The sequence below is a fragment of the Vibrio aestuarianus genome (genome assembly GCF_012395185.1).
Taxonomy (GTDB): domain Bacteria; phylum Pseudomonadota; class Gammaproteobacteria; order Enterobacterales; family Vibrionaceae; genus Vibrio; species Vibrio aestuarianus.
Genome location: NZ_JAAZTU010000008.1, coordinates 1 through 115,343 on the forward strand (window position 1 = coordinate 1; position 115,343 = coordinate 115,343).

Annotated in this window: 104 protein-coding genes, 1 tRNA gene, 1 rRNA gene and 1 other RNA gene (1 of these 107 running past the window's edge); 69 read left to right on the top strand and 38 right to left on the bottom strand. The window is 43.4% G+C overall.

Going from position 1 to position 115,343, the window contains the following annotated elements:
* Positions 1 to 9 precede the first annotated feature (9 nt).
* The 3 genes from rrf (at position 10) to HGG78_RS05095 (ending at position 1,140) form a co-directional block, all read left to right on the top strand.
* Positions 10 to 125: ribosomal RNA gene (gene rrf, locus HGG78_RS05085) — 5S ribosomal RNA — on the top strand.
* 29 nt (positions 126 to 154) lie between these two features.
* Positions 155 to 231 (top strand) — tRNA-Asp (locus tag HGG78_RS05090).
* Positions 232 to 669: 438 nt separating this feature from the next.
* Complete coding sequence (locus tag HGG78_RS05095) at positions 670 to 1,140, top strand: DUF2127 domain-containing protein (RefSeq protein ID WP_053310435.1); 471 nt, start codon at positions 670 to 672, stop codon at positions 1,138 to 1,140.
* A 101-nt stretch (positions 1,141 to 1,241) separates the two neighbouring features.
* On the opposite strand, the gene HGG78_RS05100 is transcribed toward HGG78_RS05095, so the two are convergent.
* Positions 1,242 to 1,655 (bottom strand): VF530 family protein, encoded by a 414-nt coding sequence (locus HGG78_RS05100; RefSeq protein ID WP_053310434.1) that lies wholly within the window; start codon positions 1,653 to 1,655, stop codon positions 1,242 to 1,244.
* Between the two features lie 237 nt (positions 1,656 to 1,892).
* On the opposite strand from HGG78_RS05100, the gene HGG78_RS05105 reads away from it, so the two are divergent.
* Together HGG78_RS05105 and nfsA are read left to right on the top strand one after the other, a co-directional pair.
* Positions 1,893 to 2,225 carry a DUF1904 domain-containing protein gene (locus HGG78_RS05105; protein ID WP_053310433.1) on the top strand — a complete coding sequence of 111 codons (333 nt, stop codon included), beginning with the start codon at positions 1,893 to 1,895 and terminating at the stop codon, positions 2,223 to 2,225.
* Between the two features lie 13 nt (positions 2,226 to 2,238).
* Positions 2,239 to 2,961: an oxygen-insensitive NADPH nitroreductase gene (gene nfsA, locus HGG78_RS05110; protein ID WP_171980378.1), complete on the top strand. Its 723-nt coding sequence runs from the start codon at positions 2,239 to 2,241 to the stop codon at positions 2,959 to 2,961.
* 32 nt (positions 2,962 to 2,993) lie between these two features.
* On the opposite strand, the gene HGG78_RS05115 is transcribed toward nfsA, so the two are convergent.
* The 3 genes from HGG78_RS05115 to rdgC form a co-directional block, all read right to left on the bottom strand.
* A complete protein-coding gene (locus HGG78_RS05115; protein ID WP_171980377.1) occupies positions 2,994 to 3,248 on the bottom strand; it encodes a YfhL family 4Fe-4S dicluster ferredoxin in 255 nt (84 codons plus the stop codon).
* A 1-nt stretch (position 3,249) separates the two neighbouring features.
* Positions 3,250 to 4,650 (bottom strand): prephenate-dependent tRNA uridine(34) hydroxylase TrhP, encoded by a 1,401-nt coding sequence (gene trhP, locus HGG78_RS05120; RefSeq protein ID WP_171980376.1) that lies wholly within the window; start codon positions 4,648 to 4,650, stop codon positions 3,250 to 3,252.
* 182 nt (positions 4,651 to 4,832) lie between these two features.
* Positions 4,833 to 5,747: a recombination-associated protein RdgC gene (gene rdgC, locus HGG78_RS05125; RefSeq protein WP_053310429.1), complete on the bottom strand. Its 915-nt coding sequence runs from the start codon at positions 5,745 to 5,747 to the stop codon at positions 4,833 to 4,835.
* Positions 5,748 to 5,939: 192 nt separating this feature from the next.
* Between rdgC and phoB the strand changes: the two genes are divergently transcribed.
* The 7 genes from phoB (at position 5,940) to phoU (ending at position 14,590) form a co-directional block, all read left to right on the top strand.
* Positions 5,940 to 6,629: a phosphate regulon transcriptional regulator PhoB gene (phoB, locus tag HGG78_RS05130; protein WP_053310428.1), complete on the top strand. Its 690-nt coding sequence runs from the start codon at positions 5,940 to 5,942 to the stop codon at positions 6,627 to 6,629.
* A gap of 20 nt (positions 6,630 to 6,649) precedes the next feature.
* A complete protein-coding gene (phoR, locus tag HGG78_RS05135; RefSeq protein WP_053310427.1) occupies positions 6,650 to 7,951 on the top strand; it encodes a phosphate regulon sensor histidine kinase PhoR in 1,302 nt (433 codons plus the stop codon).
* A gap of 41 nt (positions 7,952 to 7,992) precedes the next feature.
* Entirely contained in the window at positions 7,993 to 8,904 is a 912-nt protein-coding gene (locus HGG78_RS05140) for a PstS family phosphate ABC transporter substrate-binding protein (RefSeq protein WP_241772860.1), read from the top strand.
* A 255-nt stretch (positions 8,905 to 9,159) separates the two neighbouring features.
* Positions 9,160 to 11,361, top strand: a complete 2,202-nt coding sequence (locus HGG78_RS05145; protein ID WP_172532253.1) for an ABC transporter permease subunit — start codon at positions 9,160 to 9,162, stop codon at positions 11,359 to 11,361.
* Between the two features lie 23 nt (positions 11,362 to 11,384).
* Complete coding sequence (gene pstA / locus HGG78_RS05150) at positions 11,385 to 13,031, top strand: phosphate ABC transporter permease PstA (protein WP_172532254.1); 1,647 nt, start codon at positions 11,385 to 11,387, stop codon at positions 13,029 to 13,031.
* Between the two features lie 2 nt (positions 13,032 to 13,033).
* Positions 13,034 to 13,852, top strand: coding sequence for a phosphate ABC transporter ATP-binding protein PstB (gene pstB, locus HGG78_RS05155; protein WP_172532255.1), 819 nt, complete (start codon positions 13,034 to 13,036; stop codon positions 13,850 to 13,852).
* 36 nt (positions 13,853 to 13,888) lie between these two features.
* Positions 13,889 to 14,590: a phosphate signaling complex protein PhoU gene (gene phoU, locus HGG78_RS05160; RefSeq protein ID WP_168523110.1), complete on the top strand. Its 702-nt coding sequence runs from the start codon at positions 13,889 to 13,891 to the stop codon at positions 14,588 to 14,590.
* A 90-nt stretch (positions 14,591 to 14,680) separates the two neighbouring features.
* Here phoU and HGG78_RS05165 read toward each other — a convergent pair whose 3' ends face one another.
* Positions 14,681 to 15,418, bottom strand: a complete 738-nt coding sequence (locus HGG78_RS05165; protein ID WP_053310421.1) for a copper homeostasis protein CutC — start codon at positions 15,416 to 15,418, stop codon at positions 14,681 to 14,683.
* 274 nt (positions 15,419 to 15,692) lie between these two features.
* Positions 15,693 to 16,304 carry a peroxiredoxin C gene (locus HGG78_RS05170; RefSeq protein WP_053310420.1) on the bottom strand — a complete coding sequence of 204 codons (612 nt, stop codon included), beginning with the start codon at positions 16,302 to 16,304 and terminating at the stop codon, positions 15,693 to 15,695.
* 198 nt (positions 16,305 to 16,502) lie between these two features.
* Here HGG78_RS05170 and HGG78_RS05175 point away from each other — a divergent pair, with 198 nt between their 5' ends.
* The 3 genes from HGG78_RS05175 to aceA all read left to right on the top strand — a co-directional run bounded on the left by HGG78_RS05175 (position 16,503) and on the right by aceA (position 21,092).
* Positions 16,503 to 17,408: a hydrogen peroxide-inducible genes activator gene (locus tag HGG78_RS05175; RefSeq protein WP_053310419.1), complete on the top strand. Its 906-nt coding sequence runs from the start codon at positions 16,503 to 16,505 to the stop codon at positions 17,406 to 17,408.
* A 592-nt stretch (positions 17,409 to 18,000) separates the two neighbouring features.
* A complete protein-coding gene (gene aceB / locus HGG78_RS05180; RefSeq protein WP_172532256.1) occupies positions 18,001 to 19,638 on the top strand; it encodes a malate synthase A in 1,638 nt (545 codons plus the stop codon).
* A 143-nt stretch (positions 19,639 to 19,781) separates the two neighbouring features.
* Positions 19,782 to 21,092, top strand: a complete 1,311-nt coding sequence (aceA, locus tag HGG78_RS05185; RefSeq protein WP_053310417.1) for an isocitrate lyase — start codon at positions 19,782 to 19,784, stop codon at positions 21,090 to 21,092.
* 137 nt (positions 21,093 to 21,229) lie between these two features.
* Here aceA and HGG78_RS05190 read toward each other — a convergent pair whose 3' ends face one another.
* A complete protein-coding gene (locus HGG78_RS05190; protein ID WP_172532257.1) occupies positions 21,230 to 21,685 on the bottom strand; it encodes a CBS domain-containing protein in 456 nt (151 codons plus the stop codon).
* Between the two features lie 228 nt (positions 21,686 to 21,913).
* Here HGG78_RS05190 and queA point away from each other — a divergent pair, with 228 nt between their 5' ends.
* From queA to secF, 5 genes are all read left to right on the top strand, one after another.
* Positions 21,914 to 22,966, top strand: coding sequence for a tRNA preQ1(34) S-adenosylmethionine ribosyltransferase-isomerase QueA (gene queA, locus HGG78_RS05195; RefSeq protein WP_172532258.1), 1,053 nt, complete (start codon positions 21,914 to 21,916; stop codon positions 22,964 to 22,966).
* 129 nt (positions 22,967 to 23,095) lie between these two features.
* Positions 23,096 to 24,226, top strand: coding sequence for a tRNA guanosine(34) transglycosylase Tgt (tgt, locus tag HGG78_RS05200; RefSeq protein WP_053310414.1), 1,131 nt, complete (start codon positions 23,096 to 23,098; stop codon positions 24,224 to 24,226).
* A gap of 118 nt (positions 24,227 to 24,344) precedes the next feature.
* On the top strand, positions 24,345 to 24,677 hold the full coding sequence (gene yajC, locus HGG78_RS05205) for a preprotein translocase subunit YajC (RefSeq protein WP_053310413.1): 333 nt from the start codon (positions 24,345 to 24,347) through the stop codon (positions 24,675 to 24,677).
* Positions 24,678 to 24,698: 21 nt separating this feature from the next.
* A complete protein-coding gene (secD, locus tag HGG78_RS05210) occupies positions 24,699 to 26,555 on the top strand; it encodes a protein translocase subunit SecD (protein ID WP_172532259.1) in 1,857 nt (618 codons plus the stop codon).
* 14 nt (positions 26,556 to 26,569) lie between these two features.
* Entirely contained in the window at positions 26,570 to 27,517 is a 948-nt protein-coding gene (gene secF / locus HGG78_RS05215) for a protein translocase subunit SecF (protein ID WP_053310411.1), read from the top strand.
* Positions 27,518 to 27,714: 197 nt separating this feature from the next.
* Here secF and suhB read toward each other — a convergent pair whose 3' ends face one another.
* A complete protein-coding gene (gene suhB, locus HGG78_RS05220) occupies positions 27,715 to 28,518 on the bottom strand; it encodes an inositol-1-monophosphatase (RefSeq protein WP_053310410.1) in 804 nt (267 codons plus the stop codon).
* A 177-nt stretch (positions 28,519 to 28,695) separates the two neighbouring features.
* Here suhB and trmJ point away from each other — a divergent pair, with 177 nt between their 5' ends.
* The 19 genes from trmJ to HGG78_RS05315 all read left to right on the top strand — a co-directional run bounded on the left by trmJ (position 28,696) and on the right by HGG78_RS05315 (position 46,368).
* Positions 28,696 to 29,424, top strand: a complete 729-nt coding sequence (gene trmJ / locus HGG78_RS05225; protein ID WP_053310409.1) for a tRNA (cytosine(32)/uridine(32)-2'-O)-methyltransferase TrmJ — start codon at positions 28,696 to 28,698, stop codon at positions 29,422 to 29,424.
* Positions 29,425 to 29,541: 117 nt separating this feature from the next.
* Positions 29,542 to 30,063, top strand: coding sequence for a Fe-S cluster assembly transcriptional regulator IscR (iscR, locus tag HGG78_RS05230; RefSeq protein WP_071233038.1), 522 nt, complete (start codon positions 29,542 to 29,544; stop codon positions 30,061 to 30,063).
* Between the two features lie 26 nt (positions 30,064 to 30,089).
* Positions 30,090 to 31,304 carry an IscS subfamily cysteine desulfurase gene (locus HGG78_RS05235; protein ID WP_053310407.1) on the top strand — a complete coding sequence of 405 codons (1,215 nt, stop codon included), beginning with the start codon at positions 30,090 to 30,092 and terminating at the stop codon, positions 31,302 to 31,304.
* Between the two features lie 55 nt (positions 31,305 to 31,359).
* Complete coding sequence (iscU, locus tag HGG78_RS05240; protein ID WP_053310406.1) at positions 31,360 to 31,743, top strand: Fe-S cluster assembly scaffold IscU; 384 nt, start codon at positions 31,360 to 31,362, stop codon at positions 31,741 to 31,743.
* Positions 31,744 to 31,802: 59 nt separating this feature from the next.
* The gene (gene iscA, locus HGG78_RS05245; protein WP_172532260.1) at positions 31,803 to 32,126 is read left to right on the top strand and encodes an iron-sulfur cluster assembly protein IscA; all 324 of its coding nucleotides are present in this window, start codon (positions 31,803 to 31,805) and stop codon (positions 32,124 to 32,126) included.
* A 72-nt stretch (positions 32,127 to 32,198) separates the two neighbouring features.
* On the top strand, positions 32,199 to 32,714 hold the full coding sequence (hscB, locus tag HGG78_RS05250) for a co-chaperone HscB (protein WP_171980368.1): 516 nt from the start codon (positions 32,199 to 32,201) through the stop codon (positions 32,712 to 32,714).
* 21 nt (positions 32,715 to 32,735) lie between these two features.
* Positions 32,736 to 34,589, top strand: a complete 1,854-nt coding sequence (gene hscA / locus HGG78_RS05255) for a Fe-S protein assembly chaperone HscA (protein WP_172532261.1) — start codon at positions 32,736 to 32,738, stop codon at positions 34,587 to 34,589.
* 11 nt (positions 34,590 to 34,600) lie between these two features.
* On the top strand, positions 34,601 to 34,939 hold the full coding sequence (gene fdx / locus HGG78_RS05260; RefSeq protein WP_053310402.1) for an ISC system 2Fe-2S type ferredoxin: 339 nt from the start codon (positions 34,601 to 34,603) through the stop codon (positions 34,937 to 34,939).
* 57 nt (positions 34,940 to 34,996) lie between these two features.
* Positions 34,997 to 35,191, top strand: a complete 195-nt coding sequence (gene iscX, locus HGG78_RS05265) for a Fe-S cluster assembly protein IscX (protein ID WP_053310401.1) — start codon at positions 34,997 to 34,999, stop codon at positions 35,189 to 35,191.
* 195 nt (positions 35,192 to 35,386) lie between these two features.
* Positions 35,387 to 36,682 carry an aminopeptidase PepB gene (gene pepB / locus HGG78_RS05270; protein WP_172532262.1) on the top strand — a complete coding sequence of 432 codons (1,296 nt, stop codon included), beginning with the start codon at positions 35,387 to 35,389 and terminating at the stop codon, positions 36,680 to 36,682.
* Positions 36,683 to 36,749: 67 nt separating this feature from the next.
* Positions 36,750 to 37,175 carry a nucleoside-diphosphate kinase gene (gene ndk, locus HGG78_RS05275; RefSeq protein WP_053310399.1) on the top strand — a complete coding sequence of 142 codons (426 nt, stop codon included), beginning with the start codon at positions 36,750 to 36,752 and terminating at the stop codon, positions 37,173 to 37,175.
* A gap of 226 nt (positions 37,176 to 37,401) precedes the next feature.
* A complete protein-coding gene (rlmN, locus tag HGG78_RS05280; RefSeq protein ID WP_053310398.1) occupies positions 37,402 to 38,523 on the top strand; it encodes a dual-specificity RNA methyltransferase RlmN in 1,122 nt (373 codons plus the stop codon).
* Between the two features lie 299 nt (positions 38,524 to 38,822).
* Positions 38,823 to 39,788 carry a cytoskeleton protein RodZ gene (rodZ, locus tag HGG78_RS05285; RefSeq protein WP_172532263.1) on the top strand — a complete coding sequence of 322 codons (966 nt, stop codon included), beginning with the start codon at positions 38,823 to 38,825 and terminating at the stop codon, positions 39,786 to 39,788.
* An 8-nt stretch (positions 39,789 to 39,796) separates the two neighbouring features.
* A complete protein-coding gene (gene ispG / locus HGG78_RS05290; protein WP_053310396.1) occupies positions 39,797 to 40,921 on the top strand; it encodes a flavodoxin-dependent (E)-4-hydroxy-3-methylbut-2-enyl-diphosphate synthase in 1,125 nt (374 codons plus the stop codon).
* 24 nt (positions 40,922 to 40,945) lie between these two features.
* Positions 40,946 to 42,214, top strand: coding sequence for a histidine--tRNA ligase (gene hisS, locus HGG78_RS05295; protein WP_053310395.1), 1,269 nt, complete (start codon positions 40,946 to 40,948; stop codon positions 42,212 to 42,214).
* Between the two features lie 38 nt (positions 42,215 to 42,252).
* On the top strand, positions 42,253 to 42,867 hold the full coding sequence (locus HGG78_RS05300; RefSeq protein ID WP_172532264.1) for a tetratricopeptide repeat protein: 615 nt from the start codon (positions 42,253 to 42,255) through the stop codon (positions 42,865 to 42,867).
* Positions 42,868 to 42,879: 12 nt separating this feature from the next.
* The gene (gene bamB / locus HGG78_RS05305; RefSeq protein ID WP_172532265.1) at positions 42,880 to 44,040 is read left to right on the top strand and encodes an outer membrane protein assembly factor BamB; all 1,161 of its coding nucleotides are present in this window, start codon (positions 42,880 to 42,882) and stop codon (positions 44,038 to 44,040) included.
* Between the two features lie 160 nt (positions 44,041 to 44,200).
* A complete protein-coding gene (gene der / locus HGG78_RS05310; protein ID WP_053310392.1) occupies positions 44,201 to 45,685 on the top strand; it encodes a ribosome biogenesis GTPase Der in 1,485 nt (494 codons plus the stop codon).
* A 458-nt stretch (positions 45,686 to 46,143) separates the two neighbouring features.
* Positions 46,144 to 46,368 (top strand): zinc ribbon domain-containing protein, encoded by a 225-nt coding sequence (locus HGG78_RS05315; protein WP_172532266.1) that lies wholly within the window; start codon positions 46,144 to 46,146, stop codon positions 46,366 to 46,368.
* A gap of 22 nt (positions 46,369 to 46,390) precedes the next feature.
* Here the strand turns inward: HGG78_RS05315 and xseA are convergent, their stop codons facing one another.
* Positions 46,391 to 47,722, bottom strand: coding sequence for an exodeoxyribonuclease VII large subunit (gene xseA / locus HGG78_RS05320; RefSeq protein WP_053310391.1), 1,332 nt, complete (start codon positions 47,720 to 47,722; stop codon positions 46,391 to 46,393).
* 229 nt (positions 47,723 to 47,951) lie between these two features.
* Between xseA and guaB the strand changes: the two genes are divergently transcribed.
* The 4 genes from guaB (at position 47,952) to HGG78_RS05340 (ending at position 53,955) form a co-directional block, all read left to right on the top strand.
* Complete coding sequence (gene guaB / locus HGG78_RS05325) at positions 47,952 to 49,415, top strand: IMP dehydrogenase (protein ID WP_053310464.1); 1,464 nt, start codon at positions 47,952 to 47,954, stop codon at positions 49,413 to 49,415.
* A gap of 218 nt (positions 49,416 to 49,633) precedes the next feature.
* Positions 49,634 to 51,187 carry a glutamine-hydrolyzing GMP synthase gene (guaA, locus tag HGG78_RS05330; protein WP_053310390.1) on the top strand — a complete coding sequence of 518 codons (1,554 nt, stop codon included), beginning with the start codon at positions 49,634 to 49,636 and terminating at the stop codon, positions 51,185 to 51,187.
* A 252-nt stretch (positions 51,188 to 51,439) separates the two neighbouring features.
* Positions 51,440 to 53,122 carry a glycoside hydrolase family 19 protein gene (locus HGG78_RS05335; protein ID WP_172532267.1) on the top strand — a complete coding sequence of 561 codons (1,683 nt, stop codon included), beginning with the start codon at positions 51,440 to 51,442 and terminating at the stop codon, positions 53,120 to 53,122.
* Positions 53,123 to 53,355: 233 nt separating this feature from the next.
* Positions 53,356 to 53,955 carry an acetate uptake transporter gene (locus tag HGG78_RS05340; protein ID WP_053310388.1) on the top strand — a complete coding sequence of 200 codons (600 nt, stop codon included), beginning with the start codon at positions 53,356 to 53,358 and terminating at the stop codon, positions 53,953 to 53,955.
* A 75-nt stretch (positions 53,956 to 54,030) separates the two neighbouring features.
* On the opposite strand, the gene HGG78_RS05345 is transcribed toward HGG78_RS05340, so the two are convergent.
* Entirely contained in the window at positions 54,031 to 55,581 is a 1,551-nt protein-coding gene (locus HGG78_RS05345) for an alanine/glycine:cation symporter family protein (protein ID WP_053310387.1), read from the bottom strand.
* A gap of 297 nt (positions 55,582 to 55,878) precedes the next feature.
* Entirely contained in the window at positions 55,879 to 57,138 is a 1,260-nt protein-coding gene (locus HGG78_RS05350; RefSeq protein ID WP_172532268.1) for a D-amino acid dehydrogenase, read from the bottom strand.
* A 105-nt stretch (positions 57,139 to 57,243) separates the two neighbouring features.
* On the opposite strand from HGG78_RS05350, the gene HGG78_RS05355 reads away from it, so the two are divergent.
* Positions 57,244 to 58,134 (top strand): LysR substrate-binding domain-containing protein, encoded by an 891-nt coding sequence (locus tag HGG78_RS05355; protein WP_172532269.1) that lies wholly within the window; start codon positions 57,244 to 57,246, stop codon positions 58,132 to 58,134.
* Between the two features lie 94 nt (positions 58,135 to 58,228).
* Here the strand turns inward: HGG78_RS05355 and HGG78_RS05360 are convergent, their stop codons facing one another.
* A complete protein-coding gene (locus tag HGG78_RS05360; RefSeq protein ID WP_170907706.1) occupies positions 58,229 to 60,115 on the bottom strand; it encodes a BCCT family transporter in 1,887 nt (628 codons plus the stop codon).
* A 378-nt stretch (positions 60,116 to 60,493) separates the two neighbouring features.
* Between HGG78_RS05360 and HGG78_RS05365 the strand changes: the two genes are divergently transcribed.
* The 3 genes from HGG78_RS05365 (at position 60,494) to HGG78_RS05375 (ending at position 64,652) form a co-directional block, all read left to right on the top strand.
* Complete coding sequence (locus tag HGG78_RS05365) at positions 60,494 to 60,814, top strand: DOPA 4,5-dioxygenase family protein (protein ID WP_053310384.1); 321 nt, start codon at positions 60,494 to 60,496, stop codon at positions 60,812 to 60,814.
* 401 nt (positions 60,815 to 61,215) lie between these two features.
* The gene (gene katG, locus HGG78_RS05370) at positions 61,216 to 63,390 is read left to right on the top strand and encodes a catalase/peroxidase HPI (protein WP_172532270.1); all 2,175 of its coding nucleotides are present in this window, start codon (positions 61,216 to 61,218) and stop codon (positions 63,388 to 63,390) included.
* Positions 63,391 to 63,632: 242 nt separating this feature from the next.
* Positions 63,633 to 64,652: an AbrB family transcriptional regulator gene (locus HGG78_RS05375; RefSeq protein WP_172532271.1), complete on the top strand. Its 1,020-nt coding sequence runs from the start codon at positions 63,633 to 63,635 to the stop codon at positions 64,650 to 64,652.
* A gap of 14 nt (positions 64,653 to 64,666) precedes the next feature.
* Here the strand turns inward: HGG78_RS05375 and HGG78_RS05380 are convergent, their stop codons facing one another.
* Positions 64,667 to 67,585 (bottom strand): DEAD/DEAH box helicase family protein, encoded by a 2,919-nt coding sequence (locus HGG78_RS05380; protein WP_172532272.1) that lies wholly within the window; start codon positions 67,583 to 67,585, stop codon positions 64,667 to 64,669.
* A complete protein-coding gene (locus tag HGG78_RS05385) occupies positions 67,585 to 68,169 on the bottom strand; it encodes a class I SAM-dependent methyltransferase (protein ID WP_172532273.1) in 585 nt (194 codons plus the stop codon). The genes HGG78_RS05380 and HGG78_RS05385 overlap by 1 nt, the downstream gene beginning before the upstream one ends.
* Positions 68,170 to 68,738: 569 nt before the next feature.
* Between HGG78_RS05385 and HGG78_RS05390 the strand changes: the two genes are divergently transcribed.
* Together HGG78_RS05390 and HGG78_RS05395 are read left to right on the top strand one after the other, a co-directional pair.
* Positions 68,739 to 70,469: a DEAD/DEAH box helicase gene (locus HGG78_RS05390; protein WP_172532274.1), complete on the top strand. Its 1,731-nt coding sequence runs from the start codon at positions 68,739 to 68,741 to the stop codon at positions 70,467 to 70,469.
* Complete coding sequence (locus tag HGG78_RS05395) at positions 70,469 to 72,433, top strand: UvrD-helicase domain-containing protein (RefSeq protein WP_172532275.1); 1,965 nt, start codon at positions 70,469 to 70,471, stop codon at positions 72,431 to 72,433. The genes HGG78_RS05390 and HGG78_RS05395 overlap by 1 nt, the downstream gene beginning before the upstream one ends.
* Positions 72,434 to 72,875: 442 nt before the next feature.
* Here HGG78_RS05395 and HGG78_RS05400 read toward each other — a convergent pair whose 3' ends face one another.
* From HGG78_RS05400 to smpB, 4 genes are all read right to left on the bottom strand, one after another.
* Complete coding sequence (locus HGG78_RS05400) at positions 72,876 to 73,358, bottom strand: helix-turn-helix transcriptional regulator (RefSeq protein WP_172532276.1); 483 nt, start codon at positions 73,356 to 73,358, stop codon at positions 72,876 to 72,878.
* Entirely contained in the window at positions 73,343 to 74,704 is a 1,362-nt protein-coding gene (locus tag HGG78_RS05405) for a type II toxin-antitoxin system HipA family toxin (protein ID WP_172532277.1), read from the bottom strand. Before HGG78_RS05405 ends, HGG78_RS05400 begins: the two co-directional genes overlap by 16 nt.
* Positions 74,705 to 75,399: 695 nt before the next feature.
* Positions 75,400 to 75,767, bottom strand: a transfer-messenger RNA (tmRNA) gene (ssrA, locus tag HGG78_RS05410).
* 67 nt (positions 75,768 to 75,834) lie between these two features.
* Positions 75,835 to 76,320, bottom strand: a complete 486-nt coding sequence (gene smpB / locus HGG78_RS05415) for an SsrA-binding protein SmpB (protein WP_053310366.1) — start codon at positions 76,318 to 76,320, stop codon at positions 75,835 to 75,837.
* Between the two features lie 116 nt (positions 76,321 to 76,436).
* Between smpB and HGG78_RS05420 the strand changes: the two genes are divergently transcribed.
* Both HGG78_RS05420 and HGG78_RS05425 read left to right on the top strand, forming a co-directional pair.
* The gene (locus HGG78_RS05420; RefSeq protein ID WP_172532278.1) at positions 76,437 to 76,871 is read left to right on the top strand and encodes an SRPBCC family protein; all 435 of its coding nucleotides are present in this window, start codon (positions 76,437 to 76,439) and stop codon (positions 76,869 to 76,871) included.
* Positions 76,868 to 77,167 carry an RnfH family protein gene (locus tag HGG78_RS05425; RefSeq protein WP_053310364.1) on the top strand — a complete coding sequence of 100 codons (300 nt, stop codon included), beginning with the start codon at positions 76,868 to 76,870 and terminating at the stop codon, positions 77,165 to 77,167. Before HGG78_RS05420 ends, HGG78_RS05425 begins: the two co-directional genes overlap by 4 nt.
* Before the next feature lie 85 nt (positions 77,168 to 77,252).
* Here the strand turns inward: HGG78_RS05425 and bamE are convergent, their stop codons facing one another.
* The 3 genes from bamE to nadK form a co-directional block, all read right to left on the bottom strand.
* Complete coding sequence (gene bamE, locus HGG78_RS05430) at positions 77,253 to 77,612, bottom strand: outer membrane protein assembly factor BamE (protein ID WP_053310363.1); 360 nt, start codon at positions 77,610 to 77,612, stop codon at positions 77,253 to 77,255.
* Between the two features lie 141 nt (positions 77,613 to 77,753).
* Positions 77,754 to 79,418, bottom strand: coding sequence for a DNA repair protein RecN (gene recN, locus HGG78_RS05435; RefSeq protein ID WP_172532279.1), 1,665 nt, complete (start codon positions 79,416 to 79,418; stop codon positions 77,754 to 77,756).
* 123 nt (positions 79,419 to 79,541) lie between these two features.
* Positions 79,542 to 80,426 (bottom strand): NAD(+) kinase, encoded by an 885-nt coding sequence (gene nadK, locus HGG78_RS05440; RefSeq protein WP_172532280.1) that lies wholly within the window; start codon positions 80,424 to 80,426, stop codon positions 79,542 to 79,544.
* Between the two features lie 143 nt (positions 80,427 to 80,569).
* Between nadK and grpE the strand changes: the two genes are divergently transcribed.
* The 3 genes from grpE to dnaJ all read left to right on the top strand — a co-directional run bounded on the left by grpE (position 80,570) and on the right by dnaJ (position 84,914).
* The gene (gene grpE, locus HGG78_RS05445; RefSeq protein ID WP_172532281.1) at positions 80,570 to 81,169 is read left to right on the top strand and encodes a nucleotide exchange factor GrpE; all 600 of its coding nucleotides are present in this window, start codon (positions 80,570 to 80,572) and stop codon (positions 81,167 to 81,169) included.
* A 395-nt stretch (positions 81,170 to 81,564) separates the two neighbouring features.
* A complete protein-coding gene (gene dnaK, locus HGG78_RS05450) occupies positions 81,565 to 83,472 on the top strand; it encodes a molecular chaperone DnaK (RefSeq protein WP_053310358.1) in 1,908 nt (635 codons plus the stop codon).
* Between the two features lie 296 nt (positions 83,473 to 83,768).
* The gene (gene dnaJ, locus HGG78_RS05455; RefSeq protein WP_171980232.1) at positions 83,769 to 84,914 is read left to right on the top strand and encodes a molecular chaperone DnaJ; all 1,146 of its coding nucleotides are present in this window, start codon (positions 83,769 to 83,771) and stop codon (positions 84,912 to 84,914) included.
* A gap of 76 nt (positions 84,915 to 84,990) precedes the next feature.
* On the opposite strand, the gene HGG78_RS05460 is transcribed toward dnaJ, so the two are convergent.
* Entirely contained in the window at positions 84,991 to 85,473 is a 483-nt protein-coding gene (locus HGG78_RS05460) for a type IV pilin protein (protein ID WP_172532282.1), read from the bottom strand.
* 51 nt (positions 85,474 to 85,524) lie between these two features.
* On the opposite strand from HGG78_RS05460, the gene HGG78_RS05465 reads away from it, so the two are divergent.
* From HGG78_RS05465 to HGG78_RS05485, 5 genes are all read left to right on the top strand, one after another.
* Complete coding sequence (locus tag HGG78_RS05465; protein WP_053310355.1) at positions 85,525 to 86,025, top strand: GspH/FimT family pseudopilin; 501 nt, start codon at positions 85,525 to 85,527, stop codon at positions 86,023 to 86,025.
* Positions 86,003 to 86,623 carry a PilW family protein gene (locus HGG78_RS05470; protein ID WP_254068132.1) on the top strand — a complete coding sequence of 207 codons (621 nt, stop codon included), beginning with the start codon at positions 86,003 to 86,005 and terminating at the stop codon, positions 86,621 to 86,623. The genes HGG78_RS05465 and HGG78_RS05470 overlap by 23 nt, the downstream gene beginning before the upstream one ends.
* Entirely contained in the window at positions 86,620 to 87,873 is a 1,254-nt protein-coding gene (locus HGG78_RS05475; RefSeq protein ID WP_053310353.1) for a hypothetical protein, read from the top strand. Before HGG78_RS05470 ends, HGG78_RS05475 begins: the two co-directional genes overlap by 4 nt.
* Positions 87,863 to 88,276 carry a type IV pilus modification PilV family protein gene (locus tag HGG78_RS05480; protein WP_172532283.1) on the top strand — a complete coding sequence of 138 codons (414 nt, stop codon included), beginning with the start codon at positions 87,863 to 87,865 and terminating at the stop codon, positions 88,274 to 88,276. Before HGG78_RS05475 ends, HGG78_RS05480 begins: the two co-directional genes overlap by 11 nt.
* 346 nt (positions 88,277 to 88,622) lie before the next feature.
* Positions 88,623 to 90,182: an AbgT family transporter gene (locus tag HGG78_RS05485; protein ID WP_168780629.1), complete on the top strand. Its 1,560-nt coding sequence runs from the start codon at positions 88,623 to 88,625 to the stop codon at positions 90,180 to 90,182.
* Positions 90,183 to 90,252: 70 nt separating this feature from the next.
* On the opposite strand, the gene fghA is transcribed toward HGG78_RS05485, so the two are convergent.
* Positions 90,253 to 91,095, bottom strand: a complete 843-nt coding sequence (gene fghA, locus HGG78_RS05490) for an S-formylglutathione hydrolase (RefSeq protein ID WP_168523022.1) — start codon at positions 91,093 to 91,095, stop codon at positions 90,253 to 90,255.
* Positions 91,096 to 91,158: 63 nt separating this feature from the next.
* On the bottom strand, positions 91,159 to 92,292 hold the full coding sequence (locus tag HGG78_RS05495) for an S-(hydroxymethyl)glutathione dehydrogenase/class III alcohol dehydrogenase (protein ID WP_172532284.1): 1,134 nt from the start codon (positions 92,290 to 92,292) through the stop codon (positions 91,159 to 91,161).
* Positions 92,293 to 92,492: 200 nt separating this feature from the next.
* Between HGG78_RS05495 and HGG78_RS05500 the strand changes: the two genes are divergently transcribed.
* Positions 92,493 to 93,359, top strand: a complete 867-nt coding sequence (locus HGG78_RS05500; RefSeq protein ID WP_053310348.1) for a LysR family transcriptional regulator — start codon at positions 92,493 to 92,495, stop codon at positions 93,357 to 93,359.
* Positions 93,360 to 93,392: 33 nt separating this feature from the next.
* Positions 93,393 to 93,905: a tRNA adenosine(34) deaminase TadA gene (tadA, locus tag HGG78_RS05505; RefSeq protein ID WP_172532285.1), complete on the top strand. Its 513-nt coding sequence runs from the start codon at positions 93,393 to 93,395 to the stop codon at positions 93,903 to 93,905.
* A gap of 43 nt (positions 93,906 to 93,948) precedes the next feature.
* Here tadA and HGG78_RS19120 read toward each other — a convergent pair whose 3' ends face one another.
* Together HGG78_RS19120 and mltF are read right to left on the bottom strand one after the other, a co-directional pair.
* Complete coding sequence (locus tag HGG78_RS19120; protein ID WP_255091331.1) at positions 93,949 to 94,083, bottom strand: hypothetical protein; 135 nt, start codon at positions 94,081 to 94,083, stop codon at positions 93,949 to 93,951.
* Between the two features lie 203 nt (positions 94,084 to 94,286).
* Positions 94,287 to 95,819 (bottom strand): membrane-bound lytic murein transglycosylase MltF, encoded by a 1,533-nt coding sequence (mltF, locus tag HGG78_RS05510; RefSeq protein WP_172532286.1) that lies wholly within the window; start codon positions 95,817 to 95,819, stop codon positions 94,287 to 94,289.
* Positions 95,820 to 96,132: 313 nt separating this feature from the next.
* Between mltF and purL the strand changes: the two genes are divergently transcribed.
* Positions 96,133 to 100,029 (top strand): phosphoribosylformylglycinamidine synthase, encoded by a 3,897-nt coding sequence (gene purL, locus HGG78_RS05515; RefSeq protein ID WP_172532287.1) that lies wholly within the window; start codon positions 96,133 to 96,135, stop codon positions 100,027 to 100,029.
* Between the two features lie 266 nt (positions 100,030 to 100,295).
* Positions 100,296 to 100,529, top strand: a complete 234-nt coding sequence (locus HGG78_RS05520; RefSeq protein ID WP_053310344.1) for a DUF3622 domain-containing protein — start codon at positions 100,296 to 100,298, stop codon at positions 100,527 to 100,529.
* Between the two features lie 101 nt (positions 100,530 to 100,630).
* Here HGG78_RS05520 and HGG78_RS05525 read toward each other — a convergent pair whose 3' ends face one another.
* From HGG78_RS05525 to tsaA, 5 genes are all read right to left on the bottom strand, one after another.
* On the bottom strand, positions 100,631 to 100,822 hold the full coding sequence (locus HGG78_RS05525) for a DUF4250 domain-containing protein (RefSeq protein WP_172532288.1): 192 nt from the start codon (positions 100,820 to 100,822) through the stop codon (positions 100,631 to 100,633).
* Positions 100,822 to 101,028: a YaeP family protein gene (locus HGG78_RS05530; RefSeq protein ID WP_053310342.1), complete on the bottom strand. Its 207-nt coding sequence runs from the start codon at positions 101,026 to 101,028 to the stop codon at positions 100,822 to 100,824. Before HGG78_RS05530 ends, HGG78_RS05525 begins: the two co-directional genes overlap by 1 nt.
* Positions 101,029 to 101,136: 108 nt before the next feature.
* The gene (locus tag HGG78_RS05535) at positions 101,137 to 101,778 is read right to left on the bottom strand and encodes a tellurite resistance TerB family protein (RefSeq protein WP_053310341.1); all 642 of its coding nucleotides are present in this window, start codon (positions 101,776 to 101,778) and stop codon (positions 101,137 to 101,139) included.
* Positions 101,779 to 102,024: 246 nt separating this feature from the next.
* Positions 102,025 to 103,740 carry a proline--tRNA ligase gene (locus tag HGG78_RS05540; RefSeq protein WP_053310340.1) on the bottom strand — a complete coding sequence of 572 codons (1,716 nt, stop codon included), beginning with the start codon at positions 103,738 to 103,740 and terminating at the stop codon, positions 102,025 to 102,027.
* 123 nt (positions 103,741 to 103,863) lie between these two features.
* Complete coding sequence (gene tsaA, locus HGG78_RS05545; protein WP_172532289.1) at positions 103,864 to 104,559, bottom strand: tRNA (N6-threonylcarbamoyladenosine(37)-N6)-methyltransferase TrmO; 696 nt, start codon at positions 104,557 to 104,559, stop codon at positions 103,864 to 103,866.
* 208 nt (positions 104,560 to 104,767) lie between these two features.
* Between tsaA and ykgO the strand changes: the two genes are divergently transcribed.
* Positions 104,768 to 104,893 (top strand): type B 50S ribosomal protein L36, encoded by a 126-nt coding sequence (gene ykgO, locus HGG78_RS05550; protein WP_053310338.1) that lies wholly within the window; start codon positions 104,768 to 104,770, stop codon positions 104,891 to 104,893.
* Positions 104,894 to 105,132: 239 nt separating this feature from the next.
* Complete coding sequence (locus tag HGG78_RS05555; RefSeq protein ID WP_053310337.1) at positions 105,133 to 106,719, top strand: AbgT family transporter; 1,587 nt, start codon at positions 105,133 to 105,135, stop codon at positions 106,717 to 106,719.
* Positions 106,720 to 106,936: 217 nt separating this feature from the next.
* Here HGG78_RS05555 and HGG78_RS05560 read toward each other — a convergent pair whose 3' ends face one another.
* Complete coding sequence (locus HGG78_RS05560) at positions 106,937 to 107,380, bottom strand: YaiI/YqxD family protein (RefSeq protein ID WP_172532306.1); 444 nt, start codon at positions 107,378 to 107,380, stop codon at positions 106,937 to 106,939.
* A gap of 6 nt (positions 107,381 to 107,386) precedes the next feature.
* Positions 107,387 to 107,677, bottom strand: coding sequence for a hypothetical protein (locus HGG78_RS05565; RefSeq protein ID WP_172532290.1), 291 nt, complete (start codon positions 107,675 to 107,677; stop codon positions 107,387 to 107,389).
* 813 nt (positions 107,678 to 108,490) lie between these two features.
* On the opposite strand from HGG78_RS05565, the gene HGG78_RS05570 reads away from it, so the two are divergent.
* Positions 108,491 to 109,003 (top strand): GNAT family N-acetyltransferase, encoded by a 513-nt coding sequence (locus HGG78_RS05570; RefSeq protein ID WP_172532291.1) that lies wholly within the window; start codon positions 108,491 to 108,493, stop codon positions 109,001 to 109,003.
* Here the strand turns inward: HGG78_RS05570 and HGG78_RS05575 are convergent.
* On the bottom strand, positions 108,963 to 109,262 hold the full coding sequence (locus tag HGG78_RS05575; RefSeq protein WP_053310334.1) for a DUF3301 domain-containing protein: 300 nt from the start codon (positions 109,260 to 109,262) through the stop codon (positions 108,963 to 108,965). The two genes, HGG78_RS05570 and HGG78_RS05575, sit on opposite strands and share 41 nt — an antisense overlap.
* 10 nt (positions 109,263 to 109,272) lie before the next feature.
* Entirely contained in the window at positions 109,273 to 110,313 is a 1,041-nt protein-coding gene (locus HGG78_RS05580; RefSeq protein WP_172532292.1) for a DUF3549 family protein, read from the bottom strand.
* A gap of 118 nt (positions 110,314 to 110,431) precedes the next feature.
* Between HGG78_RS05580 and HGG78_RS05585 the strand changes: the two genes are divergently transcribed.
* Both HGG78_RS05585 and truC read left to right on the top strand, forming a co-directional pair.
* Entirely contained in the window at positions 110,432 to 110,752 is a 321-nt protein-coding gene (locus HGG78_RS05585) for a YqcC family protein (protein WP_172532293.1), read from the top strand.
* Positions 110,746 to 111,462 (top strand): tRNA pseudouridine(65) synthase TruC, encoded by a 717-nt coding sequence (truC, locus tag HGG78_RS05590; protein ID WP_172532294.1) that lies wholly within the window; start codon positions 110,746 to 110,748, stop codon positions 111,460 to 111,462. Before HGG78_RS05585 ends, truC begins: the two co-directional genes overlap by 7 nt.
* Before the next feature lie 110 nt (positions 111,463 to 111,572).
* Here truC and dxs read toward each other — a convergent pair whose 3' ends face one another.
* The 3 genes from dxs to xseB are packed head-to-tail and all read right to left on the bottom strand — an operon-like array spanning position 111,573 to position 114,659.
* A complete protein-coding gene (dxs, locus tag HGG78_RS05595; RefSeq protein WP_172532295.1) occupies positions 111,573 to 113,456 on the bottom strand; it encodes a 1-deoxy-D-xylulose-5-phosphate synthase in 1,884 nt (627 codons plus the stop codon).
* A gap of 19 nt (positions 113,457 to 113,475) precedes the next feature.
* On the bottom strand, positions 113,476 to 114,360 hold the full coding sequence (gene ispA / locus HGG78_RS05600; protein WP_172532296.1) for a (2E,6E)-farnesyl diphosphate synthase: 885 nt from the start codon (positions 114,358 to 114,360) through the stop codon (positions 113,476 to 113,478).
* 56 nt (positions 114,361 to 114,416) lie between these two features.
* Positions 114,417 to 114,659, bottom strand: coding sequence for an exodeoxyribonuclease VII small subunit (gene xseB, locus HGG78_RS05605; RefSeq protein WP_053310329.1), 243 nt, complete (start codon positions 114,657 to 114,659; stop codon positions 114,417 to 114,419).
* Positions 114,660 to 115,014: 355 nt separating this feature from the next.
* Between xseB and pomA the strand changes: the two genes are divergently transcribed.
* Positions 115,015 to 115,343, top strand: the 5' portion of a protein-coding gene (pomA, locus tag HGG78_RS05610) for a flagellar motor protein PomA (RefSeq protein WP_053310328.1). Its footprint extends 436 nt past the window's final position; only the first 329 of its 765 coding nucleotides appear in the window; the start codon lies at positions 115,015 to 115,017; its stop codon lies beyond the right edge, outside the window.

A 115,343-nucleotide genomic window follows, 5' to 3' on the forward strand; every position in this document is an offset into this window, starting at 1 on the left:
AAGAATTTGCTTGGCGACCATAGCGTTGCGGACCCACCTGACTCCATGCCGAACTCAGAAGTGAAACGCAATAGCGCCGATGGTAGTGTGGGGCTTCCCCATGTGAGAGTAGGACATCGCCAGGCTTTGAATATTGTCTAACCAGACACGCAGCGGAGCGGTAGTTCAGTTGGTTAGAATACCGGCCTGTCACGCCGGGGGTCGCGGGTTCGAGTCCCGTCCGCTCCGCCACTTTATTAGAAACCTCAGCAGCAATGCTGGGGTTTTTTGCGTTTGGGGCATTAAACTATACTCGTCACTTATTTTCCTTCCACTAGTCTCTCCCATCTTTCCATACCTTTAGTGCTATCGTTGCAGATACCATCTCTCAGAAGTGACCACAAAGTTAATTCAGACTTAGTAAACAATTAGTCATCCTAGCTTGTTAAAACGCTCGATAACGATATTAGAATTGTTAATTGTAGAGTAACTACTTATCGAAAAATTCCGCCTTGCTATTAAGCATTTTTCCTACGCTATTTCTGATTACTTACTGTGATTAGTGCGATTTTAGCTTCACCTATCTGCACGTTAATATTGAGTTTATGTAGCCTGATTTCTTATATAGTTGCCGAATGATTGACTTTATGGTGGTATACGGTTTTAAAAAGCAAGTTGATACAGGTTGATATGACATCATCGAAAAGTGGGTTGAAAGTTGTCGCGACATTAGAGGCTTTCAAGGGGCTATGTTCTCTTTTGGTGGCTTTTGGTCTTCATACGCTGGCTGGCCGCAACTTACAACAAGTTGCTGAGTCCATTGTTAGTCATGCACATTTAAATCCTGCAAGTCATTTGCCTAGTGTTTTTATTCATGCGGCGAGTACATTCTCAGATAGTAGTGTGGGCTTAGCTGCGATAGGAGCTTTTGCTTACTCATTGATCCGCTTCGTTGAGGCGTATGGTTTGTGGAAAGGATTGGTTTGGGTTGAATGGTTTGCGTTGGTTAGCGGAGCAATCTATATACCGTTTGAAATATATGAAATAATTATCCATACCAGTATGTTAGGTATCAGTATTTTTATCTTAAATATCATTGTTGTTTGGTATATGGCGGGAATCCTTCTGAGTAAGCGCAAGGAGTTTACTTATTTAAACTAGTTAAACCAAACTTGGCTTATATCCATCTTCACAAAAGCTAAAAGAGTCAAACACAGCTAACCACATTTGACTCTTTGTTTTGCATACTAGTTGTCAGTTAACTAACGGCGGAATTGGCGTCCACGAGAAGAACGCTCTTTATGAGCCGATGCCGCTTTGGCTTGCGACTTCAAAATTGAATCAACAGTGAGTTCCATTGGCTCTTTTGGCTTAAGCCCATGTGCAAAGGTGCGAGCTCGAGGTGGTAAATCATACTCTTCGCTAGATGCACGAGGCATACGCTTAAAACGGTATAGGTAAAAATTCTCTAATTTTTCTCTTGCCCAATCTGTTTTATTTAAATACTTAACACTGCTCGCAACCGATGGGTTAGTGTGAAAACAGTTAAAACGCATCGCGGTATCTAGAATATCCCAACCGTAAAAATCGACTAGCTCTTGTATTAACGTTTCTAACTTAAGACCGTGTAATGGGTTGTTCTTTTGTAATTCAATTCTTTCTTCATCAGTCATCATAACGAGTTCCTAAGTATCTAACTAAGCAAAGCTGGCTGGATTTGCGTACAAATCTTCAATTACACCTTGATACGTTTATTAAGCCGTTGTATCAAGGTTTGAGGGCGGGCAATTCTAACAGAGTTAGCTTAGCATCCCTATTATTATCGTTATGAATAACTGCTTGCTTGAGACAACCTCGCCCACCATCTATCTTCCTGCTATGATAGTTTCACTTAACGATAAGGGAAACTCACTATGCCGCATTTTAGATTTCGAGCTGTTGAACCTCAAACTGTCCAAGCTTTATCAAAGCCCTTAATTGATGAGTTGGAGTCAGTGATGGGATCACCACGTGAAGATTTTACGTTTGAATATATTTACACCACGTTTTTTCATGAAGGTGAAGTGAGTCCAGCTTATCCTTTTGTTGAGGTATTTTGGTTTGAACGTGGCCAAGAGGTTAGAGATACGGTTGCTCAAGTGGTCACGAAACAAGTAAAAGAAATTGTTGGTGAAGACAATAATGTAGCGGTTATTTTTACGGCTTTGGAGCCGAGCGCTTACTACGACAATGCGAAACACTATTGAGAGAGAAATCTGAATGAATTCTGTTGTTGAAACTATTCTTTCTCATCGTTCTATTCGCTCATTTACCGAACAGCCGATTTCTCAAGAACAAATGGATGCGATTATTTCATCTGGCATTGCCGCGTCTTCATCGAGCTTGTTGCAAGTGAATTCTGTTATTCGAGTGACGGATAAGTCGAAGCGTGAGCAATTAGCTAAGCTGGCTGGTAATCAAGCCTATGTGGCTACCGCAGCAGAATTTTTAGTTTTTTGTATTGATTATCAACGTCACTATGCAATGAATCCGGAAGTTAAACCTGAGTTTATGGAGTTGACACTTATCGGAGCTGTTGATGCAGGGATCATGGCGCAAAATTGTTTACTCGCCGCAGAATCGATGGGGTTGGGTGGTGTTTATATTGGTGGATTAAGAAACTCACCTAAAGAAGTTGATGAGTTGTTAGAACTTCCTAAGTATTGTGCCGTTCTGTTTGGTATGTGCTTAGGTCATCCAGCTCAAGATCCTCAGCTAAAACCTCGCTTAAGTCCTACTGTGATTGTCCACCAAGATGGTTACCAAAAACTCGATCAGAATGCGATTAAACAATACGATCAAACCATGCTTGAGTATTATCAATCACGTGTAACCAATGCTAAGCAAGAAATGTGGTCACAACAAATCACGGCTAAATTATCTCAAGAGTCTCGCCCTTTTATGTTGGATTATTTAAAAAGCAAAGGACTGGCTAGTAAATAAAAAAAGCCCAATCGTTCGATTGGGCTTTTTTATCAGGCTAAACCTTGAATGATGACAAACTTTTCGAGTAGTTCACTCTCAGTTTCGATGTGCTTAGGATCGGTGATGATGCAGTTAGTGATAGGACATACAGATTGACAAGTTGGTTTGTCGTAATGTCCCTTACATTCTGTGCATAAATTTGGATCAATTTCGTAGATACTGCTACCCATTGAGATGGCACCATTCGGGCACTCAGGATCACACATATCACAATTAATGCATTTCTTTGTGATCAGTAATGCCATGTTACTTACCTACAGGGTTACGGGTATCCTGACCAGCATTTAAGTTACGCATTAACAAGCCAAAGTTTAAATCCAATTCTTCAGGAACAGGAATATAAACAAAGTGCCCATTTCCTTTTGCATCGTCTACGGTTTCACCTTTACGATTTTCCATTGCTTCTAACGTGAACACCACGTTACCTTTTGGTGTCATCAGCTCTAAACTATCGCCTAAGATAAACTTGTTCTTTACTTCAACTTCAGCCATTTCACCGCGGCGTTTGCCTGTAAATTCACCGACAAATTGCTGTGAATCAGATACGGAATAACCGTAATCGTAGTTTTGGTAAGTATCATGAGTATGACGACGTAGGAAGCCTTCGGTGTAACCACGGTGAGCTAGGCTTTCTAAAGTACCCATTAAATTTTCATCAAACGGCTTACCTGCAACCGCATCGTCAATGGCTTTGCGGTAAACTTGAGCAGTACGAGCACAGTAATAGAAGGACTTGGTACGACCTTCGATTTTGAGAGAGTGGACACCCATTTGAGTGAGGCGCTCTACGTGTTGTACCGCACGCAAATCTTTTGAGTTCATGATGTAAGTACCATGCTCATCTTCGAACGCAGCCATTTTTTCTTCTGGACGATGGCTTTCTGACAGCAATACCACATCATCAATCGGTTTACCTAAGCCAAGCGTATTATCAGGGCGCTCTTCTTGTACTTCGATTGTTTGAATCGCTGCTGGATCAAATTTTTCAACAATTTGGCCAGATTCATCTTCTTTAGCTGTCTCGACTTTATATTCCCAACGGCAAGCATTAGTGCAAGTGCCTTGGTTTGGATCGCGCTTATTGATATAACCAGACAATAGACAACGGCCTGAATACGCCATGCAAAGCGCGCCATGCACGAAAATCTCTAGCTCAGTATCAGGGCATTGTTGGCGAATTTCTTCAATTTCTTCTAGCGAAAGCTCACGGGAAAGAATGACACGTTCCACCCCTTGAGATGCCCAAAACTTAACGGTTGCCCAGTTAACAGCATTAGCCTGTACTGAAAGGTGAATCGGCATTTCTGGAAATGCTTCACGAACCATCATTATAAGACCAGGATCTGACATGATCAGTGCATCTGGACCCATATCGACAACCGGTTTTAGATCGCGAATGAACGTTTTTAGTTTCGAGTTATGAGGTTGGATATTACAAACCACATACAGTTTCTTGCCTAAAGCGTGTGCTTCATCGATACCAATTTGCAGATTTTCATGATTGAATTCGTTGTTACGTACACGAAGACTGTAGCGCGGCTGTCCAGCGTAAACCGCATCAGCACCATAGGCGAATGCATAACGCATATTTTTTAAACTGCCTGCTGGTGATAGTAGTTCAGGTACGAAAGGTTTATTTGTGCTCATTGCTATTCTCTAATTCTGATCTCAAGTCAGGCCAATACCACCTAATGGTATTGGAGGGGCGCAAATTTTACGCCAAAAAAAGAGATGTGCCTAGGGCGATAGTTAGGGATAGGAAAAAAAGCCTGATTTACTGTATGGATATCAGGCTTTAACTCTTTGATTCTTGCAAATGGATGAGGAAACTATGCCTCTGGGTGAGGTAAACCACCGAGAGCTTCAAACAGGTTAGGTAAGAAGGCTGATATTTCGCCACACATCAGAGAAAAGTCTGCATCAAAGCGTGCAGCAGGATCTTCGCGTGGAATGTCATCATTCTGATCTTTAAGATCATCACTAAATGCTAAACGTTTTATGCTGCAATCTTCAGCTAAAATGAAGCTGATGCGATCTTGCCAATTTAAAGAGAGTTTTGTGACGACTTTATTGGCTTCGATATGACTTAAAATCTCATCACTGGTCAATTCTTGCTTCTTACAACGAATAACAGCACCGTCTTCTAATAGCGATTTGAGTTCTGCTTCTTCAAGTAAAGTAAAGCCTTGAGGTAAATCACCACTTTTCACCCATGCCGTCAACGTGGTTTCAACCGCTTGTTCTGGAATCGCTGGTACAACGGGTAAGCTGCCCATGGTTTTACGCAGTAGTGCTAATACGTCTTCTGCTTTTTTATAGCTTGCTGCATCAACAAGAATAAGGCCTTGCTTTGGTAGGATCAGAACGAAAGTGAGATTACTACGGCTGAAAGCTCGTGGTAGAAGATCAATTACAATGTCTTCTTTTAGGTTGTCTTTTTCTTTCTTCTTGAGAGGACGACCTTCTTCAGCTTCTATCGCTTCTACTTTGGCATTTAAAGATTCTTTAATAACCGATGCAGGAAGCATTTTTTCTTCTTTTTTCGCGCAGATCAGAATACGGTCTTCAGAGACATGAGTCATCATGTCACCGTGTCTTCCCATCGCATGAACCCAGCCAAATTTCTGCTTATCTTGACTCCCGCATGGCGTAAAACGAAATTCAGCCAGTTGTTCTTCAAGTTTGTCAGCATTAAATTCAACATCGCGATTAACACGATAAACCATACAGTTTTTAAACCACATATTCTTTCTCTTACCTTATTAGAAGACGCAACATGATAGGGGATTTAAGTGTTAAAGTCTTAAACCAATTTCAAAATATAAACATGAACTTGATAAGAAAGTTATATGAAAAATTGTTTTCAAAGGTCACAAAAGTGTCATAATTGTTTCTCATAATGCATAGCGTTGATTACATAGAAAGGTTGTTCAATTATGTCTAGAAGGATTCTGGTTGTTGAAGACGAAGCCCCAATTCGTGAAATGCTATGCTTCGTACTTGAGCAAAAAGGTTACCAAGCGGTAGAGGCCGAAGATTACGATACCGCGGTAAACAAACTTGCTGAACCCTTCCCTGATCTCGTGTTATTAGATTGGATGTTGCCTGGTGGCAGTGGCATTAACTTTATCAAACACATGAAACGTGAAGAATTGACCCGCAATATTCCGGTGGTAATGCTCACTGCGCGTGGTGAAGAAGAAGATAAGGTACGTGGCCTCGAAGTTGGGGCTGATGACTATATAACAAAGCCTTTTTCTCCCAAAGAGCTGGTGGCTCGCCTTAAAGCCGTTATTCGTCGCGTTACTCCTACCGCTCTTGAAGATGTTATTGATGTACAAGGTCTAAAGTTAGACCCAGTCTCTCACCGCGTTACCGCCAACGAGCAGCCATTAGATATGGGGCCGACTGAATTCAAAATGCTCCACTTCTTCATGACGCACCAAGAGCGTGTATATAGCCGCGAACAACTACTGAATAATGTATGGGGCACTAATGTGTATGTGGAAGATCGTACGGTTGATGTTCATATCCGTCGCTTAAGAAAAGCTTTAGAGGAAGCGGGGCATGACAAGCTAATTCAAACCGTACGTGGTGCCGGCTATCGCTTCTCGATCAAAGCTTAAAGACGGAATTGAGGAACTGAATGGTTGAACGACTTACGTGGAAAAGGCTAGCTTGGGAGCTGGCTTTTTTTTACTCCCCTTGGATCGTGATCGGGTGGATCTTCGGCTACATGCCCTGGCTGCTGCTTGCGGCAACAGTGTTGCAATTGGTGTGGCATTTGCACAACCAAATGCGCCTTTCTGCCTGGTTGTGGGATGAAAAACGTTTAACACCGCCTTCTGGTTCTGGCAACTGGGAATCCTTGTTTAATGGGATTTATCGTCTTCAGCAGCGGCAGCGAAAAAAGCGCAAAGAGTTGACCAATTTAATCCGCCGTTTTCGTAATGGTGCAGAATCACTTCCTGATGCGGTGGTGGTATTTCGCGACGAAGGCAACATTGTTTGGTGTAACCGTCTTGCGCAGCATTTACTCGGTTTTCGCTGGCCAGATGACGCAGGACAACCTATCTCGAATTTGTTACGCGCTCCAGATTTTATCAAATATCTGCAAAAAAATGATTTCAGCGAGCCACTTGAAATGCGCTCACCGCTCAATGTAGAACGTATGCTTGAACTGCGTATTGTGCCGTATACAGACGGTGAGCATTTGATGGTAGTGCGTGATGTAACTCAGTTAAAACAGCTTGAAGGTATGCGCCGTAACTTTTTTGCTAACGTCTCTCATGAGCTTCGAACACCGATGACTGTACTACAAGGTTATCTTGAGATGACCGAAGATCCTGACATGCTTGTGGGGCCGATGTGGCCAAAAGCGCATGGAGTCATGACAGAGCAGCTGAACCGAATGAACAGTTTAGTTAATCAGCTCTTAACGCTCTCCAAAATTGAAGCAGCGCCAATGCATGAATTGGAAGATGTAGTTAATGTACCAGCCATGCTCGAAATTCTTGAAAAAGAAGCACTGAGTCTGAGTGGAGATCATCATCACAAACTGTATTTTAGTGTCGATAAGCAGTTAAAGGTGCTAGCGGATGAAGATCAACTACGTAGTGCGATTTCAAATCTTGTCTATAACGCGGTGAAATATACCCCGCCCGGTGCGGAAATTAATGTGCGTTGGTATCAAAATACGCAAGGTGCTTGTCTTGAGGTTACTGATAAGGGCGATGGTATTGAACCGCAACATTTACATCGTTTAACCGAACGTTTTTACCGGGTGGATAAAGCACGCTCTCGTGATACAGGCGGCAGTGGTCTAGGTTTAGCGATTGTAAAACATGCACTTTCTCACCACGATTCACATTTAGAGATACGCAGTGAAGTTGGCGTCGGTAGTCAGTTTTCATTTGTACTGCCAAAGCGTTTGGTTGTGAGATCATGATGAAAAAGGTATTGAAACCATTCGTGATATTTTCTTGTTTGATGTTTTCGCATCTTGTTACTGCGTCTCTACCTGATTATAAAAAAACGTCGGGTGTGGCGGGGAGTTTGTTGTCGGTTGGTTCAGATACGCTCGCGGGGATGACTACCTTGTGGGTGGAAGAGTTTAAAAACGTTTATCCGAATATTGATGCGCAAGTCCAAGCTTCTGGTTCATCAACCGCGCCACCGGCATTAACGGAGGGAACGGCACAATTTGGACCGATGAGCCGCCCGATGCGTAGCCGAGAAATTGAAGCTTTTGAGCGGATGCATGGCTATAAGCCTACGGCTCTGCGAGTGGCGATTGACGCTATTGGTATTTTTGTTCACAAAGATAACCCTGTTCAAGGGTTGAACTTTGTGCAGCTCGACAGCGTTTTCTCATCCACATTGCGTTGTGGGGCTAATCAGCCGATCAATACTTGGTCTGAGCTAGGTGTGGATTACGCTTGGGCCAAACGGGGTATTCAGCTGTTTGGTCGTAATTCTGTATCAGGAACTTATGGTTACTTTAAATTGAATGCGCTGTGTGGTGGTGATTTCAAAAAAAACGTCAATGAGCAGCCAGGTTCAGCTTCGGTAGTGCAGTCGGTTGCTTCATCAATCAATACCATTGGTTATTCCGGTGTTGGCTATCAAGTTTCCGGTGTTAAGTTAATTCCAATAGCTAAGCAAGGCCGTGAGTATGTTGAAGCTAGTCAAGAGAACATTTTGTCGGGGAAATATCCGTTATCTCGTTATCTTTACGTCTATGTGAATAAACACCCAACACGAGACTTTTCACCTATTCAGCGCGAGTTTATCCGCTTTATTTTTTCTCGTCAGGGACAAGCGTTAGTTGAAAAGGATGGGTATGTTCCCATTAGTGCTGAATTTGCAAAACAAGAGCTCGCTAAGGTCGGTATTGAATAGCGAACATTAATACTCGCTTTGTTTAATACCGACTGATCTATCTTGGGAGTGATTCTATTGAACTCATAGGTACAATTTAGAACTCTACTACTTGAATTCAACCAATTATCTGTTTTTTCTTTGATGTGGCATCTTTGTTTCAAGGGAGCAAGCCTAATATAGTTGTTTTCTTTTCAGTTATTTATTGCGAGCTGTAATATAATTGTCATGCAAATTACATATTGTATGCTTAGAAAAGTATAGGTAGAGACAGCGATGGCACCAGCCGAATTTTCATTGAAGGAACGAGACCAAAAACGACTGATTAAAGATCGTTTGTTTCGACTTGCAGTGAACATCGGCGGCATTAGTGTATTAGGCGCGCTAGTGCTGATTTTTGTCTATCTGGCTATGGTGGTTTTCCCGTTGTTTGGTAGCCCAAAAATTGAGAGTAATGTTGCACAATCTGCTGTGACGGCTGTTGATCCTCAGTTATTGTCGATTGATGAGTATGGTGAAAATGCCTTTATTTTTGACCATGATGGGCGAATGACGTTTTGGTCTCTCGATTCGAGTGATAACCGCGCTAAGTGGTCGCAGAGATTAGCGATTAAACCCGCTCTATTTTCTTCATCAACGGTTAATGATGGTTGGTTTGCAGTCGCTGATGCTAGCAATCGGGTTGTGGTAGTCCGTCCTCAATTTAACTCCCTACCAAGTAAGCAAGGCCGGCAGTTGACTCCTGATGTGGAATACTTGCCTTTGCCTGCCGAGCTGCTTCTCGCGAGTGACGATCAAGTCCTTGAGCGGTTTACGTTTGCCGTCGGAAGTGATGATGTATTTTTTGCTGCGTATACTGATACTGGACAAGTCACCATTCAATGGGGGGCAAGGCATTCAGCTCAGCTTTGGCAGCGTTTTACGTTCCCGGCTCAGTTTTCTGAGGTTGATCAGATGCTCTTTACGCCGGATGGAAAAACGCTTTATCTGCGTATGGGGTCAGACCTAGTAGTGGTGACTCAGTCCGAGGGGAGTTATTCCGTACGAGAGATTGTCGATTTAAGTCAAGGCAATGAACAACATCAGGTTGTTCAACTAAACTTACTCTCAGGAGCCTATTCTCTTTTGGCTACTCACCATGATGGCCGAGTATCACAGTGGTTTGATGTGTTACAAAATGGTGAGCGTAAGTTAACCCATATTAGGGAGTTTAAACTGGCTCCTCAGGTGCAATTTTTATTACCAGATAGTTATCGTAAAGGTTTTTATAGTTTTTACCCCAATGGCACCGTACAAAGCCACTATACGACGAGCGAAAAATTGGTGCTATTTGAGCGCGTGTATAACAAAGCGCCCCAATTAGCGGCGATGTCGAATAACGAGCTGTATTTGGTTACATTGAATGACCAACAGCTAAATGTGGCAAAAATTGACAACGATTATCCAGAAATATCGTTTTCTTCGTTATGGCAAAAAGTCTGGTACGAGGGTTACCCACAACCTGAATACGTATGGCAATCGACATCAGCAAATGATGAGTTTGAGGCTAAGTTTAGCCTAGTGCCGATTGCTTTTGGCACACTTAAAGCCGCAGCATATGCGATGTTGTTTGCCGTTCCTATCGCGGTACTGGGCGCGATCTATACTGCCTATTTTATGGCACCAAAAATGCGCCGCGTCGTTAAACCATCAATTGAATTGATGGAAGCGTTGCCAACGGTGATTATTGGCTTTTTAGCGGGTCTTTGGTTTGCACCGCTTGTTGAGAGCCATTTAGCTGCGGTAGGGGCGTTAATGTTGGGTTTACCAATAGTTATGTTGCTCGTTGGTATCATCTGGTACTTGTTGCCCAAAAGGTGGATTCGTCATTTCGCCAATGGTTGGCATGCGCTGATTTTAATTCCGGTATTGGTGCTCAGTGCTGCACTTATTTTTTCTCACAGTAGTCAAATAGAAATGTGGTTGTTCGATGGCGACATTCGAATTTACTTAGCGCAACATGAAATAGACTTTGATCAACGTAATGCTTTGGTTGTCGGATTCGCTATGGGCTTTGCGGTTATTCCTACGATTTTCACCATTGCAGAAGACGCTATTTTTTCTGTTCCCAAACATCTTTCTGATGGTTCATTGGCGTTAGGGGCGACCTCTTGGCAGACTTTAATCCATGTGGTGTTGCTAACGGCCAGCCCTGGCATTTTTTCTGCGATTATGATGGGACTAGGGCGTGCCGTGGGTGAAACGATGATTGTCTTAATGGCAACAGGAAATACGCCAATTTTAGACTGGAATATCTTGGAAGGAATGAGAACACTTTCAGCAACGATAGCGGTTGAATTGCCAGAATCTGAAGTGGGTAATAGTCACTATCGCTTACTATTTTTGGCAGCCTTATTATTATTTATCTTCACCTTTTTTGTGAATTCAGTAGCTGAATGGGTTAGACAGCGGTTGCGAGAAAAATATCGTGCCTTGTAATCAATTAGGAATAACAATCCCGAATGTTTAAGTGGATTAAATCAGGAGCACCTTGGATATGGTTAACGGGCGGAGCTGTCAGTCTCAGCCTGATTTCTGTTTTAGGGTTACTACTATTGATTGGTTGGAAAGGGTTGACCTATTTCTGGCCTACACCGCTTTATCAGTGGCAAACCAGTGACGGTAAGAAACTTGTTGGGCAACTCTATTCTCAAGAACAGGTGCCGTTGACTCACCTGCGAGAGGTCAACATTGATTGGCCGCCAGAGGCATTAGTGTCTGGTGAGGTTAATCGTCTTAGTATTAAAGTGGCAAACCGAGAGTTAACTCATGCTGATTTTGTCTCTATTTTGGATGTCAAATTATCGAATAAGCAAAAGCCAAGCGGCTGGGCTGTGATCGAGCGTGTGCGTGATGGCCAGTTTTACGGCAAGCCGATCGCCTATTTGCAAGCGAATGGCCAAGAAAGTTTAGATGCTCAAGCGCAGCTCGAGCAAGGAATGCATGATGCGTCTTTGTTGCGAGAAAAAATCGATAATGTGATTACCGAGGAAATCCGTGTCATTGGTAATGCTGCTGAAAAATTGCGTTTAGAGAAGCGTCGTAAAGAGTTGAATGGGCAGTTAGATGAAACTTATCTTGCGCAATATAGGCAAAGAAAAGAGGATTTAGATAGCCAGTTGGTGCTCTCTGAGCAAAAGCTTGATGCATTGCGTGCTCAATTAAATCAACAATCATTGATTGTCGAAGATATGACCGGTAGCCGAGTCTATATTCCGTTGAGTCAGATCCTCGATATTTGGTATCCCAACGACATGGACTTGGGGCAAAAAGTCACTCAATGGGGAAAACAAGTTTGGGTATTTTTATCGCAAAGTCCGCGTGAATCTAACTCGGAAGGTGGTGTATTTCCTGCCATATTTGGTACGGTGTTTTTAGTGTTGATTATGTCAATCATTGTGATGCCACTCGGAGTGGTGGCTGCCATTTATCTGCATGAATACGCCAAAGATAATGCGTTCACTCGAGTTATTCGAGTAGCTGTCATAAACTTGGCAGGGGTTCCGTCGATTGTATATGGGGTGTTTGGTCTTGGTTTTTTTGTCTACACGATAGGTTCATCGATTGATGCACTGTTTTATGCCGAGCGTCTGCCCGCCCCAACTTTTGGCACACCAGGTTTATTGTGGTCGGCGTTAACCTTAGCCGTACTGACTTTACCGGTCGTGATAGTGACCACTGAAGAAGGTTTAACAAGGATCCCGAGTTCTGTAAGGCATGGTTCCTTAGCTTTGGGTGCAACACAATTTGAAACCATTTGGCGGATTGTTTTACCGATGGCAAGTCCAGCCATTATTACCGGCTTAATCCTTGCTATTGCAAGGGCTGCGGGTGAAGTGGCTCCATTGATGTTGGTTGGTGTGGTTAAATTGGCCTCCAGCTTACCCGTTGATGGCGAATTTCCATTTGTTCATCTAGAACGCAAGTTCATGCATTTAGGCTTTCATATTTATGATGTCGGTTTTCAAACTACCAATATTGAGACTGCGCGGCCATTGGTTTACGCGACCTCCTTTTTACTCGTCACTGTTATTGTCGCGTTGAATTTAACTGCCATTAGTATTCGCAATAATTTGCGTGAGAAATACCGAACGTTGGGGCAAGATTAAGCATGTTTTCCACCAATCAAACTTTGGGTTATCACGCCCCGTTAGATGTAAACAATTTGAGCGATAAGCAAACCGCGATAGCGATAGAAGGGCTCAACCTGTTTTACAAACAAACTCAAGCGTTGAGCAATATTTCAATGCGAATTCCTAAGGGGCAGGTGACTGCTTTCATTGGACCTTCTGGCTGTGGAAAGTCGACACTATTGCGTTGCATTAATCGTATGAACGATTTAGTCGAAGGGTGCCGAGTTGAAGGGCAAGTCAAGCTGCATGGTAAAAATGTGTATCATCCAGAAGTGGATGTGGCAACTTTACGTCGTCGTGTTGGGATGGTGTTCCAAAGACCTAACCCATTTCCTAAATCGATTTATGAAAATGTGGTTTATGGATTGCGCCTGCAAGGGGTTAAAAATAGCCGAACCTTAGACGACGCGGTTGAACGAGCCTTACGTTCAGCTGCGTTATGGGATGAAGTAAAACATCGATTGCATGAAAATGCCTTTGGGTTATCGGGTGGACAGCAGCAGCGTTTGGTCATTGCACGAGCGATAGCTATTGAACCAGAAGTGCTATTATTAGATGAACCAACATCGGCACTTGATCCTATCTCAACCTTGACTATCGAAGAGCTGATTAACGATCTGAAAACCAAATACACGGTCGTCATTGTTACCCACAACATGCAACAAGCGGCAAGGGTGAGCGATCATACGGCTTTTATCCATATGGGAAAATTGATTGAGTATGCGGATACGGACTCGATTTTTACATCACCATTGAAAAAACAGACCGAAGACTATATTACTGGTAGGTATGGTTAATATTTTAATCAATAACGTATTTTAAAAGGAAGCATAATGCAGCTAGGTCGCCACATTTCAGGAAAATTTAATGTTGAACTTGAGTCAATCCGTACTCATGTTTTAACCATGGGCGGGCTGGTGGAGCAACAACTTTCTTTTGCGATGCAGGCATTACATAAAGATGATGCTGACCTAGCTCGCAAGGTGGTTCGGGATGATCATAAAGTCAATGCATTAGAAGTTTCTATCGATGAAGCCTGCACGCGGATTATAGCTAAACGTCAACCGACAGCGAAAGATTTACGTTTAATTATGGCGATCATCAAAACCATTACTGATCTTGAGCGAATTGGTGATGTTGCGACTAAAATCGCCTACGTTGCGATTGAAAGCCCTTCAGTAAAAGAGAGCAAATTTCACGTTTCCCTGGAACCTTTATGTCGTCAAGCTATCGCGATGTTACATCAAGTGTTAGATGCATTTGCTCGAATGGATATTGAGTCAGCGGCAGAAGTGTACAAACTGGATGATAAATTAGACGCTGAATATGAAGCGGTCATTCGACAATTGATGACCTACATGATGGAAGACCCGAAAAATATCCCACATATTTTGCAAGTGATGTGGTCGGCTCGCGCTATTGAGCGGGTTGGAGACCGTTGTCAAAATATCTGCGAATACATTATTTACTTTGTGAAAGGTAAAGATGTGCGGCATTTAGACAAGCAATCTATTGATGACTTACTTAAACCTTAAAAGGTGAAGACTTTTCCTTCACCTTTTATGCAAGACTTTACTCTGTTGCTAGTTGCTAGTTGCTAGTTGCTAGTTGCTAGTTGCTAATTGCTAACTGAGCTGACGTACGACTTCTTGGAGTAACTCTACATCGGTGACTGGAATCAAGGTCTCATCGATAGAATCGTGTCCCATTTTTATCGCATTGGCGATCATGTCCATTTTACTGGCTCGGGTTGATTTACTCGATAGGTGAATTTCAGTAATGCCTGTTTCTTTGATCACCTCGCCAATATTACTCGCATTTAGCCCTGCGCCCGCCATGATAGAAAAGCGATCACCTGCAAGCTTCACCATTTCTGCAATTACAGATCTTCCACTATAAGCATTGGGTGCTAAACCTGAAGTAAGTATTCGCTCACATCCGAGAGAAGCAACATCTTCAATTGCTTGTTTATAGCTATGGCATTGGTCAATAGCGCGGTGAAAAGTACTACCTAAACCTTGCGCTGCTTTCATCATTTGTTGGCTAGCGTCAATATTAATGGTTCGATTTGGGTTCAAAATTCCAAAGACAATACCATTCAACCCTGCTTGTTTCGCCATTTCAATATCGATTAACATTGAGTCGATATCGTCTTGATCGTAAAGGAAATCACCTTGGCGTGGGCGGATCATCGCATAAACGGGAATAGTTGAAATCTCAGCGGCCTTTTTCATCAAACCAAAACTCGGTGTTAAGCCGCCTAAGGCCAGTGATGAACAGAGCTCAATACGGGTTGCACCACCTGCAATGGCATTGTGCAGTGATTCAATATTATCAATGCAGACTTCAATTTGAGTATTCATAGCAAAGCTCTATTTGTAAAATTTATCCAATATTAGCAAGTAATTATACTGGAGTCTGTGTGAGGCAAGTGGGAAATAGGGGTAAAGTTTGCCAAGTAAACATACCTCATTTGTATAACAGTTTCTGCGCAGCATAATTTGACACATAACAAAAAGCCCAAAGCAGTGCTTTGGGCTTGGATAAGGACTTTACTTCTTAACTGATTGGCGATGCGTTTTACGCTTTATTATATGTCCAACCATTGACCCGAGTTGAGCGCGGGCTAAGGAGTAATTATTTCTTGCCTAGGTCGTCTGAGTGCTCAGATAGGAATGCTGCAACACCTTTTGGAGATGCATCCATACCTGCTTTACCTTCTTCCCATTGTGCTGGGCACACTTCACCGTTCTTTTGGTGGAAGTTTAGTGCGTCAACCATACGTAGCATTTCGTCGATATTACGGCCTAGTGGTAGGTCATTAACAACTTGGTGGCGTACTAGGCCATCTTCGTCGATTAGGAAAGAACCACGGAAAGCAACGCCTGCTTCTGGGTGCTCTACATCGTATGCTTTACAAACTTCATGCTTAACGTCAGCAACTAGAGGGTATTTAACTTGACCAATACCGCCATTCTCAACAGCAGTGTTACGCCATGCGTTGTGAGAGAACTGAGAATCGATAGAAACGCCGATTACTTCAACGCCTTTAGCTTGGAAGTCTTCGAAACGCTTGTCAAAAGCGATTAGCTCTGATGGGCAAACGAAAGTGAAGTCTAGTGGGTAGAAGAAAACTACCGCTTTCTTACCTTTAGTAAATTCTGCGAAGTTGAAGCTATCAACGATTTCACCGTTACCAAGAACAGCTGCTGCAGTAAAATCAGGGGCTTTACGACCAACTAGTACCATTTTTTTGCTCCTAAGAATTATGTTTAGTTCCGAACCGATAAGTTTGTTTCGGTTCAGTCCGTGTTTGAACGAGACAAACTATAGTACAGATTGTAGTATTGAAAAAAGCGAAATAAATAGATTAAGTTAATCGAAAAAAGCGATAAGCCTAGAATCGTTATCTATTAGACAGTAATGATATAAGATACTAATAAAATTATGAATAAATGGCCGAGTTTAAAGCAATTACATTATTTAGTGACACTTCATGAAACCCGACACTTTAGTGATGCGGCTGATAGATGCTTTGTTAGCCAATCGACCCTTAGCAAAGGTATTCAAAACTTAGAAGAGTTAATTGGTTGTCCTTTATATGAAAAGAAAGACAAAAAAAGCCCTTTAGTATTTACTCATGCGGGTGAATTGGTGGTGAGTCAAGGGCGTGAGTTATTGGCAAAAGGCCAGGACTTGGTTGAGCTTGGTAAACTATGCCAAGGTGATGATATGCAAGGACAGCTTAAGTTGGGGTGTATTCCGACGATTGCTCCTTTTTTATTGTGCGATTTAGTGCAAGAGATAAACACGCATTTTCCAAAACTCAACTTATTGTTGCGAGAAGATACCACGGCTAATTTATTAACCGCATTGCGCCATGGTGAATTGGATGTGCTAATTTTGGCGCTGCCGATTGAGATAGGCAACATGGCCAGTCGAGTCGTTGGCAAAGATCCGTTTCGAATGGTTATCAGTCGTCATCAGGCTGACCGTATTCGGGTACCTATCAAATACGATGATCTACCTGATGAGTCAGTATTTTTACTTGAGAATGAACACTGTCTTACTGAACACGCCGTTTCAGCTTGTAAGCTAACAGACAAAGAGAAAATTAATCCTTTTACTGCGACCAGCTTGCATACCTTGGTACAGATGGTCGCCAATGGCTTAGGCACTACCTTTATTCCGCAAATGGCCATCGACCATGGGTTGTTAGACAACCAAAACTTAGTGGTCGTTGATCCTCCTGGCCAGCAGGCATACCGTGAAATTGGCTTAGTATGGCGGCCAAGTTCATCTCGAACTACGACTTTTAATCAATTAGCGGATGTGGTTTCAGCTCTGCTCTAGCACTTAGTCTTAGCTCATGAAATGCGATAAATGACTTTAAGCTCACTGTTTTTAGTGGGCTTTTTAGTTTTTTATTCTGTTGGTGTTTTTTGACTTGTAAAATTTTACAAGTAATTCTTGTTGAAGATTTCATAAATTAAGAAAACTTCACAACCTCAATTTCACAGCTTTTGTCCGACGTGTTGTTTAAATAAACGTCGAGTTAGGTTCTCCACTATTAATTAACACAATTGCTTATCCGCTTATCATTAATTCGAACGCCTGTTTAAAACGAATTCCATTTAAAAATTATCTTGTAATTAAATAACGTAATTAATTACAAAAACGCAGCCAAAATCAATCAGTTGTTTCAAACGGAATAAAACTTCAAATTTAACCATTTGTTAACTTTTGATCTTTTACTCTAATTGCTGTTGGTGTAAGGTTTATTAAGGCTTTGTAAGACTTATGTCTAGTTTGGTTAGCCTTGAAATGTAACGTCATCTAAGACAAGGTATAAACAAAGAAAAGTTAAAGATGAACCCAAGAAAGCATTTGAATTTGTGGTTTTAAAGTTACAAATGTGGTCGACTAATTTTTAAGGAAGAAAGTTATGCTTGCACAGACCCCAGAGACAGATTTAGCACAGAATGAAGAACACAATAGCGAAGCCAAGATTGAGCTTCGTGGTTCAATTGATCCACAACATCAAGCCATTTTCCCTGTTGAAGCCCAAACCTTCTTATCGAGCTTGTGTGCTAAATTTGCCGGCCGAGTTGATGAACTGCTTGCCACTCGAGAAGAGCGACAGGCTCAGATCGACGCTGGTGTGCTTCCTGACTTCCTAAAAGATACCCAAGATATTCGAGAGGGAAGCTGGAAAATTCTGGGGATCCCACAAGACTTACAAGATCGCCGTGTTGAAATCACCGGACCTACAGACCGCAAAATGGTGATTAACGCACTGAACGCTAATGTCAAAGTTTTCATGGCTGATTTTGAAGACTCAATGTCACCGGCATGGGGGAAAGTATTGGATGGGCAAGTTAACCTTCGCGATGCGGTGAACGGAACTATTAGTTATACCAACCCCGACAATGGCAAGTGTTATCAGTTAGCAGAAAATCCAGCAGTACTGATTTGTCGTGTTAGAGGTTTGCACCTCAAAGAAAAACATGTTCAGTTTGAGGGACAGAGTATCCCGGGTTCACTGTTTGATTTTGCTCTGTATTTTTACAATAATTACAAAACGTTATTGAAAAAAGGCAGTGGTCCATATTTTTATTTGCCTAAATTACAAGCGTATCAAGAAGCGAAGTGGTGGAGTGATGTTTTCCACTTTACGGAAGAGTATTTCGGTCTAGAAACGGGAACCATAAAAGCCACGGTATTGATTGAAACTCTGCCTGCTGTATTTGAAATGGATGAAATATTGTTCTCTCTCAAAGAGCATATTGTTGGTTTGAACTGCGGACGTTGGGATTACATCTTTAGCTACATTAAAACATTGAAAAACCACCCTGACCGAGTGTTGCCTGATCGCCAAGTGGTGACAATGGAAAAACCATTCCTCAATGCTTATTCAAGATTGCTGGTTTACACCTGCCATAAACGTGGCGCGTTCGCGATGGGAGGTATGGCTGCCTTTATTCCGGCCAAAGATCCACAAGTTAATCAGCAAGTCCTAGATAAAATTCATCACGACAAATTACTAGAAGCAAACAATGGTCATGACGGTACATGGGTGGCTCATCCAGGGCTTGCGGATACGGCAAAAGCGGTTTTCGACCAAGTGCTTGGCGAACGCAGTAATCAACTTGATGTGACGCGACTTTCTGATTCGCCTATCCACGCTCATGATCTTCTCGAGCCTTGTGAAGGGGAGCGTACAGAGCAAGGTATGAGACACAATATTCGTGTTGCGCTGCAATATATTGAAGCTTGGATCTCCGGTAACGGCTGTGTGCCAATTTACGGATTGATGGAAGATGCCGCTACGGCAGAGATCTCGCGAGCATCTATATGGCAGTGGATTAAGCACGGCAAAACGCTAGATAACGGTCAAGTCGTCACTAAGGAGCTGTTTGAGCTGTATCTCGAACAAGAAATTGAGGTTGTTAAGTATGAGATTGGTGTTGAACGTTTTGCAGCAGGTCGATTTACCGAAGCCGCTCAACTCATGTCGCGTTTGACGACGAGTGATGAGCTAACCAACTTTCTCACCGTTCCAGGTTATGACTACTTGGATTGATGAGACTTAAAACAATAAAAGCCTAATACATTAATAAACAAAACAATACACCAATAACGTGAACAGTTTTCAAAAGCAGATCAGGATGTACTGCTGAGAAAAGGATGACAATGCGCTTGCGCATCAAATAAGAGGGATAGAACATGACATTAACTCGCCGCCAACAAATTGAAGCTCTTGAAAAAGATTGGGCAACCAATCCGCGCTGGAAAAATGTAAAGCGTACTTATACTGCTGCTGAAGTGGTCGACCTACGTGGGTCTATTACACCGGCTAACACTATTGCCCAGCGTGGTGCTGATAAATTGTGGTCACTGGTCAACGGTAGCGCTAAAAAAGGTTATGTTAACTGTTTAGGTGCACTAACGGGTGGTCAAGCTGTACAGCAAGCGAAAGCGGGTATCGAAGCCATTTATCTTTCAGGTTGGCAAGTTGCTGCGGATAATAATACCGCTTCAACCATGTACCCTGATCAATCACTTTACCCCGTTGACTCTGTGCCATCAGTGGTAAAACGCATCAATAATTCATTTCGTCGCGCAGACCAAATTCAATGGGCTGGTGGTAAATCACCTGAAGATGAAGGTGGTATCGATTACTTCCTACCGATTGTTGCCGATGCGGAAGCGGGTTTTGGCGGTGTATTGAATGCTTATGAATTGATGAAATCGATGATTGAAGCGGGCGCTGCGGGTGTCCATTTTGAAGACCAACTCGCCTCGGTTAAAAAATGTGGTCATATGGGCGGTAAAGTTCTAGTGCCGACCCAAGAAGCGGTGCAAAAACTGGTGGCAGCACGATTGGCCGCTGACGTGTCGGGTACTACAACGCTAGTGATTGCACGTACTGATGCAAACGCCGCTGATTTGCTGACTTCTGATTGTGACCCTTATGATCGTGATTTCATTCAAGGTGAGCGCACTCAAGAAGGTTTCTACCGAGTGAAAGCCGGGATCGACCAAGCAATCTCGCGCGGTTTGGCTTATGCGCCTTACGCTGATTTAGTTTGGTGTGAAACAGCGAAACCAGATTTGGAAGAAGCTCGTCAATTTGCAGAAGCAATTCTTGCTGAATACCCAGACCAATTGCTTGCGTATAACTGCTCGCCTTCGTTTAACTGGGAGAAAAACCTAGATGCCGAGACGATCGCTCGTTTCCAACAAGAACTGTCAGATATGGGTTACAAGTACCAATTCATCACTTTAGCGGGCATTCACAACATGTGGTACAACATGTTTGAGTTAGCACATGCTTACGCGCAAGGTGAAGGTATGCGTCACTATGTTGAAAAAGTTCAGCGTCCTGAATTTGAAGCGGCCTCTAAAGGTTACACTTTCGTTGCACACCAACAAGAAGTGGGTACAGGATACTTCGACCGCATGACAAACACCATTCAAGGTGGCAATTCTTCAGTGACCGCATTGACAGGTTCAACAGAAGAAGAGCAATTTTAAGTCAACCACTCCAAAGCCCAAGAATTGGAGTCTTTCCCTTATCGCCAGTCGGGGAAACCAGTAGAACAATAATCTGTGCAACACGTTTGAGCGGCGAAAGCCGCTCTTTTTTCTTTTTAGATCTTATTTTTTCGCGCTTACAAATCATTATCCACGTCTATCTCTTCGGGTTCACTTTCTTCTTGAAGCTCTAAGAGTGTTACTGCAACACCAATAAAATCCGTGTCGGTGATGATGCCGACCAACTGTCCTTTATCAACCACTGGTAAGCAACCGACTTTATGCTTTTGCATATAGATAGCGCTTTCCTTTAGCCCCGCTTGTGGGTCAACGGACATAATTTCAGTATTCATCACTTCATATAATGGAGTGCTGAACGTATAAGATTGATCACTTGGTATTTTCTGTAGGCTAGATTCTTGGGCAGCAAGAATGTCACGGTGGGTGACAATCCCAAGTAGCTTCTTATGGGCATCGACTATAGGCACATGGCGAATGTCCAATGCTTCCATGGTGTGTTTAGCATCGGCAAGAGTGTGAGAGCGCAACAAAGTATGGGGGTTGCGAGTCATCATGTCTTCGATTTTGATCATAACCAACTCCTTCTTATTATTTGTCTCCTTCAACTATAGGTTTTTTTGGGCAAAATGTTTGAGAGTTGAATCTGTTTTTACTTTGATGAGTGGTTAAAAGTAACCCACCATTTTCATTTTTAATTACATTAAATTTGTATCTTGATCTGACGGTGGAACAACTTTCCGTATATACTAGCGCGCTTAAAAAATTACGTTGTCCACCCAAAAGCGAACAAGACTAGAACTATGCAAGTTTCCGATTTTCACTTTGAACTTCCAGATGAGCTTATCGCTCGTTACCCAAAAGCGGAGCGTACAGCCAGCCGACTACTTCAGTTAGACGGCAACAGTGGTGAGCTTATCGACGGCTCATTTAAAGACGTTGTTGACCGAGTTCAAGCTGGTGATCTGTTGGTGTTCAATAACACACGAGTGATTCCTGCTCGTATGTTTGGCCGTAAAGCTTCTGGCGGTAAATTAGAAGTACTCGTTGAACGTATGTTAGATGAACATACCATTTTGGCGCATGTTCGCTCATCTAAACCGCCAAAACCAGGTAGTGAGCTCTATTTGGGTGAGAATGATGAATACCATGCACAAATGGTTGCTCGTCATGATGCTTTATTTGAAATTCGTTTTACTGCACAAACGGCAGTGCTCGACATTTTAAATCAGATTGGTCACATGCCATTACCACCGTATATTGACCGACCAGACGAAGATACCGATAAAGAACGCTATCAAACGGTATATAACCAGAAGCCTGGCGCTGTGGCAGCCCCGACCGCGGGATTACACTTTGATGAAGCGTTACTGGAACAAATTAAGGCCAAAGGTGTCGAATTTGCTTACGTCACCTTGCATGTCGGCGCTGGAACATTCCAACCAGTGCGAGTAGATAACATTAACGATCACCACATGCATGCGGAATACGTTGAAGTTCCTCAAGAGGTTGTTGATGCAATTGCAGCAACGAAAGCACGCGGTGGTCGCGTGATTGCGGTTGGTACGACATCAGTTCGTTCATTAGAAAGTGCTGCGCAAGATGCTTTGAAAAATGGTACCGAATTAGTGCCATTTTTTGGTGATACTGAAATATTCATCTTCCCAGGATATGAATACCAGTTGGTCGACTGCTTAATCACTAACTTCCACTTGCCAGAATCGACACTGATTATGTTAGTAAGTGCCTTTGCCAGCTACGAATATACTATGGCGGCTTATGCACATGCTGTGAAGAATGAATATCGCTTCTTTAGCTACGGTGATGCGATGTTTATTACCAAGAAAACCAATTAACGAGTGCTAGCAGTAGGCTAGGGAAAGAAGTGTAACTTCATTCTTCGCAAGGAATTGGCGACCGCTCTCGTAGGGTGCTTGCACCCAGTAATGAAACGTCAGACTGTTTCTCTGACATTTGGAGGCTTCGTGAAATTAAAATACGAACTTAAAAAGAAAAATGGTAATGCCCGTCGTGGTCAATTAACGTTTGAACGCGGTACAGTACAAACTCCAGCATTTATGCCTGTTGGTACATACGGCACCGTAAAAGGTATGACACCTGAAGAAGTGAAAGAGACTGGCGCAGAAATCCTGCTAGGTAACACTTTCCATCTGTGGTTACGCCCAGGTCAAGAAGTGATGAAAATGCATGGTGACTTGCATGACTTTATGAATTGGCAAGGTCCAATTTTAACCGATTCAGGCGGCTTCCAAGTATTCAGCCTAGGTGATATTCGTAAAATCACTGAAGAAGGTGTGCATTTCCGTAGCCCGGTCAATGGCGATAAAATTTTCATGGACGCTGAAAAGTCGATGGAAATTCAAAAAGATCTCGGTTCTGATATCGTGATGATCTTCGATGAGTGTACGCCATACCCAGCGACACATGACGAAGCGAAAAAATCGATGGAAATGTCACTGCGTTGGGCTCAACGTTCACGAGACCATTTCGACAAGTTAGAAAACACTAACTCTCTATTTGGTATTGTCCAAGGTGGTGTTTACGAAGACTTGCGCGATGTTTCTGTGAAAGGACTGACTGATATCGGTTTTGACGGTTATGCCGTGGGTGGTTTAGCGGTTGGTGAGCCTAAAGAAGACATGCACCGTGTGCTAGAACATACTTGTCCACAATTGCCAGAAGATAAGCCACGTTACCTAATGGGCGTTGGCAAACCTGAAGACTTAGTGGAAGGCGTACGTCGTGGTATTGATATGTTTGACTGCGTTATGCCTACGCGAAATGCACGTAATGGCCACCTATTTGTAACTGGCGGTGTGATCAAGATCCGTAATGCAGTACATAAAACTGATACAAGCGCTCTTGATCCGCATTGTGACTGTTACACTTGCAAAAATTATTCGAAATCATATTTGCACCATCTAGATCGTTGTAACGAAATTCTTGGTGCGCGCTTAAATACGATTCATAACTTACGTTATTACCAACGCTTGATGGCAAGTATTCGTTTAGCCATTGAAGAAGATCGCTTCGATGCGTTTGTGGAAGAGTTTTACGCTCGCCGCAACCGTGACGTTCCGCCTCTTGGTCAGTAATAGCTAAATCAACATTACCAGGCTGTATTATTTATGATTTGTGAAGTTGTAAACTTGAAATCGAGATGATGCAGCCCAATAGATTCAACATCAACAATAATTTAGAGGACGTTTCTCAATGAGTTTAATTTCTGTAGCACACGCAGCAGGTGAAGGTGCACCACAAGGTGGCGGTTTTGAAATGCTAATCATGCTTGGCATGTTCGCGGTTATCTTTTACTTCATGATCTACCGCCCACAAGCAAAGCGTGTAAAAGAGCACAAAAGCTTAATGGCTGCGATGGGTAAAGGCGATGAAGTGCTAACTAGCGGTGGTCTAGTTGGTAAAATCACTAAAATCGCAGAAGATAGCGACTACATCACTATCGAGCTAAACGCGAACAATGAAATTGTGATCAAAAAAGATTTCGTTACTGCAGTGTTACCAAAAGGTACGCTTAAGTCTCTATAAAACAGCTAGAGGATCCTCGCTGTGCTAAACCGTTATCCGTTATGGAAGTATTTATTGGTAGTGTTTGCCATTGCCATTTCCGCTTTATATGCACTTCCAAATATCTACGGTGAAGATCCGGCTATTCAAGTTACAGGGGCGCGTGGCGCCTCTGTAGATATGTCAACGCTGGATGCTGTCACCAATGCTCTTGATAAAGAGAGCCTTTCTCATAAATCCATTGCTTTAGAAAATGGATCAATTCTTGTTCGATTTAACGATACTGATACACAAATTAGTGCTCGTGACATCATTAGTGAAGCGTTAGGCAAAGATACTATCGTTGCACTGAACCTTGCTCCTTCTACACCTAGTTGGCTGGAATCTATTGGTGCTGCACCAATGAAGCTTGGTCTTGACTTGCGTGGTGGTGTTCACTTCTTAATGGAAGTGGATATGGATGCGGCAATGGAAAAATTGTCAGGACAACAAGAAGAAGCTTTTCGTAGTGAACTTCGTGATGAAAAAATTCGTTACCGCGCTATTCGTACAGTAGGTAACGATACCGTTGAGGTAACTCTGCGTGATGCAGAGCAACTTGAACAATCGAAAGCGACACTGGCTTCAAAACACCCTGACATGACGTTTGCTGAGTCTGATGCTAACGGACGATTTATCTTAACCGCTAAATTTACCGAGCAACGTTTACAAGAAATTCGTAATTATGCCGTTGAGCAGAACATTACGATTTTACGTAATCGTGTGAATGAACTTGGGGTCGCTGAGCCTTTGGTTCAACGCCAAGGTGCAAGCCGCATTGTGGTTGAACTTCCTGGTGTTCAAGACACAGCTCGTGCTAAAGAAATTTTAGGGGCAACAGCAACCCTTGAGTTCCGCGAAGTTGATGACAAAGCGGATTTAGCGGCAGCTGCTTCAGGTCGTGTTCCTGCAGGTAGCGAAATTAAGTTCGACCGTAATCAGCGCCCTGTGGTGTTGAAAAAGCGTGTGATTCTAGGTGGTGCGAGCATTACTGATGCAAGCTCAAGCACCGATGAATACGGACGCCCGCAAGTTAACATCTCACTAGATAGTGAAGGTGGTAATAAAATGTCAGCGTTCTCTAAAAAGAACATTGGCAAGTTGATGGCAACCGTTTTTGCAGAATACAAAGACAGTGGTCGTAAGACTCCGGAAGGCAAAGTGATCCTTGCTAAGCAAGAAGAAGTGATCAACCAAGCGACGATTCAGTCAGCGCTAGGTCGTAACTTCCGTATTACTGGCATTGATTCTGTGGCTGAAGCGCACAACTTAGCATTATTGTTGCGAGCGGGGGCACTGATTGCACCGATCTCTATTGTTGAAGAGCGTACGATTGGTCCATCAATGGGGCAACAAAATATCGACATGGGTGTGCAAGCGTGTATCTGGGGCATGGTGGCGGTTATGCTGTTTACGCTGCTTTACTACCGTGGATTTGGTCTTATTGCCAACATCGCGCTGATGGCTAACCTAGTACTGATTATCGGTGTAATGTCGATGATTCCTGGGGCCACTATGACGCTACCAGGTATCGCAGGTATTGTATTAACAGTGGGTATGGCGGTTGATGCGAACGTACTGATCTTTGAGCGTATTCGCGAAGAGCTTCGAGAAGGGCGCAACCCGCAGCAAGCTATCCACCAAGGTTATGCGAATGCATTCAGTACCATTGCCGATGCTAACATTACTACGCTGATTACAGCGATCATCTTGTTCGCTGTGGGCACGGGGGCCATTAAAGGCTTCGCCGTCACACTTTCTATCGGTATTTTAACTTCTATGTTCACCGCTATTATTGGGACTCGCTGTATTGTGAACCTGTTATACGGTGGTAAACGTATCAAAAAACTGTCGATCTAAGGCTAGGAATTATTATGTTTCAGATTCTAAAAGCAGATAAAACGATCGACTTTATGCGTTGGTCGAAGTTAGCGTTTATTTTCTCAATTTTGATGATAGGTGCTTCACTCTTTACACTTTCAACTAAATGGTTGAATTGGGGTTTAGATTTTACTGGCGGAACTTTAATTGAAGTTGGCTTTGAACAGCCTGCTAACCTTGAAGATATCCGTGGCGCACTTGAAGCGAAAGGGTTTGGTGATGCAACTGTGCAGAACTTTGGCTCTGCGCGTGAGGTGATGGTTCGTTTGCGTCCTCGCGACAATGTCGCGGGTGAAACACTTGGCAACCAGATCCTTTCAGCTATCAAAGAAGGAACTGGTAGTAGTGTTGAGATGCGCCGTATTGAGTTTGTTGGGCCAAACGTGGGTGATGAGTTGGCTGAAGCGGGTGGTTTAGCCATTCTTGCTTCTCTAATTTGTATCCTGCTCTATGTGTCTATGCGCTTTGAATGGCGTTTAGCGGCAGGGGCGGTTTTGGCTTTGGCGCACGACGTTATCATTACTCTTGGCATATTTTCTATTATGCAAATTGAGGTTGATCTGACTATTGTGGCAGCACTGCTGACGGTGGTGGGTTACTCGCTCAACGATACCATCGTTGTATTTGACCGTATCCGTGAAAACTTCCGCAAATTGCGTAAAGGTGATTCCGCGGAAATTATGAACAGCTCAATCACCCAAACATTAAGCCGTACATTAATTACATCCGGTACGACTTTGCTAGTAGTTATTGCACTGTTTGTGCAGGGCGGTGCCAACATTCATGGTTTTGCAACGGCATTGCTATTGGGTATCACTGTTGGTACTTACTCTTCAATCTATGTTGCGTCTGCACTGGCATTGAAATTGGGTATCACACGTGAGCACTTACTTCCACCTCAAGTGGAAAAAGAAGGTGCTGAGTTTGACGAACTCCCTTAGAGTTATACCTGCAACTTCAAGTTATTTGGGTATGTCTTGATTACTAAAAATCATTTAAACGCCAAAAGCCGCAGAAAATTCTGCGGCTTTTTTCTAATGTGAAATTGGTATGATACTTAAGGTAAAGAAAAAGCCTCGTATATTGCTATACGAGGCTTGAATCAGCTGTGACGGAGCTTGATACTGTTCAGTGCAATCTATTTAAGGATAGCGCTGTTACCGTTTTCGCGGATGTGTTTAAGAATTGATTTTACGCCGCGAGCACTTGAGCCAACGATATTACCAGACTTCATGTAGTCAGTACCGCCAGCAAAGTCAGTCAGGATAACACCAGCTTCACGAGCGATTAGCTCACCAGCAGCCATATCCCAAGGTTTCAAGCCCAATTCGAAGTAACCATCAACACGGTTTGCTGCTAGGTAACATAAATCTAGAGCTGGGGAACCTGTACGACGGAAATCCGCACATTCAACAAAAAGAGCAGACATAATCTTCATGAAAGATTCAGAGTGTTGTTTTTGTTTGAATGGGAAGCCTGTAGCCAGTACCGCACCTTGAAGATCTTTCAATTGCTTAACACGGATACGAGAGTTGTTTAGTTGTGCACCAGAACCACGTTGAGCGGTAAATAGCTCGTTACGCATTGGGTCATAAACACAAGCAACTTCTGTTTTTCCTTTGATACGAACAGCGATAGAAACCGCGAAGTGAGGTAAACCTTTTACAAAGTTTGTGTTGCCATCCAGTGGGTCGATGATCCATTGAACGTCCTTATCTTTACCGTCGATAAGACCGTTTTCTTCAGCAACGATACAGTGTTCTGGGTAAGAACTCTTGATTGTATCTATGATCATAGCTTCTGCTTCTTTGTCTACGTTAGTAACAAAGTCATTAGTGCCTTTCTGAGTGGTTTCGATTTTCTCAGCGTTTTCTAGCGATTTAGCAATATGATTGCCAGCTTTTCGCGCAGCGCGAATAGCTATGTTTAGCATTGGATGCATACAGTTTTCCCAACGGATGTTAAAGAACGAAAAAGCGGGCGGCAGTATACCAAATTTTTATTAAAAAGGAAGTGGTTATTTTTTGCTCGTTCGGTCTTGTATCACACAAGGACCTGACTATTTTGGTCAGGTTTATGTTAATATCTCGGCGTTTTAATTTTATTGGTGTTATGTGCAATGTTAGACAATGTAAAAGTCGTTTTGGTGGGCACTTCTCATTCTGGAAATATTGGCTCTGCGGCCCGTGCAATGAAAGTGATGGGGCTGAGCAAAATGGTTTTGGTTGCGCCGCAATGCGAAGTTGACGCTCAAGCGATTGCTTTAGCTGCGGGCGCTAGCGACATCGCGCTAAATGCAGAAATTGTTGAAACATTAGACCAAGCCGTTGAAAACTGTGGTTTGGTGGTGGGTTCAAGTGCTCGCTCTCGTACATTAGAATGGCCAATGCTTGAGCCGCGAGAATGCGGTGAGAAATTTGCAATTGAGGGTCAACAGCATCCTGTCGCGTTGGTGTTTGGTCGCGAACGAACGGGCTTAACTAACGAAGAGCTGCAAAAGTGTCATTTCCACGTCTGTATTCCTGCTAACCCAGAATACAGTTCTTTGAACTTAGCAATGGCAGTGCAAACCTTGAGCTACGAGATTCGTATTGCGCATTTGGATTACGAGAAAAAGGGTTATCCATCGCAGCCTCAAGAAGTTTACTCACGTCACAATGAGCTAGAAATGTTTTATGAGCACCTTGAAAAGGTGATTACTCAAACCCAATTTATCTCTAAAGAACAGCCCGGTCAGGTAATGAATAAACTTCGTCGTCTATTCAGTCGTGCACGTCCTGAAGCTCAAGAAATCAATATATTACGCGGTATTCTAACGTCAATTGAAAAGCATAGCACTACTAAGTAATTAACCTCTTTTATTAAATGGTTAAATACCTGACTAATTTAGTCAAATAAATACTTGACCATTTTAGTCGGGTATGGAAAAATACTAACCACATAATCAATGTGGATACGGTATGATATGAGACTTACATCTAAAGGAAGATATGCGGTAACAGCCATGTTAGATGTGGCTCTGCATTCGCAGCAAACCCCAGTGCCACTGGCGGATATTTCAGAGCGCCAAGGTATTTCGCTCTCTTACCTAGAGCAGCTTTTTTCTAAATTGCGCAAAGCTGGCTTAGTGGCGAGTGTGCGTGGCCCTGGTGGTGGTTACCGCTTAGGTGCTGATGCATGCACAATTTCGATTGGTACTGTAATTGCGGCTGTGGATGAATCCGTAGATGCAACCAAATGTAATGGTAAAGGTGACTGCCAAGGTGGTACTCGCTGTCTAACCCATACATTATGGCGTGATCTAAGCTCACGCATCAGTGACTTTCTCAATAACATCTCTCTTGGTGAGTTGATGGTTGATAATGAAGTCCTACAAATTTCTGATCGCCAAGACATAGGTCTTACGATAAACCACGGGTTAACCAAGAAAAATACTAATGCCGTTACAATCGGCTCGGCACCCGTAGGTCTTAATGCTCGCTCATAGCGGCGATGTTTACATTGGAGTAGAAAATGAAACTGCCTATTTATTTTGACTATTCAGCTACCTGTCCTGTTGATCCTCGTGTGGCTGAAAAGATGGTTCAGTGCATGACGATGGACGGTAATTTCGGTAACCCGGCTTCTCGTTCTCACCGTTATGGCTGGCAGGCAGAAGAAGCGGTAGACACGGCGCGTGAGCAAATTGCAGATCTAATCAATGCAGATCCACGTGAAATCGTATTTACTTCTGGCGCTACAGAATCAGATAACCTCGCAATTAAAGGTGCTGCGCACTTTTATGCTAAGCAAGGTAAGCATATCATTACATGTAAAACCGAGCACAAAGCCGTGCTTGATCCTTGTCGCCAACTTGAGCGTGAAGGTTATGAAGTGACTTATCTTGAGCCTGAATCTAATGGTTTAATTGATCTTAAAAAGTTAGAAGCAGCACTACGTGATGATACGGTTCTTGTTTCGATCATGCACGTGAACAACGAAATTGGTGTTATCCAAGATATTTCTGCAATCGGCGAATTGTGTCGTGAGCGCAAAGTTATTTTCCACGTTGATGCCGCACAATCGGCAGGTAAGGTGCCTCTTGATGTGCAAGAAATGAAAGTTGATCTGATCTCTTTCTCTGCACATAAGATATATGGCCCGAAAGGTATTGGTGCACTTTACGTTCGTCGTAAACCTCGTATTCGTCTTGAGGCGCAAATGCACGGTGGCGGTCATGAACGAGGTTTCCGTTCAGGTACACTTCCGACTCACCAAATTGTCGGTATGGGTGAAGCGTTCCGCATTGCAAAACTAGAGATGCAAAACGATTTCGCACACGCCAAAGCACTGCGTGACCGTTTACTTGCTGGAGTCCAAGATATGGAAGCCGTTACAGTAAATGGTGATCTAGAGCAACGAGTTCCGCACAACCTAAACGTGAGTTTTGCTTTCGTTGAAGGTGAATCGTTGCTGATGTCTTTAAAAGACCTTGCCGTATCATCGGGCAGTGCTTGTACATCAGCAAGCTTGGAGCCTTCGTATGTACTGCGTGCTCTGGGGCTCAACGATGAATTAGCACATAGCTCAGTGCGTTTCTCGTTTGGTCGTTTCACGACAGAAGAAGAAATTGACTACGCGGTTGAGCAAATCCGTGTAGCCGTTAGTAAATTACGCGACATGTCTCCTCTATGGGATATGTATAAAGAGGGAGTTGATCTGAACACCGTTGAGTGGGCACATCACTAGTTATTCATAAAGAACTAGTTATTCCCAAGGAAATAGAGGATTAGAGGAAACTATCATGGCATACAGCGAAAAAGTAATTGATCACTACGAAAACCCACGCAATGTAGGTTCTTTTGATAAAGAAGATCCATCAATTGGTAGTGGTATGGTTGGCGCGCCCGCTTGTGGTGACGTAATGAAACTGCAAATTAAAGTCACACCAGAAGGCATCATTGAAGATGCGAAGTTTAAAACTTATGGTTGTGGTAGCGCTATTGCTTCAAGCTCATTAGTAACTGAATGGGTAAAAGGTAAAAGCATTGATGAAGCAGCTGCAATTAAGAACTCTGAAATTGCTGAAGAACTTGAACTTCCACCCGTTAAAGTTCACTGCTCAATTTTGGCAGAAGATGCTATCAAAGCAGCCGTTGCTGACTATAAAAAGAAACACCAACAATAATTTATCAGGGAGTGAACGTTCACTCCCACAATTTCAAACCAAGAATCTAGGGTTGTAGTATGGCCATTACCTTAACTGAAGCAGCAGCAAATCGCGTTAGAGCATTTCTGGATAACCGAGGCAAAGGCGTTGGATTACGTCTTGGAGTGAAAACGACCGGTTGCTCGGGTATGGCTTATGTACTGGAATTTGTTGATGAACTCAACAATGAAGATCAAGTGTTTGAAGATCATGGTGTAAAAGTCATTATCGATGCAAAAAGCCTCGTTTATCTCAGCGGCACACAGCTAGACTACGTAAAAGAAGGGCTAAACGAAGGTTTTGAATTCAACAACCCAAATGCGAAAAGTGAATGTGGTTGTGGTGAAAGCTTCAACGTGTAATGGTTAGCTTTCGGATAGCTAGGCTCATCATTGATAACGAGCCTAGTACCGAGCACTAGGAGCGATGTGTTAATGAACTACTTTGAATTATTTGGGCTACCAAGTCAGTTTGCGCTGGATGGTAGCCTTCTTTCTTCCCAGTTTCTGGCTTTGCAAAAGCGCTTCCATCCGGATAACTTTGCAACTGCTTCAGAACGAGACCGCTTACTTGCTGTGCAAAAAGCCTCTCAAATCAATGATGCTTATCAAGTATTAAAAGCTCCCATAACTCGCGCGGAATATCTGCTGGCAGAAAATGGTATCGAGCTACGGGGTGAGCACCAAACCCTGCAAGATCCGATGTTCTTAATGGAACAAATGGAATTGCGTGAAGAGTTGGAAGATATCGCTTCGCATCCTGAAGCAGAAAGTGCTTTATTCGATTTTGAAAGCAAAGTAAGCAAGATGTATAAACAACATCTTACTTTAGTTGAGCAACAGCTGAATGAAAACCAGTGGAGCACTGCTGCTGATACGGTTCGTAAGCTGAAATTTATTGCCAAACTAAAACATGAAATAGAACGAGTCGAAGAACGTTTACTCGGCTAATTCCGTAATAAGGACCAATCAATGGCATTACTTCAAATTGCAGAACCAGGTCAAAGCTCCGCGCCGCATCAGCATAAACTCGCGGCAGGTATTGACCTTGGTACGACTAACTCATTAGTCGCTTCCGTTCGAAGCGGTGATGCGACAACGCTTGTTGATGAGCAAGGCCGTAGTATTCTGCCTTCAGTTGTGCATTACACGGCAGAAACAAGTTTGGTTGGCGATGCTGCCAGAGAAAAAGCACAACGTGATCCTGCTAACACCATTATTTCTGTGAAGCGTTTGATTGGACGCTCATTGACTGATATTCAAGCGCGCTACCCAACCTTACCTTATCACTTTAAAGCCAGTGACAATGGTTTACCTATTTTGCAAACGGCGCAGGGTGATAAAAATCCGATTCAAGTATCGGCTGATATTCTAAAGTCATTGGCTAAACGTGCTGAGCAATCACTAGGTGGTGAGCTGGCTGGCGTGGTCATCACTGTACCGGCTTATTTTGATGATGCGCAGCGTGCAGGAACCAAAGATGCGGCTAATCTTGCTGGTCTGCATGTGCTTCGTTTGCTCAATGAACCGACGGCAGCTGCCATTGCTTACGGTTTAGACTCCGCTCAAGAAGGCGTTATCGCTGTTTACGATTTAGGTGGTGGCACATTTGACATCTCTATTTTACGACTGTCTAAAGGCGTATTTGAGGTACTGGCAACTGGCGGAGATTCTGCATTAGGTGGTGATGATTTTGACCATTTAATTGCTGAACATTTACAAGCGCAAATCGGCTTGCCTTCACCATTAAGTGCAGAGCAAAACCGCACGTTACTGGATGCGGCTACCGCGGCCAAAATAGCGTTGTCGGATACAACCAGTGTTGATGTTTCGGTATTAGGCTGGGACGGGCATTTTACGCGTGAAGAGTTTAATCAACTGATCACACCACTGGTTAAGAAAACATTATTGTCGTGCCGTCGTACTTTGAAAGATGCTGAAATTGATGCCGATGAAGTGCTAGAAGTGGTGATGGTTGGTGGATCAACTCGTACGCCTTTAGTTCGTGATTTAGTCGGTGAATTTTTTGGTCGTACACCACTGACCAGCATTAACCCTGATGAAGTCGTGGCGATTGGTGCGGCTATTCAAGCGGATATTTTGGTAGGTAACAAGCCTGACTCTGAAATGCTGCTGCTTGATGTTATCCCGCTTTCACTGGGTATCGAAACCATGGGTGGATTGGTCGAGAAAATCATTCCACGCAACACTACGATTCCAGTCGCAAGAGCTCAAGAATTCACTACTTTTAAAGATGGCCAAACGGCGATGACTATTCATACCGTGCAAGGTGAGCGTGAGATGGTCGATGACTGCCGTTCATTAGCGCGTTTTTCTTTAAAAGGTATTCCACCGATGACCGCGGGTGCTGCTCATATTCGTGTCACTTATCAAGTTGATGCTGATGGTTTGCTATCCGTCACAGCAATGGAAAAGAGCACTGGTGTTCAGTCTGAAATTCAAGTTAAGCCTTCTTATGGTTTGAGTGATAACGAAGTGGCGGACATGCTTAAAGACTCAATGGCGTTTGCTGAAAAAGACATGCAAGCTCGTGTACTAGCAGAGCAAAGAGTTGAAGCTGACCGCGTTATTGAAGGGCTTATTTCAGCGATGCATGCTGATGGCGATGAGCTTCTTACAGAAAGTGAAAAACAGCAATTACTTGGTGCGATTGAAGCGTTAATTGCACTACGCAATGGTGAAAGTGCCGATGCCATTGAGCAAGGTATTAAAGATACAGACAAAGCTAGCCAAGATTTTGCTGCACGTCGAATGGATAAGTCGATTCGCTCGGCATTGGCTGGCCAGTCTGTGGACGATATTTAAAGAGAAAAATTATGCCTAAGATTATTGTTTTACCTCATGAAGATCTTTGCCCTGAAGGTGCCGTGCTTGAAGCAAAAACAGGCGAAACCGTGCTTGATGTCGCTTTGAAAAATGGAATCGCTATTGAGCACGCCTGTGAAAAGTCATGCGCTTGTACAACTTGTCACGTCATCATCCGTGAAGGGTTTGATTCACTGAATGAAAGTGATGAACTGGAAGATGACATGCTTGATAAAGCATGGGGTCTAGAGCCAGAATCTCGCCTTGGATGCCAAGCTCGAGTCTGTAGTGAAGATTTAGTGGTCGAAATTCCCAAGTACACGCTAAACCTCGCTTCTGAAGATCACTAGTAAGCGCGGCGTGGGCAATCCGCTTACGCCAGTGTTTGATTAAATAAGGGCAATAAGATGAAATGGACAGATTCTCGCGATATTGCGATTGAGCTATGTGATTTGTATCCAGATGTCGATCCTAAAAATGTACGTTTTACCGACTTACATCAATGGGTAATGGAACTGGATGAATTTGATGATGAACCGAACCGTTCTAACGAAAAAATCTTAGAAGCCATCATCTTATGTTGGATGGAAGAAATCGACTAATGTTTGTTTAATCCCATCGCTAACGCTATGGTAATTTGGTAAAACATCACCGAGTTAACAATTCTTGCTAAAAAAAGCGGACCTTATGGTCCGTTTTTTTATCAACTTGACATTTTAACCCTACAAAATGCTAACATCCTCTCGTTATTTAATCGTAATGGCACAGGTAAGGCCATATCCAGGCAAGGAGAAACCATGTCTACAAAGATGTCTGTATTTATTAGCCAAGAAGCTGCCCAGCCTCAGTGGGGAGACAAGGCGATTTTGTCATTTTCAGAAAATGGCGTAACTATTCATGTAATCGAAGGTTTGCACGATGTCGCAACTGTTCAGCGTGCAGCACGTAAGTTGGATTCGCAAGGCATCAGAGCCATCAGTTTACAAGGTGAGGGCTGGGATCTCGAAAGCATTTGGGCATTCCATCAAGGCTACCGTGAAGCGAAAAAACTTAACACATTAGAGTGGCAACCACTGGCTGAGCAAGAGCAAGCAGAGCTGGAGTATCGCATCAAAGCGACTGAATGGACGCGTGATATCATCAACAAAAGTGCTGAAGAAGTAGCACCTCGTCAGTTAGCGACGATGGCCGCTGAATTTATCAAGTCACTGGCACCGGACCATGTCAGCTACCGTATTGTGAAAGATAAAGATCTTCTTACTGAAGGGTGGGAAGGGATTTATGCTGTCGGGCGCGGCTCTGAGCGTACTTCGGCAATGCTGCAGTTGGATTACAACCCAACGGGCAAGGAAGATGCCCCAGTATTTGCTTGTCTAGTGGGCAAAGGAATTACTTTTGATTCTGGCGGCTATAGCCTCAAGCCATCAAATTTCATGACATCCATGAAGGCGGATATGGGCGGGGCTGGTACTATTACCGGCGGCCTAGGTCTGGCGATCATGCGTGGTTTCAATAAGCGAGTGAAGTTGATCCTTTGCTGTGCGGAAAACATGGTGTCAGGTCGTGCACTAAAACTGGGTGATATTATCACTTATAAAAATGGTACTAGCGTTGAAATTATGAACACCGACGCGGAAGGCCGTTTAGTGCTTGCTGATGGCTTGATGTTCGCCGATGCACAAAAACCAGAGCTGATTATCGATTGTGCGACACTAACGGGCGCAGCGAAAAATGCGTTGGGTAATGATTACCACGCGCTACTGAGCTTTGATGACGAGTTAGCACATCAAGCACTTACTGCGGCAAGTCAGGAAAAAGAGGGGCTATGGCCACTACCTTTGGCTGATTTCCACCGCAGCATGCTACCTTCCAGTTTTGCCGATCTTTCTAATATCAGCTCTGGTGATTATTCACCAGGCGCAAGTACAGCGGCCGCTTTCCTTTCTTACTTTGTTGAAGATTATAAGAAAGGCTGGTTGCACTTTGATTGTGCGGGTACTTACCGCAAATCATCAAGTGACAAGTGGGCGGCAGGCGCTACGGGAATGGGCGTACGCACGCTAGCTCGTATCTTAACTGACCAAGCCAAATAATTTTGAGGCGGCCAAGTATGTTGGCCGCTAATTATAACTAAAAAAACAAAAGTAGAAGGACAACCTTATGGCTCTAGAAAGAACCTTTTCTATCATTAAGCCCGATGCAGTAGAACGTAACTTGATTGGTGAAATTTATCACCGTATTGAGAAAGCGGATTTGCGTATTGTTGCCGCAAAAATGTTGCATTTGAATCAAGAGCAAGCCGGTGGCTTTTATGCTGAACATGAAGGCAAAGCCTTCTTCGCTGATCTGACCAAATTCATGACTTCAGGACCGATTATGGTTCAAGTTCTTGAAGGGGAGAATGCCATCGCTCGTTACCGTGAGCTGATGGGTAAAACCAACCCAGAAGAGGCCGCTTGCGGCACTATTCGTGCTGATTACGCATTAAGTATGCGTTATAACTCTGTACACGGAAGTGACAGCCCTGAGTCAGCAGCGCGCGAAATTGCTTTTTTCTTTCCTGAATCAGAAATCTGCCCTCGCTAATCTTGCTTGTCATGCATTTAAATAGAACATCATCCGCAGTATCCCTACGTACTGCGGATTTTTTGTTTTTACAGCGTTGGCATTGAGCCGATAAAATTCATCCCTCAATTTTACTGGTGAGATATTATGGCCTTAAGAAACTCGTGGTTTTAGTCCCCTTGTTGTAGATGTCTAAAGGCTGTACAATTCGCGCCCTTAATTATTGTTTCCATCTCTGTGAGGCTACATGGCTACTGAAAAAGTCAATCTACTCGATTTTGATCGCAAGGGGCTGCGTCATTTTTTTGCTGAGGAACTTGGTGAAAAAGCATTCCGTGCTGATCAAGTAATGAAGTGGATCTACCATTTTGGTTGTGATGACTTCGAGAGCATGACAAACATCAATAAGAAGTTGCGTGAAAAGCTACAGCAAAAATGTGAAATTCGCGCTCCTATCGTATCTGAAGCACAGCACTCTTCTGATGGCACTATCAAGTGGGCAATGCGTGTTGGCGATCAAGATGTTGAAACGGTATATATTCCCGATGAAGATCGCGCGACACTGTGCGTTTCATCTCAGGTGGGCTGCGCATTAGAATGTAAATTCTGCTCAACCGCTCAACAAGGTTTCAATCGTAATTTAAAAGTGTCAGAGATCATTGGCCAAGTTTGGCGTGCTGCACGTGAAATCGGTTTGGAAAAAGAAACTGGCCGTCGTCCTATCACTAACGTTGTCATGATGGGAATGGGTGAGCCATTACTCAACATGAAAAACTTGATCCCAGCGTTAGAAATTATGCTGGATGATCTCGGTTTTGGGTTATCAAAACGCCGCGTAACGGTATCGACGTCTGGTGTGGTTTCTGGCTTAGATCAAATGACGGGGCAAATTGATGTCGCCTTAGCCATTTCTTTGCATGCGCCAAACGATAAGCTGCGTAGTGAAATCATGCCGATCAATGATCGTTGGGATATTCAAGATTTCTTAGCATCGGTACGCCGTTATATTGCCTCTTCCAATGCAAACCGTGGAAAAGTGACCGTAGAATACGTTTTACTCGATCATGTCAACGACGACATGGATCACGCCCATGAACTGGCTCAATTAATGAAAGGCACGCCGTGCAAGATTAACCTGATCCCGTTTAATCCATACCCTGGCTCACCATATAAAAAACCAAGCAACTCACGCATTGACCGCTTCCAAAAAACATTAATGCAGTACGAGCATACGGTAACAATACGTAAGACTCGCGGTGATGATATTGATGCAGCATGCGGGCAGCTAGTGGGAGACGTGATTGACCGTACTAAGCGAACAAAAATCAAGCAAATGCACGGTGATGTGATTGCTGTCAAAGCGCTTTAAATAACACCCTAAGCAAAGCTAGAGATTTCTCTGGCTTTGTTCATTTTTACCATTTGAAATGATTTAACCTCATTTTGAGGTCAATTTAATGAAAAATCTTGACCTGTCAGTAATTTCTTTCCCAAAGCGATGTTGTTTAACATCAAATATCCATTAGAATTGTTCATCAAGCTAAAGCTATTTCTAAAATCGCCTGCATAAATTAATGCAAAGTTTTTACACCGCTGGAATGCGCCTAATTCGTTGCTACTAAAAAACAAGTAAAAAAGTGATGATTGTGCCGTTCAAGCCATAACATAATGAGATGTAAAAAGCGGATGAGTACTGAACAAGAACAAGTTACCGTAGAGAATCACACCGTAAAACCAGGCACTTTATTGAAGGCAAAACGCGAAGCGTTGGGCTTAACTCAAAAACAAGTGGCTGATCGATTACGTTTACGTCTTTCGATTATTCAAAATTTAGAAGAAAACCATTTTCCAGATGGTCAGGTTGCGACCTTTACTCGCGGTTATTTGCGCTCGTACGCTAAAGCAGTTGGAATCAAAGAGTCAGAAATATTGGCTGCTTTCGAAGATAGTTATCCAGCCATTCCTCGCGAACAACCAATGCAAAGTTTCTCAAAGAAGACTAAGCGAGAGAAACACGATAGCCGTATCATGACCCTCACTTGGGGGATTTTTGCAATTTTGATCGGCATATCATCACTATGGTGGTGGCAAAACCAACAACAGGAAACGGAACTTTTAGAACACAATGAGCCTATTGTTTCTGTTCTTGATCAAGATATGGCATCTGTTCCTGTCGAGCGTGTCACTGATGATCAGTTCACTACAGCTTCTGAATTAGTGTCAGAAACTGACAGCAATGAAGAGGTGGCGTCAGATCCGCAAGTGGACATTCAAACTGCTGAGCTGATCCCGTCATCTGAAGAAGATATTGTTGAACCAGAGCCTAATGTAGTGGAAGCGCAAGCAGAGCCAATTTCAGCCAGCAACCCAGAAAATACCAGTCAAGTGGATACTGGCTTTTCTCCTCTTTCTTTATCATTTAATGCTGATTGCTGGATTCAAATAAAAGACGCATCCGGTAAAACCTTGTCGACTGGCATTAAAAAAGCAGGACAGACAGTAACATTAGCGGGCGAAGCACCACTGCAGATTATTTTGGGTGCCCCTGAGAGCGTTTCAATGACATTTGCGAGTGAACCTGTCGACCTTTCTGGGTATACTTCCGGCAAAGTCGCTAGATTCACCTTACCTTAGAAAATACTATGCAATACGAGTCTCCAATTAAGCGTCGTGCTTCGACGCGCATTTATGTCGGTAATGTGCCTATCGGTGATGGCGCACCTATTGCCGTACAATCGATGACCAATACCCGCACCACAGACGTGGCGGCGACGGTCGCGCAAATTAAAGCGTTAGAAAATGTAGGCGCTGATATCGTAAGAGTATCTGTGCCAACGATGGATGCTGCTGAAGCATTTAAATTGATCAAACAGCAGGTGAATGTGCCATTAGTAGCAGACATTCACTTTGACTATCGTATCGCTTTGAAAGTGGCGGAGTACGGTGTTGATTGTTTGCGTATCAACCCAGGTAATATTGGCAACGAAGAGCGTATTCGCTCGGTTGTCGATTGCGCTCGTGATTATGATATTCCGATCCGTATTGGTGTGAATGGTGGCTCTTTAGAAAAAGATATCCAGATGAAATACGGTGAACCAACGCCGGCGGCGTTGGTTGAGTCAGCTATGCGCCACGTTGATATCTTAGATCGCCTCAATTTTGACCAGTTTAAGGTTAGTGTAAAAGCATCTGACGTCTTTTTAGCCGTTGATTCTTATCGATTGTTAGCACAAAAAATTGATCAACCACTGCACTTAGGTATTACCGAGGCCGGTGGCGCGCGAGCAGGTTCGGTAAAATCGGCGGTTGGTTTAGGTATGCTGCTTGCGGAAGGTATCGGTGATACGCTGCGTATTTCTCTGGCAGCAAATCCGGTTGAAGAGATCAAAGTCGGTTTCGATATTTTGAAATCGCTGCGTATCCGTTCTCGTGGCATTAACTTTATTGCTTGTCCTAGCTGCTCTCGTCAAGAATTTGATGTGATTTCCACCGTGAACGCACTTGAGCAACGTTTAGAAGATATTATTACACCAATGGATGTTTCTATTATCGGTTGCGTTGTGAATGGACCTGGTGAGGCGGAAGTTTCCCATTTAGGTTTGGCGGGAAGTAATAAGAAAAGCGCCTTCTATGAAGATGGTGTACGCCAGAAAGAACGTTTTGATAATGACGATCTCGTTAATCAATTAGAAGCTAAGATTCGTGCTAAAGCGTCCATTCTTGATGAAAAGAATCGAATCGACGTAACTCAAATCGAACAAAATTAATCTCACGACATTTCGGTAATTATTGTGGCAAAAACTATTCAAGCAATTCGAGGCATGAACGACTGCCTCCCAACGCAATCTCCACTGTGGCAAAAAGTGGAAGGTACAGTAAAAAATGTGATCAGTGCGTACGGTTACAATGAAGTCCGTATGCCAATCGTTGAGATGACACATCTATTTAGCCGTGCTATTGGTGAAGTCACCGATGTGGTTGAGAAAGAGATGTACACGTTCGAAGACCGCAATGGCGACAGTTTATCGTTGCGTCCTGAAGGTACCGCTGGCTGTGTGCGTTCTGGTATCGAAAATGGCTTACTGTACAACCAAGAACAACGTCTATGGTACATGGGACCAATGTTCCGTCATGAACGTCCTCAAAAAGGACGTTACCGTCAATTCCATCAATGTGGTGTGGAAGTGTTTGGGTTAAATGGCCCAGATGTTGACGCTGAATTGATTATGATGACAGCGCGTCTATGGCGTGAGCTAGGCATCGATAAACACGTGCGTTTGGAACTGAACTCTATTGGATCTTTACAGGCTCGTGCTAATTATCGCACGGCGTTGATTGCGTATTTAGAGCAACATCAAGAAGTATTGGATGAAGAAGCTAAACGCCGCATGTATACCAATCCGTTGCGTGTTCTTGATACCAAAAACCCAGACATTCAAGCTATTTTAGGTGATGCACCAAAGTTATCTGAATATCTAGATGCGGAATCGGCACAACATTTTGCAGGTTTGTGTGAACTTCTTGATGCCGCAGGCATCGAATACCAAGTTAATGAACGTTTGGTTCGTGGTTTAGACTACTACAACCGCACCGTATTTGAGTGGATCACCGAAAGTTTAGGTGCTCAAGGTACGGTTTGTGGTGGTGGTCGTTACGATGGCCTTGTGGAACAACTGGGTGGCAAAGAGACACCAGCCGTTGGATTTGCAATGGGCTTAGAACGTTTAGTACTGATGATGGAAACACTAGAGCTGACAGAAGTTCGTCGTAGCGTTGACGTTTACATGGTGAGTGCTGGTGATGGCACGATGATGGCGGGAATGAAGCTTGCGGAGCAATTACGTGGTCAAATTCCGGGGCTACGTGTCATGACCCACTTCGGTGGTGGTAATTTCAAAAAACAATTTAAGCGTGCTGACAAAGTCGGTGCGGCTGTTGCGCTTGTTCTCGGCGAGAACGAAGTGGCAGAAAACACGGTAGTTCTGAAAGATCTAACCGGTGGCGAACAAATTACGATTTCTCAAACTGAAGTCGCGAGCAAACTAGAACACCTTGTATAAGCAAGCGTATTTGAGACATCTTTTAAAGAGGACAGGAAGTGGAACTCTACGATACTGAAGAACAACAAGTTGAAGCGATAAAAGATTGGTGGAAAGAGAACGGTAAAGCGGTGATCTTTGGGGCTGTTATTGGTTTAGGTGGCCTATTCGGTTGGCGTTATTACCAAGACAGCGTAACCGCTGCGCAAGAAGCTGCTTCAGAAAGTTACACCAAAATGGTTACGGCATTGAGCGCCAGTGGCGTTGATGCTGAAAGCAATGTTCAAAGTTTTATTGATAACAATAAAGGCAAAGAATATTCAGTTTTAGCCGCTTTGCAATTGGCTAAAGTTCAGGTTGAAGCCGGTCAAATAGACGAAGCACTTGCACAGCTTGAGTGGGCAAAAGCAAATACTAAAGACGCTGCGATTCTTCCACTTGCAACTTACCGTGTTGCGCGTATTAAATCTGAGCAAGGCAACTATGATGCTGCTCTTGCTGAGTTAGCAACGATTAGCGATGAAAATTGGGCTGGACGTATTGCTGAGCTTCGAGGTGATATCTTATTGCGTAAAGGTGATATCGATGCGGCTTATGCAGCTTATACCGAGGCGCAACAAGCTGATGACGCAAGTCAAACATTGCAAATGAAACTGGATGATTTAGCCAAATAAGGGCACAAGTTGATGAAAAAGTTGTTCAACAAAGTGCTCGTTGCTGCTGTGGTGCTAGGGGCACTAGCAGGATGTGCTAGCGAAGAAGATACCGTGATCATGGCTCCTGTGCCTGTGGTATCGAGTGAATTTACACCGACGACTCAATGGAGTGCTTCTATTGGTGATGGTGTTGGTCACTACTTCTCAAAGTTGTCTCCAGAATATGCATATGGCAAAGTTTTTGTTGCAAGTCGCGATGGTTTAGTTAAAGCGCTCGATCCTGAAAGCGGCAAAGAGCTTTGGAAAAACGACCTAGAACAAGATGGTAGCATGCGTTTGTCTGGTGGTATCACTGCCGCTTATAGCCAAATTTACATTGGCAGTGAAAATGGTGTAGTGATTGCTCTTGATGAAGAAACGGGTGAGCTTGCCTGGCAAGTTGAAGTGGATGGTGAGGTACTCGCTGCGCCAGCCGCTGATAACAACATTGTTATTGTCAATACCAGCCGTGGCACTCTGATCGGTTTAGATCAAGAATCCGGTGAGCAGAAGTGGGCAATTAGCACTGAAGTACCTAATTTAACCCTGCGTGGAGATAGCAAACCGGTTACTGTTTCTGGTGGCGTATTTTGGGGCACGGCAAGTGGTCGATTAGCTGCCGCCATTGTAGAGCGTGGTCAATTGATTTGGCATCAGCCTGTTGGTATGCCTAAGGGCGCGACCGAAATTGACCGGTTGGTTGATGTCGATGCGTCACCCATTGTGATCGGCGGTATGCTTTACACTGTAGGTTTCAATGGCCAGTTAATTGCGATCGATCTTCGTTCAGGCAAGCCAGCTTGGAAGCGTAACTACTCTTCATCGACTGATATGGTAAGTGATGGTGGACGTCTATTCGTAGTGACTGATAAAGATCACCTTGCTGCTGTTGATGCCCGTAGTGGAACCGAGTTATGGAGCAATGACAAGCTAGAAAACCGCTTGTTAACAGCACCGTCTATTATTAATGGCTACATTGTTGTGGGCGATAATGAAGGTTACTTGCACTGGATTGATCGTAGCAGTGGTGAATTTGTTGCTCAGCAATTAGTCGATAGCAGCGGATTTGCTGTTGGTCCTTTAGCGGTAACCGATGGCTACGTGATCATCACCCGCAGTGGCAATGTAAAGAAACTGACGATTAAAAAATAAATCGTGATATAATTCACATTCGGCTCCTGGCTGGTAACAGTTAGGGGCCGTTTTGTTGAGATAAATGAAATAAAGTGATGTGGTTATAGGTAAAAATTTCGCGCTTGCTAGCAAGTGTTTACCTATAACTACATAAGTGAATATATTTGTAGAGGTTGTTATGGTTCCTGTTGTTGCTCTTGTTGGGCGTCCGAATGTCGGTAAATCTACGCTGTTTAACCGATTAACTCGCACTCGTGATGCGTTAGTAGCGGATTTCCCTGGTTTAACGCGTGACCGTAAATATGGCCAAGCGAAATTAGGTGAACACGAATTTATCGTTATTGATACCGGTGGTATTGATGGCAGTGAAGAAGGTGTTGAGACCAAAATGGCACAGCAATCATTAGCTGCCATTGACGAAGCCGATGTCGTGCTATTTATGGTTGATGGCCGCGCAGGTCTGACAGCGTCTGATGAAGTTATTGCACAACATCTGCGTAAAATTGAGAAACGTGCCATCCTTGTCGTGAACAAAGTAGATGGTATTGATGCTGATGCTGCATGTGCTGAATTCTGGAAATTGGGCGTTGATCAGATGTATCAGATCGCCGCTGCACATGGTCGTGGTGTTGGTATTTTGATTGATCGTGCGTTGAATCCTTTCGCAGAAGAGATGATTGAACTGGCGAAAGGTGATATCGAAGATCTCACTGACTTTGAAGATGTTGAAGAAAAGCTTGATTACACGGAAGAAGAAGCGGAAGAAGAGTTTAAGCGTCTTCAAGATCAACCGATTAAACTTGCAATCATTGGTCGTCCTAATGTCGGTAAATCAACATTGATTAACCGTATTCTTGGTGAAGAGCGTGTCGTGGTTTACGATATGCCAGGAACCACTCGCGATTCAATCTACATCCCAATGATGCGTGATGAGCGTGAATATGTATTGATTGATACCGCAGGTGTTCGTCGCCGTACTCGCATTAATGAAACGGTAGAAAAATTCTCGGTAGTTAAAACACTGAAAGCTGTCGAAGATGCAAACGTTGTTCTATTGGTTATCGATGCACGTGAAAATATCTCAGACCAAGACTTAAGTTTACTTGGTTTTGCACTGAATGCGGGTCGTTCAATTGTTCTTGCTGTCAATAAGTGGGATGGCCTTGATAACGACGTAAAAGAGCGTGTAAAGAAAGAGTTGGATCGTCGTCTAGGTTTCGTCGATTTTGCTCGTATCCACTTTATTTCCGCGCTGCATGGCACTGGTGTGGGTCACTTATTTGAATCAGTGCAAGAAGCGTACAAATCTGCGACAACTCGTGTTGGCACTTCTGTACTGACGCGGATATTGAAAATGGCAACGGATGATCACCAACCGCCAATGATACGTAGTCGCCGCGTAAAACTGAAATATGCGCATGCTGGCGGCTATAACCCGCCAATCGTTGTGGTACATGGTAACTTGGTTAACGAACTACCAGATTCATACAAACGTTACTTAATGAACTATTACCGTAAATCGTTGGAAATTATGGGTACGCCAATTCGTATTCACTTCCAAAGCAGTGATAACCCATTTGAAGGTAAGACTAATAAATTAACCTTGTCTCAAGAGCGCAAGCGCAAACGCCTTATGACGATGATGAAAGGTCGTACTAAGTAACCCTTTATTAGATAAAAAAATACCCAAGCCAAGGCTTGGGTATTTTTTTATCTGTAGTAGAACGGATACACTTCACTTAAATGAAAAGCGTCCAGAGAATAGTATTGAGAGTAATTTTTAAGCAGTGCTTACTGAGTAGTGTAGAGTGAAAGATCATTTTCATTAGTTCTTTACATGGTGAGTATAAAAACAAATAACGATATTTTATATCGCTAAAAATCCAAATGCAGGATATGTAACTTATGCTTTCGGTGTGTGGTTATATAAATGTTCTTTTGAGGGGAGATCGCTGATCAGAGTAGATAAAGCAAATGATCAGGCTGAGATCTTTTAGTGATCATAGTGCCATTCGAAAGAGGATATACACATTGATTAAAGTATTGTGATGAGGATCAATGTCGACAATGACGTTATCTTGGAGCATAGTTTGCGAATACATTATTTAAGTGGATTTTGATATGAATGAGAACCTGTGCCCTTGCTGCGCAAAGCCCTTAGAATGGGATGGTCGTTATCACTGTAGTGAGTGTGAAAAACATTTCAATAAAGTAGGTTTTTGCCCTAGCTGTGAATCAGAGTTAGAAAAGCTACAAGCGTGTGGGGCGGCTAATTATTTCTGTAATCAGTGCAATGAACTCAAATCGAAATCGAAAATTCGATTTGAGTTCAAGCCACAAGATTAGGCGGTTTGTACTGTTTCGGACATCAGTTCACGGTAGAATAAATTTCGCCATCGGCAAGACGGGTGATCAGTTGATCGCCCGTTTTTACATCTGAAGGTTGACTGATAACCTTACCGTGCTGATCTTGAGTAATAGAATAACCACGTTTTAAGGTGGCTAATGGGCTAACCGTATCTAATTTTTCAGCGGCTAGCGCAAGCTTATGGCGAGTGGTTAACAGCTTTCTATCCATTACATCAAGCAGCTTTTGTTCAGTTTTCGCCAATCTATGTTGCTGTTGAGCAAGCTTTTGAACCGGTGAGTTCAGTTGCAATTGATGAAATTGCTCACTTACATGTTGTCGCTTACGAGTGATAAAAGAGCTCATAGCACGTTGAAGGCGCATTTGTGTTTCATCAAGCTGTTGTGTTTGGCGTTGTAAGCGGTAATTAGGGTGCTGCTTTTGTAATGCGTAATTAAGAGCATTAACTTGTTGCTGTTGCTGGCTTATGTAGTGGCGTATTGCACTACGTAGCTTGTGCTGATAGTTAGTAAATGTTTGTTGCTTATGGCTATTATCACGGCTGACCAACTCTGCTGCCGCAGAAGGAGTTGGTGCTCGAACATCAGCAACGAAATCGGCAATTGTAATATCAATTTCATGGCCTACAGCACTAATAATCGGGATCTCACTAGCAGCGATAGTGCGTGCTACGATCTCATGGTTAAAACACCATAAGTCTTCCAATGAACCGCCGCCTCTTCCCACAATCAATACATCACATTCTGCTCTCGCATTAGCTCTGCCGATGGCTTGTGCAATCTGTATCGCGGCTTGTTCACCTTGCACCATGGTGGGGTAGACAATCACCGGTAAGCTGGGATCGCGACGCTTGAGTACATCAAGAATATCGAATAAAGCCGCCCCAGTTTTAGATGTGATGACGCCTACGCATTTTGGATTTTCCGGTAATGGACGTTTATTGGATTGAGCAAATAGACCTTCGGCGGCCAATTGCATTTTCAGTTTTTCAAATTCTTGCTGAAGCCGACCGTCTCCTTCTGGCTGCATACTTTCGATGATGATCTGGTAGTCACCTCTAGGTTCATACAGGGAAAGGCGTGCTTTAACTAAAACTTGCTGACCATTTTTAGGCTTGAAAGAGACAAAGCGATTGCTGCCCTTAAACATGGCACATTTAACTTGGGCACGGGAGTCTTTGAGTGATAAATACCAGTGGCCAGAAACTGGAGATGAGAAGTTAGATATTTCACCAACCAGCCACACAATTCCCATTTCATTTTCAAGAAGTAGTCTAACTTCAGCATTTAGCCGAGAGACAGTGTAGATATTTTCGTTGGCCAGAGAAGACAAGGCTAATCCCCTAGACGAAGGTATGGAAATTAGCGGAAAGATAATACATATCAAGACGTGAAATGCAAATAAAAAATAAAAAAATGAGTGGTCAAGCGATTGCCTCGGGCGTATAATCCGTCCGCAATATCAAATCCAAATCACTTTTCCTTTTTAATGATTAATTAGGTTGAATGAAACAACTTGGATTGACCTTTTATTCACTCCTCTTAATTGTGAGATATTGCAAATGCTAAGAATTGCCAAAGAAGCGCTGACATTCGACGACGTACTTCTCGTGCCAGCACACTCCACCGTTCTCCCAAACACAGCCGATCTTCGTACTCAGCTGACCAAAAATATTGCACTGAACATCCCAATGATTTCTGCATCAATGGATACAGTGACAGAAGCTCGCCTAGCGATCGCTCTTGCACAAGAGGGTGGTATTGGTTTTATCCATAAAAACATGTCTATCGAACAACAAGCAGAGCAAGTTCGTCTTGTTAAGATCTTCGAAGCGGGTGTGGTGACAGCTCCTGTAACAGTTCGCCCAGATGCTACGATTCAAGATGTCATGGATTTAACTGAGAAACACGGTTTTGCTGGTTTCCCTGTAGTGAGTGATAACAATGAACTGGTTGGTATCATTACTGGCCGTGACGTTCGTTTCGTTACTGATTTAACGAAAAAAGTTGAAGCTGTGATGACGCCAAAAGAGCGCTTAGCGACGGTAAAAGAAGGGGCGTCACGCCAAGAAGTACAAGAACGTATGCATAAAGCGCGTGTTGAAAAAGTACTGGTGGTGAATGATCAATTCAAATTAACCGGTATGATCACAGCAAAAGATTTCCACAAAGCTGAACGTAAACCTCATGCATGTAAAGACGAGCAAGGCCGCCTGCGTGTTGGTGCCGCTGTTGGTGCTGGTGCGGGTAATGAAGAGCGCGTAAAAGCATTGGTTGAAGCGGGCGTGGATGTACTTCTTATTGATTCATCTCATGGTCATTCTGAAGGTGTATTGAACCGTATTCGTGAAACTCGCGCAGCTTATCCTGAACTTGATATTATCGGTGGTAACGTGGCAACAGGTGCAGGTGCTAAAGCGCTTATTGAAGCGGGTGTCAGCGCGGTAAAAGTCGGTATTGGTCCTGGTTCTATTTGTACCACTCGTATCGTTACTGGCGTTGGTGTTCCTCAAATTACCGCTATTTCAGATGCAGCCGAAGTTGCAAATGCGTATGGTATTCCTGTCATTGCTGATGGCGGCATCCGTTTCTCTGGCGATATCTGTAAAGCGATTGCTGCTGGTGCATCTTGTGTCATGGTTGGCTCAATGTTTGCGGGTACTGAAGAAGCGCCGGGCGAAGTGATTCTATACAACGGTCGTTCATACAAAGCATACCGTGGAATGGGTTCTCTTGGTGCGATGTCTCAAGGTTCATCAGATCGTTATTTCCAATCAGATAATGCAGCAGACAAGCTAGTACCTGAAGGTATTGAAGGTCGCATCGCTTACAAAGGTCGCTTAAAAGAAATCGTTCATCAGCAAATGGGTGGTTTACGTTCAAGCATGGGGCTAACTGGCTCTGCGACAATCGAAGAAATGCGCACTAAAGCTGAATTTGTACGTATCTCTGGTGCGGGCATGGCTGAATCTCACGTACACGACGTTCAAATTACTAAGGAAGCACCAAACTACCGCCGTGGTTAATCTCTGATTAAAGAGTAATTAACTGGACGTAAACGTTTGCTTTTTCCTTGAAGCATTGATGAGAGGCGGGTACACTCGCCTCGTTTTCATAACCTATAACCACAGCTCAGGGTAAGAAAATCAACAAGTGTTAGATTTTCACGCTGATTGTAGTATCGAAAGTCGGTGTGAATGACTTAGATTATCCTTAGCTGAGGTGAACGATAAGACTGCCCAAAATGACTAAAAATATTCATGACCAACGTATTCTGATCTTGGACTTCGGTTCTCAATATACTCAACTAGTGGCTCGCCGTGTTCGTGAAATCGGTGTTTACTGTGAACTGTGGAGTTGGGATGTAGAAGAAGCGGATATTCGTGAATTCAACCCAGACGGTATCATTCTTTCTGGTGGCCCTGAAAGTGTAACTGAAGCTAATTCTCCGCGTGCGCCTCAATACGTATTTGACTCCGGCGTTCCTGTCTTTGGTGTGTGCTACGGCATGCAGACCATGGCTGAGCAATTAGGCGGTAAAGTCGCAAGCTCTGATGAACGTGAATTTGGTTATGCTGCCGTTCAAGTCACCGGTGACTCTGCACTGTTTGCTGGCCTTGAAGCCACTCAAGATGTTTGGATGAGTCACGGCGATAAAGTGGTAGAGATCCCTGCCGACTTTACCAAAATTGCCCAAACGGATACTTGTCCTTATGCGGCGATGGCAAATGAAGAGAAAAAATACTACGGCGTGCAATTTCACCCAGAAGTAACGCACACCAAAAATGGTCTGAAAATGCTAGAAAACTTCGTACTGAACGTATGTGGTTGTGAGCGTTTATGGACTGCTGAATCGATCATCGAAGATGCGGTTGCTCGTATTAAAGAGCAAGTAGGTGACGATGAAGTGATTCTTGGCCTGTCTGGTGGTGTGGATTCTTCGGTTGTTGCGATGCTTGCGCACCGCGCAATTGGCGACAAACTAACGTGTGTATTTGTTGATAATGGCTTGTTGCGTTTAAACGAAGCTGAGCAAGTGATGGATATGTTTGGCAACAAATTTGGCCTAAACATTATTCATGTTAATGCGGAACAACGCTTCCTTGACGCGCTAAAAGGTGAGTCTGATCCTGAAGCGAAGCGCAAAATTATTGGTCACGTTTTTGTTGATATCTTTGATGAAGAATCGAAAAAGCTGAAAAATGCAAAATGGCTAGCGCAAGGCACGATTTACCCTGATGTAATCGAATCTGCAGCGTCGAAAACCGGTAAAGCACATGTGATCAAATCTCACCATAACGTAGGCGGTTTGCCGGATGATATGGAAATGGGCTTGGTTGAGCCACTACGTGAGCTATTTAAAGATGAAGTCCGTAAGATCGGCTTAGAGCTAGGTCTTCCTTATAATATGCTTTACCGTCACCCATTCCCAGGACCTGGCCTTGGTGTTCGCGTTCTTGGCGAAATTAAAAAAGAGTACTGTGATCTACTGCGCCGCGCAGATGCTATCTTCATTGAAGAACTACACGCTGCTGACCTATACAACAAAGTATCTCAAGCGTTCACTGTTTTCCTACCAGTTCGTTCTGTAGGTGTAATGGGCGATGGACGTAAATACGATTGGGTTGTATCGCTGCGTGCGGTAGAAACGATTGATTTCATGACAGCGCATTGGGCACATTTACCTTACGATTTCTTAGGTAAAGTTTCTAACCGCATTATTAATGAAGTGAATGGTATTTCTCGCGTGGTTTATGATATTTCAGGTAAACCACCAGCAACTATCGAGTGGGAATAATCCCCGAAGTTGCATCCTTGTTTACTTAACCTGATGAAAGGTTGATTGATCTCTAAAAGCCTCAAATTTTTTTGAGGCTTTTTTTCGTTTGTCGACAAGCATTCCAATGTCAATGTCTTCTCAAGGTAACGGTTGTTCCTCGCAACGAAATCAGTCGCAGTTTGACACTGTGCTTTTAACTTTTACTACCGTAGTTCATCTGTCTATCTCTATTGTAAGTGTCATATCTACTGGTAACACAAAGGATGTTATATGTTGAAAATAAAGCACTTAGCGACGTTAGTTTGCTGTACTTTTGCGGCAAACAGTTATGCGCTCACCATCTTACCTGACCCTGAAAATTCAGCGGGCTACATCGTTTCTAAAACGGATCTTCAAACTGCCGAGCAAGCGAAAACCGCTGATCCTATGTATCAGATTTGGGCTCAGGCCTTAGAAACGCGCTCTAATACAATAGTTGAAGCAATCATCCCTGGGCTTGATGCCAACCCGGAAAACGTAAAACGAGTTGAGCGAGTATTTCCTCAATATGAATGGGATTTCCTTACGCAAATGGCTGCTCCTGAATATACGTACACTCGCTTTTTGCGGGCTATCGGTAAGTTTCCTGCCTTTTGCGGCGAGTACACCGATGGGCGAGATTCCGACGCCATCTGTAAAAAATCGATTGTGACGGCTTTCGCTCATTTCTCTCAAGAGACGGGTGGGCATATCGCGAAAGACAATGTTTCCGACAACCCACTAGCACTGGAAGAGTGGCAACAGGCGTTGGTTCACGTTCGTGAAATGGGCTGGTCTGAAGGTCAAAGTGGTTATACAACCGGCTGTGGTCAAAACGACTGGCAAAATGCACGTTGGCCATGTGCAACAGGTCAAGGGTATTTTGGCCGCGGGGCTAAACAACTTTCGTATCACTTCAACTATGGTGCGTTTTCTGAAGTGATGTTTGACGGTGACGCAACAGTATTACTCAATAATCCAGGCTTAGTTGCCGATTCTTGGTTGAACCTGGCGTCGGCAATTTGGTTCTTTTTAACTCCTCAAGCACCAAAGCCAGCCATGTTACATGTGATTGACCGAACCTGGACACCTTCACAACGTGAATCAGACGCTGGTATTGGATACGGTTTTGGCACCACCATCAATGTGATCAATGGTGGTATTGAATGTGGTGAACAGAATAAAGATAAAGGTCAGCCTGTTAACCGAATTCGTTACTGGGAAGGCTTAGCCAATCATTATCAAATTCCTGTGGAGTCAGACGAAAAAAATACCTGCTGGCAACAAACACCGTATGGAAGTCTTAACCTTAATGGCGCGACGGATGTGCTTTATACCAACTGGGATGGCAATTGGAAATATTATTCAGACCGCCCAGGTGGCTACTCCTTTGAATGTGAGCTGGTGGGCTTTCAAACCGCATATTCTGCTCTAGTCGCGGGAGATTACGAGAAATGTGTCACTAATTTCTATGGCTCGCACGCTAATTGGCCACAAGTACGAGTGGTTGACAGTATTGATCCCGAAATACCAACTGAACCTCCAGTAGGTGGTGTCGCGGCTTGGGACTCTGCAAAAGTCTATAATACTGGGGATAAAGTCAGTTACAAAGGGGCGATCTATGAAGCTAAATGGTGGTCACAAGGCAATGAGCCAACTCAAGGTGATCCTTGGAAATTGGTATCCGGTGAAGCTACAGTGCCCACAAATCCAGATCCGCTTCCTTCTACGCCAGTTGAATCACCAGTTGTGACAGAACCTGAGCCTACACCGCCAAGTTCAGATTTCTCTGTATGGCAAGCGGGAGTAACCCAAGCGAAAACTGGAGATAAGGTTACGCACAATGGAAAGTGCTTTGTCGCGAAAAATAATCCGGGAGTGTGGGAAACACCAACGCAAAGTAATTGGTTTTGGGATGAAGTGAACTGCCAGTAACTTTTCATTTATCTCTTTTCTATTTGAAGCAGCTACGGTGTTGGCTTACCTCAAATATATAGTTTATGTGTTAAATCAACAGCATGATCTTCCAAGGTCGTGCTGTTTGCTTTTTAAACAATTTGATCGCTAAAAATGGAATCTTAATTTCCGTTAATGTTCTTTCCATTTTTGTGTTGCCTCCACTAAAATCCGCGCGTAATTTTTATCAACTTTTTTTAAGGTACTCGCGAATGTCTACTAAATTGGCCAATCCAGCGCCGCTAGGCCTAATGGGTTTTGGCATGACGACTATCCTGCTTAATATCCATAATGCAGGCTTTTTCCCTATAGATTCTATGATTCTAGCAATGGGTATTTTTTACGGCGGTTTAAGCCAAGTTATCGTGGGTATCATGTGCTTTAAACGTGGTGATACGTTTGGTACCACGGCATTCACTTCGTATGGTTTGTTCTGGCTAACGCTTGTTGGCTTGATCGTAATGCCATATATGGGCTTACCTGCAAGTCCTGCAAACTTTATGGGTTGGTACCTAGCTCTTTGGGGGATCTTCACTGGTTTCATGTTCATTGGTTCACTGTGTTACCCACGCGCTAAGCAAGTTGTATTTGGTTCACTAACCATTTTGTTTGCTCTATTAGCTGCTCGTGATTTCACGGGTAGTGAACTGATTGGTACGATTGCTGGTTTTGAAGGTATCTTCTGCGGTGCTAGTGCTATCTATTTCGCTATGGCACAAGTGTTAAACAACGAATATGGTCGTGTTATTTTGCCAATCGGTGAGAAGAAAGCGTCTGAGCCTGTTGTTGCTACACAAGAAATTGCAGCGTAATTAAAATACAAAATAAAAAAAGGGGTTAGCTTCGGCTAACCCCTTTTAGTTTCCACTGCCTTTCTTATTTTTTATTTACGCTGAAGGTTGTTCAAGAACGGTTGAACTCTCTTCTTCTTCTGCTGTGGGTGCTTTGCCTGTCTTACGCTTGTATTTTCCTTCCCAGTATGTAGCCCCTTTGATGCCTAACTTCACTGGGTTGAAAATGAATTCCTCTACACCTTGTTTTTGTTGTTCTTCATAATCTCTTAGTGCTGCCATCGCCGGTTTAGCCATAAAGAAGATAATGAGGATTCCGACAATATTCAGCCACGCCATTACGCCAACACCGACATCACCCATTGCCCAAGCTAAGTTTGCGGTTTTAACCGTGCCGTAGAATACCGTAGCGATGATCACGACCTTGAGTACAAACATCAAACCGTTAACTTTGAAGGTACGACGAATGTAAGCAATGTTCGTTTCTGCGATGTAGTAGTAAGCCAAGATAGTTGTGAAAGCAAAGAAGAACAATGCAAATGCCACAAACGGTTTACCAACACCAGGAAGTGCACTTTCAATCGCCATTTGAGTAAATACCGGACCGTTGGCACTGATATCGGCTGCTAGGTTTTGAATTAAAAATACGCCTTCTGCACCACCATGAACGTTGTAAGCACCAGTGATAAGAATCATAAATGCGGTAGCAGAACAGACCAATAAGGTATCGATGTAAATAGAGAATGCTTGAACTAAGCCTTGTTGAGCTGGGTGATCAACACTGGCTGCGGCCGCAGCGTGAGGGCCAGTACCTTGGCCAGCTTCGTTTGAATAAACACCACGTTTTACACCCCAGCCAATTGCCGCGCCTACGCCTGCCATTGGTGTGAACGCATCACCAACGATCATTGCGAAGATTCTTGGCACTTCACCAATATTAAGCAAGATGATAACAAATGCTGTGATGATGTAAGCCAATGCCATAAATGGCACCACAAACTGGGTAAAGCTTGCAATACGTTTTACGCCGCCGAAAATGATAAATGCCAAAATGATTGAAACAACGGTGCCAGTAAAGATTTTAGCAAAAGTGAAAGTACCGATTGCCGTTTCAATAATAGGGCCTGGTCCAAATGCGGCTTCTACTGCATTACCAATACTGTTTGATTGTACGCCGGGAAGCAGTACACCACAGGCGAAAATGGTTGAGATAGCGAAAATCCATGCATACCATTTTTGCCCCATTGCTTTTTCGATGTAGTAAGCTGGTCCACCACGGAACTCGCCTTCATCTTCTTCTTTGTAGATTTGCGCAAGTGTTGATTCTGCATAAGCCGTTGCCGCGCCAAAAAATGCGACCACCCACATCCAGAACACGGCACCAGGGCCACCAAAACCGATAGCGGCAGCGACACCGGCGATATTACCAGTACCTACACGACCTGAAAGGGAAACGGCTAACGCTTGGAAAGACGAAATGCCTTTAGTCGAACTTTTACCGGAAAGAAGTAGACGCCACATTTCAAAAAAGTGACGAACCTGAACAAATCGGGTCACAATCGAGTAGAACAAACCTGCGCCAAGACATAAATAAATTAATGCCGGACTCCAGATTATCCCATTCAAAAAATCAACAAATGACTGCATAAGCATTTCCCTGTTATTAGTAGTTTTAGTGATGTTGTGTTTGTTTTTGTGAACGACATATTAATCTTTTTGTAACTCAATTGTTAATTTATTTATCTGTAAATAATCAGTAGCGTGACAATGAACACAAAACGCTATTAATGGGATGAAAATTAGATAGGTTTATTAGAGTTAGCTAAAATTTCAGCGTATTGAGGCTTTTCACCCTAAAGGATGAGAAGTAAATCCTTTAGGGTGAATAATTATATGGGTGGGCTCTTTGGCTGGTATTTAATGAAAGGTTGGAGTTTTATGCTATTAATGTTGAATGTAGCGCGACATGTTCAGATCAATGGTCTCTAAATGACATTCTTTGTTGCTCATAATGTCAGCCAATAATTGTCCGGAGCCACACGCCATGGTCCAACCGAGCGTTCCATGGCCGGTATTGGTGTAGAGATTATCAAACGGTGTTTTGCCAATGATTGGCGTGCCATCCGGAGTCATAGGTCTAAATCCGGTCCAGAATTCAGCACGAGCGAGATCACCGCCTTGAGGGAAAATATCACGAATGACCATTTCAATTGTCGCTTTGCGAGCTGCGGGAAGCGCAGGGTCAAACCCAGCCAATTCTGCGGTACCAGCGACACGTATACGGTCATCAAAACGTGTCATCGCCACTTTATAGGTCTCGTCCATCACTGTTGAGCGCGGTGAAAGCGCTTCATTAATGATGGGAACAGTCAATGAATAGCCTTTGACCGGATAAACCGGAAGATGAATGCCTAACGGTGAGAGTAACTCAGTCGAGTAGCTGCCCATTGCTACAACATAACGATCAGCTTTTAGTTCGCCTTTATCGGTTTGGACACCAGTGATCTTTTTGCCTTCTATATTGAGTCGTTCAATATGGGTATCAAACTGGAATTGCACGCCATTATTTTTCGCAAGCTCGGTGAGTTGTTGGCAAAACAGATAACAGTCTCCTGTTTCGTCATCTGGCAGGTATAACCCACCACGCAGTTTATTGCTTATCGGAGCCAATCCCGGCTCTTGTTTGATACAACCGTTTACATCTAATAACTGGTAGCGGATGCCACTTTCTTCGAGCAACTTGATGTCTTTCGTGATTGCTTGTAACTGTTTATCGGTTCTAAAAACTTGCAAAGTACCTTGCTGGCGACCTTGATATTGAATGTGGTGATTTTTATTGAGATCGGCCAAGCAAAGGCGACTGTAATTTGCGATAGCGAGCATACGTGCTTTGTTGGTGTTGTAGCGATCCAACTGGCAGTTTAAAAGCATTTTACCCATCCATGATAATAATTTAGGGTCTACGGATGGCTTTATTTTTAATGGAGCGTGTTCTTCAAACAACCATTTCAACGCTTTTTGAGGAATACCCGGTGCAGCCCAAGGTGAGGAGTAGCCATAAGATATTTGTCCTGCATTGGCAAAGCTGGTTTCCTCTGCACTTTTTGCTTGGCGATCAATGACAGTGACCTGATGACCTGCTTGAGATAGATACCATGCACTGGTGAGCCCTACCACACCACTGCCTAATACGATCACATCCATTGCTTGCTCCTAAGATAGTTGTTGCACGTAGTTTTATTGCTTTACCTTTTATTAACAATCGATATAAATTATCACCAGTGTTTAGAATATCTATAAGCAAGAGCGATGAAAGGTAATACCTTATCCATATTGTCGACATTTGTGAAAGTGGCGCAATACAGCAGTTTTAGTGAAGCAGCAAAGAGTTTACATTTAACGACAGGAGCTATTAGTCAGCAGCTTCTCCAGTTAGAGCAGCAGATCGGTTTTAAACTATTTGAACGGCATTCTCGTGGCATTCGCTTAACTGACGAAGGACGAACTCTTGCTAGAGTGGTGGAGCAGAATATTCAAGATATTGAAAGTACTATTGCCTCTCTTAATCAAAGTCGAAATATTAACGAAATCAAACTGAAGTCAACCCCATCATTTGCATTTAAATGGCTTGTACCTCGTCTAGAAAACTTCCATAGAAAACATCCAGAGATCCAAATTCAAATATTCGCTGAGGGAGCGCTGGTAGACAGTGACCGACGAGACTACGACTTAGCGATTGATTACGGGCCATTGCCCTACAAAAAAATGAACGCGGAACTGCTATTTGAAGAGTACCTGCTACCAGTGATGAGCGCAGCCTACCTGCAAGCTCATCCACACTTACAGCATAGTCATTATCAGCAAGAAAGCTGGGATAGTGTCGTGCTACTGCATGATGCGATGCCGTGGGCAAATGCGTCGCGAGATTACGAATGGCTTTATTGGGCGTCAGAAATGGGGGTAGACATAGCAACTCAACAAGGTCATTTTTTCAATCGTACTGATATGGCGATGTCGGCCGCAGAAGCCGGAGTTGGAGTTGCGATGGCTAGAATGGCATTGATTGATAATGAATTAGAAACAGAGCGTTTGGTTTCCCCTTTTAAACCGCTTAAAGCAAATGCGGGCTATTATCTGATACATAACGGAAAAAATGATTGTATTGCGGCGTTTATTAGCTGGCTTAATCAACAAACCTAAGTTTAGAAAAAGTGACTTGTTAGAACTTATCGCCCTAACCGAAGTGCAGGGCGATTTCATACAGTTAAGTTAATATGGTGTCTGAAGAGTCAGCTTATTGTTCTTTCTCTTTGAGCAATTCATTAAACTCAATTCTTGCTGCTTGTGCTGCCTCTGAGGCTTGTAGTTTATGCTCACGAGCAGCCATTGCTGCTTCTGTTAGACTTTGTATCTCTGTTAATTGATCTTCAGGAGCTTCCCCAAGTTCTAAACCATTCTCACCACGTGCCAGTGCTTCTAACCGAATCACTTTCTTCAACTTCCAGATTGCAGCTAGGCTTTCTCTTTCTTGTTCTGCCGCTGTCATTGCTTCATCTTTTAAGCGTTCGAATTTTGCTAATGCCATTCCCTCTCGTGACCAAGGGTCTACATCAGGGAAATCTTCGATATTGATGACTGGATCTTCGTAGCCTTCTTGGTGGGCTAAGTCTAGAGTTGCTGCTTTGATCCCTGAAATCATTAACATTACAGCAATGATGAGTAATGGCAAACCACCGACGATGGCTGCTGTTTGTAGGGTTGAGAGCCCCCCCATAAACAGTAAAACCGAAGGCATAAATGATAGGACGAATGCCCAAAATAGACGATTCCAGCGTAGAGGATCTTCAGTCACATTATTTTGCACCACAGAAGCTAAAATAAATGAGATGGAGTCAAAAGTTGTTGCCGTAAAAATGATACATAAAATAGTGAAAACGGCAATCACTATGGTACTCATTGGCAGTTGTTCAAGTATGGCAAAAATCGCTTTAGTGGCGCCGTGTTGATTTAGAATCGATACCACGTCCAACTGCCCCGTTAATTGCAACGATAATCCATAGTTACCAAGAACCATAAAATAGAGTGCACAGCCCATCGAGCCAAAGAAAATGGAACCTGCGACCATTTGTTTGATAGTGCGACCACGAGAAATTCGCGCAACAAATAAGCCCATGCTAGGTGCAAATACTAACCACCATGCCCAATAAAAAATGGTCCAATCTTGTGGGAAATGAGTATCTGAAAATGAGCCATATCCACCAAATGGTTCTGCCCATGTTGCCATGATAAAGAAATTTGACAGCATACGACCAATAGAGTCGAGGCCCGTTTCCAATATAAAGATCGTTGGGCCTGCGACTAAAATAAAGGCCAACAGCGCTAATGCTCCCCAGAAGTTGATGTTACTCAGAACCTTAATTCCGTCATCCATCCCTTTGTAGGACGAATAAGCAAATAATGCCGTACACAGTAGTAAGACCCCAATTTGGCTGGTGGTGGTAGAGGGGATCCCAAATAAGTAACTAATGCCTTCATTAATCAGCGGAGCTGCTAAACCAAGGGTCGTAGCAGCACCACCGAGTAAACCAAAAATGAACAAAACATCAATCAATTTACCTAATTTTCCGTAGCTTCTCGCTTCACCAATTACTGGCATTAATGCTGAAGATATTTTCAGTACTGGCTGCTTACGTACGTAGAAGAAATAGGCAATCGGCAGAGCAGGTATAAGATAGATGGACCACGCTATTGGCCCCCAGTGGAAAATGCCATATGTAGCAGCCCAGCGGATTGCTTCTTCACTGCCTGCTTCCAATTGGAAGGGAGGATTTTGATAATAGTATGCCCATTCGATGGTTCCCCAGTATAAAATACTGGCTCCAATTCCCCCACAAAATAGCATGGCAGCCCATGACCCCGTTGCAAATTCAGGTTTTTCGTCAGCATCACCAAGTTTTATTTGGCCAATATCACTGAAGATAATGTAAATCATAAAGAAAAAAGCCGCTAAACCAAGTCCAAGATAGAGAAACCCTAGCTTATCGGTCATAAAGGTTTTGGCGACGCTGATCCAGTATTCCCCTTGTGTTGGCCAAACCAACAGCGGCACGATTACTGAACACAGTAGAGCAAGCGCACCAAAAAAAGTGGGTTTGTCGATGAGTTCAAAGTGTTTTTTCATAAAATTCTCTAATATCCATTTGCTGAGAAAAAGCAAAAAGCCTCGTAAATTGGAGCGCAATACTATGAGCTTATCTGATTATGACAATTCGAATTTCATATGGTAACGACTCATTATATTTGTAATATATGTTTGGTGAATGAGTAAGTAAGGGCAGGGTTATTCATTGGATGGAATGACTGTTCTGTTAACCTTTTGTTTCGGTCATCTTATAAGTCTTTAACGTTTTAATCAGTATAGGTAATAAGGTATATGGCCGTGCTGATAGGCTAAATAGCGTCGGTATGTTCAAATTAACTGAAAGTCTTCAGCAAATTTATTGAGATCTCTCGTGGCTTATTTAGCGGTAAGCTGCAAAAAAATTGAGAGGAAGTCATTATGTTTCATGCCCATGTTTATTTCGATTTAGCACAAAAAGATAAAGCTCAACAATTGCAGCGAAAAATTGCCCAACAACGTCAGGATATTCGCGCGATGTTTCCATTAGTGCCAATGTTGGTTGGTCCTCATCTAAAACCTATGTTTGAGCTGCATTTTTCAGACAATAGCGATGGCTTTATTGAATGGCTAGATGAACACCGCGAAGGGTTGAGTGTACTGATTCATCCGGTATCTGGAGATGATATTTATGATCATTCAGATCATCAAGTTCAATGGCTTGGTGACGTGCTTGGCGTTAATTCCAGCGTATTACGCTAGCTATTTTTGAGTAACCTCTTTGCTATGAAAATAGGCTTATTGTGAAAACTATTAAAAACTTAGGTTTTCGGTGCAGAGCTTCTCTTGTTTTAGAATAAAAAGGATTTGCCTATCAAACTAATAGCCACATTCAGCTAGTGCTTTATCCCTATCTTGTCTAGTCTGTAACCAACGCAGCAAACAACTAAACATGCCTTTGTTGAAAGCAAGATGCTACTCCTGTCGATTCCAATCAATGAACGACAGTATACACATCGCCTCGCTGAGCGATCGCATTGATATCAGGTTGTTCCATGTTCATTACATTAAGCCTAACGCAATGATAAATAATATTTTTTGTGCTTGCTTATTGTTTAATTCATACAGTGTCAGCCGCATTAATGCGCAGCAAGGAGAAAAAAATGGAGAATAAAGGTATGGGAGCTGGTGGCAAATGCCCAGTTATGCACGGGGGCGTTACCTCTGCTGATTTATCTAATATGAATTGGTGGCCGAAGGCACTTAATCTCGACATTCTGCATCAACACGACTATAAAACCGACCCAATGGGCGCAGACTTCAACTACCGCGAAGCGCTGAAAAAGCTTGACGTTGATGGATTGAAAAATGACTTAAAAGCACTGATGACCAACAGCCAAGAGTGGTGGCCCGCAGACTGGGGACACTATGGCGGCTTGATGATCCGTATGGCGTGGCACTCTGCCGGGACATATCGTATTGCCGATGGTCGCGGAGGTGGCGGCACTGGTAGCCAGCGTTTTGCACCACTTAATTCGTGGCCCGATAATGCAAACCTTGATAAAGCTCGTCGTTTGCTATGGCCGATCAAACAAAAATATGGCAATAAAATTAGCTGGGCTGATTTAATTCTTTTGGCAGGAACGATAGCGTATGAGTCTATGGGGCTCAACACGTTTGGTTTTGCGTTTGGTCGCGAAGATATTTGGCACCCAGAAAAAGACACTTATTGGGGCTCTGAAAAAGAGTGGCTTGCACCAAGTGGCTCAAAAGACAGTCGTTATTCAGGCCAACGTGATTTAGAAAACCCACTTGCCGCAGTGATGATGGGCCTTATTTACGTCAACCCGGAAGGGGTCGATGGTAATCCAGACCCACTCAAAACAGCTCAGGACATGCGTGTGACTTTTGCTCGTATGGCCATGAATGATGAAGAAACAGTGGCATTAACCGCGGGTGGACACACAGTGGGTAAAGCGCATGGTAATGGCGATGCCGCGAACCTTGGCGCTGAACCAGAAGGGGCAGATCTTGAAGAACAAGGTTTAGGTTGGAACAACCATGTCAAGCGTGGCATTGGCCGTAACACAGTGACCAGTGGTATTGAAGGAGCGTGGACAACCAACCCAACGCAATGGGATAACGGCTACTTCTATTTATTGTTTACTTACGATTGGCAACTGACAAAAAGCCCAGCCGGTGCGTGGCAATGGGAGCCTATCGACATTAAAGAAGAAGATAAACCGGTTGATGTTGAAGACCCAACTATCCGTTATAACCCGATCATGACCGATGCGGATATGGCGCTGAAGATGGATCCGGAATACCGCAAGATCGCCGAACGTTTTTACAAAGATCCTGCATATTTCGATGACATGTTCGCTCGCGCTTGGTTCAAACTGACTCACCGTGATATGGGGCCAAAAACGCGCTACCTTGGTCCAGATGTCCCACAAGAAGATCTCATCTGGCAAGATCCAGTGCCAGCAGGTAATAGCAATTACGATATCGATGCTGTCAAAGCAAGTATTGTTGCTAGTGGCTTGAGCATCAGTGAGTTAGTGAGTACAGCTTGGGACAGTGCTCGTACGTTCCGAGGTTCAGATAAACGTGGTGGGGCTAACGGCGCGCGTATCCGCTTGGCTCCCCAAAAAGATTGGCAAGGTAACGAGCCAGAAAGACTCAGCAAAGTGCTGACCGTGCTACAAGGTATTGCTACAGAAGCTGGCATTAGTATTGCCGATACCATTGTACTGGCCGGTAATGTTGGCGTTGAAATAGCAGCTAAAGCTGCGGGTGTTAATGTTAACGTACCTTTTGCGCCGGGGCGTGGTGATGCCTCACTGGATCAAACTGATGTTGAATCGTTTGATGTGCTAGAACCGCTTGCCGACGGTTTCCGAAATTGGTTGAAGCAAGATTACGCAGTAAACCCTGAAGAAATGTTACTTGACCGTGCTCAGTTAATGCGCCTTACAGCGCCAGAAATGACGGTACTGCTTGGTGGTATGCGGATGCTCGGGACCAACTATGGTGGCACCGCACATGGAGTATTTACTGATAAGCTTGGGGTTTTGAGCACGGACTTTTTCGTTAATCTCACCGACATGCGTTACACCTGGAAACCCAAAGGTCGTAACCTGTACGAGATTTGTGAGCGCAGTAGTGGCGAGGTGAAATGGACCGCGACTCGTGTGGACTTAGTATTCGGCTCTAACTCCATTTTGCGTTCATACGCTGAAATTTACGCGCAAGATGATAACAAAGAGAAGTTCGTCAAAGACTTTGTCGCTGCATGGAGCAAAGTGATGAACGCCGACCGCTTCGACTTATTATAAGCGGCTAGGTCAATATCGACATTAAGGCCCTCTTCGTGAGGGCCTACTTATACCTAATTCGCCGTCATAACTGCTTATCCAAACTTGTTAAAATACTCATTATTTATGAGCACTTACTGACGGTTATCGGCACTCTTTTACTGTCTACATATCACACAGAATCAATACGATTCACTATGCAAATTTCCCCAATCAGATACAGTGTGTGTTACTCGTTCAGTTTCACTTAATAAGGCAGTGAAATGATAAAGACCCTCGCACTATCGTTGTGTGCTTCGGTGTTATTTTCTTGGTTGAAAATCCCATTAGGGGCCATGTTTGGCCCGGTGATCATTTTGCTACTGGCTCACCAATGTAAGCTTTCACTTGCTTTGCCACCTCATACGCTAACCTTTATACAGCTAGTGTTAGGAATTAGCGTTGGGCTGCTTGTACCCAGTGATATTACCGCTATTAACTTACCATCTTTGATGCTCATTGGTTTGGTTACCTGTATGTTTGGTCAAGTCAGTGTCTCTTACTTATGGCTGCATAAAAAAGAGCAATGGTCGAAAATGGACAGCCTGCTGGGCTCAGTGCCCGGAGCCATGGCCGCAGTATTAGCGCTCAATGAAGCGCAGCCAATCCCATCAAGCAAAGTTATTTTTACCCATACTATTCGTTTAGTCGCTTTAATTATTCTGGCCGGTATTATCGCCTCTGACGCAGAGCCCAAAGCCTTGCAACTTACTTTTGACGCTGTCTCTTATTGGTTATTAGCGGTAGCGATGTTGGCGTGGGTATGTGGAGGCATGTTGGAGAAAATCGGCATTCCAGCCCCTTATATGGTGACTGGAATGGTTACGGCGATCATCGCTAATAGCGTGTTGAGCGAGGCACACTTAGCAATACCGCAAATGCTCGTGTTTGCCGCCACTTCTGCCCTTGGCGCATTATTGGGCATTCGCCTAAAAGATATAACTGGTAGAGAATTTTTAATCCACACCCGTTCAGGGATTATTGTGGCCGCATTAAGCTTAGGCGTAACCCTGCTATTTGCCTTCGGTTTTAGTCTGCTATTGGAACAAAGTTTTGTGGTGCTATTAATGTCTTGGGTACCTGGTAGCATTGAAGCGATCACCATCGCCGCTATTTACTTAGGGCTTGAGCCGATGCTGATTGTTCTCAACCACGTCACACGCATGGTTATCCTGCATTTGCTTCCATTAGCGGCTAAATGGCTCTACCCGACAAAATTTAAACCAAGTAGAAAAAGAATATGATCAACAGTAATTCGTTAACGGATGATGCTTTTTAAGCGAGCAAAAGTGCGCATCGTGTTAGTCGCTGTCATTGTCGCGTAGTCGGGGTTTTGTGCTTCGAGTTCGTAATGGTTCGGGCCGATTTTGCGTACGACGCGCAATAAATAGTGGTTATCGCCAGTTTCATCTTGAGTTTCGATGGCCATCACAAGGTTGGAAATTGAACCTGCACTCTTTGCTGTTACCCATTCGAGCAGTAACAAATCGCCATCTTCAATCGGATTTTTACCGCCATTCATTGAATTACCAGAGGCTGGTGCAATGAAGTGCCTTTCTGGGTCTAGTTTGCCGTAGCCATGCGGTACTAAATACTGCTCTTGAATATCATGTGTGCCTTGTTTGAAATGACCACAAGCAATTTTTAGGTTTGGATAGAAAGGTAATTGAGTACCGTTTTCGCTCGGCATAGGAATAATTTCAGCTGTAGTCTGGATGGACTTCGAGTCTGTGTGATTTTTCTGTTTATCTACTCGTTGTATATATTCAGCAAAACGTAAATCGACTAGCTCTTGAATGAGGTCATGCAGCAGCGGTAAATCGGCGCTCTCTATGTCAAAAGTTGGAATAAAATGATTATCCTCAATCTTAAACCACGCATTGCCAGTCGAATCTGAGTTTGTAAACGCTTTAACTGGGTTTCGGTTCCAGTAACTAAGCCATCCTTGATCTGTCGCTTTAAATTTTTTTGCCTGATCAGTGAGATCGCGCAGCATAAGGTCAGGTCTGCGTAATAGTACTTTATGGCTTTGAATAGCTAATGCACCCAATGTAGGTGGAATTCGTAAGCCATCTAGTTCTAATAGTGCTTCAAGCAGCACGGCTTTGAAGCATTTGGTCATTGAGGTGACTTCTATTGCTTTGAGTAAAAAATCACCGTACTTCATTAGGTGTTGAGCTAGCGATATATCTGCCTCTTGGTCTGCGACGAATGCAAACCAACTTTTCATCTGTCGGCGAACTTTACTTAAGTCATACCCATGATGGAAAAACTCGGCAGCAGTGGGGCGATGCGCTAATTGATGTTTTAGATCTTGATAATCTTCAGCCGCCGTTGAACGAATTTTCTTCGCCAACGTTTGCCAAAAATCAATCAGGTGCGGATCAAAATTTACGTAACAACCAGCCGCTAGATTCAATGGATGATCGAGGGCTTCAGCGATTTCTTTTAGTGAACCGACATTGAGTAGGGTGGCTGGTCTATTTAAAAACGAAGTGTGGTTCCCAATGAAATCTAAAACCACTAATTGCTCTTTACCAGTGCTAGGAGATTGGCGTAAGCCTCGCCCTAATTGTTGTAAAAACAGGATTTTTGATTCAGTAGGGCGGATCATCAAAATGGTATCAATTGCAGGGAGATCGGTTCCTTCATTGAATAGATCGACAGAAAACAGAATATCGATGCTTCCTTCATCTAATTGCTTTAAGGCTTCATTTCGGCGTATTTTCGAGTCACTGTATACAGCTAAGGCGCGCGCGCCTTGTTTGCAAAAATGTTCAGCCATGTAATCGGCATGACTTTTAGAAACGCAAAATGCTAAGGTTCTCTGCTGTTTTCTGTCTAGCCAATGCTGATATATATGCCCGGCACGCTGTTTGGTTGCAAATGCACTATCCAAAGCTGTGGGATCAAACTTACCATTTCTCCAAGGAATTTCTTGATAATCAACGAACTGGTCGTAAATCCCGAAGTAATTGAATGGCACAAGAATGTTTTCATCAATACCATGAACCAAGTTACGCTCAAACACTAAATTGTTATCGCAAAGCGACAAAATGTCGGCTTGGTCAGAGCGCTCTGGTGTTGCGGTTAATCCTAAAAGAAAGTGTGGTTGAAAATAAGCCAGTAAATCTCGGTAGCTACGAGCACTTGCGTGATGAAATTCATCGACAACAATGTAATCAAAATGGTTTGCTTCAAAGCGTGTTAAATGTGTTTTTTTGCCAAGAGTGGCTACCGATGCAAAAAGATAATCAGCTTCTATGTTTTTTTGATCACCGTTATATAAACCTGTTTTTACATTTGGGAGCAATTTGCTAAACGTACTTTCAGCTTGAGTGAGGATCTCTTCTCTATGAGCGACAAATAGCACTCGTTTTGCTTGTACTTGCTTTGCGTCAAAAGCGGCTAACCATGTTTTTCCCATCCCTGTAGCTAATACAACGAGTCCTCGTGTATAGCCTTGCTGACGGCTTTTGCTAAGTGCTGATAAAGCCAAAACTTGGACCGAGTTAGGTGTGGGGGGCTCTAGATAACTATCTGAGTCATCAAATAGTGACAATGGACGTTGTGCTTTAAGTCGCTGGTGGCGTAATACGTAATCATCGATCCAGTGATGAGAGAGAAGAATACTTTGCTTGTGCCTAAAAATAGCCGAAAATTGCTCGCGAATATATGTAAATTCTTGCGCAGCAGGAGAGGTAAGCGGCTTCTCAAAATCATGGCGTAATGCCCACTCATAGCTCTGCAATAGTGCGGTTTTGCTTATGTTATTCGAGCCAATCCAAGCGCACCCTTCACTAATAGTTCCTTGTTCTGTTTTGACAAATATATAAGATTTCATATGAAAACTATGCTGGTTTTCACAAGTAAAAATCCGGCATTGCGCACCACGCTCCGCCAGTATCATGAGTCTTCTTAGTGCCACTGGGTGGGTTATTGCTAAATAGTCTGAAGTGAGCAGTTTTAATGATGCCCCACTTTTGAGCGCATCAAGAATAGGATCAAACAGCAAATCTAACCCTGAAGGTTGTATAAAAGAGACCGAAATTTCTATTTCACTAGCGTGGTTAATCGCTTGGATTAACCTAGGGAGTAATGGATCTTGTTCTCCCCCTGCACTCAGTTTTGGGCCGCTATATAAGGTTGCTTTACCATTCGTTCTATGGGCGCTCATCACTCTTCACTTTTAATCAGAATGGCATTCAACCACTGCTCATGTTGGCGCTCAGCTCTCAAGTCATGAGTTCGCCAGATTTTTTCAATTTTCAACGGTGTGTGAGTTATCCATTCAGATAACCGTTGTTCATTACCATTGGTAAACCTACGGCCATCACGCTCAACTTCTTCTGTTCCATACTTAAACGAGCAATACAGTGGTGCAGACGGTTTTAATTGAGAGGCTAAATGAGAGAATGTACTAGGAAGATCAAATTCACGGACATGCAGCAACGATGCGCAAGCCCAAATACCATCAAAGGGCTTATCACTATAAAAATTAGTAAAGGTTGATACTGTGACAGGAATTTGAAGTAATTGAGAGGCTAGGCTTGCCAATGCTTCACTAGCATCAAATGCTGTAACTTGATAACCCAAGTCGATGAAGTTTTTTGCATCTCGTCCAGAACCACATCCTGCATCAAGGATTGTGCCTCCCTGAGGTAAATAGGGAGTAAAGTGCTCAATCAGAGAACTGGTGTCTACTTCTTTGGTGGTTGTAAAAAACAGCTGTGCGTTTTGGTTGTAGAACTCGATAGACATAACCGCTCCTTTAAGTGAACGTCATTCTAACTATCTAATACCAAAGGCTCAATTGATTGCAGTACAAGTGTGATCAATTAAGTTATTTTGTGTTTAACATGTATAGGCTTACCACTTGGCCGTTGCGTTGTTGTAGGCAAGTTAACGCAACGCCCTGAGACGTCTTTAAAGTATGATTTGGTGGGCTGGTGGGATTTGAGTTTGCTTTATGAAAAATTAGAAAACGCTTCATCTTATTACTTCTGAGTACACCAAGTTCAAATAATAAATGCCCCCCATTCTTTGTTTCGCCAGATTTGCCCTTCCGTACATTCGGTCAAAGTCACCGTACCACTACAGGTGTAAGCTACGCTATCTATCCTACCAGCGTGGAGGGTTGTTTAACCTAATCTGCTGTTATTCATTGAAATACAGTAAACCTAAGTGATGAGCTACGTCTAGTAAGAGATGTAATTAACAGTTTAGCTAATGAGTAGTTGACGTGATCACCGTTCAAAAAATAAGGTTAAGTTATTCGTATTGATGAATATTCTCATTTTTGAGTACAAATTCACGTTGGTAAGCTAGATATGGAACTCACTCCAGTATTAAAAGAACTACAAGCTTTTGTGTATGCAGAGCATGAAGCAAGCATGGAAAAACTTCTAGAAATTTGGAAGAAACCTTTAAAAGAAAAACTACTAAAAGGCGAAACTCAACGAATAGAGTCAGTGAGATATTCTGGAGCTAATCACTTAGAAGTTGTATTAGGTGATAACGAATCACGCTTTAGGGAAGGTGACATGATTTGTTTGCACCTTGGTGATCCTTGTAACCACAAGATTTTTGATCAAGTCACGATTGAGGCTGAAAACGATGGAGAGTGGTTACTTAAAGTCAAAGTAGATCAAAGTTTACTTTCAGAACTCAGCGAAGGTTGTTATGCCGACCCTTCATGCATGGACTTGAAACCATTTTATGACAAAGCTCTAGCTGATGTAGCCTCATCTAAAATTGGCAGAGATGTATTGCTACCTATGCTGTCTGGACACTTAAATACGGAAGTGGTTTATGATGACGATTTTGATGATGCAGCCGATTATGCAGAATCGCGTGGGTTAAATGAGCAACAGAGTGAGGCTGTCGGGCTTGGTGTTGCATCTAAATATTTAGCATGTATTCAAGGCCCTCCCGGAACGGGTAAAACAAAAGTTATTAGTATCATCGCTAAGCTTCTTGTTGAATCTGGGCAAAGAGTTCTCATGACCTCTCATACCCACATGGCGATCAATAATGCGCTCAACAAAATTGTGGAGGAAGGGATTCCTGTTGCGAAAATTTGTGCGAGCGGTGGTAAGAAATCACTGAGTGATAAGGTTCAGCATTTTGAATACGCATCAAAATGGCAAGATATGCCGGATGCTGGGTATGTCATCGGCGCCACACCTTTTGCTACTTGTAGTGAACGGCTTGAAAGCTTTACATTTGATACCATCATTTTTGACGAAGCCAGCCAAATTACCGTTCCATTAGCATTAATGGCAATGAGAAAAGGGTGCCGATTTGTATTCGTCGGGGATCATAAGCAGCTTCCTCCTGTGATACTTTCTCAATCCGTTCTAGAAGACAGTTCGGCTTTCTCTAAGATGATTCTTGGCAATGAAAAGGTTTCGGTATTGTTAAGCCAAACTTATCGTATGTCTCCAGCACTAACTCAATGGCCGAGTAACTGTTATTACAAAGGTGATTTGGAATCAAAAAGATCACCCGCGCTGTCATCGTTTTCTCTACCTAATAAACCCTACAAGTATTGCGATATTCTCTCTAACGAGCGACCTTCAGTGTTTATCAAAACCCCAGGAGTCAATGCCCGAAGCGTAAACAAGGAAGAGGCGGAGTTAGTGGCCGACTTGATAACCGTGGCTGTTGAAGCGGGTCTATCTGCTGAAGAAATAGGAGTTGTAACTCCATTTCGTGGTCATGCAAAAGCTCTAAAATCTAGTCTTCAGGATAAGTTGGGAATATTTGGATCAAAATTGGTGGTAACGGATACCGTGGAAAGGATGCAGGGCCAAGAGCGAGAAATGATTATAGTTTCATTCTGCTCCTCAGACCCGCAATACATTAGCGCCATCGCCGAATTTTTTTTCCAAGCAGAGCGCCTTAATGTCGCCATTACTAGACCTCAGACTAAATTGGTCATTGTGGGTCCTGAAATACCAGAAGGAATGCTGCAACTGGTGGATGATCCAAAAGTTAGAAAAAATATCGAAGACTATAAATCTCTCGTTCGTCACTGTTATAACGTGGAAGTAGATTAATGGCATATCTAGATACAATTACAGGCTTAGATCGCAGGTATCGACGTCATTTCAAAAAGGTATTCAATAAACTTAGTGACGAATTTTTTATCCGTGAGTCATTATTAGATGAGTTACAAGTTGCTCCTTGTATTGTTGAGGGACCTTGCAATAGTTGGGTTTTTGTCGGTGTACACCCAGAAGCTCCTGATAGAGAGGTTTTATCTAAGTTATTGAAATTTAATAGCTCCATGCTTGGTTTGGGTTTGAAGCCAATTCAGTACCTTGCTGTCATCGATAGTATAACTGTGGTAGAAAAAAGTACTTTCCAAGTCGATAGTTCGCTTCCTGATTACGTGCATTTAACGGATAGCAAAACGTTTATTGAGCGTGGTGAACAGCTAATCAATGCCGCATTAACCGAGTTCACAATCGACTCGCATTCACGAATCAAGCTCACGTTTTTTCCAGAATCTGTTATTCCCGCACCATGTAGCACTCGCCGAGGAAAAGCATCAGTAGACAATACCGCTAAGTTACTGCCATTCTTTCTCGATTACGATCAAGAGCTAGCGACAAGATTAGACATGGTTCAGTCTGTCGATGCTGAAGAAGAAGGTCAGGAAGACATTTCTGTAAGGTTGATAAATGGAGTGGCCGGGAGCGGGAAAACTCTGATTCTAATTAATCGTGCAGCTCTATATTGTAAGAAATACCCTGAAAAAAAGGTGCTGCTTGCTATACACAATAAACCAGTGACGGAAGATATTAAATATAGGTTTAAAACGTGGCTTAAAGGCAAACCAGATAACCTTGAAATTACCACCTTTCATTCATTTGCATTAAAGCAGTACAGCAAAAGCTATCATCGTGTTACGCCAGTATTTGGTGATGCGAATATCACAGAAGAAAAGAAGGCTGTTTTAAGTGATAAAAATGAAGCTTATACGCAACTATCGTTAACGGACGAGCAGATTTGGTCTGAACTAGAGTACATCAATGACTATTTAATTAAAGACAAAGATGAGTATTTAGAGTTCGACCGACAAGGGCGTGGATTTGCGTTGCAAAAAAGTCAGCGAGAACATATTTGGCAGCTATATATTGATTTTTCAGCTCGGTTGTCGTCGGTTAAGAAATACCTACCGAGTTTATATATCAAGGAAATCGCACTATCAGACAAACTTCTTGAACAGTTTGATCATATATTGCTTGATGAGGCTCAGTTCTTCGCACCCTCTTGGCTACAACTGATCAAACGTTCATTGACGCCGGGTGGCCAATTATTTATTTGTGCTGATCCTAACCAAGGCTTCTTAAAAAGCCGTCTAAGCTGGAAGAGCGTAGGTTTGAATGTTCGTGGGCGCACTAAGCGTCTCAATCATTCTTACCGAACGACTTATGAAATAATGGTCGCTGCTAACGCTCTACTCGATGATCTCGAAGGAAGCCCAGAAGACTACGTAAAGCCTGACTATGAAAAAATGGCAAGAGGACACAAACCTCAAATTATATATTCTCGAAATGCTCAAGATGAGAAAAAAAGGTTCCTGAATGAACTGTCAGCACTGGTGCAATCGGGCACAGTTGCTCTTCATCAGATCATGGTGTTATGTAGCTCAGAGTATAAACCATGGGCGCTAAAGCAAGATATTGAAAAATGCATTGGTTCAAACAAGGTCATTAACTACAACAACTCTAAAGAGTTAGCGGATAATGTAGGCAGTAAAATTAGACTACTTAATATCAATAGTTGTACGGGCATGGAATCCGGTACGGTGTTTGTTCTTGGTTGTGGTCATATAATTAACCAGCCTAAGAACCTAGAGTTGAGCGACTCGGAAAGAGAAGAAGTATTGCAAGAATCAATGCGTAAACTTTATGTGGCAATGACTAGGGCTGGACAAAAGTTAGTCGTTTTCAGTACCGAAGAATTTCCAGCTAGTGTTGAAAAACATGTTGTAATCATGGGGGAAGTTAAGTAAGCGCCCCACTTTAGCCTTGATGTTTTTGACTTCCGTAGCGAATAGTTGTTTTGTCTGTCTCGGCATGTTTAGGAACCATTAATTAGGAACACAAAATTAAGGTTCCTATATTGGTTCCTAAAAGTCAAAGCTACTATGGAATCTCATGGGATAGCTATAAATGCTAAGTTATTGATTTTTGGTTATTGCGGGCAAGAAAAAAGACGCCCTAGGACGTCTTTAAACTATGAATTGGTGGGCTGGCGGGAGTTGAAATGGTTTCTCACTTTTCATGAATTCAGTAACTTATATCGATGTTACCAATTTGGTGTTGCATTGGATGTTACATCAATTTCCTGCTTCAAAAGGAACTGAACCCGCGTCCATGTATTACTAAATCATTTAAAAATGCTAGCTTGTTATAGCAATTTAATCTAAAGCAATAGCGCTGATACTGAGTATTTTACCCAGCCTCACCATCTATTAGTAGCGATTTTAACACATCGGGAGAAGACGGTAGCATTCCGACTTTTAAGCCAAATGGTTTGAATACCTTGTTGAGAATCTCTGTATTGTAGCTGCCCCGATCATTCTCTATATCTGAGAGTGTTTTTCTTGAGACATCTACAAGTCTTGTGAACACATCCTGTTTGAGTCCCAGTATATTAATGCGTAAACTTTTTAACGCTTGGCCTTGTGTTAGCTCTCCAAGCAATAAGTGTTTGATGATTTTGTTTGCCTCTGTTTTGCGTTCTGCTGCACTTACTGCTTTGGCGTTTTTTGAGGTTTTCGATCTAGTCGGAGTATTAAGTTGCGATCGTTCTTTGGTCGAATGAGTTGCATCCGTCCCAGTCTTGGGCTGATGTTGATTTCGGTTTGCTCTTAGACGAGCAACTGTATCTTGTACGGACTCTTTATTGCTTGGCTTATTCATAGTAGCCCCCATTTAGTGAGCTTTTCTGATATATGATTAAGTCCAACGGCTGGCATCTCTAAGATTTGTTCTGGTACTCCTCGTAATGCAAGTCTCTGCTTTAAATCAATGCATTTACTTGCAGTAACCTCTAGTTCTTGTAATAACACTTCTTTTGGCACGAGATCAGATAAGGTGTCCGCTATTCCTACGAAGTCGTAAGTTCCGCCAACCTCTAGTGGGGCTTTCCATTTTGTTGTTCTTGGAATGCCTTCGGGATCAGCTTTCATTGGTGCGAAGTCGTAAACGGGAGCAAGCTTTATGACTCCATCACCTTTTAAGAATGAAGTGTTTCTGCCATGGTTATCACTATTACCAAACAAGATGTTGAGTAGATCTCTCTTCACCCATTCAATGACGAAAGCTTGGGTATCAAACCTATACCCTTGGTGTTTAACCATATTGCTTTCAGTAATTTTTTCTATGAGAGTTCGGATTGTTGTTTCGTGATCAAGAGTGACCCCTGCGCCTTTGTTCAAAATAGAATACACAGATTCCATGCCAAATCTCTCTATTTGTTGATCAATAATTTGAACATCAAATCGAGGAAGCCATAAGGAAGGGTAGTTTAATCCTTCCTCCAAGCGCATACCGTCGGTGGAGATCGTTTCAACTCCCATTTCAGTTAGCTCGTGGTAGAAGTAGAACTCAGCTCTTAGAATATTACAGTCGATGGTGCTTCTTGAGCCTCTAGGGTATTTTACTAAGTAATGTAAGTCGTGGTTGCTATTGTCATCTTGGTATGGATCAATCCATATTTTTTCGCTGCCAGATCCATGATCGAAACCGCATCGGAGGATCAGTTTTGGCGCTTCACCTCCAGCCCCAGTTGCACCACCTGCGGCAGCCCCTCTTTGCTGTGCATAGTCGAGGAAATCACCTGCTCGATTTTTAACATCATCAACAGAGAAGTAGAGGTTGTCTGCTACTTCGTAGCGCTCAGGAAGAGAGTCTTTTATTCTTAAGTTACCAATAGGCGACATTGTGCCAAACTTGAGCAAAACATAGTCTTGTTCATCAGAACTAAGGTCTTCAATATCTAGGTGTTTGACCCAGTATCGTCTACTAGCGCCACTAGGCATAATATCGTCTAGAAACTTTAGCCATCCAGGTTTACCCATGTCATCAAAAAAGAATGAGACAGGGTGGTTTAGTGAAACAGCGTGAAAGTCATCTTTATCGTGATGTTCTAGCGCATAGTCGCTGAGGTAGTTGAGTTCAGTCACTCGGAAATTATGTTGGCTACTTTTAGGGAATGAGATGATACCAATATCTATCCATTCACCTCTGATAAAAGCTTGTACGGTTAGTTCTTCCATCGACAACACCTCTACTTATCAATGAGTAAAACTTTACTCTTAAAGTCATTTTTTTTCAAGTTATGAGTAAATTATTACTCATTAATGTATGTCGAGACTCTTTGTGAGTAAATTATTACTCATAGATTGTAAGTCAAAATTGTTGATGAGCAGAATGGATTGTTTTAGCTATGAAAGCTGCGATAGGGAGCAGGGCGTTAATTGTTTGTTCAGTTATGCAGGTTGTTCATAATAAATGAACAGTTGCCTTAAATGAACAAAGTGAATGAGGAGATTAAGAATGGCTGCTACATACAAAAATACAGTTAATACACTTTAATGCGCGTAAAAGTGTTTGAACGTTACTTTTTTATGCGCATAAAAGTATTGTTTGCTGTGCAGATAGATGATGAACCTGTACAAAACGAGCTTTTAGGGACATCAATTTTATCCCAATAAGTAAGGTATTTTCGTAACTCAAAATCATCAACGGCGGACTGAAATTGAACATCGCTCGTTGGTAGGAGAGAGAATTGTGGGGATAGGATAACCACTTTTTTACTGGTAACTGCTTTATATTCAGATGGTTAGTAGAATGTGTGGTGCGAGGTGTTGAATAAGGTAAAGAATAGACTTTATGAGGTGTGGCACCCATACAAAAACAGCGTTATCCCAAAAGGCGCTAACCTATTGAAATAACGCTGTTTCCAAACGTTTGGTGGAGCTGGCGGGATTTGAACCCGCGTCCGAAAATCATTCATCATTGGTACTACATGCTTAGTCGATCTTTAATTTCACCATCAAACTGCGAACCGACACGCTATCTAATGGCTATCCTGAATTAATTTTAATGCTTTGTCTCTCAGGCGGGAGACGCGGCACGAGCTTGTTTGGGTTTGACTCTCTGTTATTCCCCGTCTTACGAGCGGAAGCTAGGGCAGAAAGGCTCTTGGCAGGTTATTAAGCTGCTAGTGCGTAGTTTTCGTCGTTTGCGACTATTTTTTTGCGGTTTGTTAACGAGGCCTACCGCACCTCGGCATGCACCTCAGACTGCAAAATTCCCGTCGAATCCTGAATCAGCCCCAAGGGTGTTGAAGCATAGTACCAGAAAAGCAGTGCCTGTCTAGTTCCATGCGTCTAAGTGGTCAAGATTAACGCAATGAACTCTTCATTACGCGTGCTTTCTCTCTTGCCCAATCTTTTTCTTTTAAATCATCACGTTTATCGTGAAGTTTTTTACCTTTCGATACGCCAATTTTAAGCTTGACCCATGAACGAGACCAATAAAGAGACAACGCCGTTAACGTCATACCTTCGCGGTTAATTCGCCCTGTGATATTGTCCAATTCGCGTCGGCTCAGTAATAATTTTCGAACACGAGTCGGGTTAGCGACAACGTGCGTAGATGCCTGTTGAAGAGGTACGATTGTCATTCCTGAGACAAAAGCTTCTCCGTCTCGCATGAACACATAGCTTTCTGCAATATTAGCTTTGCCTTGACGAAGAGATTTTACTTCCCAGCCTTGGAGCTCTAGCCCTGCTTCTATTTCATCTTCGATAAAATATTCGTGGCGAGCTTTCTTGTTTAAAGCAATGGTACTGCTACCAGCTTTTGAGTTTGATTTTTTCTTTACCATAATGGCGTCATTATACGGCTTGGTGTGAGCTTATGAAATCCTTTTATTTGCGTAGGATAAGAATAAAAGTAAAATTGTTACACACCTTACTCTTTAGGTGATGATGAGGAGTGAATATGAAGCAAGTCAGTCGTTCTGCCTTAGTGTCTTTCAGTGCAGAACAAATGTTTAATTTAGTGAATGACGTTGCTCGTTATCCTGAATTTTTACCTGGGTGTTCTGGTTCCCGTGTGCTTGAGTCTTCGGAGCAGTCGATGGTCGCTTCAGTAGATGTATCGAAAGCGGGGATTAGCAAAACATTCACAACATCTAATGCTTTGGTCACAGGTGAAGCGATAGTGATGCATTTGGTTGATGGTCCTTTTAAGACATTAAGAGGCGGTTGGTACTTTACGTCACTTGATGAGCAAGCGTGTAAAGTCGAGCTGAAACTAGAGTTTGAGTTTTCGAGCAAAATGATTGAGTTGGCTTTCGGAAAAATCTTTCATGAATTAACGAGCAATATGGTCAATGCGTTTACAAAACGAGCCAAGCAGGTGTATCAAGCATGAGTATTGAGTCTGACATGATCCATGTTGAAGTTGTTTACGCACTACCTCATGAGCAGCGAGTGCTGAATTTAGTGGTGGATAAAAATTTAAATGTTCAGGAAATCATTGAAAAATCTGGAGTACTTGAATTATATCCAGAAATTGATTTAGCGAAAAATAAAGTTGGTGTATTTAGTCGCAATGTAAAGTTAGATGCACTGGTTAGAGATCGCGATCGTATTGAAATTTATCGGCCACTGCTTGCTGACCCTAAAGAGATTCGCCGTAAGAGAGCCGAACAGGGTAGAGCGTCATAGCTACCCTAAATTTAGGTGAGTAAGATAGATATAAAAATAGGGTTCACTGTGAACCCTATTTTTATATCTATCTTATCAATCCGAGTTAGTTTATCCCTTCGAAAAACTGTTCGCTTGGGGAGAAGTCTCCAGCGACGTTAACCAAGGAACCAGAAGGATTAAAGTTCACAATCAGGTTTTTTTGTATAGAAGCTTTGTGGCCTTCGGTATGGTGATAAATGTAATACCACGTATCAGGGTAACCATTTTCAACCAACATTGGAGAGCCCATGACATATCGAACTTGTTCCTTGGTCATTCCGAACTTAAGCTTATCTACCGCTTGTTGCTCTACATAATTACCTTGGTTAATGTCGATACGATATACCAGTTTTTCTGCCAACGAACACCCAGTTAGCATTGTGATAGCGAGTGGTACTGCTATTAACCATTTCTTTAACTGCATACTTAAATTCTTTGCTAATAAGTTTTAAAACTTGGCTGATAATAAACAAGCTCACGGCAGAAGTAAAAAGCTGACTGAACTACGAGCTAATTGAGACCGTGAATTTTGAGTTTAGTTGCAAACCGAGAAGAAAAAACGAACTTAAGCTGCGATCAATAGCTCTTTAGCATTGGCTAGGGTTGACTCCGTAATTTTGCTTCCCCCCAATAATCTCGCAAGTTCTGTAATGCGTTGTTCAGTGTCTAAACGTTTCATTTGGGTTTCGGTTTTTCCTGCCTTGGCTTGTTTACTCACAAATAATTGCTGATGGCCACAACCAGCGACTTGTGGCAGGTGAGTAACGCACAGTACCTGTGTTGATTCACCTAGTGTTCTTAACATTCTTCCGACAACGGCAGCCGTTGGGCCGCTGATTCCCACATCTACTTCATCAAAAATTAGGCTTGGCGTGTCCACTTTTTGAGCAGTGATCACTTGGATAGCTAATGAGATTCGAGATAGTTCACCACCTGATGCCACTTTGGCAATGGGTTGCAACGGTTGCCCTGGGTTGGTTGAAACTAAGAAGGTCACAGTATCAAAACCTAATGGTGATGGATGTGTCGTTTCATGTTTAACTTCGATGCAAAATTTAGCTTTTTCCATGCTCAATTCATGCATGCTTTGGCTGATGAGCTTATCTAACTCTTTAGCGTAACGGCTACGAGATTTATGTAGTTTGTCAGCAACGACAACAAAGCTTTGGTAGTGTTTTTCGACGTCCATTTCTATTGCTTGCAATTTTTCTTCAGAGCAATCGAGTTGTTCGATCTGCTTTAAAAGATCTTGGTGATGCTGATACAGATTTTCTGCCGCAATATGATGTTTACGAGAGATAGACATGACTTTTGAGTATCGTTCTTCGACATAAGCCATACGCTCAGGGTCGACGTCGATGCTGTCTAAATAATGTCTTAGCTCGCTATTGGCTTCTTCTAATTGGATCATCGCTTCGGCTACCATGTTCGGCAGCTGAGCGAGCTTTGTATCTAAACCTGCAAGTTCATTTAATGAGCTGATTGCTGATTGTAGTATGCCAAGCGCATTCACTTCTTCACCTTCGTAAATGAGTTCGATCGCTTGTTGGCAAAGCGTGGCTAGATCACCGCTGTTAGATAAGCGTTTATGCTCTTGCTCTAATTCATTGAACTCTTCTTCGCCGATAGCCAATTCGTTTAGCTCTTTAATTTGGTATTCCAAAAGTTGTATTTGAGCTTGATTTTGCTGACTATTTTCTTTGAGTTGGTTAAGTTGATTATCGGCTTGACGCCAAGCTTGATAGGCTAACCTTGTTTCTTTCAACAAGCTAATATGGCCAGCATACTGATCAAGCATGACCATTTGATGTTCACTTTTCATTAATTGGTGATGAGCATGCTGGCCATGGATATTGATCAACAGTTGTCCGAGTGCTTTTAGTTGCGAAAGCGGAACTGGGCTACCGTTAATGAAAGCGCGTGAACGCCCTTCTTTGGTGATAATTCGACGTAAAATACACTCTTTATTATCGAGCAGATCATTGTCTTCTAACCAACGCGTAGCATGTAGATTATTATCCAAAATAAAGGCAGCACTGACTTCGGTTTTTTCTTCATCTTGTCTGACCATGCCGGCTTCTGCGCGGCCACCAAGACAGAGGCTAAGCGCATCAATGGCAATCGACTTCCCTGCGCCGGTTTCGCCAGTAATGGTTGTCATTCCTTTGGAAAGCTCTAACTGCAATGATTTAACGATAGCAAAATTATTCACACTTAAATGAGCCAGCATTTTATTACCTGTATAATTGAACAATACTGTATAAGAAAACAGTATAACCTGTTTTTTTATACAGTAAAGTTGCTCAGATCATTTTATTTTTGCTAGCAAGAGAATTGTGAAGTACTTCTTAATTTAAAATAGCTTACTCGACCAGCCCAATTTTTCCCGTAATACATGGTAGTAACTGTAATCTTTAGGGTGGATCAGCCTTAAGATATTAGGGCTTTGATAGATATGAATTTCGTCACCTGGCGAGACAGGTAAAGAGACTTGCCCATCACAGCTTACTTCTTGTGTGCCCCTGTTATCTGGTGACACGATAAGCTTAATTTTACGGTTACCATCCACAACCAGTGGGCGGCTAGAAAGTGTATGTGGGAACATTGGCACTAAAGTGATGGCATTAAGGCTTGGCGATAAAATTGGCCCGCCTCCGGAAAGTGAATAAGCCGTTGAGCCTGTTGGGGTTGAGATAATGAGACCATCGGAACGTTGTGAGAAAGCAAAGCTATCATCAATATAGACCTCAAATTCAATCATTCGCGCAACTTGCCCAGGGTGAAGTACCGCTTCATTAAGTGCGGTGTTATGGCTTTTCACTTGCCCGTGGCGATGAATTTCCGCTTCGAGTAAAAAGCGCTGCTCTTCTAGATATTCGCCATTAAGCACCGCTTGCAGCCGTTGCTGAAAATCTTCTGGGTTTAGGTCTGTTAGAAAGCCTAAATTTCCGCGGTTGACACCAATAACCGAAATATCAAACCGTGACAGCACTCGAGCAGCACCAAGCATGTTGCCGTCACCACCGACGACAATGGCTAAATCTGCTTTTTTACCAATATCTAATAAGCTTGCGAAATGCTCGGCTGGGACACCATCTACAATGTCACTCAGTCTGTCATCGACAAAGACTGGATATCCGATTGAAGTTAACCACTGGTAAAGCTCTTTGTGCGTATGTATGGCTTGTTGATCGCGCGGTTTTCCAATGATAGCTATCACTTCAAATGGTTTTTTCATAGGTTTTCCCAACTAATTAGGCTTGAATCAGGATTCATCATCCCCATAATAAAGGCAAGTTATGCCTTTGTGCGAATTTTTGTGTGCTTAACGTGCAGATACTTGTCGTGTTAAGCGCAAAATAGTTGGATTCTGGAGATATCATGAGCAACGAAAAAAACACCATGAAAGAAGAAGAGCTACAGCAAGATGTAGTTGAGCAAGAAGCTGAAGCTGTGGGTACTGAAGCTGATATCGATTGGAACGAAAGCGTTGAATTGGATGAGCAAGAAGCCAAAATTGCTCAATTAGAAGCCGCGTTACTATCGAGCGAAGCAAAAATTCAAGAGCAGCAAGATACAGTTCTAAGAGCAAAAGCTGAAGTTGAAAATATGCGTCGTCGCTCTGAAGCTGAAATTGATAAAGCGCGTAAGTACGCGTTGAGTCGTTTTGCTGAAGAGTTATTACCAGTACTGGATAACCTAGAGCGCGCTATCCAAGCGGCTGACGCTGACAATGAAGTGATCAAGCCATTGGTTGAAGGTGTCGAGCTTACGCATAAAACGTTTGTTGGCGTAATTGAAAAATTTGGCCTGAAAGAAATTAATCCAGAAGGCGAAGTATTTAATCCTGAGTTCCACCAAGCGATGTCGATCCAAGAAAGCGCCGATCACGAGCCGAATACGGTGATGTTTGTGATGCAAAAAGGCTACGAACTTAATGGTCGCGTTGTTCGCCCTGCAATGGTGATGGTTTCAAAATAATCATTTTTAATTGATCGGTGCGCAATTTAGTTATTGTTTCTCCATGATGTTATTTAAGAGTGATGATTTGCAATCAAGTTTTGGCTTGTTTGCTGTACAAGGGAGGCTAAGGCCTCTCTTTTTAATGAGTAGATGTTTGATAGAAGAAAACTCATGGTTTATGTCGTTATGCCTAGCGCGTATTCCTGTATTCATCGGCACGAAGAAGAGTTTAGATATAAAAATCGTAATTTTTTTCAAATTTGCCCTTGAAATGGTTTTTAGCGCCCCTATTTATTGGGCATACGAGAAACAAACATCCTTGTTTAGTTTGTGAGCCAGGGTTGAAACCCTGTTCTCCAGCCCCATATTGGGGATAGTGAAAAACAAAATAGAATTTATTTGGAGATAGCCAGATGGGTAAGATCATTGGTATTGACTTAGGTACTACTAACTCTTGTGTTGCTGTTTTAGATGGCGACAAACCTCGCGTAATCGAAAACGCAGAAGGTGAGCGTACAACGGCATCGGTAATTGCATATACAGATGGTGAGACGCTAGTAGGTCAGCCTGCAAAACGTCAAGCGGTAACAAACCCAACCAACACGCTATTTGCAATTAAGCGTTTGATCGGTCGTCGTTTTGAAGACGAAGAAGTACAACGTGACATCGAAATCATGCCTTACAAAATTGTAAAAGCTGATAACGGTGATGCTTGGGTTGAAGCAAAAGGCCAGAAAATGGCGGCTCCTCAAGTTTCAGCTGAAATTCTTAAGAAAATGAAGAAAACAGCTGAAGACTTCCTAGGTGAAGAAGTCACTGGCGCAGTAATCACTGTTCCTGCTTACTTTAACGATGCTCAACGCCAAGCAACAAAAGATGCTGGTCGTATTGCTGGTCTAGACGTTAAACGTATCATCAACGAACCAACGGCTGCTGCTCTAGCATACGGCCTAGACAAGTCAGGCGGCGATCGCGTTATCGCAGTTTACGACCTTGGTGGTGGTACATTTGATATTTCAATCATCGAGATCGATGAAGTTGAAGGCGAGAAAACATTTGAAGTTCTAGCAACTAACGGTGACACACACCTTGGTGGTGAAGACTTCGATAACCGCTTGATCAACTACCTCGTTGATGAGTTCAAAAAAGAACAAGGCATCAACCTGAAAACTGATCCGTTAGCAATGCAACGTGTTAAAGAAGCGGCAGAAAAAGCGAAAATTGAGCTTTCTTCAGCTTCTCAAACTGACGTAAATCTGCCTTACGTAACGGCAGATGCAACGGGTCCTAAGCACATGAACGTTAAAGTAACGCGTGCGAAACTAGAATCTCTAGTTGAAGACCTAGTACAACGTTCACTTGAGCCTCTAAAAGTTGCTCTAGCGGATGCTGACCTATCTGTAGGTGACATTACTGATGTTATCCTCGTTGGTGGTCAGACTCGTATGCCAATGGTTCAAGCGAAAGTGGCTGAGTTCTTCGGTAAAGAAGCTCGTCGTGACGTGAACCCTGATGAAGCAGTAGCGGTTGGTGCGGCAATTCAAGGTGGTGTACTAGCGGGTGATGTTAAAGACGTACTATTGCTAGACGTTACTCCTCTATCTTTCGGTATCGAAACGATGGGTGGTGTAATGACTAAACTGATTGAGAAAAACACAACCATCCCAACCAAAGCGGATCAAGTGTTCTCAACAGCTGAAGATAACCAAAGCGCAGTAACGATTCACGTTCTTCAAGGTGAGCGTAAGCAAGCGACTTACAACAAGTCTCTTGGTCAGTTTAACCTAGAGGGTATTCAACCTGCGCCACGTGGTATGCCACAAATTGAAGTAACTTTCGACCTTGATGCTGATGGTATCTTGAAGGTATCAGCGAAAGACAAACAAACTGGTAAAGAGCAGAAGATTACGATCCAAGCTTCAGGTGGTCTGTCTGATGAAGAAATCGAGAAAATGGTACAAGAAGCAGAAGCTAACAAAGAAGCGGACAAGAAGTTCGAAGAGTTAGTGGTTGCACGTAACCAAGCTGACCAAATGATTCACGGTACACGTAAGCAAATTGAAGAAGCGGGTGATGCGCTTCCTGCTGACGATAAAGTGAAAATTGAAGCGGCGATTACAGAGCTAGAAGAAGCGAAGAAAGGCGAAGATAAAGAAGCTATCGACGCTAAAGTTCAAGCTTTAATGGCTGCTGCTCAGAAGCTGATGGAAATCGCTCAACAGAAAGCTCAAGCACAGCAAGCCGGTGAAGGCCAGCAACAATCAGCAGAAGATGATGTTGTAGATGCTGAGTTTGAAGAAGTTAAAGAAGACAAGAAGTAATTCTCTTTACTAGAGTTGCCTAATTTAGGTGTTAGAAGTGCGATAGAGATAACGCACTTCCTCCTAAATCAAGCTATCTAGTTTTGAATCAAGATCCTTGTCTGGACTATTCTTGCGGGCGTTTGAGGTAACTCTTACGCCCGTACGTTTGTAAGTCATAATCAAAAACATTGGTGTCTATCTAACTAAAAGTGTCTTTTTAATTTTAGTTCATTAGAATCTAGAGCCATTAGTTAGATTGATATAAACACCGAACGATATTTGTCGTTTGCAGTAATAAATTGGTGACGAAGAACATGTCAAAACGTGATTTTTACGAAGTATTAGGCGTTGGCCGAGATGCCTCTGAGCGCGATATTAAAAAGGCGTATAAACGCTTAGCAATGAAGTTTCACCCTGATAGAAATCAAGGGGATGCAAGCGCTTCGGATAAGTTTAAAGAAGTAAAAGAAGCGTATGAAATTTTAACTGACCCACAAAAGAAAGCCGCTTATGATCAATATGGTCATGCAGCCTTTCAACAAGGCGGCATGGGCGGTGGTGGCTTCGGTGGCGGTGGTAGCGCAGACTTCGGCGACATTTTCGGTGATGTCTTTGGTGATATCTTTGGCGGTGGTCGCCGTGGTGGTGGCCAAGCTCGTGCACAACGCGGTGCAGACTTACGCTACAACATGGAATTATCGCTAGAAGAAGCGGTTCGTGGTTGTTCGAAAGAAATTGAAATACCAACACTAGTGCATTGTGACAGTTGTGAAGGGACGGGTGCTAAGAAGGGCACGTCGGCTCAGACTTGTGGCACTTGTCATGGGCATGGTCAAGTTCAGATGCGTCAGGGTTTCTTTGCTGTTCAACAAACCTGTCCAACCTGTAATGGTAAAGGTAAGATCATCAAAGACCCATGTAACGTGTGTCATGGCCAAGGTCGCAAGCAAAAATCGAAAACGCTGAGTGTGAAAATTCCAGCGGGCGTAGATACGGGCGATCGCATCCGTCTATCCGGTGAAGGTGAAGCTGGGGAAATGGGCGCACCAGCTGGCGATTTGTACGTACAAGTGCATGTCAAAGAGCACAACATTTTTGAGCGTGATGGCAATAACTTGTACTGCGAAGTTCCTGTTAGCTTTACGATGGCAGCGCTTGGTGGGGAAGTTGAAGTCCCAACATTAGATGGCCGTGTTAGCTTAAAAGTACCTGAAGAAACGCAAACTGGACGTATGTTCCGTATGCGCGGCAAGGGTGTGAAAGGCGTTCGTGGTGGAGCGATTGGCGATTTGATCGTTAAGTTGGTCGTTGAAACACCGGTCAAACTTAGCGCACGCCAAAAAGAGCTATTACGTGAATTTGAAGATACTTGCGGTGGGGATGCAGCGAATAAGCATAAACCTAAATCGGAAGGTTTTTTCAATGGCGTTAAAAAGTTCTTTGATGACTTAACTAGCTAATAGCGCGTTAACAATATGATATTTCAAGGCTCGCAATTGCGGGCCTTGTTTGTTTTTGGCATTCACAAACCATAAGCTATTTCCAACACGTTTTCGGCTCGGCTTCATTATTGGCTGTGAGTGTCATTTTCTTATCACTGAGCAAACATGGGTCTTTATCTTGCCCCTTAGTCGCTTGTGCCGTTGCGGTAATGATATAAGCATGGGTTGCAGAGCTCGCAACAGCAAATAGATAGCGCTCGCTATCACTATCACAAATTAGACATGTTCCTCCTGACATGATCTGACTCCAGCTATAACCATTGTCGTAGTGATGCTCTAGCGTGAGCTGAATTTTCGCCATATCTGCCAATGCGGTTGTCCTATGTCCTTTCAATACATGTTTGCTGTAACTAGGGTAGGCGATAGCCGCTAACAGGCTAATGATTGATACGACGATCAATAATTCGATCAATGTCATTCCTAATCGTCTTATTTTGTTGCCGTTGCAGAGTGAATTTCGAATTATCACGTGGAGTTCCTTATCGATTTCCCGCTCATTTTTATTAGGTGTTAGCATTCGCGCAAGATGAATTTTGTTTCATATTTTATTTACATGGGAGTTTGGGAAATGGCTCGCGGATTTACTCTGTTAGAACTGCTGATCACTGTAATGGTACTTGCCGTTTTACTGTCGGTTGCCGCTCCGAGTTTTACGCGTGTCAGTGAGAGTCAAAAAATGAAGCGCTTAGCTAATGAATTGAATGGATTTGTGATGAATGCTCGCTCAGAAGCGGTGAGAAGAAAAACAGAGTTATGGGCTCATATCGCTATTTCTGGCGCAAGTAATAACAGTGGTGATTGGTCTATCGTGTTAACGGATTCTGCCACCAATCCTGGAGGAACCGTTCTTTCATCCCTTTCTGGAGAGGCTTATAACAATATCGAGGTATCGACAACGTATGTTTCAGAACAGATTAATTTCGATGCAATTAATGGCCGAGCGACTAGCGGCAGTTTTATTTTTACCAGCAGTGGTGGTGCTTTAAAATTAGGATCATTTCGCCTTTCGGGAAAAATGAGAATATGCGCTGTTGGAGGAGACCACTTTGGTTTCAAGGCGTGTTCTTAATTCATTGCAACAAGGCGGGGCTACGTTGATCGAATTTATGGTCGCGTCAGTTATTGGTTTAATGGCTATTGGCATCATTGGTTCGGTATTTGTCACTAGTCAGAGCAGCGCAGCAGAAAGAGGTAAAGAACTACTGCTGCTGCAACAAGTCTATGGCACTTTACAATACTTAAAACAAGACATTCAGCGAGCGGGCTACGCTGGTGATAGTCGCTCCCCTTTACGGCTGCAAGATAGTGATGATCTGGTTTATATTTCGGCGGATGCCAAAACGATTGCTTACGCTTACTTAGATGACCGCCAACCGCCTGAACAAATTCGTAATGTATCACTGAGCTGGGTTTCTGGTGAGTTGAAAGTGTGTGATAGACCGTCGTCAATGGTGACAAAAACAGTGTCAGCAGCGACATCGGGTTGCTCGGCTATTTTTGAACCGCAGCAAATCATGGTGACTAAGTTTCACGTGCAGCAAGTAAGCTTGGCATCATCGGGGGTCAGCTCTGCTTATCTCACTATTTCGATGGCCGCAGCATTAGTTGGTGATCCTAGTGTTTCTCATGCACTTGCAATCAATATTAAGCAGAGGAATTGGCAATGAGGCGAGCGAAGTGGCGAGGGGCAATTACGCTATTAGTCACAGCATTGCTATTGGCTATTACCTTGATGCTGGTTTTGGGCAGTTATCGCGCGACCCTTTATCAAATCAAAAGAGCGCAAAATGAAATTGAAACAAGGCAAGATCACTGGCGAGCAGAGGGTGGACTTGAGTGCGTTTATACGCAATTTAAACTGGCAGATGGGTTACCTGGTACACTTCAACCTTGTCTATTTACCACACCTGTCGTATTGACCTTAGAACCATTGGCGAACGGCTATTTAGTTTCAGCTCGTTCTCATTACCTTTCTCTTTCCAAAACAATTTTAACGTCTGGTGCCTTACAACCGGGCGCGATGCAATCCAGCGCCGATCTCTATTTTCATTCAAGTGCGACATTTTCAACGCCAGATCCCGGAGCATTAACCGCAGATGGATGGCAATGTATTGCACTTAGATATCGCAGTCGATTTTATGCGGCCGTGGTCGACAACAAGGGTATTGTTCATGGAGTTCCTCCCTACGCCGATTTTAACAATCCGGATGGTAAGGAGTGTATTAACCTTGAAGGTAATGACCATTTATCTTCATTAATTGGTGGTATTGGTGTTGGGCGAGATTTCGTGTTGGATCCTGATGTATCGCCATTTGAAGCATATTTTGGTGTACCTGTTACTGAGCACAATACAGTAAGAGATAGTGGTGAATTTACAGTGATTAGCGGCAGCGGTTCGCCCAAAACTGTTAGCCATTGCGGGACTAAATTGGCAAGTGAAATTGACGCTGGTAATACTCGGGTTTGGCTAGAAGGAGGCTGTGAAATTGAGAGTTCAGAATATAACGCTCTTGTCGACGCGACTCAAACAACGCAGGGGGTGACTATTTTGGTGCATGATGGGTTAATGTCGATAATGGGTAAGCCCGAGTTAGGTGCTTCTGCCCATCCATTCAAAGGTGTGCTATTTCATTTTAATGTAGATTACCAACCGACGGTGGCAGACTGGGCGGCTTTTGCCGCCAATGCTTATTTAAACCATGCATCGAGTCCAATTGAGAACAGTTATCGCACGGCAGCTTCTTATTATCAGCATGGTGCATTTGCAGTGTCAGGTGGGCAGTTTTTTGATGCTAAAGGGCAAGCGGCTATTTTCTTCAATTCGCTGGATTTTCGTTTTAATAAAGATGTGATTGATGAATCAAGGAAACCTTTTAATACCGTCAAATGGCGCAAGGGGTCGTGGAATGATCTCTAAACACAAAGGTTTTAGCCTTATCGAAGTGATGATTGCTTTTCTATTGATTGGTATTAGTAGCCTAGGGTTAGTGAAACTGCACATTTATGTTGAGCAAAGAGCAGACTTTGCTTTGCATAGTATTGAAGCGCTTCATTTGGCTGAAAATAAACTGGAGTGGTTTCGCACTCGTGGTGCGTCCTCAGCGTTATCTTCCATGACACTAGCAGATTTCTCTACCGATATTATTGATGGGCAAGATACCTCGCACTCTTTTTATACTTTACGTTGGTCTGTTCCCTCTGTGAGCTTATCGGGCGCATTAAAGAGTATTGATATCGAAGTATCATGGTTTGATCGTCAAGGGGAAAAGCAGTCTGTGAAGTTGCAAACGATGCTCTCAGCATTCAGCGAATTTGATTAATCAGTTCCTACTTGGCGGTTAGTAAGCTCAACACGCACTAATGCTTTTTTTATGAGGTAACGCCTATTGATACGAGCATTTATTTCTTTGCTAACTCAGTGTTTACTTATAAATGGAATCAATGTTTTTGCGCTAAGGTTATCTGTTTGTAGTGCTAATTGATATTTGCTTGTATGTGGATTGTTGTAGTGTGGTGCTGTTTTTGCAAGTTATGTCTCCATTTTTGCAAAAACACACAGGGTGTTGTGTTTTAGCTTTCTCTTTGTTATAGAATTATCGCTAATTATTGGGTCGAAAAACTATTTTACGAAGACCTGCGAATGCAACATCACATATGGAGTTACCAATGAGTAACCAAGCGACACAACAAGCACCATCGCCGAAGCCGAGCGGTATGGATCGCTTTTTAAACTTTATTGAACGAGCAGGTAACAAAATCCCAGATCCTGCTATTTTGTTTTTCTGGGCACTGGTTATTGTTTGGGTTTCATCTGCACTTTTGTCGAATGTTACATTCGATCTTATCAATCCTCGCACGGGTGAAGCACTGCAAGTTAACAACTTACTGACTGGCCAAGCGCTTGCGAGCTTTTTAGCGAATATGGTCACCACATTCACCAGTTTTGCGCCATTAGGCATCGTTTTGGTCGCCATGCTTGGTGTTGGTGTTGCTGACTCTTCAGGCTTTATCACCACGGGTTTGAAGAAAATGCTGAACTTCACACCCGCTAAGCTTCTTACCCCAATGCTGATTTTAGTGGCTATTGTTTCCCATACAGCCGCTGATGCTGGTTATGTACTGGTCATTCCATTGGGCGGTATTATCTTCCATGCTGCGGGGCGTCATCCATTAGCTGGTATTGCCGCGGCTTTTGCTGGTGTATCGGGTGGTTTTTCAGCGAACTTTATTCCTTCAGGTATTGACCCGCTACTGGCTGGCTTTACTCAAACGGCTGCTCAAGTACTGGATCCTGACTATGTGGTTAACCCGTTAGCGAATATTTTCTTCACCGGCCTTTCATCAATCATCATTGTGGCGATTGGTTGGTACGTGACAGAGAAAATCATTGAGCCACGTTTGGCTAAAATGCCTGTTGATGAAGATGCAGAAACCGCACCCGATTTAGGTACTTTTACTGCGATTGAATCAAAAGCATTTAAGTATGCGGGGTGGGCAATGATTGTTGGTATTGGTTTGCTTGTGGCAGCACTGATCCCTGAAAATTCAGCGCTCCGTTCACCTGATGGTGAGCTCACCGCATTCTCTGCACCAGTGATGAAATCTATTGTGCCACTGATTTTTATCCTATTTATTATTCCGGGCATTGTTTATGGCCGTGTCGCTGGTACTTTTAAAAACAGCAATGATGTCATTAAAGCAATGTCTGCAACGATGGCAACGATGGGCGCGTACATTGTTATGTCGTTCTTCTGTGCTCAGTTCTTGTCAGCATTTGGTCAATCGAACATCGGTACTATGTTGGCGTTGTATGGCGCTGAAGGTCTCAAAGCGATGGATCTACCTGGTCAGGCTACGATTGTTGGTATGATTCTACTGACAGCGTGCGTTAACTTGTTGGTAGGCTCTGCGTCAGCTAAGTGGGCATTAATTGGTCCAATTCTAGTACCAATGTTAATGGCGGTGGGGATCTCTCCTGAACTCTCGCAAGCGGCTTACCGTGTAGGTGATTCAGTTTCTAACATTATCTCTCCGCTAATGGTGTTCTTCCCACTGGTTGTTGTTTATTGCCAACGTTATGTGAAATCAACAGGTATTGGTACATTAGCGTCATTGATGATGCCGTTCTCAATTGCAATGCTTATCGGTTGGACGGTTTTCTTGCTGGCTTATTGGGCTTTCGGTATCCCTCTAGGCGTGCAAGCACCATATACTTACAGCATGTAAGTGATGCTTCAAATCAAGTAAAGAAGGCCCGTGATACTGTTCACGGGCTTTTTTGTGGACGATTCGAAGCTTATGGATTGAGATGTTGTGCATGGAAGGCTAAATGTTCATCAATGAAACTTTGAATAAAAAAGTAACTATGATCGTAGCCTTTATGCATTCTTAAAGTGAGTGGGCTATTTGAAGCTTGCGCTGCCGCTGCGAGTCGTTCTGGTTTTAACTGTGCGTGTAAAAAAGTATCTTCTTCTCCCTGATCAACCAAAATTGGCAGCTTGGGCGTGTGTGAACTTAAGAGCTCAACCGCGTCATAAGCTTTCCAAGCTTGTTGATCATTACCAAGGTAATGTCGAAATGCTTTTTGTCCCCAGGGACATTGCATAGGGTTACAGATAGGACTGAAAGCGGATATTGATTGATAGCGTGTAGCATTTTTTAATCCAATGGTCAGCGCTCCATGGCCTCCCATGCTGTGTCCTGATATGGCGCGTTTATCATTGACTGGAAAATGTTGCTCAATCAAATCTGGCAGTTCTTGTACGATGTACGAGTACATCTGATAGTGCTGAGACCAAGGCGCTTGGGTTGCATTGAGATAAAACCCCGCGCCTAAGCCTAAGTCGTAGCAACCTTGTGGATCATCAGGCACTCCTTCTCCTCGTGGGCTAGTATCAGCCGCGACAATCGCGATACCTAACTTGGCCGCCTCTTTGAAAGCGCCTGCTTTTTGCATGAAATTTTCATCGTTACAGGTTAAGCCGGATAACCAATACAGAACCGGAACGGGGTGATGGTCAGCTTGCGGGGGAAGGAAAATGGCGAAACGCATGGTACATCCCAACGCTTGTGATCGATGTGTGTACTGTTTATGCCAGCCACCGAAGACTTTGGCTTGGCTAATATTTTCAATATTCATAGTATGACCTATCAAGCACCTCATTGAGAGGTGCTTGCTGACTGAAGGTGTGAACTGAAGTCGTTATTTATCAAAATGAACCACAGAGCGGATACTTTCCCCTTTATGCATGAGTTCAAAAGCATGGTTGATATCTTCTAAGCCCATCGTGTGAGTAATGAATTCCTGCAAACCAAACTCGCCAGCCATGTAACGTTCAACGATTTCTGGCAGTTCTGAGCGACCTTTAACGCCCCCAAATGCACTGCCTCGCCATACTCGACCGGTCACTAATTGGAAAGGACGGGTTGAAATTTCTTGCCCAGCACCTGCAACCCCAATAATGACAGATTCCCCCCAGCCTTTGTGACAACATTCGAGTGCTTGACGCATCACGTTGACGTTACCAATACACTCAAAAGAAAAATCAACACCGCCATCAGTCATCTCAATGATCACATCTTGGATTGGTTTATCGACCTTTCGCGGATTAATGCAATCGGTCGCGCCTAGCTGAGTCGCCAATTCAAACTTACTTTCGTTGATATCAATCCCAATGATGCGGCTCGCACCAGCCATTCTCGCCCCAATTATTGCCGAAAGACCAATGCCGCCTAAGCCAAAGATCGCCACGGTATCACCTTGCTTAACTTTGGCGGTATTAAGCACTGCGCCCATACCAGTAGTTACGCCACACCCAAGTAAACAGACTTCTTCTAATGGCGCATCTTTATTGACTTTGGCTAATGAAATTTCCGGCAATACGGTGTACTCAGAAAAGGTAGAGCAGCCCATGTAATGGAAGATGGGTTGGCCATCTTTATAAAAGCGGGTGGTGCCATCGGGCATCAATCCTTTACCTTGAGTTTCACGCACCGCTTGGCAAAGGTTAGTTTTACCTGATTGACAAAACTTACACTCACCACATTCTGCGGTGTAGAGAGGAATGACATGATCACCGACATCGACGCTTGTTACACCCTCGCCAACCATTTCGACAATACCACCGCCCTCATGCCCTAAAATGGCAGGAAATATGCCCTCAGGGTCTTCACCTGAAAGGGTAAAAGCGTCGGTGTGGCATACTCCGGTCGCCACAATACGTACCAACACTTCGCCTTTTTTAGGCAACATGACGTCAACTTCTTCGACTTTCAGAGGTTGATTTGGTCCCCATGCAATAGCAGCACGAGATTTAATGAATTGAGGTTGTGACATAATGTTTTCCTTTTCGCCTGAATGGTTGTATCCACTGAGTCATTCGTGTGGCTTTATTAAGCATCACTGATTCAGTCGATGGGCTTTGATATAGGTATAACAGCGAATGTCGCTGAGTGTTAATGACAGTATATTTATTTCTAAAATTTTTATAATCAGTCTAAAATAAGAATTACTTTTACGTATCAGTAATAATTAAAATGGCGAATTGGGAAGGCATCAATGAATTTGTAGCGGTCGCTGAGACTGGTAGTTTTACATCTGCGGCACACAAACTGGCGACTTCAGTGGCTAATGTAAGTCGTCGTATTGCGACATTAGAAGCGCGTTTGGCGGTTAAATTATTGCAACGAACAACGCGAAAGGTCTCGCTGACTGAAGCGGGGCAACTTTATTATCATCAATGTCGTCAGTTGGTGGAAGGGTTAGAGTTAGCAGAGCTTACAGTAACCCAAATGCAGCAAACGCCCTCTGGCTTATTAAAGGTCACCGCGCCCGTGACGTATGGTGAACAAAAAGTGGCGCCATTACTGAATCAATTTTTACAACAGCACCCTCGACTGGAATTAGACTTGATTCTGACTAACCAAAAGCTCGATCTTATTGAACAAGGGGTTGATGTTGCGGTGCGTCTTGGGCAATTAGAGGATTCGAGCTTTATTGCTAAAAAATTGAGTAATCGGCAGTTGTTTGTTTGCGCAAGTCCTGACTATTTGGCTCAGTATGGTACGCCACACACTTTGTCTGAACTGACTCATCATCAATGTTTACAAGGAACGATGGGATATTGGCGCTTTAAAGATAATCAGCGTTCTCGTCAGATAAGTGTTAAAGGTAAAATCAAGTGCAATAGCGGTGTAGCGTTACTTAATGCCGCGTTGCAAGGTATTGGAATGGTACAATTACCAGATTATTACGTAGAGGCATATTTAGCATCAGGTGAGCTGGTGGAAGTGCTATTGCCGTATCGTGATGATCGCGAGGGCGTGTGGGCACTTTATCCTCACAATCGTCATTTGTCATCTAAGGTGAGGTTGCTGGTCGACTTTCTTGCTGATGCGCTATAACCCTAACAACGATAACAGAGAAATACGCGAACTATGAATACGAGTTTTACTCCTCAAGATTATCAATTTATGCGCCGTGCTATCGAGTTGGCCGATATAGCGGAACAAGCCGGTGAGGTGCCGGTAGGGGCCGTACTTGTCAAAAATGGTGAGATCATTGCTGAAGGATGGAATTGTTCGATTGGCAGCCACGATGCAACCGCTCATGCTGAAATTCAAGTATTGCGTCAAGCTGGCCATGTGCTCGGTAATTATCGTCTGTTAGACACAACGTTGTATGTCACTTTAGAGCCGTGCCCTATGTGTGCAGGAGCGCTGCTGCATAGCCGAGTAAAGCGCATTGTTTATGGTGCGCCAGATCTTAAAGCTGGGGCTGCAGGTACAGTGCTGAATTTATTTGAAAGCCAAGCATCGTATCACTATGCAACCATTGAAAAAGGGTTGTTAGAAGATGAGTGTCGAACTCAGTTACAGAGTTTTTTTAAGAGAAGAAGAGCAGAGATCCAAACAGCGAAGAAGTTAAAAAGGGAACAAGAGAAAGAGTGAGTTTTTAGCAAACATCTAGCGATGTAGATGTTTGCCGATTGATCTAAGAAGCGAGCAATTGCATAAATGCACGATTACGCCAAATAATTTTCTTTTTATTATTGGCCAGCATGCGCTTACGGCGGTTCGCTGATACGGTTTTACTAAGGTGTTTTGACTGCGTTCTACGTTTAAGCATAAAACAACCTCCTACTGCTAAGTTTTGACAATAATCCCTAACCTTTTAGGGTGCCTTTTGACAATGTAAGTCTGTCTTTATAGAGCCTGATTGTTACCGTAATATGAAACTTGTGAAACGATCTGGCTCACAATTTGATGTATGGGTTGCACACCTGAAAATCAAGTGCGCATTTTTCGTCCATACGAAGTAATCAGAATACATTATTGCGGGGCGCTATTCGCCTCTTTTGCATCTTGAGCTGCTTCTCTTTCGGCATCATCAAGCAGTGTTTCATCTTCAATATTGATTACGACTAAATCAGCGGTGTCAGATTCTGACTGTGACGCATTTTGTTGATCAACGTGGCCGATAATACTTTGATAATAACGACGAATGTTTTCCACATATGCTTTTGCTTCATCGCCCCTTGCGTACCCATAACGCGTTTGGCTGAAGTATTTTTTCTGTCTCAGCAGTGGCAGGCGTTCTTTAACCTCGGTCCACGAATCAGGGTTAGCGCCTTGCAACTTGGTTAAGCGTCTGGCATCCATCATATGTCCATAACCGACATTATAAGAGGCAAGAGCAAACCAAATCTTTTCATGCTCTGAAATTGAATCAGGAATTCGTTTGACCATTCTACGTAAATATTCGACGCCACCTCGCACCGATTGTTCAGGATCGAGTCGATTGGCAACATCAACACTTCTTGCGGTAGGCTGAGTCAACATCATCATGCCTCGCACCCCTGTTGGCGATTTGGCACGTGGATTCCAATGTGACTCTTGGTAAGCCAGTGCGGCTACTAAGCGCCAGTCAAATTCATCTGAATATTTCTGGAAAAGAGGAGACCACTTAGGTAATCGGCTATCTAAAGCGCGTATGAAAGCGCGAGTATCGACATAGTCGAACGTGCCAACGTGTCCAATGTATTTCTCTTCCAAGGCGGCTAAATGGCCTGATTGTTTTAGGTTGCCAAAAAATTCAATCATTAAAGCGTAAAGGCTTTCATCTTCGGAACGTTTAACGTACCAAGCAATCGGCTGATCTTCAGTTAATTCGAAAGCAACCGCTAAATCGGGGTTCACTCGTTGCGAAAGCGAGACTTCAACCGAGTCGGCCATGGTGAAGCGCAATTTGCCTTCAGAGACCTGTTTGAGTAGATCTGTGACATCTGCGTTGCGATCAACGCGGTATTGAAAGTCTGGATGAGCTTGCTTTATGGCATTTAAGGTATTTTCAAAATGAGACTCTTCGACGATAGAAAAAATATCGTTGCCCTGATTCTCTGCTATTAGCTCAGCCTGCTTTGCCAGTAACTGGTCTAGGTTTCTTGGTCGCCACAAGCCTTTTTTATACACCACTTGCTGGCTGACATAGTAGTAGGCTGGCCCTGCCCTAAACCCTTTTAAGTGCTGAGTTGATTGACTTAAACCCGCGGCGATCATGTCTATCTCGCCATTTTTGAGTGCAGGGAACAGGCTCGATAAGCGATAAGCCGGTTTCATCTCTAATTTAACGCCGAGCTCGTTAGCAAAATCACGAGCTAATTCGTAATCTAATCCTGCTGGGCCATCGGGACCAATATAGTAAGAAAGCTGATTGTTAATCGTACCAACACGTAATACACCACGTTCGCGAATATGATCGAGTTCGCTTTTCGGATCGGAATCAATTTGGCAGCCAACGATCAACAAAGGGAGTAGTAACAGAAGTAGTGAGCGATGAAGCTGATTTAAATAATAGTTGGGCATTTAAGGGAGATCTCTTACATCAATTGATACCTTTATATCAAAGGCCGCCATATTGGCAAAGTTCCAGATTAAAAATGGCTGCAAAAGTGTCGGTTGCCGCTTGAATATGGGTGTATTTCAAATTTGACAAAAAAAATGACGCAAACGGTTGCTTTTGGTGTTACGTCACAAAAAGAATTCCTTTATAATGCGCTCGAAAGTTGGAGGTTAAATTGGTATGAATTCAAGTTTATTGTTTTAACTTATTGTATTTTAAGTTTTTGTGAGTTCATTCCAATTACACCTCAACCCACTGTATAAGAGACCTAAGCACATGAGAATTTTGCGTGGCTCCCCAGCTCTTTCTGAGTTTCGTGTTAACAAACTCGTTGAACTTTGTCGTGAACAGCAATTACCTGTTTCTGGTATTTACGCGGAGTTCATGCATTTTGCCGATCTCTCAGCAGATTTAGACGCTCAAGCACTTGAAAAGTTAGAGAAGCTTCTTACTTACGGCCCAACCATTCAAGAGCATGAACCACAAGGTCTTCTCCTGCTTGTTACTCCTCGCCCGGGCACAATTTCTCCTTGGTCTTCGAAAGCAACAGATATTGCTCATAACTGTGGTTTAGCTAATGTAAAGCGTTTGGAACGCGGTACCGCTTATTACATTGAGTCTGAAGGTGAGCTTTCCGCTGAACAGATCAACGCCATTCAAGCATTGATTCATGACCGCATGATGGAAGTGGTATTTACAGAATTTGAAGCGGCCAATGCACTATTTAAAGTGGCACAACCTGCTCCGGTTGCGGATGTTGATCTATTAAACGGTGGTCGCGCTGCGCTTGAACAAGCAAACGTTACCCTTGGCCTTGCATTGGCAGAGGATGAGATCGATTACTTACTCGAAAGCTTTGTTTCTAAACTAAAGCGTAATCCAACCGACATCGAATTGATGATGTTTGCGCAAGCGAACTCTGAACATTGTCGCCACAAAATCTTTAACGCAGATTGGACCATTGATGGTGTAAAGCAAGATAAATCACTGTTCAAGATGATCAAAAACACCTTTGAAGTGACGCCAGATCACGTTCTATCGGCTTACAAAGACAACGCTGCGGTGATGGTCGGGTCAGAGGTAGGACGCTTTTTCCCAAATCCAGAAACTCGTCAATATGGTTACAGCCATGAGAAAGCACATATTTTGATGAAGGTGGAAACACACAACCACCCAACAGCTATCTCTCCTTGGCCTGGTGCTTCTACTGGTTCTGGCGGTGAAATTCGCGATGAAGGCGCAACCGGTATTGGCGGTAAACCTAAAGCGGGTCTGGTTGGTTTTACCACCTCTAACCTACGTATTCCAGGTTTTGAACAGCCATGGGAAACAGACTTTGGTAAGCCAGGTCGAATCGTTAACGCATTAGATATCATGCTCGAAGGCCCACTAGGTGGCGCGGCATTCAACAACGAATTTGGTCGTCCAAACCTACTTGGTTACTTCCGTACTTACGAAGAGAAAGTAAACTCTCACGCAGGTGAAGAAGTGCGTGGTTACCACAAGCCAATCATGATTGCTGGTGGTATGGGTAACATCCGTGACGAGCACGTGCAGAAGAAAGAAATTCCAGTCGGTGCAAGCCTAATCGTGCTTGGTGGTCCGGCTATGAATATCGGCCTTGGTGGTGGAGCGGCTTCGTCAATGGCGTCTGGTCAATCAGCAGAAGATCTTGATTTCGCTTCAGTACAACGTGAGAACCCAGAGATGGAACGTCGTTGTCAGGAAGTGATTGACCGCTGTTGGCAGCTAGGTGATGCAAACCCAATCGCGTTTATCCACGATGTGGGCGCGGGCGGTATTTCTAATGCACTTCCAGAGCTTGTGGATGATGGCGAACGTGGCGGTATTTTCCAACTGCGTGATGTGCCAAACGATGAGCCGGGTATGAGTCCGTTAGAAATCTGGTGTAATGAGTCACAAGAACGTTACGTAATGGCTGTCGCTCCTGAAAATATGGCTGTCTTTGATGCAATTTGTAAACGCGAACGTGCACCATATGCAGTGGTTGGGGTAGCGACAGAAGAACGCGAGCTCAAGCTTGAAGATTCACACTTTAACAACACGCCAATCGATATGCCAATGGACATCCTATTAGGTAAAACGCCTAAGATGCACCGTGATGCGAAAACGTTAAAAGCAAACAACCCTGCCATCGATCGCAGTGGTATTGAACTTAACGAAGCGATTGATCGTGTTTTACGCCTACCAACGGTTGCCGAGAAAACTTTCCTTATCACCATTGGTGATCGCACGGTAACGGGGTTAGTTGCACGTGACCAAATGGTTGGGCCATGGCAGGTGCCAGTGGCAAACTGTGCAGTCACCGCAGCCAGCTACGATACTTACCATGGTGAAGCGATGTCGATGGGTGAGCGTACGCCAGTAGCTTTGCTTGACTTTGGTGCATCAGCTCGTTTAGCCGTTGGTGAAGCGATTACTAATATTGCTGCAACCAACATCGGTGATATCAAACACATTAAACTATCAGCAAACTGGATGTCTCCCGCCGGTCACCCTGGTGAAGATGCTGGTCTTTACGAAGCGGTGAAAGCGGTCGGTGAAGAGCTGTGTCCTGCACTTGGTCTGACGATTCCTGTTGGTAAAGACTCGATGTCGATGAAAACCAAGTGGGATGAAAACGGTGAGCAGAAAGAAGTGACTTCGCCACTTTCTCTTGTCATCACGGCGTTTGCTCGTGTTGAAGATGTACGTAAAACCATTACGCCACAACTTCGTACTGATAAAGGTGATACATCGCTGGTTCTTATCGACCTAGGTAATGGTAAAAACCGCTTAGGTGCCACGGCACTGGCGCAAGTTTACAAGCAGCTTGGTGATAAACCCGCAGACGTTGACAACGCAGCCCAGCTAAAAGGCTTCTATGAAGGCATTCAAGCACTGGTCGCTAATGATCAAATCGTCGCTTATCACGATAAAGGCGATGGTGGTTTGTTTGTTACTCTGGCTGAGATGGCATTTGCCGGTCACTGTGGTGTGAAAGCCGACATTGCTGCACTAGGCGATGATGCGTTGGCTGTGTTATTTAATGAAGAGCTAGGTGCAGTCCTTCAAGTTAAGAACGACGATCTAGATGCTGTTCTTTCTACTCTGGCAGCAAACGGCTTAGAAGCATGCTCACATGTTATCGGCAGCGTTGGTGCGTCTGATGAGCTAGTGATTACCTCTGGCGACACAGTAGTTTTAGAGCGTAATCGTACTGAGCTACGTACTATCTGGGCAGAAACTACGCACAAGATGCAAGCTCTACGTGATAACCCAGCATGTGCAAACCAAGAGCATGAAGCGAAGAAAGACAACTCTGACCCAGGTCTAAACGTTAAATTAAGTTTTGATGTAAACCAAGATATTGCCGCGCCATACATTGCTAAAGGTGCTAAACCGAAAATGGCGATTCTACGTGAGCAGGGTGTGAACTCTCATGTCGAAATGGCGGCGGCGTTCGACCGTGCTGGTTTTGAAGCGACCGATATCCACATGAGCGATATCTTAACTGGTCAAGCGGCGTTAGAAGAGTATCAAGGCCTTGTGGCATGTGGTGGTTTTTCTTACGGTGATGTATTGGGTGCGGGTGAAGGTTGGGCTAAATCCGTGCTGTTTAATGCACAAGCACGTGATCAGTTCGAAAACTTCTTCAAGCGTGAAGATACGTTCTCATTAGGTGTGTGTAATGGCTGTCAAATGCTATCTAACCTCAAAGAGTTGATACCAGGTGCAGATTTGTGGCCGCGTTTTGTACGCAATGAATCAGAGCGTTTCGAAGCTCGCTTTAGCTTAGTTGAAGTACAAAAATCAGACTCATTGTTCTTCAATGAAATGGCTGGTTCACGTATGCCAATTGCGGTTTCTCATGGCGAAGGTCGTGTCGAAGTGCGTGATACGGCGCATCTTGCAGCTATTGAACAATCAGCTACTGTTGCGCTACGTTTTGTCGACAATAATGGTCAAGTTACTCAGCAATACCCGAATAACCCGAATGGTTCACCAAACGCGATTACGGGCTTAACCACAACAGATGGGCGCGTTACTATTATGATGCCACACCCAGAGCGCGTGTTCCGTACCGTCGCGAACTCTTGGTATCCGGATTCATGGGGTGAAAACAGCCCTTGGATGCGTATGTTCCAAAATGCACGTAAAAATCTGGGTTAATGATGTCATTCATTTCGTGATTTGACTGATAAGATTAAAGCCGCTGCATTTCAGCGGCTTTTCTTATTTATGCTGGGAGCGAAAATTTTGTAAAATATGCGGAAAAGATCTGTGATTTATGCTCTAATGCCGCGCTTACCAAGGGATGGTGTTCAACATACTCTACAAAGTGGAGTGATACTAATCGTAATCAATATCTGGCTTACAGTGATGATTATGGTTAACGTTGATGAGTAATCCCTTATTCTTCCCTTAGGAAAACGAAAATGTCTGAAAGTAAAAAATTCACTATCCGTGTGACTGAAAAACGTAATGGTTGGGCGGCTGAAATTGTTCGTCAAGTAACCGCTCATAGAAGCACAGTATCAAAGCGTGAAACTGGTTTTGAAAGCGAAGAGCTTGCGAAAACTTGGGCTGAGAAAGAGCTAGCAGGTTTTATTGAAAACCAAGTGAAGCGTAATGAACGCAAAGCAGAATCAAGAAAAGAGAAAAAAGCGTAATTCTTTATTAAAAAGATAATGCTGTACTAACAATGAAGAACCCCGCTCGGTGAGCGGGGTTCTTTTTTTCGTTCAGTTATAAGCGCCGATTTAGTCAGTAGCTATCTGAATTGACCAACCTCGGCTAGAAATTCAAAACCAGCACTGGCAAGACGAGCTTCTAAAGCGCTGCGATCAATATCAAAGTAGTTAGCCAGTTTGTCGAGATCACCACTAAAGTCATCACGCAATTTCATGTTTACGATACTCATCAACATGATGGGATCCATCGAAGCAAAATTAGCTAAGTTCATTACTTATCCTCAAAGTCTGAAATTAGCAGATTAGCAGCGGCAAAGGCGGCTTGCTCGCGCACTTCCTTCGGTAGCGATTGGTTGGCTGCCACATCATTAAGTGCTTTAACAGCACAAGAAATAGCTTGAGGAATATAGGCTTGATCACCACTGCCAATTTGAGCGTAAAGCTCACGTACTAAATCACAACAACCGTAAACTTGCATGGTCTGAATCCTAATAAATGATAACTGCTCTCAATATACACATTGATTTTAGGAAAGACAAAACCAGAACTTGCTCTTGCGCAAGCTCTGGTTTTAAATGGCGAAAGTTTAAGCGTTGACTTGCTGCTCAAGAGCTAAGACAAGATCATCAGCCAAGCGAAGCTGTTTAGCTAACTCATTTAAGTATGCTTTTTCCATAAAGTTTTGTTCATCAGCAATCAGTAGTGAGGCGAGATAAAGTTCACTGGCTTGCTCTGGTGTTGTGGCTAGCTGAGCAATAGCCGCAGGGTCTAATGGCTTGTGTAATTCATTTTTAACGAGTTGTTGAAGCTGAGCATCAGCTCCCATTTCAACTATCGCTTGCTCAATTTTACTCATCTCTTGTTCGTCAACGTGACCATCGGCTTTTGCAGCGGCAATCATCGCTTTTAAAATGAGTACGCTGTGGTTTGAATCATCGGGATCAAATGTGGCTTGAGGTTGAGTTGTCGTCTGCTTTGCTTGCCAGTCGTTGTAGGCTTTATAAGCCAGCGCCCCAAGTGCTGCTGCGCCACCAATACCAAGTACTTTTTTGCCTATTTTTTTGGTTTTCTTTGAACCCATTAATAAACCTATCAAACCCCCACCAACGGCTCCTGCGCCTAAGGTTTTCAATTTACTGCTGTCTTGGGTGATAGAACTAAGTTGAGTTGACCCTTGCTTAACAATATTTGAATTGAGTGCTTGGTTGAGAAGACTTTTTAGATCCATATGACACCTCCTTTATGAATATCCCCTTCCGACTTGAAGTTGCAGCGGCGTTGGCTACGTTCGCTCACCCCAATCACATAGTTTATCTATGCTCATGGGGATGAACTCACTTGCCGCCTACCTGCGACTTCAAGTGGTTTGGGTATAGAGAATAGAATAAAGTGGCAATGATGAATCTAAGATTAATAAATGGCACAAATAAAAAAGGTTGCCATAAAGGCAACCTTTCAAACAATGGCTACGATGTTAGGCAAGTTGAGATTTGATAAACTCAACCGCACCATCCATCGCAATGGCAGATTTCTCGCCCGTACGGCGATGTTTGTATTCGAAGTTGCCTTCGTCCATGCTGCGGTCACCAATAATGATGGTATGAGGAACACCGATCAATTCCATGTCCGAGAACATCACGCCAGGGCGTTCTTTACGATCATCAAACAATACTTCAATCCCTGCCGCTGACAGTTCTGCATATAGTTTTTCAGCCGCTTGTTGAACTCGCTCAGACTTGTGCATGTTCATTGGTACGATCGCGACTTGGAAAGGTGCGATCGCATCAGGCCAGATAATGCCGAATTTGTCGTTGTTCTGCTCAATAGCAGCAGCAACAACACGTGAAACACCGATACCGTAACAGCCCATTTCTAGGATGACATTCTTACCGTTTGAATCTAGTACGCCACAGTTCATCTTCTCAGAGTAGTTAGTACCTAACTGGAAGATATGACCGACTTCGATACCACGTTTTAGCAAGATGGTGCCTTGGCCACATGGGCTTGGGTCGCCTTCAACAACGTTACGTAAGTCTTCGACTTGGCCTAGTTCGGCGTCACGACCCCAGTTAATCCCGAAGTAGTGTTTACCGTCTACGTTAGCACCTGCGCCAAAGTCGCTCATTACCGCTACAGTACGGTCAACAATAAATGGCAGCTCTAAACCTACAGGGCCTAAAGAGCCAGGGCCTGCACCGATCAATGCACGGATCTCTTCTTCTGTTGCCATTTCCAAAGGAGAGGCGACTTCGGCTAAGTTTTCCGCTTTAACTTCATTAAGCTCGTGATCGCCACGGATGATTAATGCGATGATGTCGGCATCGATTTCATCTGACGCTTTAACGAATAACGTTTTTACTGTTTTTTCGATAGCAAGGCCGTGCTGTTCAACAAGCTCTGCAATTGTCTTAGCATTTGGAGTGTCTACTAATTGCATCTCTTGCGTTGGAGCGGCACGTTCAATGGCTGGTGCAATTGCTTCTGCTTTTTCGATGTTCGCTGCGTAGTCAGACTCGGTTGAGAAGGCGATGAGGTCTTCGCCGCTTTCTGCCAGTACGTGGAACTCTTGAGAGCCGCTACCGCCAATAGCACCGCTATCAGCCAGTACTGCGCGGTAATCAAGCCCCATGCGGTCGAATGCTTTGCAGTAAGCATCAAGCATGATGTCATACGATTTTTGCAGTCCGTCTTTGTCGATGTCGAAGCTGTATGCATCCATCATCGAGAATTCACGTGCGCGCATCACACCAAAACGTGGGCGTCTTTCATCACGGAATTTTGTTTGGATCTGGTACAGGTTCAGTGGCAGCTGTTTGTATGAATTAACTTCATTACGCACAAGGCTGGTGATCACTTCTTCAGCTGTCGGACTAAGTACAAACGGGCGAGTATGGCGGTCAGTAAAACGAAGTAGCTCAGCGCCCATTTTTTCAGAGCGGCCTGTCTCTTCCCATAGTTCAAACGGCTGAACAACGGGCATCAAGGTTTCAATCGCACCTGCATTGTCGATCTCTTGACGAACGATGTTTTCGACTTTACGCAGCACACGTAGACCAGTAGGTAGCCAAGTATATAAACCTGAAGCTAGCTTACGGATCATACCTGCACGTAGCATTAGCTGGTGGCTAATGACTTCTGCGTCGTTTGGGGTCTCCTTCAAGGTTGAAAGAAGATATTTACTGGTACGCATTAATTATATCCGTCCATCATAAATTAACTGCTTTGTTTGGTTGGAAAAACCAAGCTCTGCATAGGGATACCCCAGAAAAGGGGATTCGGTTTAGCCGTGTATAATATCAGCCAATCGCCTTTGTCAAAAGTGTTCTATTGCGGTTACTGACACTAAGTTGTTTGTGATGGTGAATTTTACGTTCAGATCGAACAGATTTACCGCATATTCTTTGTCATCTTGCTTGTTTTTTTTATAAGCGGGGCGAGGATCTTGCGAGAGCACTTGCTCAATGACCGCCTTGACCATGTGATAGTTTGAGTGTTTTTCAAGTACTACCGATGCGGGTGTGCTAAAAGTGACGTTGATTTTATCGGGCGCTTTTTCTGCATAACCACCCACCGCGTTCTCAATCGAGTCAGAATAGGGAATATACGGTTTGATATCGATAATTGGCGTGCCATCGACTAAATCAACACTGCCTAATTCAAGGTAAACATGTTCACCTTGTTTAATCACACCTTTTAGCTCAACCGCGGACATACCAATACCATTGGGTCGAAAGGTCGCTCGCGAAGCAAAAACTCCCATCCGTTCATTGCCCCCTAATCGTGGCGGGCGTACGGTTGGTTTCCATCCTGCGTCTAAATTCCGATCAAACAAGAACAGGAGCCAAATATGGCTGAATTGCTCAATTCCTCTTACGGCCTCTAAGCAGTTAGCATCGCCCGTTAGCTTAACTCTGGCGGTGGCACTAGGCACCAAGCGCGGCTGACGAGGAACTGCAAATTTTTCTTTATACGGGCTTTCGATTATGCCAATTGGGTCGATGGTATACATGCAAGTCATTCACGTTTGTTTGAATAGAAGAAGAAAATATCACATTTGTACTTGCATTTCTTGTTGATAATCATTATTAATTAAAATGTTATAACATAACAATTGATACTCAGTGCCAGTTATCCATATCGTTCAGCCATAAAGCGTTTTAGGTTAAGAAAATAAATGGTTGATAAAACGAGTTCGTTCACAAAGTAAGGAATCCATAATGAAAGTTCTAAGTTCACTCAAAAGTGCAAAATCGCGTCATCCTGATTGTCAAATTGTACGCCGTCGTGGTCGTATGTACGTCATTTGTAAATCGAACCCACGATTTAAAGCAGTGCAACGTTAGCGTGTATTGACGGCCGTATTTTTTCAGCATGTGATTGGTGCTGGTTATCCATTTGTTTGTATTTATATATATTGGTTGTTGAATTATCTGAAAATTGACGTGAAAATAGTTAATGTAGGTGGTTTTGTAAACTTTTGTAACACCTTCAATTTCAATTGCGCGCTTCTCTCGAGTAATCTTCTGCGGCTTTTTGATGTTTTTATCATGAAAGCACAGGGATAACTACAAGGAGGGAACTGATGAGCTCATCAGCTTCAATTAAGCAAAATGCGCCTAAGAAACCGTTATTTACTCGTTTCTTGGATAGCGTCGAATATTTGGGGAATTTATTACCTCATCCAATCACTTTATTTGCCATTTTTTGTGTGGCAATACTTATCTCGTCAGGTGTCGCAGGATACTTTGGTGTTTCGGTTGTTGACCCTCGCCCAGAAGGTGCAGCGGGTCGAGCGGCTGATGGTATGATTCATGTGGTGAGTCTTTTTAATGCTGAAGGCTTACAACTGATCGTGACTAACTTAGTTAAAAACTTTGTTGGCTTTGCTCCTTTAGGCACGGTATTGGTGGCTATGCTAGGTGTTGCGATTGCGGAGTATTCAGGTCTATTGTCTGCTGCAATGCGTGGTTTGGTGATGGGTGCTTCGAAGCGTATGGTAACCGTCACAGTTGTCTTCGCTGGTATTATTTCAAACACTGCATCTGAGTTAGGTTACGTGGTGTTAATTCCACTTGCAGCGATGCTTTTCCATTCTTTAGGTCGTCACCCATTAGCGGGCCTTGCGGCTGCTTTTGCGGGTGTTTCCGGTGGATATTCAGCTAACTTGCTGATTGGTACTGTGGATCCGCTGCTGTCAGGTATTACTGAAACCGCTGCACAAATGATAGATCCAAATTATTCAGTTGGCCCTGAAGTAAACTGGTATTTCATGTTTGTTTCTACCTTTTTTATTGCAGGTATGGGTGCTTTTGTTACTGAAAAAATCGTTGAACCCAAGCTTGGAAAATACAGTGATGAAGAAGCCTCAGAAGATCTTACACAAGATAAAATGGGCGCTTTGACTGCTGTAGAGAAGAAAGGGCTCAAGCTGGCGGGTATCGCGGTATTGGTTGTCAGCGCTATTTTGGCTTGGACAATTGTCCCTGCTGATGGCGTGCTGCGTTCTGCTGCGGGGACGGTTTCTGGCTCTCCATTTTTGAAGAGTATCGTGGCGTTTATCTTTGTTTTCTTCGCGATTCCAGGCTTTGTATATGGCAAGGTCGTTGGCACCATGAAGAATGATCGTGATGTCATTGATGCAATGTCTAAATCGATGTCTTCAATGGGCATGTACATCGTGTTGGTATTCTTTGCCGCGCAGTTTGTTGCTTTCTTTAAATGGACCAACTTTGGTCAAGTATTTGCCGTCGCAGGTGCTGACTTCTTACAAAATATTGGCCTGACTGGACCCATGCTGTTCTTTGCCTTTATTTTGATGTGTGGCTTTATCAATTTAATGATTGGTTCGGCTTCTGCTCAGTGGGCGGTAACTGCGCCAATTTTTGTGCCTATGTTGATGTTAGTGGGTTACGCGCCAGAAACTATCCAAGCGGCGTATCGTATTGGTGATTCAACTACCAATATTATTACCCCAATGATGAGCTACTTTGGTCTTATTTTGGCTGTCGCGACGCGTTACATGAAAAACTTGGGCATTGGTACTTTGATTGCCACCATGCTGCCATATTCAATCTGCTTTATGGTGGGTTGGAGCTTGCTGTTCTACATTTGGGTGTTCCTATTGGGCCTTCCTGTTGGACCTGGTGCGGCAACGTTTTATACCCCTTAACTCAATGTAAAAAAAACCTGCGATTATCGCAGGTTTTTTCTTTGAATGTATGATACCAATCACAGTAAATAAGTGATCAGAAATAGCGCAGGAAAAAAGCTTGAGAACAAGGCGGAATTTTTCGATAAGTAGTTATTCTACAATCAAAAATTCTAACGCAGTTATCGAGATTTTTAACAAGCTAGGGTGATCAGTTATTTACTACGATTGGTATGATTTATCGCTTGGCTAAAATACGGTCAAGGTGGTTCGCAAATTCACGTCTATCGGTTTGAGACAGCGCATTCGGTCCACCAGTTTGAATACCACTTGAGCGCATCGTTTCCATAAAATCACGAATGTTCAAGCGTGCTTTAATGGTATCTTTGGTGTAGAGCTCACCCCGAGAACTTAACGCTAAACCACCTTTGGTGATGACTTCATCGGCGAGAGGGATATCGGAAGTGATAACTAAGTCTCCCACTTCAACTCGTCTTACGATCTCATTATCGGCAATATCAAAACCGCTTGGAACTTGCAATGAATGAATGTTGGCACGCTTAGGGACTGGTACAACGTGGTTAGCGACAAATGTACATTCAATCCCAGTTCTTTCAGCAGCTCGCACGATGGTTTCTCGAATCACTTTCGGACACGCATCGGCATCCACCCAAATTTTCATCATTATTTACTTCTCTTTATCGGCTAATTGAGCTTCAAGTGTGGCGACTCTAGCTAAAAGCTCAGCCACTTGCGACTCTAATTTTGCCACTCTATCGCTATCACTCTGCTTGGTTGCCACTTCAATCTTAGGAATGCGTTGTGCATTCTTCCAACTTTTGATTGCAGCAATAATCGCAGGCATCGGAATGGATGTGGTTAAACGAGCTTTAACCAGCGCAACTGTTGGCTCTTTTCCTTGTTGATGTAAGCTTGCGAATACGGTTTCCAGTTCTTGCGAAACGTCTTTTGTGAGCATATTTTGTCCTTATCGTGGGTTGTGGCAATGTTACCTTTTATTTGAGCGTCGCAAAAGTAGCTAAGTGCTGTAAGAGATCGCTTACATTTAGTGTGAGAAATTACGTTTTCAAATGGATATTTAGCTATTTTTGTTTTGTTAAATAATTGAATTTAAATGGATTGGTGTTTTTTTGTTTAGGTTTTTTAAAAATATATAGTTAGGCGAGCATTGTTTCTCTTTGGTAAACGGGTAAATTTAACTTCGTCGAAGGGAGTTTGACGCAGAATAGGAAAGCATCAGGGAACGATGTACTTCAGGATGAAGATCAGTTACTAAGGATAAGTAACCGAGCAGGATGCTGGACGAATATGGATATGACAATCTACAGGGTGTAGATTGCAATGGATTGATTAGGAACGCCTCTAGCTTGAGGTAGGACGAACATCAGGATGATGTCAGGGACACCGCTCAAGGAACAAGTGATGTGTGCTTGCTAGGACAGTAAGTGCTCAGGAAGAATAGGACACCGCTAGGACGGCGAAGCAGGATACGCTGAGGAATTCAGCCACTATTATGGATGATGCATGGAGCAGATATTAGTAGCCGGACTGCTGCGAGTAAGATCATAAGCCTCGACACCTATGTGTTGAGGCTTTTCTTATACATGTGATACGGCATCAAAAACGATTACTCTTATAGATACATCATAATAATAACGATTAAAAAATAATCTAGATCAATTACTTCATCGTCCGCTTGGTTTAATTTTCGGCTTCTTTTGCAAAGTATCAATATCGATAACTTCCGATGCTATTTTGCTGCTAACAAGGATTGTACGTGACGACCGCAACCCGAAGGACACTACTTCTTCCCTATACAGATTCCTTAGAATCTGATTTTTTGATGCTTAATTGTTGTGCTAAAAACCGAGCTCAGATGAACGGTCCTAAAACTGTAGCTTCCGCTAAGCAACTTTTCCAACGTGTTTTACATGATCCCAATTTATATGCGATGGCGGTGCTTGATGGCTACAACCGTGAATATATGGGTCACATATTTGTTGAGTTAGAAGAGGGTGGCGCGGAGCTTGGGTTTCTTTTTGACAAAATGTACTGGGGCAAAGGTATTGCCACTGAGGCATTGAAAGCGTTTGTTCCTACCGCATGTCATCAGTTACAGCTCAGTCGGCTAAAAGCGATGGTCAATATTGACCATCGCGCATCGATTGAGGTATTGAAAAAAATCGGCTTTACATTGAAGGGTGAAAAAGAAGATATTTTTGGCCCTTATTTTGTTTTTGAATTTACATCCGATGTGGCGGTAAATGAAAGGCTGATGGTGTAAAACCAAACATCTTCAGTTCACCTTGATAACAGTCATCGCCTAATGCTGAAAACTCAAATAAATATACCGTATGCCAACGCCAGACTCCTTCTGGCGTTTTTAGTTTGTGGCGACCAAAAGCGACACTCACAAGTTGCAAGTCGAGTTGTTTACATTTTCGGCTGATCGCTTCTTTGGCTAGCTCCGCTTGGCGGCGCTGTTGCCAAAATAAAAAACAACCAAAACTGAGTAATACTATCGCCAATAAATCGCTTAGCATGAACATACCTTTACTGAGCCTTCGTTGCTTGTTGCAGAAGAATTAAGGCGTTCGCTAACTCTTCTGTCGGGCTGGAGTGAAGTAAAGGTAACAGTACCATTCTCAACTCAGGAAGCATCACCAAGTCTGCAAACAGTTGGTTGAACAGTGCTTGATTTCCCGTTTGAGCCAAACGCAGTAAAAATTGCTGCGCAATGTTAGGGTCTTGAAGTACTTGCCATGCGCGCCCAGCAATACCAATTAGAACCTCCTGATGACTCAAGCGGGGACTGCGCAAGATAGCATTCACCGTTGTTTGTAAGGTTTTATTATCCGCACCAGATAAAGCCCGCACTAACGCAGAGAGTAAGAACAGATCGGGTTCGGCATGGTTAATTTGTTGCTCTGCCATTTCAGCAACACGTTGTGCAAGTTTTTCTGGCAGTTCGGTGTGCTCTAATGCCCCCAATAAGGCATACAGCGGTTGTGATGGTAATGCCGTTATCGCTTTACGCACTAATACGCCATTTTGCTCTTTGTTTAAGCGTGCGCAAATATCGGTAATGCCTTGTAAGCCAACCGTCTGCCAATTATCCCAGCCAAGGTCTCCGCTAAAGTAATGTTGAGCGTGTTCATAATATTGGCTAGCTGCTAAAGCTAATTGAGAACGAATCTGGCTATGAAAGATAGCCATTTTGTCTTCTGAGGGTTTGAATGTGTAAGGGTTGTTGGCTAATTTTTGTTGTTGATCTTCGCTGAGATCTCCTTGTAGCCGAGAGCCCATCGCTTCAAGCACGTACTTAATGAAATTGCCAATGTCAGTTTGTTTCAGTAACCCACGCTCGTCTAAAGCAAACTTTAAAAACCAGATCCAAGGCTGTTTTTCTTCATTCCAATAAGCAATGGCCAAATGTGCATGGCGCTGAAGTGGATAGGGGTATGGTTGTTGGCCTTTTTCTACCAACTCAAATTGCGTATTATCGATGTTTTTGATGCGGCGACCCAAATCAAACACTCGGTATTGATTGCCACTATTTTTGAGCAGTTGAGTTAGGGTATGAATGGTGTCCATGACTATTGGGTCCTCATCATCGGCTTTGAACTTGCCTTTTGTAATCACTTTGTTGTGACAATAAATGGTACTCTATGGCCAATTTTCAAGGTCACAGAGTGAATTAACGCGGTAAATAATGACAATAAATACAGAACTTGCCAGAGCATTAACACAATTAGAAACAGAATTGCGTCAATGTGGTGTGTGGCAACCACAATCACCTTCACGAGAGGCATTAATGAGTAACGAGCCTTTTGCGATTGATACTTTAGCACCAGAACAGTGGTTGCAATGGGTGTTTATTCCGAAAATGTCGGCGTTACTTGAGCAGCAAGCAACGCTGCCAAGTGATTTTTCTATTGCGCCTTATTTTGAAGAAACTTGGAAGCACCAGCCTGAATTCTCTGAGGTGATTGCTTTGGTCACGTATATCGATGAGGTGTGTAAAGCGTGTTAGAGATTATCTATCAAGACGAGTATTTGGTTGCCGTGAATAAACCTGCGGGGATGTTAGTTCACCGCTCGTGGCTCGATAAGCATGAAACACAATTTGTCATGCAGACGCTACGCGATCAAATTGGTCAACATGTTTTTCCTTTGCATCGTTTAGATCGCCCAACCTCTGGTGTATTGGTCTTTGCGCTCTCAAGTGAGGTTGCCTCACAAGTGATGCCAATGTTTGCCAATCATGAGATGGAAAAAACCTATCATGCTATCGTACGGGGTTGGATTGAAGAGGGCGATGTATTGGATTACCCGCTCAAAGTTGAGTTGGACAAAATCGCTGATAAATTTGCTAAGCAAGATAAAGAAGCCCAAGAAGCAATTACTGCTTATCAACCTATAGCTAGTATTGAAGTGCCTTATTCTACTGGGCGTTTTCCAACCAGTCGTTATTGTTTGCTAGAAATGAAGCCGAAAACAGGACGTAAGCATCAACTGCGTCGTCATATGCACCATTTGAGTCACCCTATCATTGGCGACACTACTCATGGTGATGGTAAGCATAATCGTTTATTTCGAGAGCATTATGATGCGCAGCGACTCATGCTTCATGCATCTGAACTGTGTTTTACTCACCCCTTTACGGGGGAAGCATTAGTGCTTAAAGCGAACTTTGATGAAGTCTGGCAGCGGTTATTGACTGAATTCGAGTGGTCACTGTAAGTTTTAAAAGAAAGCCCTCGCATTGGCGAGGGCTTCTACAACTTTTAGCGGGTTCTGTACAGTTTAATCTGATGTTATTCAGAGAGCTATTACGGCTCATTCAACGACAGTTACTTCGCTACATACTCTTGAATTGAGGCAATAATGCCTTTGGCGTCTAAGCCTAATTCTTGATGCAGCTCTTCTTGTGAACCTTGAGCAATAAATTCATCCGGCAAACCGAGATTGAGAACAGGCTTTAAGAGCTTCTCTTTCATCATAAATTCAAGTACGCCAGCGCCAGCGCCGCCAGCGATTGCATTTTCTTCGATAGTGACCAATACATCATGTTCGGCAGCAAGTTGACGAATTAACTCTTCATCAAGTGGCTTAACAAAGCGCATATCTGCAACGGTTGCATTGAGCTGTTCGGCCGCTTGTAATGCGTTTGCTAGGAAAGTACCAAAGCTTAGAATAGCGATTTTTTCACCAGCAGTGGTAGCATCACGTTGGCGTAATACACGCCCTCTACCTATTTCTAGCGCACTAAACTCGGTTTGAATTTCAACTCCCATGCCGTTACCGCGTGGGTAGCGCACCGCACTTGGCCCAGAGTGTTGATGACCAGTATAGAGCATTTGACGGCATTCATTTTCATCGGCAGGAGCCATAATGACCATATTGGGAATGCAGCGCATAAAGCTAAGGTCAAATGCGCCTTGGTGTGTTTGACCATCAGCACCGACAAGGCCAGCGCGGTCTATTGCGAACATAACTGGCAAATCCATGATCGCTACATCGTGGATTAATTGGTCATAGCCACGTTGTAAAAAGGTAGAGTAAATCGCGACGATAGGATGGTTACCAGCAATTGCCATACCGGTTGCCAGTGTCACCGCGTGCTGTTCAGCGATCGCAACATCAAAATATTGCTTAGGAAATTCCTTAGAGAAACGAACCATACCAGAGCCTTCACGCATGGCAGGTGTGATCGCCATTAGTTTTGGATCTTGAGCGGCCATATCACATAAGAAATCGCCAAAGATTTTAGAAAAGGTCGGTTTATCGTTACTGCTTTTTGGCAAGCTTGAATGGCTTGGGTCAAACTTTGGTACGCCATGATAGCCGATTGGGTCTTTTTCTGCGGGTTCATAACCTTTACCTTTTTTGGTCATGATATGCAGAAATTGTGGACCTTTGAGCTCACGCATATTCTTTAAGGTTTTGACCAGTTCATTGACATCATGCCCATCAACCGGGCCTATGTAGTTAAACCCTAGCTCTTCAAATAAAGTGCCTGGCACAACCATGCCTTTTAAATGCTCTTCTGTACGGCGTACCAACTCTTTAATTGGTGGGATGCCCGAAAGAACTTTTTTGCCACCTTCACGAATCGAGGTGTAAAGGCTGCCCGAAAGAACTTGCGCTAAATGGTTGTTCAATGCGCCAACGTTTTCGGAGATCGACATTTCATTGTCATTGAGTACCACTAGCATATCTGGGTGAATGTCACCCGCGTGGTTCATTGCTTCAAATGCCATACCTGCGGTGATTGCGCCATCGCCAATCACGCTGACTACTTTGCGATCTTTCCCTTCATGGCCAGCGCTGATTGCCATACCGAGCGCTGCGCTGATCGACGTTGAAGAGTGCCCAACCGATAAGGTGTCGTATTCACTTTCTTCACGCCAAGGAAATGGATGCAGTCCGTCTTTTTGACGAATTGTCGGCATTTTATCACGACGACCAGTGAGGATTTTATGCGGATAGGCTTGATGGCCCACATCCCAAATTAATTGATCGAAAGGAGTATGGTAGACGTAATGCAAAGCAACCGTTAATTCAACAGTACCTAAGCCGGAAGCCAAATGACCACTCGACTGACTCACCGAATTGAGCAAATAGGTTCTCAATTCATCACACAGTGCTGGTAGCACTTCTTTAGGGAGGCTACGTAATTCATCTGGTGTGTTTGCTAAAGCCAGCGTTGGGTATTTTGATATATCAAGAGTCATAATTATGCGCGCTTATAGTTTAGTTCTTGCGCTCGACGACGTATCGGGCGAACTCTTCGAGTGATTCTGTATTGTAGGGGATTGCTTGCAAGGCTTGAAGTGCTTCCTGTAACAGAGTATGTGCTTTATTGATTGCGCCTTCCAACCCTAACAGCGCAGGATAGGTGCTTTTATGCAACTGTTGATCAGAGCCTTGCGGTTTTCCTAAGGTTTCAGTATCGCTAATGATATCCAAAATATCATCCTGAACTTGGAATGCGAGACCAATGGCGTCAGCGTACTGATCTAGCTGGGGAAGAATCGCTACCCCTTTTTCACCAGCTGCTAGAGCCCCTAAACGAATCGCGCAACGCATCAATGCACCGGTTTTATTACGGTGAATCTCTTCCAACTCTTCAAGAGACACGCAACGATTTTCTGCTGCTAAATCTAATGCTTGCCCCATGCACATCCCTTGAGCACCAGAAGCTTGTGCGAGTTCTTTAACCATATTGATACGCTGTGGCTCAGCTTGTTTGGCGAGCGAACCTTCCGCCAAAATAGTAAAGGCCAAGGTTTGTAGGGCGTCACCCGTTAAAATAGCGGTCGCTTCATCGAATTGAATATGACAGGTTGCTTTGCCACGACGCAGCTCGTCGTCGTCCATTGCCGGTAAATCATCATGAATTAATGAATAGGCATGAACGCATTCAATAGCAGAGGCTGGAGTGTCAAGTTGCTCTGAGGTACAACCCAACATTTGGCCTGTAATGTACACCAAATAAGGTCGGGCTCTTTTTCCACCTAACAATAAGCCATAACGCATGGCGTCTATTAACGGCAGTTTTTGGTTGGGGAATTGGCCTAACCATAGATCAAGTTGTTCGTTATTTCTTTGTTGATAGGAGCTGAGCGCTTCAATCATAGAGCAATCTTCTACTAGTTTATTTTTGACAGATAAAGGGTTGTGGCAGATAAAAGTTATTCTGGCTGTTCAGCAAAGTCGGACAGTGGGGCATCATCACTTGCATTTAAGAGAATGCTCACGCGCTGTTCTGCTTCGCTGAGTTTACCTTGCCCAGCACGAGCAAGAGCAATACCACGTTCGAATTTTTTTAGTGCATCATCTAAAGCGAGGTCGCCATTTTCTAGTTGTTCCACTAAATGATCGAGTTCTTCAATGGTCGCCTCGAAGGACATGTTTTCAGGTTTCTTGCTCGCCATAGTATTTTCACTTAAGGAAAGATGCACGAAAGTTACATTAGGGCGTAGTGATGGTCAAATTTAACCAGTCACTTTTGTCAGAAAAGCCCACCTTTTTTCTTATAAAATACACTCTAGCGAAGAAAGCGGATCACATCTCTGTGCGAGAATTCTTATCGCTTTATGATAATTGTGTTTGTTACTTTGAATCTAGACCACAACTGCGCGCCCACAATCGTGCATATTTTTGTTATTTGGGTATAAACTGCATAGAGATAATTTCTGTATGATCCAATAATTTACTTAAAGATTTTACGCGCATGCCGATAACGAGTTTAAACTCATTGTCGCAAATGGATAGCATGAGGAGTGCTTTGTGGATTTAGCAACGCTGATAGGCCTGATTGGTGGCATAGCTTTTGTAATCATGGCGATGATCTTAGGTGGAAGTTTGATGATGTTCTTCGACGTCACTTCTATTTTGATCGTAGTCGGTGGTTCAACATTTGTTGTGTTGATGAAATTCACCATGGGGCAGTTTTTTGGTGCAGCCAAAGTGGCAGGAAAAGCGTTCATATTCAAAGCCGATGAACCTGAAGATTTGATCGCTAGAATTGTTGAAATGGCCGATGCCGCACGTAAAGGTGGTTTTCTTGCACTCGAAGAGATGGAAATATCCAATAGCTTCATGCAAAAAGGGATCGA

What these genes read in the sequence shown, in the direction of transcription:
- HGG78_RS05385 (WP_172532273.1), bottom strand. Translation starts at nt 68,169, where the DNA reads ATGTCTATCGAGTTCTACAACCAAAACGCACAGCTGTTTTTTACAACC.
- hscA (WP_172532261.1), top strand. Translation starts at nt 32,736, where the DNA reads ATGGCATTACTTCAAATTGCAGAACCAGGTCAAAGCTCCGCGCCGCAT.
- HGG78_RS05420 (WP_172532278.1), top strand. Translation starts at nt 76,437, where the DNA reads ATGAAGCAAGTCAGTCGTTCTGCCTTAGTGTCTTTCAGTGCAGAACAA.
- ykgO (WP_053310338.1), top strand. Translation starts at nt 104,768, where the DNA reads ATGAAAGTTCTAAGTTCACTCAAAAGTGCAAAATCGCGTCATCCTGAT.
- HGG78_RS05400 (WP_172532276.1), bottom strand. Translation starts at nt 73,358, where the DNA reads ATGGGGGCTACTATGAATAAGCCAAGCAATAAAGAGTCCGTACAAGAT.
- pepB (WP_172532262.1), top strand. Translation starts at nt 35,387, where the DNA reads ATGTCTACAAAGATGTCTGTATTTATTAGCCAAGAAGCTGCCCAGCCT.
- mltF (WP_172532286.1), bottom strand. Translation starts at nt 95,819, where the DNA reads ATGCCCAACTATTATTTAAATCAGCTTCATCGCTCACTACTTCTGTTA.
- HGG78_RS05390 (WP_172532274.1), top strand. Translation starts at nt 68,739, where the DNA reads ATGGAACTCACTCCAGTATTAAAAGAACTACAAGCTTTTGTGTATGCA.
- HGG78_RS05395 (WP_172532275.1), top strand. Translation starts at nt 70,469, where the DNA reads ATGGCATATCTAGATACAATTACAGGCTTAGATCGCAGGTATCGACGT.
- HGG78_RS05170 (WP_053310420.1), bottom strand. Translation starts at nt 16,304, where the DNA reads ATGGTACTAGTTGGTCGTAAAGCCCCTGATTTTACTGCAGCAGCTGTT.
- aceA (WP_053310417.1), top strand. Translation starts at nt 19,782, where the DNA reads ATGACATTAACTCGCCGCCAACAAATTGAAGCTCTTGAAAAAGATTGG.
- HGG78_RS05405 (WP_172532277.1), bottom strand. Translation starts at nt 74,704, where the DNA reads ATGGAAGAACTAACCGTACAAGCTTTTATCAGAGGTGAATGGATAGAT.
- HGG78_RS05335 (WP_172532267.1), top strand. Translation starts at nt 51,440, where the DNA reads ATGTTGAAAATAAAGCACTTAGCGACGTTAGTTTGCTGTACTTTTGCG.
- HGG78_RS05190 (WP_172532257.1), bottom strand. Translation starts at nt 21,685, where the DNA reads ATGATCAAAATCGAAGACATGATGACTCGCAACCCCCATACTTTGTTG.
- HGG78_RS05540 (WP_053310340.1), bottom strand. Translation starts at nt 103,740, where the DNA reads ATGCGTACCAGTAAATATCTTCTTTCAACCTTGAAGGAGACCCCAAAC.
- queA (WP_172532258.1), top strand. Translation starts at nt 21,914, where the DNA reads ATGCAAGTTTCCGATTTTCACTTTGAACTTCCAGATGAGCTTATCGCT.
- bamB (WP_172532265.1), top strand. Translation starts at nt 42,880, where the DNA reads ATGAAAAAGTTGTTCAACAAAGTGCTCGTTGCTGCTGTGGTGCTAGGG.
- HGG78_RS05165 (WP_053310421.1), bottom strand. Translation starts at nt 15,418, where the DNA reads ATGAATACTCAAATTGAAGTCTGCATTGATAATATTGAATCACTGCAC.
- HGG78_RS05500 (WP_053310348.1), top strand. Translation starts at nt 92,493, where the DNA reads ATGGCGAATTGGGAAGGCATCAATGAATTTGTAGCGGTCGCTGAGACT.
- nadK (WP_172532280.1), bottom strand. Translation starts at nt 80,426, where the DNA reads ATGAAAAAACCATTTGAAGTGATAGCTATCATTGGAAAACCGCGCGAT.
- recN (WP_172532279.1), bottom strand. Translation starts at nt 79,418, where the DNA reads ATGCTGGCTCATTTAAGTGTGAATAATTTTGCTATCGTTAAATCATTG.
- HGG78_RS05140 (WP_241772860.1), top strand. Translation starts at nt 7,993, where the DNA reads ATGTTTTCGCATCTTGTTACTGCGTCTCTACCTGATTATAAAAAAACG.
- HGG78_RS05575 (WP_053310334.1), bottom strand. Translation starts at nt 109,262, where the DNA reads ATGCTAAGCGATTTATTGGCGATAGTATTACTCAGTTTTGGTTGTTTT.
- HGG78_RS05555 (WP_053310337.1), top strand. Translation starts at nt 105,133, where the DNA reads ATGAGCTCATCAGCTTCAATTAAGCAAAATGCGCCTAAGAAACCGTTA.
- HGG78_RS05520 (WP_053310344.1), top strand. Translation starts at nt 100,296, where the DNA reads ATGTCTGAAAGTAAAAAATTCACTATCCGTGTGACTGAAAAACGTAAT.
- HGG78_RS05465 (WP_053310355.1), top strand. Translation starts at nt 85,525, where the DNA reads ATGGCTCGCGGATTTACTCTGTTAGAACTGCTGATCACTGTAATGGTA.
- HGG78_RS05095 (WP_053310435.1), top strand. Translation starts at nt 670, where the DNA reads ATGACATCATCGAAAAGTGGGTTGAAAGTTGTCGCGACATTAGAGGCT.
- hscB (WP_171980368.1), top strand. Translation starts at nt 32,199, where the DNA reads ATGAACTACTTTGAATTATTTGGGCTACCAAGTCAGTTTGCGCTGGAT.
- tsaA (WP_172532289.1), bottom strand. Translation starts at nt 104,559, where the DNA reads ATGTATACCATCGACCCAATTGGCATAATCGAAAGCCCGTATAAAGAA.
- HGG78_RS05360 (WP_170907706.1), bottom strand. Translation starts at nt 60,115, where the DNA reads ATGAAAAAACACTTTGAACTCATCGACAAACCCACTTTTTTTGGTGCG.
- HGG78_RS05105 (WP_053310433.1), top strand. Translation starts at nt 1,893, where the DNA reads ATGCCGCATTTTAGATTTCGAGCTGTTGAACCTCAAACTGTCCAAGCT.
- HGG78_RS05565 (WP_172532290.1), bottom strand. Translation starts at nt 107,677, where the DNA reads ATGCTCACAAAAGACGTTTCGCAAGAACTGGAAACCGTATTCGCAAGC.
- smpB (WP_053310366.1), bottom strand. Translation starts at nt 76,320, where the DNA reads ATGGTAAAGAAAAAATCAAACTCAAAAGCTGGTAGCAGTACCATTGCT.
- HGG78_RS05560 (WP_172532306.1), bottom strand. Translation starts at nt 107,380, where the DNA reads ATGAAAATTTGGGTGGATGCCGATGCGTGTCCGAAAGTGATTCGAGAA.
- HGG78_RS05475 (WP_053310353.1), top strand. Translation starts at nt 86,620, where the DNA reads ATGAGGCGAGCGAAGTGGCGAGGGGCAATTACGCTATTAGTCACAGCA.
- HGG78_RS05315 (WP_172532266.1), top strand. Translation starts at nt 46,144, where the DNA reads ATGAATGAGAACCTGTGCCCTTGCTGCGCAAAGCCCTTAGAATGGGAT.
- pstB (WP_172532255.1), top strand. Translation starts at nt 13,034, where the DNA reads ATGTTTTCCACCAATCAAACTTTGGGTTATCACGCCCCGTTAGATGTA.
- HGG78_RS05580 (WP_172532292.1), bottom strand. Translation starts at nt 110,313, where the DNA reads ATGGACACCATTCATACCCTAACTCAACTGCTCAAAAATAGTGGCAAT.
- rodZ (WP_172532263.1), top strand. Translation starts at nt 38,823, where the DNA reads ATGAGATGTAAAAAGCGGATGAGTACTGAACAAGAACAAGTTACCGTA.
- dxs (WP_172532295.1), bottom strand. Translation starts at nt 113,456, where the DNA reads ATGACTCTTGATATATCAAAATACCCAACGCTGGCTTTAGCAAACACA.
- guaA (WP_053310390.1), top strand. Translation starts at nt 49,634, where the DNA reads ATGACTAAAAATATTCATGACCAACGTATTCTGATCTTGGACTTCGGT.
- secF (WP_053310411.1), top strand. Translation starts at nt 26,570, where the DNA reads ATGTTTCAGATTCTAAAAGCAGATAAAACGATCGACTTTATGCGTTGG.
- ispA (WP_172532296.1), bottom strand. Translation starts at nt 114,360, where the DNA reads ATGATTGAAGCGCTCAGCTCCTATCAACAAAGAAATAACGAACAACTT.
- HGG78_RS19120 (WP_255091331.1), bottom strand. Translation starts at nt 94,083, where the DNA reads ATGCTTAAACGTAGAACGCAGTCAAAACACCTTAGTAAAACCGTATCA.
- tadA (WP_172532285.1), top strand. Translation starts at nt 93,393, where the DNA reads ATGAATACGAGTTTTACTCCTCAAGATTATCAATTTATGCGCCGTGCT.
- HGG78_RS05495 (WP_172532284.1), bottom strand. Translation starts at nt 92,292, where the DNA reads ATGTCACAACCTCAATTCATTAAATCTCGTGCTGCTATTGCATGGGGA.
- rdgC (WP_053310429.1), bottom strand. Translation starts at nt 5,747, where the DNA reads ATGTGGTTTAAAAACTGTATGGTTTATCGTGTTAATCGCGATGTTGAA.
- HGG78_RS05375 (WP_172532271.1), top strand. Translation starts at nt 63,633, where the DNA reads ATGATAAAGACCCTCGCACTATCGTTGTGTGCTTCGGTGTTATTTTCT.
- HGG78_RS05480 (WP_172532283.1), top strand. Translation starts at nt 87,863, where the DNA reads ATGATCTCTAAACACAAAGGTTTTAGCCTTATCGAAGTGATGATTGCT.
- katG (WP_172532270.1), top strand. Translation starts at nt 61,216, where the DNA reads ATGGAGAATAAAGGTATGGGAGCTGGTGGCAAATGCCCAGTTATGCAC.
- phoB (WP_053310428.1), top strand. Translation starts at nt 5,940, where the DNA reads ATGTCTAGAAGGATTCTGGTTGTTGAAGACGAAGCCCCAATTCGTGAA.
- HGG78_RS05350 (WP_172532268.1), bottom strand. Translation starts at nt 57,138, where the DNA reads ATGGATGTGATCGTATTAGGCAGTGGTGTGGTAGGGCTCACCAGTGCA.
- HGG78_RS05525 (WP_172532288.1), bottom strand. Translation starts at nt 100,822, where the DNA reads ATGAACTTAGCTAATTTTGCTTCGATGGATCCCATCATGTTGATGAGT.
- nfsA (WP_171980378.1), top strand. Translation starts at nt 2,239, where the DNA reads ATGAATTCTGTTGTTGAAACTATTCTTTCTCATCGTTCTATTCGCTCA.
- dnaK (WP_053310358.1), top strand. Translation starts at nt 81,565, where the DNA reads ATGGGTAAGATCATTGGTATTGACTTAGGTACTACTAACTCTTGTGTT.
- fghA (WP_168523022.1), bottom strand. Translation starts at nt 91,095, where the DNA reads ATGAATATTGAAAATATTAGCCAAGCCAAAGTCTTCGGTGGCTGGCAT.
- HGG78_RS05145 (WP_172532253.1), top strand. Translation starts at nt 9,160, where the DNA reads ATGGCACCAGCCGAATTTTCATTGAAGGAACGAGACCAAAAACGACTG.
- trhP (WP_171980376.1), bottom strand. Translation starts at nt 4,650, where the DNA reads ATGAGCACAAATAAACCTTTCGTACCTGAACTACTATCACCAGCAGGC.
- phoU (WP_168523110.1), top strand. Translation starts at nt 13,889, where the DNA reads ATGCAGCTAGGTCGCCACATTTCAGGAAAATTTAATGTTGAACTTGAG.
- HGG78_RS05235 (WP_053310407.1), top strand. Translation starts at nt 30,090, where the DNA reads ATGAAACTGCCTATTTATTTTGACTATTCAGCTACCTGTCCTGTTGAT.
- HGG78_RS05345 (WP_053310387.1), bottom strand. Translation starts at nt 55,581, where the DNA reads ATGCAGTCATTTGTTGATTTTTTGAATGGGATAATCTGGAGTCCGGCA.
- bamE (WP_053310363.1), bottom strand. Translation starts at nt 77,612, where the DNA reads ATGCAGTTAAAGAAATGGTTAATAGCAGTACCACTCGCTATCACAATG.
- HGG78_RS05425 (WP_053310364.1), top strand. Translation starts at nt 76,868, where the DNA reads ATGAGTATTGAGTCTGACATGATCCATGTTGAAGTTGTTTACGCACTA.
- phoR (WP_053310427.1), top strand. Translation starts at nt 6,650, where the DNA reads ATGGTTGAACGACTTACGTGGAAAAGGCTAGCTTGGGAGCTGGCTTTT.
- HGG78_RS05340 (WP_053310388.1), top strand. Translation starts at nt 53,356, where the DNA reads ATGTCTACTAAATTGGCCAATCCAGCGCCGCTAGGCCTAATGGGTTTT.
- iscX (WP_053310401.1), top strand. Translation starts at nt 34,997, where the DNA reads ATGAAATGGACAGATTCTCGCGATATTGCGATTGAGCTATGTGATTTG.
- trmJ (WP_053310409.1), top strand. Translation starts at nt 28,696, where the DNA reads ATGTTAGACAATGTAAAAGTCGTTTTGGTGGGCACTTCTCATTCTGGA.
- HGG78_RS05485 (WP_168780629.1), top strand. Translation starts at nt 88,623, where the DNA reads ATGAGTAACCAAGCGACACAACAAGCACCATCGCCGAAGCCGAGCGGT.
- der (WP_053310392.1), top strand. Translation starts at nt 44,201, where the DNA reads ATGGTTCCTGTTGTTGCTCTTGTTGGGCGTCCGAATGTCGGTAAATCT.
- grpE (WP_172532281.1), top strand. Translation starts at nt 80,570, where the DNA reads ATGAGCAACGAAAAAAACACCATGAAAGAAGAAGAGCTACAGCAAGAT.
- iscU (WP_053310406.1), top strand. Translation starts at nt 31,360, where the DNA reads ATGGCATACAGCGAAAAAGTAATTGATCACTACGAAAACCCACGCAAT.
- rlmN (WP_053310398.1), top strand. Translation starts at nt 37,402, where the DNA reads ATGGCTACTGAAAAAGTCAATCTACTCGATTTTGATCGCAAGGGGCTG.
- HGG78_RS05585 (WP_172532293.1), top strand. Translation starts at nt 110,432, where the DNA reads ATGACAATAAATACAGAACTTGCCAGAGCATTAACACAATTAGAAACA.
- HGG78_RS05535 (WP_053310341.1), bottom strand. Translation starts at nt 101,778, where the DNA reads ATGGATCTAAAAAGTCTTCTCAACCAAGCACTCAATTCAAATATTGTT.
- HGG78_RS05380 (WP_172532272.1), bottom strand. Translation starts at nt 67,585, where the DNA reads ATGAGCGCCCATAGAACGAATGGTAAAGCAACCTTATATAGCGGCCCA.
- yajC (WP_053310413.1), top strand. Translation starts at nt 24,345, where the DNA reads ATGAGTTTAATTTCTGTAGCACACGCAGCAGGTGAAGGTGCACCACAA.
- ispG (WP_053310396.1), top strand. Translation starts at nt 39,797, where the DNA reads ATGCAATACGAGTCTCCAATTAAGCGTCGTGCTTCGACGCGCATTTAT.
- xseB (WP_053310329.1), bottom strand. Translation starts at nt 114,659, where the DNA reads ATGGCGAGCAAGAAACCTGAAAACATGTCCTTCGAGGCGACCATTGAA.
- ndk (WP_053310399.1), top strand. Translation starts at nt 36,750, where the DNA reads ATGGCTCTAGAAAGAACCTTTTCTATCATTAAGCCCGATGCAGTAGAA.
- HGG78_RS05175 (WP_053310419.1), top strand. Translation starts at nt 16,503, where the DNA reads ATGAATAAATGGCCGAGTTTAAAGCAATTACATTATTTAGTGACACTT.
- HGG78_RS05100 (WP_053310434.1), bottom strand. Translation starts at nt 1,655, where the DNA reads ATGATGACTGATGAAGAAAGAATTGAATTACAAAAGAACAACCCATTA.
- purL (WP_172532287.1), top strand. Translation starts at nt 96,133, where the DNA reads ATGAGAATTTTGCGTGGCTCCCCAGCTCTTTCTGAGTTTCGTGTTAAC.
- HGG78_RS05460 (WP_172532282.1), bottom strand. Translation starts at nt 85,473, where the DNA reads ATGCTAACACCTAATAAAAATGAGCGGGAAATCGATAAGGAACTCCAC.
- HGG78_RS05365 (WP_053310384.1), top strand. Translation starts at nt 60,494, where the DNA reads ATGTTTCATGCCCATGTTTATTTCGATTTAGCACAAAAAGATAAAGCT.
- iscA (WP_172532260.1), top strand. Translation starts at nt 31,803, where the DNA reads ATGGCCATTACCTTAACTGAAGCAGCAGCAAATCGCGTTAGAGCATTT.
- dnaJ (WP_171980232.1), top strand. Translation starts at nt 83,769, where the DNA reads ATGTCAAAACGTGATTTTTACGAAGTATTAGGCGTTGGCCGAGATGCC.
- fdx (WP_053310402.1), top strand. Translation starts at nt 34,601, where the DNA reads ATGCCTAAGATTATTGTTTTACCTCATGAAGATCTTTGCCCTGAAGGT.
- HGG78_RS05115 (WP_171980377.1), bottom strand. Translation starts at nt 3,248, where the DNA reads ATGGCATTACTGATCACAAAGAAATGCATTAATTGTGATATGTGTGAT.
- HGG78_RS05355 (WP_172532269.1), top strand. Translation starts at nt 57,244, where the DNA reads ATGAAAGGTAATACCTTATCCATATTGTCGACATTTGTGAAAGTGGCG.
- pstA (WP_172532254.1), top strand. Translation starts at nt 11,385, where the DNA reads ATGTTTAAGTGGATTAAATCAGGAGCACCTTGGATATGGTTAACGGGC.
- suhB (WP_053310410.1), bottom strand. Translation starts at nt 28,518, where the DNA reads ATGCATCCAATGCTAAACATAGCTATTCGCGCTGCGCGAAAAGCTGGC.
- HGG78_RS05530 (WP_053310342.1), bottom strand. Translation starts at nt 101,028, where the DNA reads ATGCAAGTTTACGGTTGTTGTGATTTAGTACGTGAGCTTTACGCTCAA.
- iscR (WP_071233038.1), top strand. Translation starts at nt 29,542, where the DNA reads ATGAGACTTACATCTAAAGGAAGATATGCGGTAACAGCCATGTTAGAT.
- aceB (WP_172532256.1), top strand. Translation starts at nt 18,001, where the DNA reads ATGCTTGCACAGACCCCAGAGACAGATTTAGCACAGAATGAAGAACAC.
- guaB (WP_053310464.1), top strand. Translation starts at nt 47,952, where the DNA reads ATGCTAAGAATTGCCAAAGAAGCGCTGACATTCGACGACGTACTTCTC.